Source organism: Pseudomonas ogarae (assembly GCF_014268695.2).
Taxonomy (GTDB): Bacteria; Pseudomonadota; Gammaproteobacteria; order Pseudomonadales; family Pseudomonadaceae; genus Aquipseudomonas; species Aquipseudomonas kilonensis.
The window spans coordinates 115,344-230,686 of record NZ_CP077086.1; the positions used below are offsets into that span (position 1 = coordinate 115,344).

Here is a 115,343-nt window from a genome sequence, read left to right on the forward strand (position 1 = left end):
CCTTTGTCTTCAGCTTCGATCGGCCCGGCGACGAACACATCAATGAATTGCTTAACCGGCCGGACAGCCACTGGGGATGGCTTGCCAGCCTTCCCAAAGGGGGCCTGCCAACGCTGGTGGAGCACTGGCGTGAACGACTGATCATCGGAGAGCGCCCCCATCAGGCGTTGTACCGCTTCCATGACAACCGTGTCCTGGCCCGCGCGCTCAAGCACCTGCCTGTTGAAGCCTATCCGGCCTATCTCGGGCCAGCGCTCAGTGTCTGCTATTGGCAGGGCACTTGTTGGGCAAGCACCTATAACCCCGCCCCTGGGGAATATTCGCTACCCGACTCGCCTCTTTGGCTGCAGGTGCCTGTTACCCCGCAGCAAGCGAAGCAGACTCGCTTCCTCAATGCCCGCCGCTTCCTGTTGGCAGAGCATGTCCAGGCCTTCGCCACACTGGCCGAGCAACAGGACCCGGATGCGTGGTTGCGCGTCACGCTCGACCAGGCCGAGGTCTGGCACTGGCAGGCGCCCGAGCAGTTGGAGTTTTTACTGACCCAGCGCCTGCAAGCACCCGCCCAGGTGCTGGCGCCGTACTGGCAAGTACGTTCAGCAGAAAGCCCCGACGAGCATTTTGAACGGGTGCGCCTGATGGCAGCGTTTTGGCAGGGAGATACGCCGTCATGAAACAGGCTTTGCGCATTGCAAGTTTGAGCGGCCTGGCGATAACCGCAGGTTGTGCCAACACACAGCCGAACACGTTTACTTTTACGGCAGATTTGCCGCCTGATTTTGCCTACCAGGCTGTTGCGGTGTACGTGCCCGCCAAAGGGCAGACCTGCACCGTACCGGGCGGCAGAAATACAGAGGTCGGGTACAACCTGGAATGGCGGAAAAGTTACCAGCCAAACTCAGAAATAGACTTGTACAGAACCGTCAGCGGCTGCCCGTTGGTGATCTATCGCGTCAAGCTGGAAATCAACTCGGCGTATGGTAAGGATTGGAGCGATATAAGTGGAGACTCCGCAGGTATCGCTATACGTGATGAATTAGAACCCCAATACAAGGGCATGTTCAGCGAAGCAGACGAAAGCGTCTTCTACGGCCAATGCCAGTGGTTGTTCCGCACTTCAGGCAAGCCCCGGATTCTCAGAAAAATCCTCGATTGCAAAAAAACCAACCCACAGGGCGAGCTTGGGCGTGGGCGTCCTTTCGCGGCGTACACCCTCGATCAACTACCGGGTAAGACCGTGAGGATGAAGATCAAGTTGGCCCGCGAGGAGAGACCCTACATGGGAGATACCTGGGTGAAGGTGCCTAACGGCTGGAAACGCTGCATGGGCGACAACTTTGAAGATCAATACGCATTTTGCTTTGGCAATTACAAAGACTTCAGCGGTTTTCAGATGCCAGACGGCCGGCAATGCACCATTTATCCAGGTTGTACGGAATAAGGCTCCTATCCCGTGACTACGTCCCACTCAAAGATATATGCGCTGTTGCGTAACGCAGGCTTGGGTTGCTCCATCGCGTTAATCGTTGGTTGCGCCAACAAACAAGCGAACACTTTTATCTTTACCGCTGATTTGCCGCCTGGCTTTGCCTACCAGGCCGTTGCGGTGTACGTGCCCGCCAAAGGGCAGACCTGCACCGTACTGGGCGGCAGAAATACAGAGGTCGGGTACAACCTGGAATGGCGCAAAAGTTACCAGCCGATCTCAGAAATAGACCTGTACAGAACCGTCAGCGGCTGCCCGTTGGTGATCTATCGCATCAAGCTCGAAATTAACTCGGCGTATGGGAGCGACTGGGGAGATATAAGCGGTGATTCCGCGGTCGTTGCCATACGCGATGAGTTGGAGCCGCGGTACAAGGGCGCTTTCAATGAATTGGATGAAAGTGTCTTTTATGGTCAGTGCCAGTGGTTGTTCCGTACTGCTGGGTCCAAACGACGCATCGTAAAAATCCTCGACTGCAAAAAAACCAACCCACAGGGCGAGCTTGGACGTGGACGCCCCTTCTCGGCGTACACCCTCGATCAGCTACCGGGTAAGACCGTAAGGATGAAGATCAAGTTGGCGGACGAGGAAAGACCCGCCATTGGAGACACTTGGGTGAAGGTGACTAACGGTTGGAAACGCTGCATGGGGGAAAACTTTGAAGATCAAGATGCGTACTGCTTCGGTAACTACAAGGACTTCAGCGGTTTCCAGATGCCGGACGGACAGAAATGCACCATTTACCCAGGTTGTATGGAATAAGGAGGTTGGCACATGACGTCATTGCAAAACGAACTGGAGTCACGGCTGAGCCATCGCAATCTGAGCTGCCCTATGGGGGGTAAGTGGACCAGTTTTCAGCTCGTCGATGAATTTGGTGCCGGAGAACCTTATGCGGCGTTGGCCTATGTCGCCATTGACTCAGAAGGACAAACATACCGTGGCAGCCTGGATGCCACGGGTGCTGGGAAGATCACCAATCATTTCGCAGGACCAATCGCGCTGTTTTTTGAAGAGAAATACCAAGGACATGAAAAAGTTTATGTTCGTGTCGCGGAGCGACCACACTACCCCCTCCAAATCACCGAACTACAAGTCCGCGCCGAGCAAACCCGTTACCTGAACCCAAACGCTACACGCATCCGGGACAATCCCGCACAAGCCTGCGCAGACGATTTCTTCCAAGTGGAAGTACGGCACCTGGTCAAGCACGTCGCGCATTTGCCGCCCGAGGTGTACCGCCATTACCCGCTCCCGGCTGGGCCGGCACGGTTGATGGGCGAACATGGCAAACTCGGTGTTGCCCTGATGCCGCAAAAACACACAGTGCTGGAAGTTCGCCCGTTGCGCGCCTTGCGGCCTATGCTGTCCACCGCCCCCGAATTCTGTGCGCTCAACTTGTATCAATTGGCGCTCATGTCGACCTTGACCTATTGCCCCTTCGGCCAGACACCTGACAAGGCCCCAATAAAAACGCCGCTGAGCTTCTCCGAACAACCAAGCGTGGGCAACTGGTTCGCGGATGCATTGGCCAAGTTCGAAGAGCTCGGGGAGTTCTATCCGGAACAACCAAAACCCTACTACCCGCTGTATGAAGACGTGCCCTACTCCAAACGCCTGGAGATCGTGCCGTTTGACCCCTTTCTTTACACCGTCAATGATCCGGAATTGGGTGAAGATCAGGAACACCCCGCCAAAGTCCATTTCCTCGATGACAGCAAAACCGGGGCGCAAGCCACGGATACCCAGGCCTACATCACCCACAATGACGAGCTGGTCCTGATCGCAGTACGTGGCACCCAGCAAACCGCCGACTTCCTGCGCGACGCCGATGCGCTTCAGGTGCCGTTTGAAGAAGGTGTCGGCCGGGTGCATCGAGGGTTCTATGGCGCCGCAAAAAAAACCGCGGCCTTCGTGACGAGCTATCTGGACAGGTTCCATGCGGGGCAGAAATTGCTGATTTGCGGTCACAGTCTGGGAGGGGCCGTGGCACTGTTGCTCTCGGAGATACTGCGGCGCAGAGCGGGCTTCGACTACACCATCCAACTCTACACCTACGGCGCACCCCGCGCCGCCGATGCCACCTTCACAAAAAACGCCGAAGCCCTGGTGCACTACCGAATGGTCAACCACAACGACCCGATACCCAGCGTGCCCGGCAGTTGGATGAATACCAAGAGCGGTGTTTATGGCACAGGGTTGGCCCTTACGTTCGCCAACGTACCGGTCGGCCTTTCCGTGTTCGTGGCGGGCATCACTAACTTGACGGGCGAGCCCTACGAACACCACGGCATCTTGCGGCACTTCCTGCCGGTGGAGTTCGATCGCAAGGAGCGCTCGTCGATCCTGTGGATGCCCCAGTGCGACACCATCACTCAACACGCCGCCTGCGAGGTGGCTCTCGAGCATAGATATGGCCTGCCGGACCGCCCGGCCTTACTGGCCCAACTCATCCAGACCGGTGATCACTTCATGGTCCCCAGCTACATTCCCGCATGCTGGGCGACTTTGCGGCGCTGGCAGGAAGCGCAGATCGACGGAAGCACGCTGGCGACAAAACGCGAATATGAGTGGATCGACAATGCGCTGACATGGATTACCCAACAGTTGCGCGATGAAGAGCGCTACCTGGCGGGACGGGGCGCGCCCAATGGGCGTAGCGAAAGCTCCATCAACATTGCGCTCATCCGTGAGGTCGACAAGATGCACAACACACGCGCGCGCCTGGCCACGCTGCGCACCGCGTCGGTCAGTGAAAAAGACGTTTACGGAAGCTTGTCGGAGCAACCCGAGCAACTGGCACACAACCTGGCCCGTTGGCAGGCACACCCGGAGAACAGAGTGGCTGAGCAACTGGCGATGGCGCCGGCCCTGGATGACGATAGCGAGTTGATCCGCGGTGCTCATGGGTATGCCATTGGTAAGCCCTACACGCTGGATCTTGATTCCATCATCTGATCGACGCGCCGTTCTCCACGCCTTCAGGTCAGGTATGTAACGTGCTGCCGCCATCGCGAGCAAGCTCGCTCCCACAGGGGATTGGCGGTGGGCGCTCATTCTGTGATCACCTCGGGCTGGTCAACAACGCTCAACCTGTGGCGAGGGAGCTTGCTCCCGCTGGGCTGCGCAGCAGCCCCAAAAAGGCCGGCACATTCCTACAGAAAACCGCTGCGCCACCGAGCAAGAGCACGCTTCCTGGCCCCGAATCCTGGGCATTACGAAGGCTTGTTTATTCACCCTGCGCAACGCTTCCACCCAGCTACGAATCCTTGCGCCATTGCCTACAACTACGCCAGAATCCGCCCGCTTGTGCGCCTTGCCCATGGGTTCTATCGTTCCCCTGCCACTGCCCATCAGTGGTCGGGTTTAGTAGCCCGAGGTAGTGTCAGTAGGATGCATGAGCTCTCCATCCAAGCAGGTTCCTAACCTGTCCTTGATGGTGGCTGTGCGCAGGGCGCTTCGGCGCGCCGGCAATGCTGATCTCCCCGGTCTACTAACCTGCGTACAGCCGCCACCCTTCTTTTAGTAGGGAAGAGGTTGCGGCTTAACCATGGAGTATCAGCACATGTTCAAGCCAACACCGAATCCCCCCGAAACAGATCGCACCTCTGCGTCCACCAAATCCAAAACGAAGAAACAAGACGAAGCAGAAAGGCGCGCCTTGGATTATTACCTGCAACCGAAACCGGAAAAGTCCGAAGAAGCATCCAATCCAGACCAGCTCTTCACCGTGAAAAAAAACGCCGACAACGAATGCCTGCTCGCCAACCTCAGCGAAAACCTGGCATCCGCCGACGCGATGATCAGCAATCTGGCCTTCGATCTGGAAGGCCCCCGCCGCCACATCGCCCTCGGCGTCCAGCAATTGATCGAACTGAGTTCAATGCTGGCCAGCCGTGTGCTGGATAACGTCGACCCTCGCTAACCGCTACACCACCCGTGGCGAGGGAGCTTGCTCCCGCTGGGTGGCGAAGCCGCCCCAAAACAGGCTGCCGCATTCTTCAGATAAACCGCATCAGCCGGTTTACGACGGCTGCGCCGCCGAGCGGGAGCAAGCTCCCTCGCCACGGGGACCGGGTGTATTTTGAGATGGGTGTGTAACGTGCTGCCGCCATCGCGAGCAAGCTCGCTCCCACAAGGGCTTCCATGCCCCACCTCCGCGCACACCCGCGCCAACAAGGGGCGATTTACGGTCAAACTTATTGGCCATTTCGATCCCCTTTTGGCCTCTCCTGCCGTTCTCTGAAACGCCGCGCGCCGCAAGACTGTGTTCACACCGATCAGCCTTGCGGAGAACAAAAATGCTGACGATCTATTCGGACGATCACCACCTGCACCACGGGCGCTGCGAGTTGATGGACGGGCAGTTGATGCCTTGTTTCGAGATGCCGTCCCGGGCCGATCATGTGTTGGAGCGGGTCAAGGCGCAGGGGCTGGGGCCGGTGGAGGCGCCGCAGGATTTTGGCTTGGGGCCGATCCAGCGCATCCACAGCGCGGCGTACCTGGAGTTTTTCAAAGGCGCCTGGGACCGTTGGGCCAAGTACAACCGCGACGGCGACTTGTTGCCCTTCACCTGGCCGGCGCGGACCTTTCGCGCGGTCATCCCCACCAGCCTGCACGGCCAACTGGGTTATTACAGTTTCGACGCCGGCGCGCCGATCACCGCCGGCACGTGGCAGGCGGCCTACAGCGCCGCGCAAGTGGCCCTCACCGCCCAGGCGGACATCCAGCGTGGCGCGCGCAGTGCCTTTGCCTTGTGCCGCCCACCGGGGCACCACGCCGCCGGGGACTTGATGGGCGGTTATTGCTACCTCAACAACGCGGCCATCGCCGCCCAGGCTTTTCTCGACCAGGGCCATAAAAAGGTCGCCATCCTCGATGTGGATTACCACCACGGCAACGGCACCCAATCGATTTTCTATGAGCGCAGCGACGTGTTGTTCGCGTCGATCCACGGCCATCCGGAGGCGGAGTTTCCGTTCTTCCTGGGTTATGCCGACGAGCGTGGCGAGGGCGCCGGTGAGGGCTTCAACTTCAACTACCCTTTGCCGGCCGGCTCAGGCTGGGACACCTGGAGCGCAGCGCTGGAGCAGGCCTGCGGGCAGATCCGGGGGTACGACGCCGATGTCATCGTCGTGTCCCTGGGCGTGGACACTTTCAAGGACGACCCCATCTCGCAATTCAAGCTCGACAGCCCGGATTACCTGGCGATGGGCAAGCGCATCGCGGCGCTCGGCAAACCCACGCTGTTCGTGATGGAAGGCGGCTACGCGGTGGCAGAAATCGGCATCAATGCCGTGAACGTTCTTGAAGGTTTCCAAAGCGCCCCATGAGGAATAACAGCATGAACAGACTCAAGCGTTTAATGGCCCCTGCCGTGTGCGCCGCGCTGCTTTGCGGCGCGGTACAGGCCGAGGAGCGCACCTTGCGCGTCTACAACTGGTTCGACTACATCACGCCCAAGGCCCTGGAGGATTTCAAGGCGCAGAACAGCCAGGTCAAGCTGGTCTACGACATCTTCGACACCAACGAGGCCCTGGAGGCCAAGCTGCTGACGGGCAACTCCGGCTATGACGTGGTGGTGCCGTCCAACGTGTTCCTGGCCAAGCAGATCGAAGCCGGGGTGTTCCAGCCCCTGGACCGCAGCAAGCTGCCGAACTGGAACCACCTCGACCCCAAGCTGATGAAGCTGATCGAAGCCAACGACCCGGGCAACAAGTTCGCCGTGCCCTACATGTACGGCACCATCCTGATCGGCTTCAACCCGGACAAGGTCAAGGCCGCCCTGGGCGCCAACGCGCCGGTGGACAGCTGGGACCTGATCTTCAAGGAAGAGAACATCAGCAAGCTCAAGCAGTGCGGCGTGGCGCTGCTCGATTCGCCGTCGGAGATCCTGCCCCTGGCCTTGCAGCACCTGGGCCTGGACCCCAACAGCAAGAAGCCGGAGGACTATGCCAAGGCTGAAGCGCTGATGATGAAGGTGCGCCCGTACATCACTTACTTCCACTCGTCCAAGTACATGGCCGACATCGCCAACGGTGAGATCTGCGTAGCGGTGGGTTACTCCGGCAGCTTTTCCCAGGCCGCCAACCGGGCCAAGGAAGCCAAGAACGGCGTGACGGTGGACATGCGCCTGCCCAAGGAAGGCGCGCCGATCTGGTTCGACATGCTCGCCATCCCCAAAGGCGCGAAGAACCCGGACGACGCCTACACCTTCATCAACTACTTGCTGCAACCGCAGGTGATTGCGCCGGTCAGCGATTTTGTCGGCTACCCGAACCCGAACAAGGACGCCACCGAGATGGTCGACCCGGCGATCCGCGGCAACCCCAACCTGTACCCGACCGCTGCGGCCATGACCACGCTCTACACCCTGCAACCCTTGCCCCGGGATGCCGAGCGCGCGCGCACACGAGCCTGGACCCGGATCAAATCCGGCCAGTAAAAGCCGTTGTGGGATAACGGCCATGGTGGGAGCAAGACCATTGTGGGAGCAAGGCTTGCCCGCGATGAAGGCCCTGCGGTCTGCCAAGGACCGAGGCGCTTGTTTCGCGAGCAAGCTTTGCTCCCACCCGGTGTTGGCTGCGTATACATAGTTACCACCTGCCCCGTCCCTTGCCTCTCTAGCATGGAAACCCCGAAGCGTTCGGCTTCGGGGTTTTCATCCATCTCGAGACAGGGACAACTCAGATGACATCAGACCCTACCGGCACCGCCCCGGCGTTCAACGCGAGTATCAGGAGCACGCTGGTCAACCAACTGCTCGCAGGCCCCACCTACCCGGAAGTGGCGGCCATGCTGCTGCGCCACGCACTCAAGAAGCTCTACCTGTCACTGGATCTCGACCCGCATACCACCGTCATCGGCGAACCAGCCTGGGACATCGTTGGCGACGAGATCGTCGCGCGCCCCACCCGCTATGAATCGCTCAGCGATTTGCTGGCCTCGCGGGTGGACCAGAGCAAACCCACGTTGTTGATCGAAGGGCTGCACTTCCTGACCCAACTGCCGATCACCGCGCCCGAGGTGCATTTGCCGGTGCGCATCGACCAGATCGGCCGTTTGATCAACGAGCTGGTGCCGGCCATGGTGCCAGCCAGCCAGGAGCAGCAACTGGCGTACTGGAACATGCCGTTTGGCAATTACGGCCCACGCTGGCATGAACTCTCCCACACGCTGCGCAAGCTCTGGGACGTCAAGCAGATCGAAGGCTGGACGGCGACTGAATGCGACATGGCCCGGCAACTGTTCCTGTACCCCGACCCACAAGACCGTAACGACAGCTACGACAGCCACGCGTATCTGGTCGACATCGAGGAGGTCGACGGCGACGAGATCAACCGCGTGAATGAAAATTCGCTGGTGGTGCTGATCGGCCTGATCGACAACAAGGAGGTCATCCTTGTGCACTCGTTGCTCAACGGTTATGAGAAGTTCGCTTCACGGCACGCGTTGGGACAAGCCCTGCCAGAACACCTGGGCACCTTGGTCCACCCGACGAAAATTCGCTGGCGGCTCTATGAGCCCAGCGGCAATATTTTCGACAGCAAGGCCTGCGGGATCATCGCCGTGCAGGTCAAGATCCTTGGCATCCCCAGCATCAGTCTGAATCCGGGCTATGCAGAAGACGAACCACCGGCCCCCAGCGGAGTGGACATAGAGCCTGGCGAAAGCTGGTTCCAAAAACAGTTGCCCGAGTGGCTGCAGGCCGCTTCGGTTTCCGACCAGATCCTGTTCGCCCAATACATGAAGAATCTTTCGGCGCTGAGCAGCTCCCACGCCGGAAAAACCTACCTGGACGACATTCCCCCCCTCAAAACGTATGCGTCGCAGGCGCTGAAAACGCAGATGCAATCCGACCACGACGACGCTTCGACGCTGGACCCGGAAAAAATCGAGATCGAGATAAAAAGCCCGGTTGTCTGGGGCACCTTCGTTGTGCCCTTCAAATTCGATACCACGCGGTTCAACCTCGTCGACCTGGCCTTGCAAAACCTGATTGCCCTGCCCCCGGGCAACAAGACGGTGAGGTCTCTCGACACGACCGTGTTGCCCACGTGGTTGACGGTGGACTACGTCGAGAAGCTCATCACCCAAGTCGATATCGGCCGCGTTTATCCCGACCTGATCAAGCGCAAACTGCTGAATGACCCGGCGGAGTCGTTCCGCCGCGAAAACCTGTACACCTCGCAGTTGCGCATACAGCTGCCCATGCTTGCGCTGGAGGGCAAACTCCGTGGGCAGGGTAATATCGATGAGCGCGGTTGTCGTTATGTCGCGGCGCTGATGGAGCCCCAGGAAGACGACCGCAAGGTAGACGGGCAAACCATCGTCCTGCGCAAACTGGCTTTCGTGCCCGAGCTGCAGCTGGGGCTTTCAGAGGACATCGTTGCCAACATGTTCGTGATCGGCCCGCAGACGCCAAGTGCCGGTCCTTGCCTGCTTTATCGACCGTTGCTTGAACCGCAACTGTGGCAGTTCCCGTCGTTCAGCAACTTGCTGTACACCATCAGGCAAAACGCCCCTTTGCGCCAATCGGTACTGGCGTGGCTGCCCGATGGGGTACGAGAGACCTATGGCCGAGATGTCTTTCCAGGCGCCCTGCCCTCGCCCTGGACCATCGTGGAGTTCGTGGCAGCCCCGCTGGAGTCCTTGTCCAATAACGGTCCTGTCAGCCTTGGCGACGAGACCCTGGGTGCCGACTTCCTGCCACTGTTGTTCCGGGCCAACGCCAATGCCTTGGTCACGCTCGCCGATCATCAGTCGGTCTCCAATCGCGAGAGCCGTTGGGAGTCTTTCAAGCAGGCCGGCTGGCTGATTTTCAATTTGGCGCTGCCCTACCTCGGCACCACGGTGGCCACCACGACCTGGCTCTGGCAGATCCTGAACGACCTTGAAGAGCTGACGCAGAGTGACGAAGAAACCAGTAGCCAGGCCAAGTGGGCGCTGTTTGTCGATGTGTTGTTGAACGTCTCCTTGGGGATCATCCATTACGTGATTGACCGCACCAGGGCGAGCAAAGGTAGCCGTCCGACAGAGGCCCCGGAGATTGCCCCACCACAAATCCCGCCAGTGCTAAAACCCAAGCTCATTATCGAAACGCTCGCGCCGCTCACCAAGACAGAGCTGCCGCAAGAGCACTACGAGGTCATTCATACCAGCGGTGCCTTGATCGGCAGGTCGAGCAAGCGCGCCGATCTGCTCGATAGCTTCAGCATCGCGGCCCCCGACTCACCTGGGCAACCCAGGGCCGAAGGCGCCCTCAGGGGCCTCTATGCGAAGGGTAGGAAGTGGTACGCGAAGATGGCGGGAAAATGGTTCGAAGTCACCGTAGAGGGCGATCTGGTCTGCATGATTGACGGAGTCCGCACCGGCCCTCCGCTGATCCATGATGTACGCGGCCAGTGGCAGATCGATACCCGCTTGCGCTTACGCGGTGGCGGCTCGAAAGGTGCCCGGCAGAGGGTCGTCGCCGAGGCACGACGCCGCAACGTGGAGCTGCTGGCCGAACTCAACCAGTTTGAAGAACAGAAACCGGCGAACCAGAAGTTGCTGACCATGGACGCGCAGGAAATGAACCAGGCGTCCGGCGCGGCCCGGGAAACCAAGCGTGTGGCGTATCTGACGACCCTGGAAGCCCAGCGAGAAAACTACGAAAAAGCGCTGAAGACCCTGATTGAATGGCCGGTCTTCCAGTCACGCCCCGATTACCCTCGCGTCAGCCTTGGTTACCTGAACGCACAAGTGAATTTCACCTTCGCGGAAATGGATGTATTGCGAGAGCGTTTTACGCCTGCCCTGACCGATGCCATGGGCATGATCACGTCCGAGGTCAAGGTGCTGGAGCAACAACACATCGATGCTGCCAACGCCATGATCAACGCCGGTCACGACATGACCGAGCGCCTGGACTACATGGAGACACGTTTTTCCAGGCTCAAGGAAATGGGACGCGAAGGCTTTGAGTTTGTCCGCCAGTACCGCGCAAAGATGCCGGTCTACAAAAGTGACGATCTGCGACTTATCCAGGTGGATATGTACCGCCACCTCTGCCTGTCTCTTGAAAGCGTCGAGACGATGCCTGAAGGCTGGGTGGAAATTAACCGTATTGTCGACAACGCCACGGTGGCCTTCCAAAGCCTGCGCGACGCCATGGATGAGCGAAGCATGATCCGGCTGGATGAACAAATCGATGCGCTCGGCAGCCTGACGGAACAGTTCGCCGCCATCGAAGAACATCTCGAGTACATGGGCAGCGAATACCGAGGCAGCACCAGCCCTGTACAACTCACTCGGCTGGTCAAACAGATGGGTGAATGTAAAAGGCGAGCGTTGGAGCAGTTGGCGCAAGCCCTCGATGAGCGAAGCAACCGGCGAAGGTCAGGCAGCCCTCATGAGCCACGTCCGCGGGCCAGGAAGAAATTCATCAGGGCACGCTTCTGGGGCGTCATCAGCGGTGAGCCTCGCTTATCGCAGCTGCATGAGGAAACGGATTGGGTCGATGTGAAGAATCCGTTCTCGGAGGAAATCATCGTCTCGTTCCACCGCAAGGAAACCGGCGAATGGGCGCCCCACGTGATGGCCGACCCGCCTCCCCTGGCAGTCCCTGCGCTGGACACGAGCGTTCGCAAAGGCCAAGCCCTGATCGACGGGCTGACCGCGTTCAAGGCGCAAATTGAACAAGACTTGAAAAAGCCAAGCCGGACACCGGCCGGTGTGGCAATGATCCTCAATGCCCACGCCAGCAGGATGGAGAAGGTCGGCATCGCGATCAGGAAGGCACTCGACCAGGCACAAGGCGTTGCCACCAACGAAACGATTGAAATATCAGAGGCGCAGCAGCGCTCGGCCGAATCCTTGCGATTGCGCCTCAAGAGGGAATCGAAGTCGCTCTATGAACAGGAATTCGAAACCGTACTGAACATCATCAAGCAGAGCCCTCCGACCATGAGCGGCGTGATCTGGCTGAAAGACCGAAACCGTATTTCCATCACCAAACGGATAAACCGCCAACGCATCAAGGGCCGCACACATGGTTACCTCGACAGGTATGAAATCAAGGACAAGAAGACCAACAAGACACTCTGGTTCGCCGACTTTCACTACTCCACGAACTGGGTGCCTGCCCGTACGTTCCTTTCGGCACGCCTGAAAACAGTGGAGCAGGTGGTTCTGGGGATAGCCGACGTTTCTACAAAAGGCTTTAGCCAGCGTCAGTTGATCAATCATTACCGCAGCGAAATTGCCATGGACCAGGCCCAGCAGGTGTTTTTTCCAAAGGAGCGGCCATAAATCCAGGGCCGCCGCCGATGCCCCGGCGGCGCGCCCTCAGGGTTTCCAGGCCTTCGACAGGTTCGCCAGCGCGGTGCCGATCGCCGCTGGCGGGACCGCCGCAAACCCCAGCACCAGCCCGGCGCGCACCTGCGACGGCGTGGTGGGCAACCAATAACTGCTCAGGCCATTGATTTCCACACCCACATTCGTCGCTTGGGCGATCAGTTCGCGCTCGCGCTCGATGCTCTCTACCGGGACCGTGAGATGCAGCCCGGCGACGACAGTGGGCAGGGCTCCGACACCCGCAACAGCCTTGGGCCAGCCCGCCAGCAACGCATCACGCCGAACCAGGGCGGCCCTGCGCATACGCCGGATATGCCGCTGGAAATGCCCGGCGGCCATGAACTCGGCCATCACCGCCTGGGTGCTGACTTCGGAGTGGCGCACGTCCACGGCGCGCCGTCGGGCGAAGGCGTTGACCAGGCCCGGCGGCAGCACCAGGTAGCCCAGGCGCAGGGCCGGGAACGCCACTTTGCCGAACGTGCCGACGTAAAGCACCCGCCCCTGGCGATCCAGTGCAGCCAAGGGTGCCAGTGGCGCGCCGCTGTAGCGGTACTCGCCATCGTAGTCATCCTCGACGATCCAGCCGTCGTTGCGCTCGGCCCAGGCCAGCAGTTCCAACCGCCGTGGCAGGCTCATGACCACCCCGGTCGGGTATTGATGGGACGGTGTGACGTAGGCCAGTCGACAGTGGCTCAACCCACCCAGCACGGCGCAATCCAAGCCGTCGCCATCCACCGGTACGCCCCGGACATCGGCACCGGCAACAGCGAACGCATGCCCGGCCGCGCGATAGCCGGGATTTTCCACCGCCACGACGTCGCCCGGGTCGACCAACAGCTGTGCACAAAGGCTTATGCCCTGCTGTGCGCCACTGGTGATCACAATTTGTTCAGCCGTGCAGTGCAGCCCTCGTGAGCTGCGCAAGTACGCCGCGATCAACCCGCGCAAGCGCGCATCGCCCTGGGGATCGCCATAACACAGCTGCTGCAGATCCGGCTTGCGCCAGAAAGCCGCATTCAGCTTGGCCCAGACGTCGAAAGGGAACAGATCGAAAGCCGGTACGCCGACCCGAAATGCTCGCGGCGGGCCACTGGGTGGCTGGGCCAAATGGTGTTTTTCGACGCGGTTGAACGCGTCGCTGTGGATAACTTTACTGGATGGACCCACAGGTAAATCGAGCCAATCTGTGGATAAGGCTGTGGGTAAGCCTGTTGAAAACCCTGTGGATACTTTTGTGGATATGTTTTTCAGCGGCAACGTCGTCGAGGACAGTTTTGCCACATAAGTGCCGTCACCGACCCGCCCTTCGATGAAACCCTCGGCGTAGAGCTGGTCATAGGCCCGCACCACGCTGTTGCGCGAGATCGACAAGGCCGCCGCCAGGTCACGGCTGGCCGGCAGGCGCGTGCCGCTGGCCAGGCGCCCATCGAGCACCCGGGTACGCAACGCCTGGTAGAGCTGACGACTGAGCCCCTGGCGGCGGTCCAGCTCGATGCCGGCGGGGTTGAACGACAATGGCGGCGCGGCGTTGTGCATGACAGCCCTCACGAATGGACCTATCGAATTGGCCGGAAGTGGCTCTTACAACAGACCAATAGCCTGCCTAGGATGCTCGCATTCGCCAAGGAAAATCATCATGTACAACCCCAAAGCCTTTGCCGTCGAAGACCTGCCCGAACTGCACCAGATGATCGGCGATTGCCGCCTGGCCGTATTGGTCACCCAAGGTGAACACGGTTTGCAGGCCAGTCATTTGCCGCTGTTGCTGGACACGCAACAAGGGCCGAACGGAAGCCTCTACGGCCACATGGCCCGGGCCAATCCTCAATGGCGCGACCTGGAAGCCGGGGCCGAAGCCCTGGTGATATTCGCCGGGGTCGACGCCTACGTCAGCCCAGGGTTGTACGCCAGCAAGGCCGAACACGGCAAAGTCGTGCCGACTTGGAACTACGTGGCCGTACACGCCTATGGCAGCGCCGAGGTGTTCAGCGATGCTCATCGCCTGCGAAACCTGGTGGGCGCCCTCACCGACCGCCACGAAACCGGTCGCGAGCAGCCATGGAAGATCGATGATGCGCCGCCCGAGTACATCGACAGCATGCTCAAGGCCATCGTCGGTTTCGCCCTGCCCATCCAGCGCCTGGAGGGCAAGCGCAAGCTCAGCCAGAACCGTAGCCCCGCGGATGCCGCCGGCGTACGCAACGGCCTCGCCGCCAGCCCCGACCCGCAGGACCGGGCGCTCGCCCACCTGATGCCCGAACAATTGTCCAAGGAGTGAACATGAGCCAACCTGAAATCCGCCTCGTCAGCGCCAACGATCACGCCGCCTGGCTGCCGCTGTGGCAAGCCTACCTGCGGTTTTATAAGACCGAATTGCCGGACGCCGTCAGCCAAAGCACCTGGCAACGCTTGCTCGATGAGCGTGAACCGACCCATGCTGCCCTCGCCTGGGATGGCGACACGGCGGTGGGCCTGGTGCACTTCATCTATCACCGTTCGAACTGGAGCATCGAGAATTCCTGCTACCTGCAAGACCTGCTGGTAACGGAACAGAGCCGTGGCACCGGTGTGGGTCGCCAGCTCATCGAATTCGTCTACGCCACCGCCAAGGCCGATGGTTGCTGCAAGGTGCACTGGTTGACCCACGAAACCAACGCCACGGCGATCCAGCTGTACGAGCGCATCGCCGAGCGCCCAGGCTTCATTCAATTTCGCAAAGCCCTTTAAGGAGCGCAGCATGTCGACTTCACTCGCCGATTGGAAAGGTGTCCCGGCGCCCTCTGCACAGGTGCTCGAAGGGCGCTTCATCCGCCTGGAAAAACTCGATCCGGCGCGCCATGCCGATGGCCTGTGGCAAGCCCTCGAAGGCCCCGGTGCCGACCCGAAACTCTGGGATTACTTGCCCTATGGCCCGTTCACGGATCGCGGCGCGTTCGATGCCTGGCTGAACAACCATGCGGCCAACACCGACCCGTATTTCTTCAGCGTGATCGACCGCGCCAGCGGCGAGGTGCAGGGCATTCTCAGCCTGATGTCCATCGTCCCGGCCCAGGGCCGCATCGAGATCGGCCATGTAACCTTCGGCGCACCGATGCAGCGTTCGCCGAAAAGCACCGAGGCGGTCTATCTGCTGGCCAAGGAGTCTTTTGCCCTGGGTTATCGCCGGCTGGAATGGAAGTGCAACAACGGCAATGCCCGCTCCAAATACGCGGCCGAACGGTTGGGGTTCACGTTTGAAGGGGTGTTTCGCCAGCACATGGTGGTCAAGGGCCAGAACCGCGACACCGCGTGGTACTCGATACTGGACTCGGAATGGCCGGCGATCGCCGCGGGCTTCGAGCGCTGGTTGAGTGAGGACAATCAGCGCGAGGGTGGGCAGGTGCGCGGGTTGGTGGAGTGTCGGGCATAGCTTGTGGGTGACTGATCGTCCGCTATTCGCGAGCAGGCTCGCTCCCACAAGGGGCCAGGGTCGACGGCAAGACTTGTGCTCACAGCTAAATCCCTGTGGGAGCGGGCTTGCTCGCGAAAGCAGTGTGTCAGCCACCACAGATGTTGGATGTGCCGACGCCTTCGCGAGCAAGCCCGCTCCCACACTGCCAACTGCCAATCACTCCTGTTTTGGTTTCATCTCTGCAAACGGCTTGAGCGATTCGGGTGTCACCCCTCTCTTCAGGTACTGCCAGGCCCAGTCCGGCACGGCCATGTGGCTTTCCAGATACGTCACAAAATCCAAAAGGCTGTGCCCCAAGCGATTGACCGGGAAATCAAAATTGTACAGATACTGTTGGGCGCGGCTTTGGTCGACGCTGAACAGCTCCCTGACAATCCGGTTCGCACGAAGATTGCCTCTTAATGCGAGCACAAAATCCAGCGCGGAACGAAGCACGCCGGGGCGCTCGAGCGTGAATTGGATTACGGAGTCGCTAAATTGAGATCCAATCAAATCGTCCCAGATCTGCACGGCGTGATGCCTGGGGAGACGTTGCAGCGAGCTCCATAGATTTGGGGTATTGAACAAAATGTTCACTCGGGTATTGGAGGGCAATTGCCCCGGGGCACTGAATAACCGGATGACAGGCGCCTGGTTGACCTCGCCAGCCTTCACCGGCGGCCTTTCCATGAAATCCCAAAACGCCGTCAGTACCCGTTGATGGGTGACAATATTCTGCAGATTGCTGTCATCGAACAATCGCATCCAGTGGATATCGATATCGCCGTGCCTCACCACTTCTTTGTAACGCGTATCGGCATATTCAGAGATGACTCGCAGTCGCCGCTCGGAAAGCGCCGGATTACGCAGCCATCTGGCAACCACATTCACAGGCAACATGCCGTCCAAGTTGGATGAAATAACCGCAGACCTCAGGAGGAGATTCGCTCGCCTCAACAAATCGGGGAAACGTGCGAGGGAGGCGATGAGCAGATCATGGGTGTTTTCAGCCCGGTCGTAATAGATGAATTGCTCCAGCAGTTCTGAGTCGTCATCGATTACCCGGCCCGTTTCACGCTCGAATCTCACCTTCACCTGATCCAGGTCGTCGCGGTCCACCATGTAGGCACCGTCGAGCAATTGTTCAAGCTGGTTATCATCAAGATGACCATGCCTGGCCTGGTCGAACTTGACGTAGGCCAATTGATTCTTGGGGTGATGGTCGGTCAGTTGCCGGGCCCTGACACCGTACTCCAGCATGATATGGATCACGCCTTGGGACAGCCGGAGGAATTCATTATTGAGCAGTTCGGTAATGTGCAAATCCTCGACAGGGCCCAACAAGGTATCTTGGAAAAATTGCCGCAGGGTCTGGTTCTCACGGGTGTAATACGGTGCACTGCTCGGCATCAGTTGCTCTGGGGAGCGGGGCGATAAATAGCGCCCGATTTCCTGCAGCACCTCCGGTGGCAGGTCAGCCTCTCGCGCCGCAAATAGCGTCCGGCGACCGACGCTGTTTGCGTACAACCTCAGGTAATCCTGGGTCGGTTGAAACAAGCGATACGGGTTGGGGGCACCGTAGATAATCCGGCTGAGATCGGACAATGCCTCCTCGTCCAGCAGGTTTTCCAGCCAGGGGGCATTTTCAAAGAGCGCTTGTCGGACCCCGGAGGCTCGCGACACCATGTACTGATTCAATTCCGGATGTTGATCGACATAGTCGGCCGCCGCATGACGCAGCCCTTGCATCGAAAAAGTCTGCTGCGCTTGCCCTTCATTCAGCCCTCGGGCAATGGCATTGAAAAAACAATCACCGTCGCCAGGGATCTCCTCGACACGGTCTCCCAGCACCAGGCTGTAATGGTTCTGGGCCGTTCGTCTCAAGACAATATCGGTGCTCGACTGCCCCGGGTGGTTGCTCATCGGATAGACACTTTCCACCTCGCCCGGGGTAAAGCGCACAGACCAACTACGCTCTGCCGTTATCTCATCGATGATCAGCAAGCTGCGGTTTTGCGGCCAGTTCGCAAGGCGCGTGATGATGGCCGGGACCAGCTCCATGACTTGAGTGTTCCAAACCCCTGGCGTACGGATCGAACCGGAAACGGACGCCGACGACGGAGCAGGCACCTTGGGTTTCGAGGGGCCTGGTTCAGCCGGTGCCGGACGCTTCACACCACCCCGACCAAACCCCACAGCGCGCCACTCACCATTGGGCATCCGAGCCACGGTACTTCTCATCACGCCGCTGGAACGGATACTCAACCCGGTAGCAGGGTCGACAAGGGTCGCCTCGGTCGCCGTCAACTTCGTATGGTCGTGCACCCGGAACACCGTCCCATCGGGTTGTCGCACGTACACGGGGCGCGTGACGCTGTTATTGAGCGTGGGGCGATAAAAGCCCTGGGCATCGGCGGCCAGCCCTTGTAGCAACGAGGTATCCGTCACGGCATAACGGCGGTAAAGCGCGTCTTCCAAAGGCAGGCCAGCCAATGTTTCGCCCTGGCTCTGGCGGGCCGTCACGGCCAGGAAAGAGGACTGTCCCCGTACTGGAACACTCACGCCACCCGCCAACCCTCGTCCGCCATGATTGGCCACTCTGTGGACAAAGACCAAGGTGCTCAGGTTCGCTGGAACAGCGCCGGTCCTGACCATCAACCAGCCGGTCTTGATGGCGCTCTTGAGCAGTTGGAAGCCGGGGACCAGGAGGATTCCGGCCAGGTCCATGAACGTTTCCATCGCCATCATCACCAGCCTGGCAGCCGTCTGGCGATGAACATCCCGGTTGCTGTTGGAGCGGTGATCGGCATAAGCGCTGTGAAAATTGACGTGCGCGCGATGGAGCGCCTCGAGAAGATTGCCAGGGATCAACGCGCCGCGGATCAACGGTCGGCCACGCTGTTGCCCCAACGTGCGCTTTATCTCTTCAGGATCGAGGGTGCAAATACGTGAGCGGAAATATCCCTGCCATTGCTCTTGTTGCAACAGCCCCGACACCCCCTCGCCCAGGCTGGAAAACTCATGAAAGTCATCACCCTCGGGGCTGTCCGGAAAATAGACCCCCACGGTTCCCTTGATGTCCGGCCCGTCCTGATCGGAAAAAACCAGGACGCCATCAATGCTGATCGCATTGCCCATCGTCCCATGCTGTTCGCCGGCCCCGACACTTCCACCCAGCACAAGCCCATAGACCTGCACCCTTCGCCCCTGGACCAGGGCACGCGTCTCGGAGGCAGGCGCTTGCAGAACAGCCTGCAGCCAGAGCGCGATCAACTTCTTGGGCTTCGGTGGATGGAAGGCCCTATCGAGCACGGTGGTCTTGAAGACTTCATCGCCCCTGAGCCCGGCCTCATGGCCTTTGAATTTCATATTGGCCAGGTACGCCGCCTGCCAGGCTGCCTTGTAGTCAGGTTTATTCATGTCCTCCCTGAGCAGGGTTTCATAACGGCCGCCCGCATCAATATGCGTCGCCATCCTGGCAAGCTCGCCCCCCGTCAATGTGATCAGGAAGCCGTTGGCTGGATGCCGGATACGCTGGCCATCTTGATCGGCAAGGTAGACGGCCTGCACTTCTCTCATTGCGTTCGGGTATTGAGCCGGGCGCAGGTTATCGAGCATCAGCTCGGTCAGGCTGGCGATACGTGACTGCCTTGGGTTGGCGCCTTTGCCATAGGAGAGCGTGACCAGGGTCTTGTCCGGGTCGGGATCAACGCCGGGGTGCACCGCGTGTTGCAGGTACTGCTTGATCTTCTGGCGGGTGAACTGCAACAACGTCGGGATATCGCTACCCGCCAGTGTGTAGGCGGCTTCCAATACCTGCGCTTCCAGGCTGCGGTAGTTCGATTTTTCCGCACGTGTTGCGGTTGTATAAAAATCGGCGCGGTTGTTTTCAACCAGGGTTTCCCGGCGCACCGCCAGCGGCCCGGCCAGCGACAACATGGGCAACCCCAGCGCATCTTCAGCCTTCAGCGCATAAGCCGCCAAAGTAAGTGTCGCGTTTCCCGAGGCATTCAGGACCGCCTCCAGCGCGGCGCCTTGGTGCCGCAGCAGGTCATCCGCCGCCACGGCAAAAACAGACTCGGACAGTTCAGAAGCAATATCCCGGATCCCACGCTTCTGTCCCGCGAAGGTCGGGCTGACTTGATTGACCAGGTCCTGGAAAGAACGGAAGCGCTGTATCCCTCCTTCCAGGGAGTACAGGAACAGCGAAGGCTGATCCGTGCGCTTGATCACCATCGCAGCAGGCCATTTCTGTGGCTTCGCGGCTCCCATGTCGAGCATGACGGCATAGACATGGGGAATGGGCGCGCGCAGCAAACGGCTTCTGTCCGCCATGGACGGGTGGGTGGTGATGAGGTCCAGCAGGCGATCCTCTTCATCCTGCAGGGTTCGCGCACTTTGGGTTAACGGGGTGGCCGGATCCCGATCGACTTTGTACAAGTCGAAAAGATGCAGGAATCGTCGGGACAGCAGATGAGCAAGTGCCGCTTCAGTGGTCGACGTATCGAGCGCACCTGCGCCGTTTCTGTCGTGGCGAAAGGCGCTGAGATCGTCACGGAACTGTTGCTTCAAGCTGTCATTGGTTGCGGGTTCGGCGATATAGAACACGGACTCCATGATCGCTGGAATTTTCGCGTCCAGCGGGGTGACGAATAGGCTGTCGACCTCTTCCACCGAATCCGGGCGGGTGTAGAAGCCCACGCCACCGCGCGAGTAAGTGGGCGGTGTATCCGTTGCTAAACAGCCCAACATCACGTCGGTAAAGCTCTGTGAGGCGGTCAATGAACGGCCACCGAGCGACTCCACGCTAAAGTGGTTCACGTACCAGCGATCCGGGTCGATGCCCTGGAGCAGTGAGGCGCGCAATCTACGCTCAGGGATCTTTGCCTTGATGCGGCTGACCAGCAGACGCTTGAGCACGGTGTCGAACGTTGGCAAAGCGGCGAACAGACGCGCCAGTTTCACCTGATTGGCATCCAGGTGCCCCAGTTGCCTGATTTGTTCTCTTTCACGGGGGCTGAGCAGATTGCCTTGGGCGTCCACCTCCGTAATGACCGGCTGCCCAATGCCCTGGTAGCCAGGCGCAATGCCGGCGTGCAGTTGCTGCAAAGCGTCTGGGGAAAGACCTTTACCGTTGACCCGAAGTGAGGAGAAGTCCAGGGACATATGACTTCGGTGGGGATAAACCCAACCCTCGCGCGCAGAAGGCTCAGCGGTCGCCCTGCTTTGATGGGCGATCAAAAAGCCTCGTGTCACAGCATCACGCAGCGGCACCGATGAGGTTTTTCTTTGAGCGGCCGAATCGACTGTCTCGACCTCTTGATAGGTGACCTGTACCCGCGTATCGCCGATAAGGCCCCATTGATTCAGCCATTGATCGGCGAATTCATGGGGTTGAAATCCAATACCGTGGGGTAACAGGCTGATGGGTTTAAGCAGTACGCCGGCAGCCTGCGGCGTCACGCCAGATGCATTTTCAGGGAAGACAGTCATTCAGGTGTCCCGGTGATGAGTAGGGCTGGGACCCTATCGCGCCGTTTCAGCGGGAATGACGTACATATGTATAGGTGTGGGGACGGGCTGTGGAGAAAAGCGTAAGCCCAAATGTCAGCAGAGTTTCACGGATCCGTGGCGAGGGAGCTTGCTCCCGCTCGGTTGCGCAGCAACCGCAAATTCTGGGGGCCGCTGCGCAGCCCAACGGGAGCAAGCTCCCTCGCCACAGGTTATTTCATCAAGTTCAGACCAGCTTTTGCGCCAACACCGCAATATGCTCCGGCCCGATCCCGCAGCAGCCGCCCAGGTGGCTGGCCCCGCGTTTTTGCCAGTCCGCCGCCCACTGGAGATAGCCTGGCGGATCAAGGTCTTCGCGCAGCGGATCGAGCCCGTCGTTGGCCGTCGCTTCCTTCGGTTGCGGCGGGAAGGCGTTGGCGTAGGCTCCGATGTGGATCTTCACGCCCAGGCGCGCGAAGGTGTCCCGCGCGGTATCGATGGCCGCGCCGATCACTTCCGGCTGGCTGCAGTTGAACAACAGCACCTCGACGCCCAGCTCAGCCGCCACCGCAGCGGCGTCCGCCACCGGTTCGCCGGAACGCAGGCGTGGCACTTCATCGGTGTCTTCGTCTTTCAAGGTGAACGACAGCCAGAACGGCTTGCCGTCCTTCGGCAACCCGGCGCGAATCGCCCGCGCTTCGACCGTGGAGCTTTGGGTCTCGGCCAGCCACAAGTCGACATGGGGCGCCAGGCCGTTCACCAGGGGCGCGAGCAATTCACTGGCGCGAGAAGCGTCGAACAGATCCGGCCGATAGGAACCGAACAATGGCGGCAGCGACCCGGCCACCCGCACCGCTTTGCCCGAAGCGTGCACCGCCCGCTGCGCCAACTCGCCCGCCAGCGCGGCCAGGGCCTGGCCTTCTTCGGCAAAACGCGCCTCGCCAATATGAAACGGCACCACGGCATAGCTGTTGCTGGTGATTACGTTGGCGCCGCTGGCAATGTAGGCCGCGTGCACGGCTTCTACCGCCTGGGGCGCTTCGCTCAAGGCCAGCGCCGACCACTCGGGCTGTCGGAACGGCGCGCCCCGGCGTTGCAGTTCGCGGCCCATGCCGCCATCGAGAATGACTGTCGTTGCTGAGCCCATATGCGATTCACTCATAAGCTTATGAAAAATACTCACTACCGGAGTTGTTCTTATAACTATTTAATACGCACCATTCGGTGAACTACAACTTATTTTTCTATCAGGGCCCTCACATGAAATTACAACCACTGCTGGCCCTGGGCCTGACTCTGCTGGCTGCCTCTTCGCAAGCGTTCGCCGGCACCACGCTGGATCGCATCGAACAGAAAAAAGAACTGGTCGGCGTGCTGATGGAAAGCTATCCGCCCTTCTCGTTCCTTAATGATCAGAACCAGCTCGACGGTTTTGACGTGGACGTCGCCAAGGCCGTGGCGCAGAAACTGGGCGTGAAGCTGCGCCTGGAAACCCCTTCCTGGGACGTGATCGCGGCCGGTCACTGGAGCGGGCGCTATGACATCTGCATCTGCTCCATGACGCCGAGCAAGGCCCGCGCCGAAGTGTTCGATTTCCCGGTGCAGTACTACGCTTCGCCAGCGGTGATCGTGGTCAACGCCAAGGACGACCGTATCCACGGTGCCAAAGACCTGAGCGGCAAGAAGGTCGGCCTGACCAGCGCCTCCAGCTACGAAAGTTACCTGAACAAGAACCTGGTGATCGAAGGCGCCGAGGATACTCAACTGAGCTATCCATTCGAGGACGTGCAGATTGCCCCGTACGACACCGACAACGTGGCCTTCCAGGACCTGGGCCTGGGCGCCGGGGTGCGCCTGGACGCGGTGCTGACCAACCTGGTGACCGCACAGCCGCGCCTGACCGAAGACAAGCGCTTCAAGCTGGCCGGCGAGGCGCTCTACTCCGAACCGAACTCGGTGGCCATCGAAAAGGGCGATGCGCAATGGAACAGCAAAGTGCGTGAAGTCTTTGCCCAGTTGAAACAGGACGGCACCTTGAGCAAACTCTCGCAGAAATGGATCGGCGCCGACATTACCCAATGACTTCTTTTCCACCCCCTCAGCCACCGCCACCGGTGGCTGAGTCACGCTTGCAGAAAATCTTCGGTTTTCGCACCCGGTTGTACCTGACCTGGGCGGCGATGTTGGTGCTGTTCGCGAGTTTCTTCCTGAGCTTCGACCTGAAGTTCTCCATCATCCTCGACAAACTGCCAAACCTGCTGGGCGTGCACCTGGCGCCCAATGGCTTTTTGCAAGGCGCGGTGCTGACACTGTTTCTGTGCCTGTGCTCGATCGTCGCGTCGTCATTGTTGGGCTTCATCACCGCCCTGGCGCGGCTGTCCAGCAGTGCGGTGGCGTTCGGTATCGCCAGTTTCTATGCGTCGTTCTTTCGCGGCACGCCGCTGCTGATCCAAATCCTGCTGATCTACCTGGGCCTGCCCCAACTGGGCGTGGTCCCGGGCGCCATCGCCGCCGGGATCATCGCCTTGTCGCTGAACTACGGCGCCTACCTGAGCGAGATCTTCCGCGCTGGGATCCTCGGCGTCCCCAACGGCCAACGCGAAGCCTCCCTCGCCCTGGGCCTGAGCGAAACCGTGATCTTCTGGCGCGTCACCCTGCCCCAGGCCATGCGCACCATCATCCCGCCGACCACCAACCAGTTCATCTCCATGCTCAAGGATTCTTCGCTGATCTCGGTGATGGGGGTTTGGGAGGTGATGTTTTTGGCGCAGTCTTATGGGCGTTCCAGTTATCGCTATATCGAGATGCTGACGACGGCGGCGATTATTTATTGGTTGATGTCCATTGCGTTGGAGCTGATTCAGGCGCGGATGGAGCGGCATTATGGGAAGGCTTATCTGAATAATCGCTGAGCTTGGGGAATGCCTGGGAGGCGATAAAGCTATTCCGGTGTGTATATCCGTTGCTGCGGTAACGGCTGCTTAGGGTTCCGCCCTTACGGCGGCTCACTTTTGAGAAGCGCAAAAGTAAGCAAAACGCTTCTGCCCCACCACTTGGCACCTCGCCTAGGCTCGGTGTGCCCTCACTCCGGCATTGCTCCGTGGGCCCGCCGCGAAGGGCCATCCATGGCCCAGCGCGGCTATCCCGGCATCCATGCCGGGATGCCCACTCCACAATGCCTGCGTTCGGCCAGCGTGGTTAACGGGGCGCTGAGATCAACGTCCACCGCGAGGCGGCCTAGTAGCCGACCTGGCTCTCCCGGTCGTACACCCATCAGATCTGTGGGAGCAAAGCTTGCTCGCGATGAGACCAGTAAACGCAACATCCATGTGACTGAACCACCGCCATCGCGAGCAGGCTCACTCACACATTCGATCTTCAGCGGACACAAAATTCATATCCAACACAGACCTCCTGTGGGAGCGGGCTTGCTCGCGAAGAGGCCGGCCCATCCAACATCTTCATCGACTGTGACACCGCCTTCGCGAGCAAGCCCGCTCCCACAGGAGAAATGCGATCCCACCAAGAGCCAGGTCGGCTATCAGGCCGCCTCGGGGTGGACGTTGATCTCGGGCGCCCCGTTAACCACGCTGGCTGAACGAAGGTATTGCGCAGTGGGCAACCCGGCATGGATGCCGGGTTAGCCGCGCTGGGCCATGGATGGCCCTTCGCGGCGGCCCACGGAGCGATGCCTTCGTTCAGGCATGCCGAGCCTAGGCGAGGCACCGAGTGGTGGGGCAGAAGCGTTTTGCTTACTTTTGCGCTTCTCAAAAGTGAGCCGCCGTAAGGGCGGACCCCTAAGTGGCCGTGACCGCAGAAACGGATATACACACCAGCCAATCCGCCCCCCACAAACGGCGCTTTCCATTTCTGAAAGGGTTGTAGGGCAAAGCTTCGAACCATGAGGGTCAACGAGACAGCACACTGATCGCAGCACGAGCAGCCTACAAATTTCATCCGCCGAATCTTTCCCAAGGCGAGGAGAAGGCTGGCATCGCCCCCCAGGATGAAATTTTTAAAGTGCGACCTCCTTCATGAGAGGTCACATTCGATGCCTACCCAACATCCATTCCTGCCCCAACATCTCGCGCTGGCAATAGCCTTGGCACTTGGCTGTGCCGAGGTTTCGATGGCCCAGTCAGTTGCCGAGAAAACCCGCCCCTTCGAAACAACCGCCGAGATGCAGGCTCGTCTCAAGGTGTTCGCGGCTGCGCCGGATACGAATATCCAGAGGGTCATCAAAGTCCAAGAAGCCCCCCTGTCGAAGGACGACAGTAACAATCTGGTGCTTGTAAGCAGGCAAGGCGAACTCATCGGGCTCACCGACGGTGGTGGCGGCGCCAACGTCTTGCAACTGGACATCGTCAAGGGAGGCGAGTTAGGTGAAATACGCAATTTCCAGGATCTGTATTTGAAGCGAGGCGAATGGTCAAACGACAGGGCTTTCGACAGCAGCAGCCTGATTGATTCGAACGCCAAATTGATTAATACCGGTGACATCCGCGGTGCGATGCACGTTCTTGGTGAACTCGTTAACCGGGGCACGGTGGCCGGGCCTGTCTTCGTGGGGAAAAAGGCCAGGTTCAGCGGTAGCGGGACGGTCGACGCGCTGGATGTGGACGGTCTGATGGAAGTCAATCCTGTAGCGGGCGCCCCGTTAGTGATCAACGATCTCAAATTATCCAAGAGCGCGACGCTGATTTACGGTTTGGACGCAGAGAAAGGCAACGCCACTATCAAGGTTGGCGGCACCGCTACCTTGGGCAATGCGACGCTGAAAATCACCTCCGTACCGGGTGAATACATCGATACGAGCAAACGTATCGTGATCGAGGCGGAGGACAAGGTCGAAGGGAAATTCGGGAAGGTCGTCAACGAACTCGCCTTTTTGAACGCGACACCTGACTACACCGTAGAGAAACAGGTGGGGCTGATCTTCGAACGCAACAAAGTTCCGACAGAAGAAATAGCCACCTCCGAAAACGGGCGGAAAGTCGTGAACGTAATTCAAGAGCTGCAACCGGACATGCCACTGCCGCCTGCCGCCGAACAGAATTCCAATCGCCCAACATCTAAGCCCACCGAACCACCAAAAGTTGTGGTCAGCGCCAAACCCAAGCCCGTCGTCCAAGTGCACGCTATCAAGCCAGCCCCCAAACCCAACGCCGCGATCAATGCCCTGCTCGGCACCAACCTGACCACTGCCGCCGATGCCATCGACCAACTGGGCGGTTACAACACCGCCGACCTGGGCAATGCCACCCTGAGTAGCATCGCGCCGATCAGTACGGGGATGCTCTCGGCCATGAGCCGGAGAAGTCCGGCGGATGGGTACGACAACGGCCAAGTCTGGGTCCAGGCCATCGGCAACAGCGGCAGCCTCGCCAAGCAATTGGGAAACTTTGCTCTCAAGCATTCGACAAAAGGTTTGATGCTGGGAACCGACTGGGCCGTCAGCCCTGATTGGCGGCTGGGCATCATCGGCAGCAAGACCCAGACGCGGATGGACAGTTATCAGTTCGACGGGGCCCTGGACAGTTGGCTCGCAGGCGCTTACGCCTTGCGTCAGGAAGGTCCGCTGGCGCTGCGTCTGGGCGCTGTCTATGGCAGTCATGACGGCAGCACCAAGCGCCACGTCGCCTTCAACGGGTTCAGGGATCGCCTGAAGGGCCGTTACGATGCCACGACACAGCAGATCTTCGGGCAGGTCGGCTACAACCTGGATATCGCTCATTTCGATATCGAGCCCTACGTCCAAGTGGGCTACCAACGCTACCAACGCGATGCCTATACAGAAAAAGGCGGGGACGCCGCGTTGCAGTACGACGGCCAGGCACAGGAACACTACAGCAGCGACCTCGGGCTGCGCCTTGCCCGTACCTTCGCGCTTGATCAAGGCATGCGCTTGACGCCGCGCCTGGATGTCGGCTGGAAGCACTTGTATGGCAACGTCAGGGGCAGTTCCCATCAACGCCTGGTCCGCGGGGGCAACACCTATATCATCGAAGGTATCGAGTTGGACCGTGACAGCCTGCTCCTGGAAGCCGGGCTGGACCTGGCCGTTTCACCCCGGCACACCTTTGGATTGAGCTACAGCGGTGAAACAGGCCAGGACAACCGCAACGGTGCGCTGATGGGCCAGTGGCGAATGATGTTCTGACAGGCAAAAAAAAGGGGAGCACATGCCCCCCCGAGGTTAAAACGTTGTATCGAGGCTGTTTATTCAGCCTTCGATCTCGATCAGGATCTCGCCCGGGTTGACCCGGTCGCCCTTGGCTACATGAATCGCGGTGACCTTGCCGGCGATGGCCGCCTGCACTTCGGTTTCCATTTTCATGGCTTCGGTGATCAGCACTGCTTGACCGGCCTTGACCACATCGCCCTCCTTGACCAGCACGTCAACGATGTTGCCCGGCATGGTGGTGCTGACATGGCCCGGCGCCGTGGCTTGCTTGCGCTTGCTGTTGCCACCACTTACAAATTCATTGAGCGGTTCGAACACGACCTCTTCCGGCATGCCATCGATGGACAGGTAGAAGTGACGCTTGCCTTCGGCCTTGACGCCGACACCGGTGATGTCGACGCGGTAGGTTTCGCCGTGGACGTCGATGACGAACTCGGTCGGCACGCCTTCGCCGCCCGCCGAGCTCACGCTGCCCGCCTCGGGGATTGGCAGCAGCACTTCCGGGGTCAGGGTGCCGGCTTCGCGTTCTTCGAGGAACTTGCGACCGATGTCCGGGAACATGGCGTAGGTCAGTACGTCCTCTTCGGACTTGGCCAGCGCACCGATTTCACCGCGCAGCTTGGTCATTTCCGGCTTGAGCAAATCGGCCGGACGCACGTCGATCACCTCTTCGCTGCCGATGGCCTGGCGACGCAGCTTCTCGCTCACCGAGCCTGGCGCCTTGCCGTAACCGCCCTGCAGATAGAGCTTCACTTCGTTGGTGATGGTCTTGTAGCGCTCACCGGCCAACACGTTGAAGAACGCCTGGGTACCGACGATCTGCGAAGTTGGGGTCACCAACGGCGGGAAGCCGAGGTCCTCGCGCACTCGCGGGATTTCCGCCAGCACTTCGTTCATCCGGTTCAGTGCGCCCTGCTCTTTCAACTGATTGGCAAGGTTGGAGATCATCCCGCCCGGTACCTGGTTGACCTGGACGCGGGTGTCCACTGCGGTGAACTCGCTTTCGAACTGGTGGTACTTCTTGCGCACAGCGTAGAAGTACAGGCCGATTTCCTGGAGCAGTTCCAGGCTCAGGCCGGTGTCGAACTCGCTGCCCTTGAGGGCCGCGACCATCGACTCGGTGCCCGGATGGCTGGTGCCCCAGGCGAAGCTGGAGATCGCGGTATCGATGTGATCAGCGCCGTTTTCGATAGCCTTGAGTTGGCACATCGCCGCCAGGCCAGCGGTGTCGTGGGAGTGGATGAACACTGGCAACGATTGCTCGGCCTTCAGCGCTTTCACCAGTTCGCCAGTGGCATACGGGGTCAGCAGACCAGCCATGTCCTTGATCGCCACCGAGTCGCAACCCATGGCTTCCATCTGCTTGGCCTGGGCCACGAACGCGTCGATGGTGTGCACCGGGCTGGTGGTGTAGGCGATGGTGCCCTGGGCGTGCTTGCCGGCGGCCTTCACCGCTTCGATGGCGACTTTCAGGTTACGCACGTCGTTCATCGCATCGAAAATACGGAACACGTCGATGCCATTGACGGCGGCCTTGGCCACGAACGCCTTGACCACGTCATCGCTGTAATGGCGGTAGCCCAGCAGGTTCTGCCCGCGCAGGAGCATTTGCAGACGGGTGTTGGGCAGTGCTGCGCGCAGTTGGCGCAGGCGCTCCCACGGGTCTTCTTTCAGGAAGCGCACGCAAGCGTCGAATGTCGCGCCGCCCCACACTTCCAGCGACCAATAGCCGACTTTGTCGAGCTTGTCGCAGATCGGCAGCATGTCTTCGGTGCGCATGCGGGTGGCGAGCAGCGATTGGTGGGCGTCGCGCAGGATTGTGTCGGTAACAAAGATCTTCTTGGACATGGTCATACTTCCTTACAGGCCTGCGTGGGCGGCAATGGCGGCGGCGATGGCCAAGGCCAGCTCTTCGGGTTTGCGCTTGATCGAGTAGTTGGTCAGTTCAGGGTGGCTTTCAACGAAGCTGGTATTGAACTGGCCGCTGCGGAATTCCGGATTGCGCAGAATCTCCTGGTAATACGCGGCGGTGGTCTTGACCCCCTGCAGGCGCATGTCATCCAGGGCCCGCAGGCCACGGTCCATTGCTTCTTCCCAGGTCAACGCCCAGACCACCAGTTTCAGGCACATCGAATCGTAGAACGGCGGAATGGTGTAGCCGGTGTAGATCGCCGTGTCGGTGCGCACACCCGGGCCGCCAGGGGCGTAATAGCGGGTGATCTTGCCGAAGCTGGGCAGGAAGTTGTTTTTCGGGTCCTCGGCGTTGATGCGGAACTGCAACGCAAAGCCACGGTGCTGGATGTCCTCCTGCTTGACCGACAGCGGCAACCCGGAGGCGATGCGGATCTGTTCGCGAACAATGTCGATACCGGTGATTTCTTCGGTGATGGTGTGCTCCACCTGCACCCGGGTGTTCATCTCCATGAAGTACACCTCGCCTTCGGCGAGCAGGAACTCCACGGTGCCGGCATTCTCGTAGCCCACGGCCTTGGCGGCACGCACCGACAGGTCGCCGATGTAGGCACGCTGCTCGGGGGTCAGCTGCGGGCTCGGGGCAATTTCGATCAGCTTCTGGTTGCGGCGCTGGATCGAGCAGTCACGTTCGAACAGGTGCACCACGTTGCCGAAACTGTCACCGAGGATCTGCGCTTCGATGTGCTTGGGATTGACGATGCACTTTTCCAGGAACACTTCCGCCGAGCCGAATGCCTTGGTGGCTTCGGAAATGACCCGCGGGAAAGCCTGTTCGAGTTCTTCGCGGCTGTTGCAGCGACGGATACCACGACCGCCGCCGCCGGACGTGGCCTTGAGCATCACCGGGTAACCGATCCGGTCACCTTCGGTCAGCGCTTCTTCAATGCCCGCCACGTTGCCTTCGGTGCCCGGCGTGACCGGCACACCGGCCTTGATCATGCTGCGGCGCGCTTCGGTCTTGTCGCCCATGCGGCGAATGACTTCTGCCGAAGGGCCAATGAATTTGATGCCGCGTTCAGCGCAGATGTCCGCCAGTTCGGCGTTTTCCGAGAGAAAACCGTAGCCGGGGTGCAAGGCATCACAGCCGGTTTCCACCGCCAGGTTCACCAGTTTGCGCGGGTTGAGGTAGCCGGCCAGCGGATCGGCGCCGATGCTGTGGGCCTCGTCCGCACGCTTGACGTGCAGCGCATGGCGGTCCGCGTCGGAGTAGACCGCGACCGAGCGAATGCCCATCTCGGCGCAAGCGCGCACGATGCGGACGGCAATCTCACCACGGTTGGCGATCAGGATCTTTGTTATCAATTGGAGGTTCCCTTGAGCCGGTGATACCACGGCCTGGGGTCCAGGCCGACGCGTGACCAGATGTAACAATTGGTCGCAGCCCCACACTAGTCCTGGCTGTTGATTAACAAAAATGAATAATTATTGGGTCATGCATAAGTAAAGACTTATAGTTGAGCCGTACGCCCCACCAAAGAGTGCTTAGAAAATGCGTAAGTCATTGATGCGTATGACATTGCGTCAATTGCAGATTTTCAACGAGGTGTGCGACCTGAGGTCCTACAGCCGTGCAGCTGATGAAATGTCTCTCACACAACCGGCCGTCAGCCTACAGATTCGTTCCCTGGAAGAGCTGATTGGCCAACCGCTGTTTGAGTATGTTGGCAAAAAGCTCTACATGACCGAAGCCGCCGAAGCCCTGCAACGTGCTAGCCGAGACATCTTCGGACGCCTGGAAAACCTCGACATGCAGCTCTCGGACATGCAGGGTTCGCTGCAAGGCCAATTGAAGCTGGCGGTGGAGTCCAGCGCCAAGTACTTCGTCCCGCACCTGTTCGCCGCGTTCAAGCGCCAGCATCCGGAGGTGAACCTGAACCTCACCGTGGTCAATCGCGGCCAGGTCATCCGCCGGCTCTCGGATAACCGTGACGACTTGGTGATCATGTCCATGGTGCCCCAGGACATGGGCCTGGAATTCCTGCCATTCCTCAACAACCCCATCGTCGCCGTGGCGCCGCCCGATCATCCGTTATGCCAAATGGGCCCGCTGCGCTTGCAAGACCTGGAGCCTTATACGCTGCTGCTGCGCGAGCCGGGGTCCGGCACGCGATTGGCCTGCGAGGAGTATTTCAAGGAGAAACGGGTGCATTTCACCCAGACACTGGAGGTGGCGTCGGCGGAGGCCCAGCGCGAGTGCGTGGTGGCCGGGCTGGGCGTGGCGCTGTTGACGCGCCACGCCGTGAGCCGGGAACTGTCGTCCGGCGCACTCATCGAGTTGCCGGTGGAGGAATTGCCGCTGTACCGCAGCTGGTGCCTGGTGCAGGCCAGGGCCAAACGCCTGTCACCGGTGGCTCACGCCTTCCTGGCATTCGTTCGCGGCGAGCGCGCTCAGATCATCGGCCTGGTTGAGCGTTTCGACGGGAAGCCGCCGGCGTTGCCTGCCAGTAATTGAACTCTGCCGCGTCAGGAAATTCGCTGATTTCGGCCAGGAGCTGGCGCTGTTCACAGCGGTCTTCGATGGCACGACGGAACGCCATGCGGCGCTGGTCTTCCTGCTGACGACGGGTTTTGACGGCGCTGCGTTCTTCGTAGGACTGGGTCATGTCGAGACTCCCAAGACGTATACGGGAGCTTTACGATGACGGCGCGGGATGACGGTTTGGCGGCGCGTGGGTTACAGAACGATGAATTCGGGCAGATGATCCCTGTGGCGAGGGAGCTTGCTCCCTCGCCACGAAAGCCCCTCGACCTCAGGGCTTGGGATTCAGTCGTCCAGCGCCTTCACCGACTTGGGCGACAGCCGCAGGCTGCGAAGGCTGCGCTTCACGCTCTTGAGGTGGTTGACCAGGCTTGGACCACGGGCCATGGCGACACCCATTGCCAGCACGTCGATCACCACCAGGTGGGCGATGCGCGAGGTCAGCGGCGTGTAGATCTCGGTGTCTTCATGCACGTCGATGGCCAGGTTCACCGTGGACAGTTCCGCCAATGGCGTCTGGCTCGGGCACAAGGTAATCAGCGAGGCACCGCTTTCGCGCACCAGGTTCGCGGTGATCAGCAAGTCCTTGGAACGCCCCGACTGGGAAATGCAGATCGCCACATCGGTGGGTTTCAAGGTCACCGCTGACATGGCCTGCATGTGCGGGTCGGAATAGGCCGCAGCCGTCAGCAGCAACCGGAAGAACTTGTGCTGGGCATCGGCTGCCACCGCACCCGAGGCACCGAAGCCATAAAACTCGACACGCTGGGCCTGGGACATGGCCGTGACGGCTTTTTGCAACGCCACCGGGTCGAGCTTCTCGCGAACCTCCATCAGGGTATGCAGGGTCGTGTCGAAGATTTTCAGGCTGTAGTCCGCCACTGAATCGTCTTCGTGGATCGCAAACTGACCGAAGCTCGCGCCGGCGGCCAGGCTTTGCGCCAGCTTGAGTTTCAGGTCCTGGAAACCCGAGCAACCGATGGCCCGGCAGAAACGCACGATGGTCGGTTCGCTGATGCCGACGCTGTGGGCAAGATCGGCCATGGAGCTATGCATCACGGCCGCAGGATCAAGCAGTACGTGATCGGCGACTTTCAGCTCCGACTTGCGTAGCAAGTGGCGTGACTGGGCGATGTGTTGCAACAGGTTCAAGGGGCTGGACTCTTGTTATGGGCAGGTGCCGGGATGTAGCAAGCTTGTAGTTATACTACAAGAATTGGCTTTTTGCCCGTCCAAAACGTAACTGGATTGCCTCGCTGCCCCTTTGTTTTGGCCGAGGATCCGTCGATGTAGCAGCTTGTGCCGTAGCGCAAACCTTCAACGCTGCCGATCCGCTGATTTCCAGGCCCGTCCTGAGCTTCCAACGCGGGAAAATCGTTTATTGGTCAATAGCCAACTACTAAAACAACTTGCGCCCCTCAACAATATCTCCCAGCAACAATAGACAGTATATCTTAAAACAGAACCAAGTAAGCCAGCGAAAACTCATTTCTCCTTACAATACCAAGCGCAATTGAGCAGACACCATCAAGGCAAAGTAGATATATTGGCTCCCGCAGGACGCAATCAACTTAACTACAGGAGTTACTACCATGAAAATCACGACTAAAGATTGGACCGCACAGATCGACCGCATGCCAGGTGTCGCGTCTTTCCGCACCTTTGGCACCGTCACTGTAGCCAATAGCGGCGTTACCCCGACGCTGGTACGCAGCGACCGCCAGGACAAGTCCTTTGATCTGCGACTGGACTTGAAACTTGAACATTCCGACGGAGTTTCACTGCCGGTACTGACAGACAAGTTTGTTGAATACAAAGAACTGGGCGATTCCAATGTCACGGGTGTCAGTATTTTTTTCGAAGGCCAGTTACTGCACCACATCGATGAAGTACTAGTCACTAACTAAGCTTAGACCCCATATCTTCCCGCCAGACAACTTTGTTGCCTGACGGGAAGTTATCGTTGCGGTTCAGGCTCATTCAACCAGGTGTTGCGCCCGCAACAACCCAACCAACCCTTCAGCCTCCACCGGCCGGCTGATCAGATACCCTTGAACCTCATCGCAACGTTCGTTCCTGAGGAATTCGAGCTGCTCCTGCCGCTCGACGCCTTCGGCCACGACCTTGAGCGACAGCCCATGAGCCATTGCAATGATTGCCCGGGTAATTGCCGCATCCACACTGCCCTCACCCAACCCGCGAATGAACGCCTGGTCGATCTTCACGTAATCCACCGGGATGCGCTTGAGGTAGCTCAGCGATGAGTAGCCGGTGCCAAAATCGTCGATCGCCAGCTTGACTCCAAGGTCCCGCAATTGCTGGAACGTGGCGATGATGTGTTCAACGCTGTCGAGCAGTTGGCTCTCGGTCAGTTCCAACTCCAGGTATTGCGGGGCCAGACCGGTTTCCTCCAGCACCTGCCGCACCAGGCTGACCAGCTTGCCCTGGCGCAGTTGATGCACCGACAGATTGACGGACACCCTGATCGGCGCGAGCCCCTGGCGCTGCCATTCGCATGCCTGCCAACAAGCCTGGCGCAACACGAATTCGCCAATCGGCCCGATCAACCCGGTCTCTTCGGCCAGGCCGATGAAATCCCCCGGCGGCACCCGCCCCATGGCCGGATGATCCCAACGCACCAACGCCTCGGCGGCGTTCAGGCGACCGGTCGCCAGGCACAGTTTTGGCTGATAAAAGACCTTCAGTTGTTGCTCTTCCAAGGCCTTGCGCAGCTGATTCTCCAGTTGCAGGCGCTCCAGCGTGCTGGCCTGGAGGCTATCGGTGTAGAACTGGAAGTTGTTGCCCCCCAAATGCTTGGCATGCTGCATAGCCATGTTCGCCTGGCTGACCAGTGTGGCAATTTCCCGCGTATTGTCGGGCAACAAGCTGATGCCAATGGAGGCACTGAGCACCAGTTCATGGCCTTCGATGGTCAGCGGCACACGCAGTTTGGCGGCCAGCCGGGTCGCCACCCGCGCCAGGCTTGAAAGGTTGCCATAGGCATCGAACAACACCGCAAACTCATCGCCCGATAACCGGGCGATGGTATCCGCCTCGGGCAGCGCATTGATCAGGCGTCGTGCCATTTTCTGCAACAACTGGTCGGCGATGTCATGGCCGAGACTGTCGTTGAGCAATTTGAAACGGTCCAGGTTGATATGCAGCAACGCCAGGCTGCGCCGTCCGCCCTGGCGCACACGCTGATGAGCTTCGTGCAGGCGCTCGCGAAACAGCGAGCGATTGGCCAGCCCGGTCAGTTCATCGTAATGGGTCAGGTAGCGCATCCGTTCTTCGGATTCGCGTCGCGCCGAAAGATCGGCGAAGAAGCCCACGATATGGCTGACATTTCCCCGCGCATTGCGCACGACGTTCAGTTGCAGCCATTGCGGATACAACTCGCCGTTGGCACGTGCCTCTACCAACTCACCCTGCCAGGTGCCGTGCTGCTTGAGCGCTTGGCGAATGATGGGGTAATGCCGGCGCGCATCGCGACTGCACGGCAGATCCACCACGTTACGCCCGAGCATGTCATCGATATTGAAACCGGTGACCCGCGTGAACGCCTGATTGGCAGCGAGTAGCACGTAGTGGGGGTCGAAAATCACGATCCCTTCGCTAGCAGCTTCGAACACTGTGGCCGCCAGTTGCCGTTGCTGCTCGAGCTCCTTGCTGACGCTAATGTCTCGCCGGGTGCCAACCATACGCAGCACCCGTCCGCTCACGCTGCGCTCCACGGCCCGGCCGCGGTCTTCGATCCAGACCCAGTGACCGTCGCCGTGACGCACGCGGTATTCGATCTGGTAATCCTCGCTGCGGCCCTTGAGGTGTTCGACCAGGGCTCGCTTGAGCGCCGGCAGGTCTTGAGGGTGCAGGCGCGGGGTGAGGTGAGTGAGCATCGCCGTGATGTATTCGGGCTCCAGGCCGAAGAGTTCCTTGAGCTGGGTGTGATGGACTTCGTCAGTCTGCAGGTTCCAATCCCACAACCCCAGCTCACTGGCCTTGAGCGCCAGGGCCAGACGCGCCTCACTCTTGCTCAAGGCCTGGCTGGTGACCTCCAGTTCAAGACTGCGCTGCGCTACCCGCGCCTCCAGGCCCACCTGGGCCGCCCGCAGTTTTTCCTCGGCAGAACGACGTTGCTCGACTTCCCGGGCCAGCGCGTCGTTGAGCTGGGCGCTGCGGGTTTGCGCTTGCTGCAGGTGCTCGATCAGCGCCTGGTTCTGGAAACGTCGCAACAGACTGCTTTGGATCAAGCGGTTGACTTGCCAGGCGACCACGCTCAACGAGACCAGCACAATCAGCCCAAGCCAGCCCCACCCGCGTTGCTGCTCATCGCCGCCCCAAAAGAGATAGCCGATGGCCGGTAACAGGCAGGGCAAGGTAAAGGACAGGAATGCGGGAAGACTCACCGCGTAGGCCACGCTGGCGGACAGGGCAGCCGCGCCAATCAGGCCGAACACCCAAGCCTGCTGCTGGAAGCTGTCAGCCGGGACCAACGCGATACCGGCCCCAGCCAGCGTCAGGCCGGTCATTGCTGAGCCCAGCAAAAACATGCGCAACCAGATCGGGTGTGCCTGGCGGCTTGGCATCGCCGAATCGAAAGCTGCCACCTGGATCACCCGCAAGGCCACCAGTGACAGCAACCAGACGAGCCAGACGCTGACCAGGAAATAGCGCCGCGGCTCCCACAACAGCGCGGCGCAGACCAGACCGTTGAGCAACATGAACAGCGTAGGCAGCAGCGAGCCTTGATACAGCAGACGTGTGCGCTCGACCGCCATCTCCGTGGCGTACTGCTTGCAGATGATCCGCGGCTCCACACAGGGGCCCGCCGGATCGGAATTGAGGGTCATTGGCACTGTTCTTGTTCTTATTCAGTAGAGCGTGGAGAACCCGAAACAAGCACCGAGCATACACAAGCCATGGGCCATCCCACACTGCCCCAGCTCATAAAAATACGGAAAAAGTCGCTATTTCATTGGCTCGCGCCCCTTCGAAGCGAGTCCCGCCAATGGCTGTAGCCTATGACCCGCCGGTCATCCACAACCGGTCTTTTATCGGCTGATGCAAAGCTCGGTTTGCCCGGGGTGACGCCGCACCCTAGAATGCCCCGATGCGCGATGATCTCTCCCTTCTGCTGAACTCCCTCAACGATGCCCAACGTCAGGCCGTAGCCGCCTCCGTGGGTCGTCAGTTGGTCCTGGCCGGTGCCGGCTCCGGTAAAACCCGAGTGCTGGTGCACCGTATCGCCTGGTTGATCCAGGTCGAGAACGCCTCGCCCCATTCGATCCTGTCGGTGACGTTCACCAACAAGGCCGCGGCCGAGATGCGCCATCGCATCGAGCAACTGATGGGCATCAACCCCGCCGGCATGTGGGTCGGCACGTTCCACGGCCTGGCGCACCGCTTGTTGCGGGCGCATTGGCAGGAGGCCGGGCTGAGCCAGACCTTCCAGATCCTGGACAGCGACGACCAGCAGCGCCTGGTCAAGCGGGTGATCCGCGAGCTGGGCCTGGACGAGCAGCGCTGGCCAGCCCGCCAGGCGCAATGGTTCATCAACGGCCAGAAAGACGAAGGCCTGCGTCCGCAGCACATCCAGGCCAGTGGCGACCTGTTCCTGGCGACCATGCGCAGCATTTACGAAGCCTACGAGGCGGCGTGCCAGCGTGCCGGAGTCATCGACTTCTCCGAGCTGCTACTACGGGCGCTGGACCTGTGGCGTGACCACCCAGGCCTGCTAGCCCATTACCAGAAGCGCTTCCGGCATGTACTGGTGGACGAATTCCAGGACACCAACGCCGTGCAATACGCCTGGTTGCGCCTGCTCGCCAAGGGCGGTGACAGCCTGATGGTGGTGGGTGACGACGACCAGTCGATCTACGGCTGGCGCGGCGCCAAGATCGAGAACATCCACCAATACTCGGCGGACTTCCCAGACGCCGAAGTCATCCGCCTGGAACAGAACTACCGCTCCACCGCCGGCATCCTCAAGGCCGCCAACGCCCTGATCGCCAACAATACCGGGCGCCTGGGCAAAGAGCTGTGGACCGACGGCGGCGAAGGCGAAGCGATCAACCTCTACGCCGCCTTCAACGAGCACGACGAAGCCCGCTACGTGGTGGAAACCATCGAAAGCGCGCTGAAAACCGGCCTGGCCCGCAGCGATATCGCCATCCTGTACCGTTCCAACGCCCAGTCGCGGGTGCTGGAAGAGGCGTTGCTGCGCGAGCGAATCCCCTACCGCATCTACGGCGGCCAGCGCTTCTTCGAACGCGCTGAAATCAAGAACGCCATGGCCTACCTGCGCCTGATCGAAGGTCGCGGCAACGATGCGGCCCTGGAGCGGGTGATCAACGTGCCAACGCGGGGCATCGGCGAGAAAACCGTCGAGGCGATTCGCGATCACGCGCGCCACAGCCACGTGTCCATGTGGGAAGCCATGCACCAACTGGTCGCCAACAAAGGCATGACCGGTCGCGCCGCCGGTGCGCTGAAGGCCTTCATGGACCTGATCGAAGACCTGGCCGCCAAGTGCGGGGAAATGCCTCTGCACTTGATGACCCAGACCGTCATTGAGCAGTCCGGCCTGATCGCCTACCACGAAGCGGAAAAAGGCGAGAAAGGCCAGGCCCGGGTGGAAAACCTTGAGGAACTGGTCAGCGCCGCCCGCAACTTCGAAAGCACCGAAGAAGACGCAGACCTGTCACCGCTGTCGGCCTTCCTGGGTCACGCCTCCCTGGAGGCCGGCGACACCCAGGCCGACGAGCATGAAGACAGCATCCAGCTGATGACCCTGCACAGCGCCAAAGGCCTGGAATTCCCCTACGTGTTCCTCGTGGGCATGGAAGAAGGCCTGTTCCCCCACAAGATGAGCCTGGAAGAACCGGGACGCCTGGAGGAGGAACGGCGCCTGGCCTATGTCGGTATCACCCGCGCCATGCAGAATCTGGTGCTGACCTACGCCGAAACCCGACGTTTGTATGGCAGCGAGACCTACAACAAGGTGTCACGCTTCGTACGTGAAGTCCCGAAGGGACTGATCCAGGAAGTGCGGCTGTCCAACAGTGTCAGCCGACCGTTCGGTGGCGGCCAGCAACAAAGCGCCAGCAGCCTGTTCGGCGGCAGCAACATCCCGGAAACCGGCTTCAGCCTCGGCCAGACCGTGCGGCATTCGGTATTCGGCGACGGCGTGATCCTCAACTTCGAGGGTGCTGGCGCCCAGGCGCGGGTGCAGGTGAACTTCAGCGAAGGCAGCAAGTGGCTGATGCTGGGGTATGCCAAGCTGGAAGCGATCTAAGGATTTCGTAAGAAGCACCTTGCTGTGGGAGCAAGGCTTGCCCGCGAGGCGGTGGCACATTCAACACAGATGCGTCAGACAGATCGCTATCGCGGGCAAGCCTTGCTCCCACAGGTATCTTCATCTCCCGCATTAGTTTCCGACCGAACTTATTTACTTTTCCTACAGCCCAAAGCGAACAAGCCTTCTTGCACAGCCGAAGCTGAACCTAAGCTGTCACGCAAAAGCCCGAAACACTCTGCCGCTAGCCAGCAACAGTTCAGCTGTGCAACATGGCGCGCGTGCTATCCACAAATGGGAATGCCTTTATATGAAACGTTTTCTTAGCATCGCCATGGCGCTGTGCATCGGCCTGACGATGGCAATCGACGCCAATGCCGCCAAACGCTTTGGCGGTGGTAAAAGTTCGGGCGCGGCCCCGACTCACCAGACCAGCCAGATGGCGCCGTCCTCTGCAGCCGGTTCCACTGCCGCCACCGCGGGCGCGGCCGGTGCTGCTGGCGCTGCCACGAAGGCCAGCGGTGCTTCGCGCTGGCTCGGCCCCCTGGCCGGCATCGCCGCCGGTGGCCTGCTCGCCTCCATGTTCATGGGCGACGGCTTCCAGGGCATGCAGATCTTCGACATCCTGATCATGGCGGTCATCGCCTTCCTGGCCTTCCGCTTCATTGCCGCCCGTCGTCGCAAGCAGCAGGAGCAATTGGCTCCGGCCGGCCACGCGCCGATGCAACGGGAAGAGTTGAACCAGCAACCGGCCGGTGGCTCGATCTTCGGCGGTTCCGCAGCGCCTGCCGCCGTCCGTCCGGTCATCAATGCGCCAGCCTGGTTCAACGAAGGCCGCTTCGTCGAAGCCGCGCGCAACCATTTCATGTCCCTGCAGCAACATTGGGATGCGAACGAAATGGACAAGATCTCCGAGTTCGTAACCCCGCAACTGCTGGAGTTCCTCAAGCGCGAGCGGGCCGAACTGGGCGATGGCTTCCAGTCCACCTACATCGACAATCTGAACGTGCAACTGGACGGCGTCGACGATCGCGCCGACAAGACCATCGCCACCCTGACCTTCAGCGGTGTGTCGAAGGATTCTCGCTTCGACAAGGGCGAAGCGTTCAGCGAAAGCTGGAACATGGAACGTGCCCAGGGCGATGACCAGCCTTGGCTGGTGGCCGGTATCCGCCAGAACGGTTGAACCTTTGCCCGTTTTGCATGTTGAAATAAAAGAACCCCGGCTCAGGCCGGGGTTTTCTATTTCGCAGTTGCATCTATAGCGAGCTACTGTATAAACCGCTCCATATAAAACCGCGCCATCGAGAAAGAGGATCCCCGGACGTGGAAGAAATCATCGAACAATTGCGTGAAGCCAACGAGCCCGTACCGGTCCCGCTGGAGTTGCCCGACGAAGACTTGCTGGTAGAGATCGAGGAGCAGCTGTTCATCGATATCCCATTCGTCTTCAGGGAATTTTTGCTGACCGTCAGCGATGTCGTCTATGGCAGCCTGGAACCGGTGACCGTCACCGATCCACAATCCCACACCTACCTGCCGGATGTGGCCGCCAATGCCTGGGATGCCGGTGTCGACCGCAGCCTGATCCCGATCTGCCAGGACGGCGACGATTATTATTGCGTCGAAGAAGACGGCACTGTGGTGCTGTGGCAGGCCGAAGAAGAACTGATCGCCGAAGAAACCTGGGAATCGGTCTGGCACTGGGCGCGGGACGTCTGGCTGGAAAGCTGAGCCCCACGGCCGGTCAATGCCCGGACGATTCCTTGTGGTTGTCCAGGGTTTCAAGCAAGGCCACCTGCATGCGCGTATGCAGGCGGATGAACCAGCGCCAGAGCAATGCCGCCACGGCAGTCGCTACCACGGCGATCAGTACGAGCAACTTGTTGGTCGGCAGGATGCTGGCCGACAAGGCCGCCAATAGCAGGAAAATCACCAGCAGCGAGAGAATCGGGATCACTTCGGCGATCACCCGACGCACGCGCTGGGTGTGGCGGCCTGCCATCTCCGGCTTCACGCCCATCTCCGCCAACAGCATCGACAGCGCCTTGAGCTTGCGATAGGCGGCGATCAGGAACGGTAGCGACAGCAACAACGCCCCGCCCCAAATCAAGGCTTTCTGCCAGCTCGGGTCGCTGATCCACGCTTGCAAGTAAGCCGACATCCGCTCGGCGAAAAAACCGCCCGAGACAAAAATCGCAATGACCAGCGCCAGATTGACCCCCACCTGCAACAGAATCCGCCGGATCATCGACGCCACCATCGCCCCTTCGCCGTGGGGCTGGATACTGCGCAGCCATTCGCCATACATCCCCAGCACCCGCGTCAGCCGTTGCGGCATGAGCGTCGCCAACTTGACGGACAGCGGATCGGCGGCCCGGATCAGGTACGGCGTCAACAGTGTGGTCAACACCGAGACGGCGACCGCGACTGGATAGAGGAAATCGCTGGTGACCTGCAGGGTCATCCCCAACGACGCGATGATGAAGGAGAATTCGCCGATCTGCGAAAGGCCCATCCCAACGCGCAGCGAGGTGCGTCCGTCGTTGCCAGCGATAAAGGCACCGAGGCCGCAGGACAACATCTTGCCGAGCACCACTGCACCCGTGATCACCGCAATCGGCCAGGCGTACTGCAGCAATATCGCCGGATCGAGCATCAGCCCGATGGCGACGAAAAAAATCGCGCTGAACAGATCGCGCACCGGTTCCACCAGCCGCTCGATTTTCAGCAGTTGCCGGGACTCGGCCATGATCGCACCGATCAGGAACGCCCCGAGCACCATGCTGTATTCCAGCTTCACCACCAGCAGGCAGAAGCCGAAACACAGGCCCAATACGGTAATCAGGAGCATTTCGTTGCTGTCGAACTTCGCCACGTAGGCCAGCACCCTCGGCACCAGCAGAATGCCGATGACCAACGCGACGATCATGAACAACGACAACTTGCCCACCGTGGAAAACACCTCGCCGGAGCTCACGGTGCCGCCGACGGCAATGCTCGACAGCAGGGCGATGATGCCAATACCGAGGATGTCCTCGACGATCAACACCCCGAAAATCAGCTGTGCGAAGCGCTCGTTCTTCATCTTCAGGTCATTGAGGGCCTTGACGATGATGGTGGTGGAGGAAATGGCCAGGATCGCGCCGAGGAACAGCGAGTCCATGGTGCTCCACTCGAACCAGCGGCCGATTTCATAGCCGATCCAGATCATCAGCACAATTTCGAGGAACGCCGCGATGAACGCCGTGGCCCCGACCTTGAACAGTTTGCGCAGGCTGAACTCCAGACCCAGGCAAAACATCAGGAAGATCACCCCAAGCTCGGCCAGGGTCTTGATCGTGTCTTCGTCGTGGATAAAACCGAACGGCGGCGTATGCGGGCCGATGATGAAGCCGGCCACGATGTAGCCCAATACCACCGGTTGCTTGAAACGATGAAAGAGTACGGTCACCAGCCCCGCAGCCATCATGATGATTGCCAAGTCTTGAATGAAACTGATGGCATGCATGTCGGGGCTCCCTGTTCAAAATGACTCACTGCAGAGCTGGAGAAATCCGTTTCCTCTGTAGGAATTGCCCTCACAACGGGCTTTTGAAGGGTAACACCGCGACTTCCGACAAAAAGACAGTGCAATATATGGAAACAGATCCATCGGCGCGTGACGGCAACCACAGGCGCAGCGTCCCGATATCGGTGGTTTTTAAAACCTGGTGACCTGTTTGCAGGCCACCCACCAGCACCCGCAGAGGTGCACTCCAACATTGCTGCCTTGAACCGTGAGTACGTTATGGAACCCGGAAACGCCCAGCTGTCGATGACGGTGTTGATGACCCCCGATATGGCCAACTTCTCTGGCAATGTCCATGGCGGCACCTTGCTCAAATACCTCGACGAAGTCGCCTACGCCTGCGCCAGCCGCTACGCCGGGCGCTACGTGGTGACCCTGTCGGTTGACCAGGTCATTTTCCGTGAGCCGATTCATGTCGGCGAACTGGTGACCTTCCTGGCCTCGGTGAACTACACCGGCAACACGTCGATGGAAGTGGGCATCAAAGTCGTGACCGAAAATATTCGCGAACGCTCGGTGCGCCACACCAACAGTTGCTTCTTCACCATGGTTGCGGTGGATGACCTGCGTAAACCCGCAGCCGTGCCGCCCTTGCAGCCACACAACAGCGAAGAAAAACGCCGCTACGAACAAGCCCAGCAACGCCGGCAGATTCGCCAGGAGCTGGAAAAGCGTTATCAGGACATCAAGGCAGACGGGCCCTAAGCGACCGCCGAAAACCAATTGTGGGGAGCTTGCTCGCGATGAGGCCATTACATTCAACATCAATGTCGACTGTTAGACCGCCATCGCGAGCAAGCTCGCTCCCACAGGGATTTGCAGCATTTCCCCGGATGCGATCAGAGACTGATCGGCACTGCCTCGAACCGCACCCGTGGATGGGCGATCCGGTCCTGGGCGCGGACCAGTTCCAGCTCATAGCTTGTGCAGGCCTGGGTTTCCAGCAGCACTTCATGCACCGCTGCGGCAGTGAACTCGAGCGCCGCCACCAGACTGTCCCCCAACAGTATCCGCGCCAGGAACAACCCTGACGTCAGGTCACCCACGCCCACCGGCTGACGCGGGAAAGCCAACAGCGGACGGCGCAGGTGCCAGCTACCGTCGGCGGTCACCAACAGCATTTCGAAGCTGTCATCCGGCTTGCCAGGGTAGGCCAGGTGCTTGACCAGCACTGCCTTCGGGCCACGGGCCAGCAATGCCCGGGCCATGGCCAGGCAATCGAGCAACGATTGCGCCTTGCGTCCTGAAAAACTGTCCAGCTCCAGTTGGTTCGGGCACATGAGGTCCGCCACGGCAGCAGCTTCTTCCAGGAGAAACTCGCTCACCTCGGGCGCCACGATACAGCCCTTCTCTGGATGCCCCATAACCGGGTCACACAGGTACAGCGCCTTCGGATTGGCGGCCTTGATCCGCGCCACGCCCGTCAGAATCGCCCGCCCCTGAGCCGCGCTGCCCAGGTAACCGGACAACACCGCATCGCAATGGCCCAGCTCACCGATGGCCGCGATGCCTTCTACCAATGCCGGTATCTGCTCTGGGGCCAGCACTTCACCGGCCCATTGGCCGTACTGGGTGTGATTGGAAAACTGCACAGTGTTGAGCGGCCAAACGTTCACGCCAACCCGCTGCATCGGAAACACTGCGGCGCTATTGCCGGCGTGTCCGAACACCACGTGGGACTGAATGGCAAGCAGATGAGGCGTACGTTTCATGCGGGAAATTTCCGTAAAACGATTGAAATTCAAGCCGCGCAGTATGCGACTAAACGCAGCCTATACGACAGACCGGCGAGACAGTTAAGCTGGCAGCAACTTGTTGGAGCACCTCGTTCATGCTGACCCTTGGAAACATTTTCGTGCTGATGTTGCTGGCTACCGGCGGCGCCTGGCTGTGGCACAACCATGGCTTGCGCGAACGGGCGTTGGCGAGGGTCGTGCAGCATTGCGCCAACCTCAAGATCGAGCTGCTGGACGGCAACGTGGCGCTGAAAAAGATCGGTTTCGTGAAAGACGCCAGCGGACGACGACGGCTGGCTCGCGTCTACACCTTCGAGTTCACCGTCACCGGCGAAAGCCGCCATTCGGGCACCATCACCCAGTTTGGTGCCCACAGCGCACAAATAGAGCTGGCGCCCTACCCGATGCCCTTCGAAGAAACACCGCCAACGCCGATTGAACCGGTCCAGACCAGGCCCAGGGCTGAAGTCATCGAGTTGAGCCAATGGCGCCAGGAACACAACAAATGGAAGCCTTGAAACACGGCTGACTCAGCGACACTGACAATTCGCCAGCCCGGCTTGCAGACCATCAACGTCTTGCGCCCGATCGAAAATCAGCTCGATCCGAGAATCCTGGCGCCACTCACTGGCTTGCCAACCCAGCATCGCCCCCTCTAGCGCATTGGCTGAAACCCAACCACCGACGCTGTGGATAACCATCTTCCCCCGTTTCCAGTCTTGGCCTTGTAGCCATCGCGTCAATGCCGCTGCGTCGAATTGCTGGCTAGGGTGCCAGCGCCAACCAATACTCCAGCCACCTTCCTGCTGCTGATACAAGCAGATCGGCAGCGTTGGGTCGGACCAAATGGCCGGTATCTGGCTCAGGCTCTTGGGCAAGATCAAGTTATCCACAGCTCCGCTGCCCCGAGCCGCAAGGCCTGGCAATCGCTCGATCGGCAGCGCAGCCTGTTGCGTCCAGTACAACGCACGCCCTGGCAGTTGCGCCGTCAGCCGTTCACGATCGGCTTGTGTGAGGGTCTCGGACTTGTTCAGCACCAGCAGTCCGGCATCCGCCAGGGTTTGTTGCTGCGCGTCGGGCAAGGGCTTGCCGTCCGCCATCGCCCGGGCGTCCAACACCAGCACACAGGGTTGCACCGCCAGCACGCCGAGCCATGGCGCTTCGCTCAACTGCCGCAGCAACTGTGCCGGATGACCCAGGCCAGAGGGTTCGATGAATAGCCGATCCGGCCTGGCCTTGCGTAGCAAACGCCCAAGACCGATCTGAAACGGCGCGCCGTTGACGCAGCACAAGCAGCCACCGGCCACTTCGCCCAGTGCGATACCATCGCCCGCCTGGGTCAGCAACGCGGCATCCAGGCCGATCTGGCCGAACTCATTGATCAGCACCGCCCAGCGCTCATTGGCCGGGCGCTGCGCCAGCAGATGCCTGATCAGGCTGGTCTTGCCGGCGCCCAAGGGACCCGCGATGACATGGGTGGGAATGTGCTGCAACATAATCGACGGCTTTCGATGGAGGTGAATATGCGAATGATCGGCTGGTTGTTACTGGCACTGACTTCGAACCAGGCATTGGCCCAGGCTTGCGTGGTCCACAGCCAGGCGGAGCGGCTGGATGTGAAAGTCTGCCAGCAGAACCGCAACATCCCGCAGAAGCTGTTTGCCGATGGTTTCTGCCAGCCAAACCTTGCCGGCCAGAAGGTCGAGGTGCAATACGTCGATCAATGCCCCGGCGGCGCGTTCGGCGTTTGCAGCAACGCTCAGGTCGCCAATATGCCTTACCGCCAGGATATTCACTATTACGGCGTGGCGACCGATGCCGCTTATCTGCAGCCCTTTTGCGAAGGGCAGAACCAAGGCACCTGGCTCAAGCCTTAAGCCAGCCAATCCAGCGTGAGAATCAATCGACGCTCTCCCGGCGCGAGATCCGGTGATCGATGGATCAGGCCAAGGCCTTCGTTGCCTTGCCATTTTTCGCCTTTAAGCAAACCCACATCACCGCAACGAAACTGCTGGATCACGCGCGGATCACTGGGCTCAGCCTCAGGCTCGGCAAGTCGTCGACGGTCCATGGCACCTTCCTCAAGCCACTGGCTGCCGACGCCCGCATAGGTGGTCAGCAGCCGCACCGGCACGTGGTCAACGTGAAAGCGCGGACACATCGCCTTGTCCAGCGTGCGCAGGCGCAGGCCGACACGTTGGGCACCCAATAGGCAGGCAAATGCACTGACCAGCCAGGAGACATCGGCGATAAAGCCTTCGTAGCCTTGCAGGTCGCTGAAACCTGCAGCCAGGCCCTGCAACGCCGGCTGCGTGTCTTCCTCCGGCAACTCGAGCACGCGTGATTCGGCCAGCGACTGGTCCATCGCCAGCACCATGGCCGCAAAATCGCTGATGTGTGCAGGAAGCTGACGCTGCCAGACCGCCAGGTTGGTGCCGTCGTCCAGGATCTGCGTGAATACCCCTGGCGTATCACCTTGGGCCTGCCGTACCGGCACCGCCCTTTTCAAACTGGGCGCCAGCATCACGCTGCCACCTCTTCATGCCATGGACCGAACGGATCGGGTAACAAGCGCCAATTTTCGGCGCCTAAGGCCATTTCCGCGTCTGTGAGCAAGCAAGCGTCCAATTCAGCGGTGAGCTGGCTGAAGTTGATGTCCTGACCAATGAAGACGAGCTCCTGACGGCAATCGCCTGTGGCAGCGAGCCAGTTCTTCATGATCGCCGCTGTGCTCTCTTCATCCTGCGGCCATTGGTTTTTCGGCACGAACCGCCACCAGCGCCCGGCAAAACCATGCCGCATCAAGCCCCCGGCCTGGGACCAACTGCCCGCCTCCTCAGGTTTGCTGGCCAGCCAGAAGAACCCCTTGGAGCGCAGGAGTTTGCCGTTAGGCCATGGACGGTCGATGAAACTGAAAAAGCGCTCGGGATGAAACGGTCGGCGTGCCCGATAGGCGGTCGAGGCGATGCCATATTCCTCGGTTTCTGGCACGTGCGCGCCACGCAGCTCCTGCAGCCAGCCAGGGGCCTGGGCGGCGCGTTCGAAGTCGAAAAGGCCTGTGTCGAGGATTCTGCCCAGCGGCACCTGCCCCATGACCATGGGGAGGATCTGCGCCTGGGCGTTGAGGCGCTGCAGAATCGCGGTCAACTCTTCCCGTTCATGCTGGCTGATCAGGTCGATCTTGCTGATCAGAATCACGTCGGCAAACTCGATCTGTTCGATCAGCAGGTCGGTGATCGAGCGTTCATCGTCCTCACCCAGGGTTTCACCCCGCGATGCAAGGCTTTCAGCGGCCTGGTAATCCAGCAGGAAATTCACCCCATCGACCACCGTCACCATAGTGTCGAGTCGCGCCACATCGGCCAGGCTTCGGCCTTCTTCATCACGAAACGTGAAGGTTTCTGCCACTGGCAGCGGTTCGGAAATACCCGTGGACTCGATCAGCAGGTAATCGAAACGCCCTTCCCTGGCGAGTTGCCCAACTTCTTCGAGCAAGTCCTCGCGCAACGTGCAGCAGATGCAGCCGTTGCTCATTTCCACCAGTTTTTCTTCGGAACGACTCAGGGTGACATCTCGCTGGACTTCGCTGCCATCGATGTTGATCTCGCTCATATCATTGACGATCACCGCGACCCGTAGATTGTCGCGATTACGCAAAACGTGGTTGAGCAGCGTGCTTTTGCCGGCACCGAGAAATCCGGAAAGGACGGTTACGGGAAGACGATTGGGCATCAGGTATATCCTCATCAGGCGGCCGCTTCGACTACGGCTCGTTTCCAGGGTTTGGCGTGGTTCAGGATCCGGTTGTTTTTATGTTATAGTATAACAGTGCCATTCAACCAGCCCCGCCTGTCCTCATTGGTCTGAGAGCAATCCATGCGCAATCGTCTGAAGTTTATTTTTGCGGGCCCGCTGTTGCTGTGGGCGCTAGGCGCTGCGGCCCAAAGTCCACTCCTGGCGAATTGCACCCGCAGTGCGAATTTACTGGCGTGCGTGGATAGCCAAGGCAATGCCTATAGCGTCGCGACGGCTGGAAACACCATTTATTTACGAGGTTTTGAAGCGGCCAGTCGTCGTTATTGGGCGCAAACAAACAGCCGTTACGGTCAGCTCACCTTCTTTACTGGCTTGGCATCGGATGGAGAAAGCTGGGTCGGATACAGCAGGCGTGTAGGCTGGACAACGCTCAACCGTTTCTCTAGTTCGGGCGGTAGCACTGGCGCGTTTGTATGCGGGCGCATGAACGGTTGCCAGGATTCATCGCGCTGATGTTTCACGTGGAACGTGCACGTTTGGGGAAATGAAACTCCTTTCATGGAGAAGGTTTCTTTAAATTAGAAGTTATACTATAACATATAATTTTGAACCTTCGATGGACCTTGACCATGAACGCGTTAACCCTGCCCGACATCGCTGCGCAGGCTTCACGTCAAACCCTGCCCCTTGATTGGGTGGGTATGTGTGGCATCGCAACACCGGTATTGATCGACGGCCAGCGTCTCAGTGCAATGGCCGACGCGGGTGTCAGCCTTGATGACGGTGAGGCGCGCGGCATTCACATGTCACGCTTGTACTTGGCGCTGGAGCTACTTGAAGAGACGACGCTTTCACCAGCGTTATTGCGCCGAATCCTCCAGCAATTTCTCGACAGCCACGAAGGCTTGTCCCACGCGGCATCGCTCAGTGTACATACCGATCTGCTGCTCAAGCGTCCGGCACTCATCAGCCCGCTGATGGGTTGGAAACGCTACCCGGTGAGCATCGAAGCCCACTTGAAAAACGCAATGTTCCACGTGGAACTGAGCATTCAGATTCCCTATTCCTCCACCTGCCCTTGTTCGGCCGCACTTGCCCGGCAATTGATCCAACAGCAATTCGTCGACGACTTCGCTAACCAAAAACTTGAGCACGCCGAGATCCTGGCCTGGCTAGGTTCGTCAAACGGCATCGTCGCCACCCCTCATAGCCAACGCAGTACGGCGACCCTGACCCTCCGTCTGAACGCCGATGCCGACGATTTGCCGCTGCAGTCTTTCATCAACGAAGCCGAAGCAACCCTCGGCACCGCTGTGCAGACCGCCGTCAAGCGCGCCGACGAACAGGCCTTCGCCCTAGCCAACGGCCAAAACCTGATGTTCTGCGAAGACGCCGCGCGGAGATTAAGCACGGCCCTGAGGCGGTTACCCGACATCGCTGCCCTGAATGTACGCGTCGTTCACGCCGAAAGCCTGCACGCCCATGACGCCGTGGCGCAAAGCCGCTGGACCCGGGACGCATCATGATCAACTGCCAAGCGCTGCGCTGGGGCGCCCCCGGGCAACCCCTCACGCCGCCGCTCGCGATGCAGCGACCGGCCGGCAGTCTCACCGCCATTATCGGTGCCAACGGCTCGGGCAAAAGCAGCCTGTTGAAAGTGCTCGCGGGGCTGCAAAAACCGCTCTCCGGCAAAGTCACCTTGGATGTTCCACGCCGTGGTGGAGTTTCGTTCATGCCTCAGCAGCAACATCTGGATCGGCAATTCCCCATCAGTTTGCAAGAGTTGGTGGCCGCCGGTTCCTGGGGTAATCGACACACGCCAGCCATGCGCAGGCAGTTGCTCCAGACCGTACTGGCCGACTGGGCTTTGACCGGACTCGAACATCGTCCGTTAATGGCGCTGTCAGGAGGCGAGTTGCAACGTGCCCTGCTCGCTCGCCTGAGCCTGGCCGAAGCGCCACTGCTGTTGCTCGACGAACCCCACGCCGCCCTCGACGAACAGGGCCAGGCGCTGCTGTGGAAACACCTCCATCACTGGCATGCCCTGGGCCGAACCGTCGTGGTGGTGTGCCATGATCTGGCAGCGGTCCGCCAACACATCCCCCATACACTGCTGATCAGCAACACCGGCTGCGTGCTGGGCCGTAGTGTCGACTTGATCGCTCAACAACCCCACACGTGGGTGGCCTGATGCTTGCGGCCACTCATCTCTGGCAACCGTTTCAAGAGTTTGTCTTCATGCGCAGGGCCTTGCTTGGCGGCCTGGTGCTGGCGTGCAGCACGGCGCCGTTGGGCGTGTTCCTGATTCTTCGGCGCATGAGCCTGATTGGTGACGCCGTAGCTCACGGCATTTTGCCTGGCGCCGCCCTCGGTTTCTGGTTTGCCGGGTTGAGCCTGCCGGCCTTGACCATTGGCGGCCTGGGCGCGGGCCTGAGCATGGCCGGGCTCGCCGCCTGGATTACTCGGCGAACCGGTCTAAGGGAAGACGCCAGCCTCGCCGCGATTTATCCCATTTCCCTGGCGGCCGGCGTATTGATACTCGGCATGGCCGGTAAACGCCTGGACTTGCTACACCTGCTATTCGGCTCAGCCTTGGCGGTGGACGGCCCGGCGCTCACCGGCATGCTCTGGGTATCCGGTGCCAGCCTGTTGGCGATGGCATTTATTTACCGACCGTTGCTGCTCGATACCCTGGACCCACTGTTCCTGCAAACCGTCAGTCGTCTTGGCCCGCTGGCCCATGGCGTATTCCTGACCCTGGTGGTGTTGAACCTGGTGATCGGCTTCCAGGCCATCGGTGCGCTGATGGTGGTCGGCCTGATGATGCTGCCAGCCGCCGCGTCACGATTCTGGAGCCGTCGCCTGCCACTGCTGATGCTGATCGCGGCGCTACTCGGTTGCCTCTCGGTGTGGCTTGGTCTGTTGTTGTCCTTCTATTACTCACTGCCCAGCGGGCCGTCCATCGTACTGGTGGCGGGCGCGTTGTACCTGCTGTCGGTGGTATTCGGTCCGGTGCACGGCTTGCTGCGCCGCCCGCCTTTGCTCACATCCCAATGAGGTGTTTCCCGATGCGCGTTCTGCTCGTGCTAATCAGTCTGATGCTGTCCATGTCCCTGTCCGCCGCTGAAAAACTCCAGGTGGTGACCAGCTTCAGCATCCTCGCCGACATGACCCGACAGGTCGGCGGTGAGCATATCCAAATCACCAACATGGTCGGGCCGGACGCCGACGCACACACCTACGAACCCACGCCAGACGACGCCAAGGCATTGCTCAAGGCAAAACTGATCATCAAGAATGGACTGGGCTTCGAGCCATGGTTGGATCGTCTGGTGACCAGCACTGAAACCACTGCCCCGGTGATCAGCGCCAGCCGCGGCGTCATTCCGCGTTCACTGGATGAAGATGGCGAGACCATCCCCGACCCGCACGCCTGGCACAACCTGGCGAACGCCGAGCTGTATGTCAGCAACATCACCAAGGCATTGGAAGCTGCCGACCCGGCCAACAAGGCCGACTACGAACGCAACAGCCAGGCGTACCTGAAGAAAATCTATGCCCTGCTCGCCGAAGCCAAGGCCAAACTCGGTGCGTTGCCACCAGGCAATCGCAAGATCGTAACGTCCCACGATGCATTCGGTTACCTGGGCCAGGCCTATGGCATCGAGTTCATGGCACCCCAGGGTTTATCCACAGAGCGTGAGCCGTCGGCGGCAGAAGTCGCGGCGCTGATTACCCAGATCCGTCAAGCGAAGGTCAAAGCGGTGTTCATGGAAAACATCAAGGACGCGCGCCTGCTCAAGCAGATCGCCGACGAGAGCGGCGCGCAGATCGGCGGTACGCTGTACTCCGATGCACTCGCGGCCAGCGGACCGGCCAGCACCTTCACGGGTCTTTTCGAATACAACCTCAATACGTTGTATGAGGCGCTGAGTCGGCCTTGATCAAGCACTTGTGGCAAAGCACTTGTGGGAGCAAGGCTTGCCCGCGATGAACGATAACGCGCCTGGCGGTTGACCAAGTTGCCCGCATCGCGAGCAAGCTTTGCTCCCACAGGTTCACCAAGAGATTACCTCATACCCGATTCAAGCCCTCGGCTTGACCGTCCCGCAATCCTGCCCCAGCCACACCGCGCGCGTGTCGAGGCTGCCGTTCTGCTGGATGCCGGTGGCATTGAACGTGCCGTTGACCTTGGTGGTGAATTCACGATCGCTCTGGAACGTCGCAACGCCATTACCCTGGGCTTTCGGGCAACTGAAGCGAAACTTCCACTGATTGCCGGTGCGCTCGGTGATCTGCTGCTTGCAACCCGATTGCGGGTCTTGCAGCGGAATGTCATTGGTTTGCACCTGCGCCGGGGTCAGGCAGACGCGAATGCCTTTACCGCCCATGGTGATACCCTGCTTTTCCAGCATCGCCCGTTGCTCCGGGGTCATCTGGGTTTGCAACTGGCCGAGGATCAATTGCAGGTCCGGCAAGTTCTGGTTATCGACCTTCATGTTGCTGGTGGTCAGTTCCCACAAACCCGGCTGGAGCATCTGCGCCTGAGCGGCCATCGGAACCGCTAAGCCAATTGCCAAGGCCACACCCAGCAGACGAACATTCATTGCATAAACTCCAGAGGACAAGTGGCCGTTAGACGCCGTCCACAGGCTTCGGTTCAGGCCCGGGACAAGCGAATTAAATAGCGACATTTGCCATGGAACATGGTCTGTTAAGCATTGAAGCTTCCGGAGCAAGGCTGCCCCATGGATTATTTCGGCCCGCATGTTTTCGGTTACCTGATCGCGCTGCTCCACACCCTGGGTTCCATCGCCGCCGTCCACGCCGTACTAACGGTGCGCACGGCCCAAGGCTCGATTGCCTGGGCCCTGTCGCTGCTGTTCATTCCCTACCTGACGTTGATTCCTTACCTGGTTTTCGGGCGCAGCACCTTTGATGGCTACATCAAGGCTCGCCGACAAGCCAACGAAGAGATGCGCAAGGCGATCTCCGAGCTGAACTGGCGGCCGTGGGTCGAAGAAGCTTTGACCGCCCGCGCGTCCCAGGCCTACGACTCGTTACGGGCCATGCCCAAGCTGGGGCGCACACCGTGCCTGGCGAACAATCAGGTGCGCTTGCTCGTCAATGGGCAGGCCACGTTCGAGGCGATCTTCCAAGCCATCGATAACGCGCGGCAGGCTGTGCTGATTCAATTTTTCATCATCCACGACGACCGCCTCGGCCTACGCCTGCAGGCACTGCTTCTGAAAAAAGCCGCCGAAGGCGTGGCGGTGTATCTGCTTTATGACCGCATTGGCAGCCACTCCCTGCCCCACCGCTACGTCCAGGCGCTGCGCGACGGTGGTGTCCACGTGAAAGCCTTCGCCACCCGCAGCGGCTGGCTCAATCGGTTCCAGGTCAACTTTCGCAACCACCGCAAGATCGTGGCGGTGGATGGCGTTCTAGGTTTCGTCGGCGGGCACAACGTGGGCGATGAATACATGGGCGAAAAGCCGCCTCTGGCGCCGTGGCGCGACACCCATGTCGAAGTCTGCGGCCCGGTGGTAGGGAGTATGCAAGAGTCGTTTGCCGAGGACTGGTTCTGGGCCGCCCGTTCGCTGCCACCACTGATCCTGCCAGACACGTACCCGGACGACGGTGTGCTCTGCCAGCTGCTGACCAGCGGCCCGGCCGATGCCTACGAAACCTGTTCGCTGTTTTTCGTCGAGGCTATCCATGCGGCCAGCGAACGCGTGTGGATCACAACGCCTTACTTCATCCCTGACGAAGCGGTGTTCGCAGCCTTGCGCCTGGCGGTGCTGCGCGGGGTGGATGTGCGCATCCTGCTACCCTCGCGGCCCGACCACAAGATCGTCTATGCCGCGTCCAGCCTGTATGCGTTTGAAGCGGTGCGGGCCGGCGTGCGGATGTTCCGCTATACGCCGGGTTTCCTGCATCAGAAAGTGGTGCTGATCGACCGGGAAATCAGCGCCATCGGCAGTGCGAACCTGGACAACCGTTCGTTCCGCCTGAATTTCGAAGTCATGCTGCTCACAGTGGATATCCCGTTCGCCACCGAGGTCGAGCAGATGCTTGAGCAGGACTTCGCCCAAGCGGTGGAAATCGACAAACAGGAAAGCCGGGAGACCCACCGCCTGCAGAAGATCGGCATGCGGATCGCCCGGCTTATTTCCCCGATTCTCTAAGGGATATAGATGTCGTCGCGGGTCCAGGGCAACTCATGGCTACCGTCGGCGTGGGCCTTCACCGCCAGGATCTGGTGCAGATTGATCCAGCCCTTGGCGAACGCGTAGGCACAGCCGGCCAGGTACAGACGCCAGATCCGCAACGCCTGTTCCGGCACTTCCTTCGCGGCGGCCTCGAGATTGTCCTCCAGGCGTTCACTCCAATGATCGAGCGTGCGCGCGTAATGCAGGCGCAGGCTTTCCACGTCGACGATTTCCAGCCCCGCTTCGCTGATCTCGGCAGAGATCATCGACAAGTGCGGCAGCTCACCGTTGGGGAACACGTACTTCTCAATGAATTCACCGGCGCCGCGACCGACTGGACGACCGTCGGTGTGCTTGGCGGTGATGCCATGGTTCATCACCAACCCGCCCTCACGCACTGCGCCGAATAGCGTCTCGCAGTACTGCTTGAGGTTGGCGTGGCCGACATGCTCGAACATGCCAACGCTGACCACTTTGTCGAAGCGACCGTCCTGAGGCAGGTCGCGGTAATCCAGCAACTGCAACTCGACCTGATCCTCCAGGCCCTCTGCCTTGACCCGTTCCCGAGCCAGTATCAGCTGTGCCTTGCTCAAGGTAATACCGAAGACCTTGGCACCAAATTCCCGCGCGGCGTAACGCGCCAGACCGCCCCACCCGCAACCGACATCCAGCAGATAGTCACCCGGCTGCAATCGCAGCTTGCGACACAAGTGACGGAATTTGGCTTGCTGGGCCTGTTCGAGGGTTTCGCTGCCCGTCTCGAAATAGGCACAGGAATAGGCCATGTCGCTGTCGAGCCACAGCTGATAAAACGCGTTGGACAGATCGTAGTGATAGGAGATCGCCTGGGCGTCGGTTTCCTTGTCGTGGAGCGATCGAACCGGCAGGTTGTCGGCGTCGTCCTCAATCAATGCCTGGCTCCATTCATCGCAGACACGAATGACTTCGTGGATCGATCCTTCGAGTTCCAGCTTGCCTTCGACGAATGCCGCTCCTAGCGCATTCAGGCTGGGATGGGTGAATTGCGCGACCATTTGTGGGTCCTTGACCACGATCGTGACACTGGGGTCGTCACCCAGTGAAAATTCATGGCCATCCCAGAGCCGCAGCCGAAGCGGTAGATGCAGATTCTGTAAGGCCGGTGGAAGTTGCGCGAGCATGAAAAATCCCCCCTTGTTTCAGACGTCTGAAAATGAGGGTAGACCATCATAGAAAAATAGCAGGCTATCGAATTTATAGCCTTTCTCTATCACCGTCCCAAATTCACTCCTTGTGCCGGGTACTGCCAGTATGGGTGCGCCCTCTCCAACAGAGACTGCAAGGGTGACGCACAGTTCGCCAAGGGTTATCCAACGGTTCCCTTCGCTTGGATTTTCAGGAGTGGCTCCTGGAACCGCAGCAATCGCCCTGCATTACCTAACACTAGCAGGGTACTGAGATTGTGCAGCAGCGCAGCGATCATCGCCCCTGCCGCGCCAAGCCAACCGAAGGCGGCAAAGGCGACGATTGCCAGCGTCCAGCCCAGGCCAATGATCACGTTGACCTGCAACGTGCGCCTGCATTGGCGGCTCAATCGTACGCAAGTGCCGAGGCGGCGCAAGTCGCTGCCGATCAGCACGATGTCTGCCGACGCCAGGGCGATATCTGCGCCGCCTGCGCCCATTGCAACGCCGACCACCCCGGCCTTGAGCGCCAGGGAGTCGTTGATGCCATCGCCCACCACCATGGGGCGGAACCCATGGTCGATTTCGGCCATGACCCGCTTGAGTTTGTCTTCCGGCAGGGCCTGGGCTTGCAGATCGCCGATGCCGACATCCCGGGCCAGCGTCGTGGCCACGCTCTGGCGGTCGCCGGTCAACAGCAACTGACGTCCCAGGCCCAGCTCGCGCAGCTCGGCCATGGCAACCCGTGCCTCCGGCTTGACGCTGTCGGCCAGCAACAGCCAGGCGAGGAATTGCCCGTCCAGGGCCAGGCCGGCAATCGGGCCGTCGTGCTCCGGGACCGCTGACGTTTGAATGCCCAGCTGTGCAAACAACTCCGGCCGCCCGAGCGCCGCTTCGCCCCGAACAGTCATCGCGACCACGCCTAAGCCCTGGCGCTCATGGATGTCCGTCAGCGCCAGGCAGTCTTCCTGTTCCACCAGCCCTGCCAACGCACGACTGACCGGATGACTGCTGGCCGAACCGAGGCTGGCAGCCAAAGGCAACAGCAACGATGAGGGAGCATCCTGGGCATGTTCAATGGATTGCAGGCGCAGGACGCCGTAGGTCAGGGTGCCGGTCTTGTCGACAACCAACGACGTCAGGTCCGCCAGTTCTTCCAGGAAGGCCGAGCTGCGGATCAGGATCCCGTGGCGCGCCGCCACCGCGATCCCGGCAATGGCGGTGGCCGGCGCCGACAGCACCAACGCACAAGGACAGGCGGCGACCAATACCGCCAGCATCGCTTGGGCATCGTTGGTCACGAACCAGGTCACCGCCGCCAGCAGCAACACCAGTACCAGATAACTGCCGGCGTAGCGTTCCAGGAGACGAGTGATGGGTGGCTTGGAGCGTTCGGCGTTTTGCATCAGGGCGATGACCTTGCCCAAGGTGGATTCTTCGCCGGTACGGGTCACTTCCAAGCGCAGCAGGCCATCGAGGTTGATCGCGCCACCAAAGACTTCAGTGCCGACCACGGCCTCCAACGGCACCGACTCACCCGTGATAGGCGCGGTGTCGAGGCTGGCCTGGCCGGACAACACCCGACCATCGGCCGGCACCCGATCGCCCGCGCGCACCTCCACGACATCACCGGGCTGGAGCGTCGCGTTGTCGACATCGATGATCGAACCGTCGGCCTGCACCTTGCGACCTTGGCTGCGGGTCAGTTGGCCGAGGGCATGGATCGCTTCCTGGGAGCCAATGACACTGCGCTCTTCCAGCACATGCCCGAAGATCATGATGATCGGCAACAACGCCGCCGTCAGCAGATCGCCAGTGGCCCAGGCACCGAGCATCGCCAGGGCGATAAGTTGGTCGGTAATCCCGTGCAGGCTTGGGTAACGCAAGCTGTACCAGGCCGAACGCATCACCGGCACCGCCACCAACAGCGAGGCGAATCCCAACAGCAGTTGGCTGACACCGCTCTGTTCCGGCGACCAACCGCGCCATACCAAGCCCAATGCGAGCAAACCGAGGGCGAGCATCGCCAAGGTCAGTTGTCGGGCGGCGACGCGTTGTTCCGTCGAGGACAACATCGGTGCAGCACTGATTTGGGCGGTCATTGTCCAGCTCCCTGGATGATCAGGCGGGAATCGTCTTTCGGATCGACCGTGGTCACTGAACCGGCCTGGCGAAGGATGACAGGCATGCGCTCGCGATACAGGCGCAGCAGCATTTGCGGATCGCTGACTTGGGTCTTCGCCAGGCCCAGCACCGTGGCCGTGTCGGCCGAAGCCTTGGCGAGCCGCTCGCTGGCCTGGGCATGGGCGACCTGCACGGCACGGTCGGCGTCTTGGCGAGCGGCCTGGGTGAGTTTTTCCGCTTCAGTCCGGGCGTTAGCCACGGCTTTATCGGCCTGCTGGCTGGCCGTCAGCACCGCGTTGAAGGCACTCACCGCCGGCCCCGGCAAACTCGATTGCACATCGACCCGCACCACTTCGATCCCCAACCCCTGCTCCGTCGCCGCCAGGTCAGCCAGGCGTCGGTTAAGCCCCTGCACCAGATCGCCACGCAAGCGTTCGCGATGCTCGGCCGCCTGGTTGTCGCTGCCCATCAGTTCGGGGCGAGCCACCAGAATGGTGTCCAGATCCCGGGCTGCGGTCAGGGCCACGGCACTGCGGGTCGCCAACCGGTCCAGTGCCGGCAGGACATGTTCACCTTGCAATACGAAGGAATAAGGGTCGGTGACTTTGTAGAACACCCGCACATCCAGTTGCACCACGCCGGCATCACCGGTCAATAAATAACCAGAACCGGCCAACGCATCGCTGACCGGAGTGGCGAAGCTGGCGACACGATCAGCTTGCAAAGCCGCATCCGAGCGCAGCAGATTTTCCACCCGCCGCTCAAGCACCCGATCCGCAGCGGGCAGCAAGACCACTTGTTCCACAGGACGAGGCCACGCCAACAAAAGGCCGGCACTCTGGATTCGGTCCAAGGCGCCAAAGTGCAGCACCACCGCACGATTCTGCGGATCGATCTGCCGCACGTTGGAAAAGACCCAGGCCAACGCCGCCAACACCGTGACGGCGTAAAGTGCCAGAAACGCCAGGCGCCCGGCCTGGATCCACGGACTGGATAACTCATTTGTTCCACGTGGAACCAAACTCATGGTTGTGTTCCACCTTTGCCTTCCACGGAACCAGGACCGTCCACCAGGACACGGAATGGCGCCGCATCGGTGCGCAAAATCAGCTTCGTGCCTGGGCTGACGATGGTGCCCAAGGTGTCCAGCGAACGGAGCAGGTTGTAGAGCTGCGGAGAGCCAGCGTATGCCCGGCCATAAATCTCGGCTGCTTCTACCCGCGACTGCGCTTCGATATCCGCAGCTTTCACCGTGGCATCGGCTTGCAGGACTCGCGCATCACGTTCTGCGGCGGAGCGAATCTGCGCCGCTTCGCGCTTGCCGATGGCGGTGCGTTCGGTGGCGATGGTCTCACGCTCGGCGCGCATGCGATCCACCGTCGCCGTCAGTGTCACCGAGGGCAAGGTCAGGCGCTCAACGCCGACCTGCAACACGCGCACGCCGTAAGTGGTGAGCAACTGTTGATCGATCTGTTGACGCAACTGAGCTTCGAAATCGGCGATGCGTACCTGGCTGGCGTCGGTGTTGACCAGGTTCGCCAGGTCAAAACTGGCGGCCGTGGTTTCCAGCGCCGAGCCGACAAAGGTGCGGATCTGCCGTGCGGCTTCGTCCGGTTGGTTCTGCACCGCGCGCATGAAACGCTGCACGTTTTCCGGGTCACCCTGCACCTGCCAAGCCACGTAGGCCTGGACGATGATCCGCAGCCCATCACGGGTGCCGACATCCTGCAGACCGCTGGAGGTGGTGCGCAACCGCAGGTCCACCGGAATCGCCGCCTCGAACGGTGCCGGCCAGCGCCAACCCAAACCAGGTTGCAGCAGCACCCGCGCCGGATTGCCGAAACGGGTGATGACCGTGGCCTCCCCCGAGCGCACTTGCACCAAGCTTGCGGCCGCGACGGCAAACGCCACCAGCAACGCTGCCCAACCCATCCGCCGCAACGGGAACGGACCGGCTTGCTGCGGATCGCCATGATGGTGGTGATGATGTCCATGGTGATGACCGGCATGGCCGTGATCGTGACCGGCGTGGGCGTGGTGATCGTGTGAAGAGGACTGGCTCAATGGGCAGCTCCTGGCGGGACAGGGTTACGCGGCGACGCGGGGTCTGCCGGCAGCGTGAAGGTGCGCAAGTCGATGGTCGGCGCGTTACCGTTGCCGCCCAGGCGATGGTCGAGAATCAGCAACCGGGCATTAGCGAGGCCCTGGCTCAGTTGGCCCAGGTAATGCTCCAGCACAAAAGCGTGCCCCGCCGTGGAGTAGGCTTTGCGGTCGGCATTGAAGCGCAGGTCGGCGGCCTGGGCGGTCGCATTGATTTCCCGGGCAGTAGCCGTAGCCTGGTCATGGGCGATGCTGGCTTGCAATTGCGCCTGGTTGGTCTGTTCCGCCGCCGCGCCACGCTCTCGGGCGATCAATGCCTGCGCGCCGATCTGCGCCGCCTGCACGCCGTGGTAGGCATTGGCCGCACCGGCCGGCGGATGAATCGCCTCCACGACCGTCGCCAGGACTTCCACACCGCTATCGAGCGATTGCAAATCAGCCTGGACGGCGCGACCGATTTCGTCGGCGAGGCTGACACGGTCAGCACCCAGCAAACCATCCAGCGTGCGCGACGCAAACTCATGTACCAGGACACGACTGGCGGTGCTGCGGATCAGCGTCGGCACATCGGCGCTGTTGTAGGTCGCCGCCAACGCCGCGGCGTCGCTCAGGCCGATGCGATAGACAAAGCGCACGTCCATGTTGACGATCTGGAAGCTCTGCAGGTCGGCACGACGACTGGCAATGACCTGGGACTTGTCGTTCACATGGCTGGCGTCCCACAACCGATTGGCGATTGCCGGCGCCGGTCCCTCTGCCGGTTCAGCCTCGACCACTGCCCGACTCTCCGCGACGCTGGTCGCCAGTTCATGCACAACGCCATTCTCTACGTTGAGCACCCTGCCCCACGGCCAAGGCAACGCGACATGCAAGCCCGGGCCGAACACCTCTACCGGTTTGCCAAAGCGCTCATAGATGCCACGCCCCTGCAGCGGCACTTCGTGCACGCCCGTCAACAACCAACCCACCAGCGACACCAGCGCCAACACCGGTAAAAAGGCGCGGCGCATGTAGCTGAAGGCCCAGATCTGCCGCAAGTCGATGCCAAAACGGTTGTGCAATTCATGTTGCAAGGCCAGCAACGGTTGCGGCGGCCAGCGCAGCAGATCGGCGATGACACTGCGGCCCAGCAGTGTCGGTTCCAGGGCGTCCCGGCGCGGGATGAATAACGACAACACGGCCCGCAGCAACAACTCGGCCGCCACCACGCCCGGCAACAGCCCCATCAGCACGGCCAGGCGCATCGGCCAGATGGACGTTTCTGCGGCGAACAACAAGCACAAAGCGCCGAGCACCAGCACGATGATTGCCACCCGCGTCAGTTGCGCCAGCGACGGCGCTTCCGGCCATTCCACGGGAGATTGCTGGGCTAATTGCCGCTCGAACACCAATAGCCCGAACGCCAACAACAACGACAGCACCGCTCCCACACTGGCCGAGACACCGAGGGTGGCAGCCGGCAGTTGCAAGTTCCAGGCTTGCTCCAGGCCCAGCAATACCAGCACTGACCACCCGGCCAGCCACAACGCAGGCGCACCGATTTGCTTCAGCAGGCCGACCCCGCGAGCGCCAAGTCGCTCCAGCAACCGCTCATACCAACCCAGGTTATCAACAGGCTCGTTTTGCGCCGGCAGGTTATCCACAGCCGGCAGCAGCGCCCTGCTACGCCATTGCGTGACCCACCAGGCCGATTGCAAACCCGCCACCAGCACCAACAGTCCCGCACCTTGGCTGACCAGCAGCGCCGGCCAAAGCGATTGCGGCGAAAACACCCCGATAAAAAACGCCAGCACCAGGCCCAAGCCCGCCACGCTTCCCAGGGCGAAGGCGATCTGCTTCAACCGTCGCCCTTGAAACGACGCGCGCTGAAAACGCGACCATTCGGCCACCTGTGCCCCTTCGATATCAAGATCGACTTGCATACCACCCCAGCACTCGTGGCGATCAAAATCCGGGGCCGTGGACAGGCGCCACCGACGCTCCGTTATATGCCGTTACCTTATAACGATTACTGTGAAATTTCCGTTTTGAATTCTTCATGACAAGGCCCACGCTGGCCGCTTGACTTAAGCCTTGACCGAAATCTCTGGAAACGCTCATATTACGAGCATAATTTTTTATCAGGCCAAGCGGAGAACAGCAATGAGCAACTACGACGTGATCATTCTGGGCGGTGGGCCCGGCGGGTATAACGCGGCGATTCGGGCCGGGCAGCTGGGGTTGAAGGCCGCCTGTGTCGAGGGTCGAGCCACCCTGGGCGGCACTTGCCTGAACGTCGGCTGCATGCCCTCCAAGGCGTTGCTGCATGCCTCGGAGCTGTACGAAGCGGCCACGGGAGCGGAGTTCGTCAACCTGGGCATTGAAGTCAGCCCCACCCTCAACCTTACGCAAATGATGAAGCAGAAGGACGAAAGCGTGGCCGGCCTGACCAAGGGCATCGAGTTTCTGTTTCGCAAGAACAAGGTCGACTGGATCAAAGGTTGGGGCCACATCGACGGGCCGGGCAAGGTGACCGTTACCGGCGACGATGGCGCCAAGACCGAACTCAGCGCCAAGGACATCGTCATCGCCACCGGCTCGGAACCCATGCCCCTGCCAGGTGTGACCATCGATAACCAACGCATCCTCGACTCCACCGGCGCCTTGTCCCTGAGTGAGGTGCCCCGGCATCTGGTGGTGATCGGCGCTGGCGTCATCGGCCTTGAACTGGGTTCGGTCTGGCGGCGCCTGGGTGCCCAGGTGACCGTGGTGGAATACCTCGATCGCATTTGCCCGGGCGTGGACGGCGAGGCCGGCAAGACCCTGCAGCGCGCATTGGGTAAACAAGGCATCCAGTTCAAGCTGAGTTCCAAGGTCACGGGTGCCGTTCCCTCGGCCAGCGGCGTGCAACTGCAGATCGAACCGGCGGCGGGCGGCGAAGCACAGACCCTGGACGCCGATTACGTGCTGGTCGCCATCGGGCGTCGGCCTTACACGCAAGGGCTGGGATTGGAGAACGTCGGGCTGAGCACCGACAAACGCGGCATGCTCGCCAACCAGCATCACCGCACCGAAGCACCTGGCGTCTGGGTCATCGGTGATGTGACGTCCGGACCGATGCTGGCCCACAAGGCCGAAGACGAAGCCATGGTCTGCATCGAACAGATCGCCGGCAAGGCCGCCGAGGTCAACTATGCGCTGATTCCCAGCGTCATCTACACCCGTCCGGAACTGGCCAGCGTCGGCAAGACCGAGGAACAACTCAAGGCCGAAGGCCGTGCCTACAAAGTCGGCAAGTTCCCCTTCACCGCCAACAGCCGGGCCAAAATCAACCACGAGACCGAAGGGTTCGCCAAGGTCCTGGCCGATGAAGGTACCGATGAAATCCTTGGCGTGCACCTGGTGGGCCCGAGCGTCAGTGAGATGATCGGTGAATACTGCGTGGCCATGGAGTTCAGCGCCTCGGCCGAGGACATCGCCCTGACCTGCCACCCACACCCTACTCGCTCGGAGGCGTTGCGCCAGGCGGCCATGAATGTGGAGGGGATGGCAACGCAGATGTAGGGGCACGCCTCATTGGCGATACCCCCCTGTGGGAGCGAGCTTGCTCGCGATGGCGGCATTGCAGACGCGACAAAGGCGTATGTGATGGCCTCATCGCGAGCAAGCTCGCTCCCACAATGGGTTCTTCATCTCAGGAGGCCGACATCCGCGCCTTGCGCCGACGCCGGCTGATCAATCCCAACGCCACCGCCACCACCAGCACCACACCGCCCATTTGCAGCCAGACTTTGTAAGGCCGCAGCGTCGAGCGGATCGGGTCCAGGGCCTGGGTCACGTAGCGTTTGTTCGCCTTGCTGAAGTCCGGTTCCTGGCATTGATGACCGAAATCCCCGGCCCAAACCACATACGGACCTTCCTTCACATAACGTTGATACAGCGCGCTTTGTTCCTCAAGGCTGGAGTTGTACCCCACCGCTTTGCACAGCACCGCCGCAAAGGCCTGGCTGGTATGCGGCAAATAATCCGCCGCCTGGCTCGCCAGCGCCGTGGCGACAAACCGATAGTGATAACGCATGTCCGGCTGCGCCGCGCTGGCCTGCTGGCGTTGCACTTCGCCTTCGGCCACCAGCGGCCCGACCTTCAGCTCAACCGGTTCCAGGCTGTAGTTGCCGCCCAGGCTGGCGTAATCCGGCGCCATCTCATAGCCGAGCAGCTCCATGCCCCAGTTGCGCGCCATCCAGGACGCATTGAAATAAGCCTCGGCCCGTCGGGTTGGCCACCACTTGGACTCCGCGTCCTGGCGCAATTGCCCATAGGCGCGGGCCTTGTTCTGCAGGTCCGCGTTATCGAAATAAGCCGGTGCCTCATCAAAGCGCCCTTCCCTCAACAACCGACGACCCAGCAGATTGCGCAGGCTCGCAGCCACCGGCAGCGGCACGTAGTTATCCCGATCCTCCTGGCTCAACGCCGGTGGTACCGGGACTTGGGCGTCGACGTACTGCTTGAGCTCATCCACCGTGAGCACACGCTCGGCGACGGCGGCAGCGTCGTACCAATAGTTGCTCTGGCCGCGATAGAGCTGATCGAAGGCTTGCAGGTAATCACCGCGCTGCAAGGCCAGGATCGCGCTTTCACCTTCGACACGGCACTTGGGCTGCACCGACTCGTAGTTCCAATCCGGTGTGCGCCGGTTGCCCCAGGATTCATCGTTCGGGAAAGCCTGGGCAGCCTTGGCATAAGCCGCCGCTGCGGCCACTTTGTCGCCGTCGCGCAAGGCCAGCTTGGCACGCACCCACCAGGCCAGGCCGGTGTCGGAAGCCTTTTGCACAAACGCCTGGGCACTGGCGTAATCGCCGTGCTGGTAACTCACCGCCGCCAAACGGTCGGCATCGTCCAGGTTGTCCCGGGCGTTGGCCTGCAACAGTTTGACCAGCCTTTTCTCACCCGAGGGTTCTTCACCGTCCCACCAGCCGACGCGGCTGAGCAGGTAGGCGGTGACCAATCGCTGCACCAACTGGGTCTTGAGCAGTTCGCTCAAGCGTCCATCCGGCTGGCTGCTCAAATCACCCGCCAATTGCAGCAACGAGCTGTAGCCCACCGGGGAGCCTTGCAGGTTCTGGATCGCATACAGGCCGATGGCACTGTCCCAGTCGTCCGCGGTATAGGCCACCCGGGCTTCTTCGCCAAGGCTGGCAATACCCAGTTCCAGCGGATCGCTGAAGCCGGCAATGCTCAATTCACGGGCCTGGCGAAACGCTGCTCGCGCCTGGTCCTGCAAGATCACAGGGTCGCCGCTGCCGGCCTCGGTGCTCACGGCGAACAAGGCCCGCCCCAGGGAGTACGCGGCCCAGGTGCTGCGCAACCGACGTTGGTCGGCCGGTAACGCCAGCAACTGCTGGAACGCGTCCACGGCACGCTGATGCTCGCCGACGTTAAAAGCAGCCGCGCCAATCGCATACAGGCGCAGTTCATCAGGCAGGTTGGCCGCTTCGGTTGCCACCTGGTCGACATCGGTCAGGGCCCGCAGGCGCTCCACCACCGCTTGCTGCGGCGGGGTCAGGCCGATCTGCTCAGCCTTGTTGCGTTGTTCAACGTAGGAAGGCAGGTCGTCATAGCTGTAGTCCGGGTTGCGCGTTGCCTCGGTGGCCGGCTTGAGCCCGTCAATCGCCTGGCCGAGGCGGCTGACCTCGAAGCGAAAGCTGCCTTCGGGCAATTCGGCCAGCGACTGGGCGCGGTTATCCAGCAGACGCATCGGGAAATCCGGGCCGCAGGCCAGCGCCGGGCCCAGCGGCAGGCAAAGGCTCAGGCACAGTAGGTGACGAGGCCACTTACGGGTAAACATTGAAACCTCCTTGGTCAATTTTCGTACAGCGCGCCCAGCCGATTGCCCGTTGGCTGCCAGCAGCCAAGCGGCCTTCCTGAATGCGGGTGAAGGTAAGCAGTCCGGGGGTTTGTTGCAACGTATAACCGGCCAGGGCATCGACGCCGTCACACGCGCCAACAGCCAGCGTCAGGCGCTGGGGCCAGGGGCTGTCGAGATTGCCCTGGTTAACCAGGCGGATATCGTACAAACCACCCTGCTCTTCCCACTGCAACGCCAGGCGACTGTCCAGGTTGTCTCCCCGGGCGACGGCGCCGAGCGTGGTCAGGCTCCACGCCCGTCGGTCGCCGGCCAGGGGCAGGCGAAACCAGATCAGCCCCGCGAGATGTTGCGGCGGATCAGCCCGCAAATCTGCCGCCAGCCCAGCCACTTGTTGCGGATCGGCCAGCAACTCCCGCCGCTCGCCACCGCGATCGATCGGCACTTCGCTTTCCACCACCGGCGCGCCACTCTCCTGGGTCAGCAGCGCCACGCCGTACGCCGGCAGGGCCAGATAAAACGGTCGCGTGGTGACGTCGCTCCAGCGTTGCGCCCAGTGCCGGGCCTGTTTCGGGTCGAACAAGCCCTGCCGTGGATCGCTCACCGCATGGACCTGCAGCACGCTGCTGTCCACCGTTTCCAACAACCCGGGCAATGCTGGGCTGTCGAGCCAGGCCGGTAGCGCCGTGATGCTCAGCCGCAGGTTGGCGGGCAGGACTTGCCGCAGTTGGCCGAGGAATGTTCCATAGGCCGGCAACCGTACATTGCCAGCATCGTGGTCGATCTCCACACCTGCCGGGGTCAGGCCTTGGGCTTGCCAATCGCCCAGCACCTGCTGGATTTGCGCGATCACCTCATCCTGCTCCAGAGCCTTGAGCTGGCCGTCCAGGCGAACCACGGCGATCAACGGACGGCCGTCAGCCTTGAGCAAGACCGGATTGATCCGCGCACGGCTCCAGCCCGCCCCGGGAAAAGCCTGCAACGCCAGCACCCGCAGCGTGGAAAAATCACCCTGGCTTTGGCGCAGCGCCAGCGCATGGGCCGGAGTCCATTGGCGTTGCCAGATATAGAGTTGTTGATCGAGGGCCGGGGCCGGGGATTGTTCGCAGCCCCCCAAGAGCAACACGACGAGGGCCAGGGAGAGCCGGAAAAGAAAAATCATGGAGCCTCACCACCCATCAAAGCCCGGCAGATTACCGCCACTCGGGTCGAAGCGGAAATGGTGCAGAGTAGATTTGATCCTACTGTGGGAGCAAAGCTTGCTCGCGAAACAGACGCCTCGATCTATGAAAGACCGCAGTGCCTACATCTCGAGCAAGCCTTGCTCCCGCAGTGAAGATAAATCCCCTCGCCACCGGGTTCCGTTTCAGGCGTGCTTTTGCAACCCGACAACCGTACGCGGCATGCCCACGAAACCGGGCAAGGCTTCGATCCGCGCCAACCAGGCCCGCACATTGGCATAGCTCTCCAGCGACACATTGCCTTCCGGTGCGTGGGCAATGTAGCTGTAGCCGGCGATGTCCGCGACGGTTGCAGCGTCACCCGCCAGATAAGTACGGCTGCTCAATTCCTGATCAATGACTTTCAGCACATTGTGAGAACGGGCAATCACGTCCTCGGCGTTGTAGGCCGCACCAAACACCGTGATCAGCCGCGCCGAGGCCGGCCCCGCATGGATCGGCCCGGCCGCCGCCGACAACCAGCGCTGCACCTGGGCGGCGCCAACAGGATCGGTCGGCAGCCAGCGACCCTTGCCATATTTGTGCGCCAGGTACACCAGGATCGCGTTGGAATCCGCCAGCACCACGCCGTCATCGTCAATGACCGGCACTTGGCCAAACGCATTGAGCGCCAGGAAATCCGCCTGTTTGTGCGCGCCCTTGGCCAAGTCGACGAAGACCTCTTCAACAGGTAGCCCGAGCAGCGAAAGCATCAGTTGAACGCGATGGGAATGGCCGGAAAGTGGGAAGTGATAGTGCTTGATTGGGTTCATGGTCGACTCCGCTGCAAGTGACGCCATCAGCACAACGGCGTCGATGGGGTCATCTTCCACTCCAGGCAAAAACAAGAGAATCACCCAGAAATGCAATCCATTGTTTCAGCCAGAGAAACAATGCTTCAACCGCTCAAGGCCGGATGTTCGCGCAACGCACTGACGACAAAATCGACAAAACTGCGGACCCGCGCTGGCGCATTGCGCCCGCCCTGGTACACCACATGGATCGGCAGAGGCGGCAGTTCGAATTCGGCCAGGACGATTTCCAGTTCCCCTGCAGCCACGTTGCCTGCCACTTGGTAAGACAGGACTCGCGTCATCCCCAGCCCCTGGCAGGCCGCCGTGATCGCGGCCTGGTTGGCCGTCACCACCAGCCGAGGCACGGGCCGGACGGCCAACGGTTGGCCTGAGTCGATGAAGGTCCAGCTTTTGACCTGACCGATGGCCGACGACGCCACCACCGGCATTCGCTCCAAGTCCTCCGGGTGCCGCGGCCGCCCGTGGCGCGCGAAGAAATCCGGGGCGCCGCACACCACCCGCCGCACTTCACCGACACGCACAGCGTGCAGGTTGCTGTCCGGCAGCTCGCCAATGCGCAAGGCAACATCAATGCCCTCCTCCACCAGGCTGACCGTACGATCCAACAACAAGGCGTTGATGCTGACCTCGGGGAACCGGTGCAAGTAATCCACCAGCAGCGGCGTGACGAACAACTGACCGAACAGCACCGGTGCGGTAATCGTCAATTGCCCACGGGGCTGGACGTGGCTGCCGGCCGCCGAATCCTCGGCTTCCTGCAGATCGCTCAGGATCCGACGACAGTCCTCGAGAAAGCGCTGGCCGGCTTCGCTCAGGTACACATTGCGGGTGGTGCGCACCAACAATGGCGTGCCGATGCGTTGCTCCAACGCCGCCACCGCCCGCGTGACACTGGCCGCCGACAGCCCCAGGCGCCGCGCTGCCGCCGAAAACCCCGACTCTTGGGCCACGGCGAGAAAAACCTGCATTTCCTGGAACCTGTCCATCCATCCCCCGATGAGAAATCCTGATACAAGTTTTCTGCGCGCCTCAAAGCAGCGCTACGCGGCCATTGTAGGGGCCTGGGCCAGTGAACCACAGCGTAGCGCAGCCAGACACCGGGACATTGCCTCGGCCAGGGGCGATTGCCCTTGCTACCATCCCTGCTCATGACAATTTCATGACCGAAGGAAGAATCTCTGTGGGAGCGAGCTTGCTCGCGATGGCGGTGTATCAGTCCATACGGCATGCGACTGACTCACGCTATCGCGAGCAAGCTCGCTCCCACAGGGTTGGTGTGTTGTTCAATGGATTGGCTTCAACGAAAGGCCTGTTTCTTGTGAATATTCTTTATCGCGCTTCAACCCACCCCCGCGCCGCCCTCATCGCCCTGATTGGCTGCGTACTACTCGTCCCCATGGGCCTGCGTCTCGCCCTCGGCTGGTCCGACCCGCTGGGCTATCTCTCGGACCTGGGTATCGGCGGGTTGCTGATCATGCTGCTCCATCGCCGCCCCGGGTGGCTGGCGTTCCCGGTATTGCTGGCCTGGAGCACGTTGACGCTGGCCAGCATCGAGCTGGTCAGTGCGGTCGGGCGGATGCCCAGTCCTTCGGACATTCATTACCTGACCGACCCGCAATTCGTTGAAAACTCCACCAGCGGCGGCTTCGCCCATCCGTGGCTGGCAGCGATCCAGTTGGCCGCGCTGGCGTTCTGGCTGATGACCCAATGGACCAGCCGTCCACGCCAGGCGCCACGCTTGCCTCGCCATGCCTGGGCCGTGCCCGTGTTGCTCCTGTTGGGCCACGGCGCACTGCAAGCCTGGCGCCCCAGCGAGGCGGACCAATGGAACGTGTTCAACCTGCCTCACCAACTCGTCACGGCGGGTATCGCCGCCGGGCAGGACCAGGCCCGACAATGGCTCGACGGCGATGCCGTGGACCCCGCACCGCCCATGGCAGGGCTGACCCGCCTGGACCTCGATGGCAACAGACTGCTGGCCGAACCCGGGCGTGCGCGCAACGTCCTGGTCATCGCCCTGGAGGGCATTCCCGGCGCCTATGTGGGCGCCAACCGTCAGGCCTTGAAAAGCAGCTATCAGGAGAACCTGATGCCGCACCTCAGCGCCTGGGCCGAGCGCGGCATGAACACCCCCGATTACGTCCTGCACAGCCACCAGACCATCCGCGGCTTGTACGCGATGCTGTGTGGCGACTATGACAAGCTCGACAACGGCACGCCCAAAGGCGTCGAAATGCTCAACCAGACCCAGCGCAACCAGGCCTGCCTGCCGGCCCAGTTGCGCCAGAACGGTTTTTCCACGCACTTCCTGCAGGGCGCAGGCCTGCGATTCATGGCCAAGGACCGGATCATGCCGCACATCGGTTTCGACACGACCCTGGGCATGGAGTGGTTCACTCGCCCCGCCTACCTGGAATTCCCTTGGGGCAAGGACGACAAGACCTTCTTCGAAGGCGCGCTGGACTACGTCGGGCAACTGCAACAAGCGGACAAACCCTGGATGCTGACCCTGTTGACCGTGGGCACGCACCAACCCTACTCGGCACCAGATGACTACCTGCAACGCCACGACACCGCCAAGCAGGCAGCGGTAGGTTACCTGGACGACGCACTGGAGAACTTCCTGGCGGGCCTGGAACGCCAGGGCATCCTGGACAACACCCTGGTGGTCATCACCTCGGACGAATCCCATGGCATCGACGACGTGCGGCTGGCCTCGTCCTGGGGGTTCAACCTGACGCTGGCACCGGAGCCGTTGCCCAGGATCAAGTCAGGCACCTACGGCCATGTCGACCTGACCGCCTCGATCCTCGATTACTTCGGCTTTACGGTGCCCACGTCGTTGTCTGGCCGCTCGATGTTCAGGGACTACCCGACGGGCCGGGAAATCATGTCGTTCACCAACGGCAAGCTGCGCTATCACGACGGCAAAGGCACGTTTACCGAGTGCGACTTCCTCCAGCATTGCCGTGACTACACCAGCGCAGGCTTCATCGCCGACCGCGCCACCTATGGCGGACAATACAGCGGCCAGCGCGCCAGATTGATCAACGCCCGGGCCACGGCCCTGGACCAGACCCTGTTGCGCACGCCCTTGAACCAGCATTATCAGTTCGGCGGCGCGGATAAAATCCCGCTGCCGGCCCAGGTCATCGACGACTGGGCCGACAACCTGATCGGTGCCCAATATCTGGAAATGCCCAAGGGTTCACAGACCCGCGTCAGCCTGACCATCCGCGCCGTCGAGGCTGATCATGCCGCCTACATTTCCCTCAAGGCCAAGGAGTTCGAGCAGGATGTGCCGATGGACCTGCCGACCGAGGTGGCGGTGACACCCGACCAGCCGCTGGTGATGAACATCCGTTTCGACAACCCGCAGCAGCGCAAGGCGTTTTCCTTCCATCTGCTCGGCCATGGGGTCGGCGCCATCGAGATCAGCGACTTCAGCGTCGTGACCGAACTGCCGGACCAGACGGACCAGCCGCAATACCTGGACGATATGCAGGAAGACAGCGAGGCCCAATCCAGCTGAACGAAAAATGCGCAACCCCTGAACACGGCGACGCGTTTCTATTGTTCGGGGCCGGACTTGATCAATGCTTGATCAATTGCATGATTTCGAACGCGTTCAATGCCGCCCCCCGCAGTAACTGGTCACCGCTGATGAACAGGTCCAGCCCATGCTCGCCATAGATCAGGTTGTAGCGAATCCGCCCGACTTCCACCGCATGCTTGTAGGTGGAGGTCATGGGCATCGGATAGGCGCCATACTCCGGTTCATCCACCACTTCAACCCCCGGCGCCGCGCGCAACAACTCACGCACCTGCGCCAATGATTGGATGGGCTCTTTGAACCGCAGGCTCAGGCTCTCGGCATGGGAGCGCAGGGTCGGCACCCGCACCGCCGTGGTGCTGATAGCCAACGCCGGCTCATCCAGGACCTTGCGCAGCTCCCAGACCACTTTCATTTCTTCACGGGTGTAACCATTGGCTTCGAACGAATCGACCTGGGGAATCACGTTGAAGGCAAGGTTATGGGCGAAGTGCTCGCTGTCATCGCGGTCGCCATAATCGCTGAAGGACTTGGCCTTCTCTCGCAGTTCCAGCATCGCCGGCTGCCCCGCACCGCTGGCGGCCTGGTAAGTGGAAATGATCGCGCTCTCCAACCCGAAGGCCTGATGCAGCGGCCCCAGCACCATCAGCGCAATGGCCGAGGAGCAATTGGGGTTGGCGATCAGTTTTTCGCCCTTGTAACGCTGACCGTTGATGGGCGGCACCAGGAGCGGAATCGCCGGGTCGTAACGGAAGGCCGAGGAGTTATCGATGACGTAGGCGTTCTCAGCCAGACGCTCGCCATACTCCAAGGCGAAAGCCCCAGACACACACAGGAAGACGATATCGCACGCGGCGCAACCCTCGACCGAAAAGGCTTCGATCAGGTGCTCGCCCTTCCCCACCTTCAAGCGCTTGCCCGCCGAACGGCCAGAGGCCATGCACACCACTTCATAATCGGTATTTTCAAGCAATTGCAGCATGGTCATGCCCACTGCACCGGTGCAGCCCACCACGGCGACTTTCTTCATTTCGCGTTCCTTATCCACCTTTGCAAAGGCTCAACCGTCTTGGTTCTCCCGATTGCCTGCGATCAATTGTAGGGAGACGGGCCCGTCCGCTACAGTGCAGCGCAAGACAATAAACGGTGGATTTACGCCAAATGCATGCGCCCCCCGGAACCGTGGCAATCCTCGTTTATGAAGGCCTTTGCGTGTTCGAGTTTGGTATCGCCCTGGAAATCTTCGGCCTGCCTCGCCCTGAGCTGGATGTAGCATGGTATGGCCATCAAATCGTCGCCGTCGACGCTGGACCGATGCATGCGCTGGGAGGCCTTCGGATAGCCGTCGACGCGGGCCTCGAAGCACTGGATACCGCGCAAACCATCATCATCCCCGGCTGGCGAAGCCACCACGAACCGCCTCCTGAAGCGTTATTACAAGCACTGCGCCGTGCCCATGCCCGCGGTGCACGTCTGCTGTCGATCTGCTCGGGGGTGTTTGCCCTGGCTGCCACCGGGCTGCTCGACGGCAAGACCGCGACCACCCATTGGCAATTCTGCGCAGAACTGGCTGAGCGCTTCCCGCTGATCACGGTTGACCCGAATGTGCTGTATGTCGATTCCGGGCAATTGATCACCTCAGCCGGCAGCGCCGCCGGCATCGACGCCTGCCTGCACCTGATTGCCCGGGACTTCGGCACGCACATCGCCAACTCGGTGGCCCGTCGCCTGGTCATGGCGCCGCAACGGACCGGTGGCCAGGCCCAGTTCATCATCGCCCCCGTGAGCAAGTCACCACGCAACGAACTGACCCGCGTCCTGCAGTGGATGCGTGAAAACCTCGACCAGCCCCTAAGCGTCGGCGACATGGCCGCCCGCGTCGCCATGAGCGAGCGCACCTTCCTGCGCCGCTTCGTCGAAACCACCGGCCTGCCGCCCAAGACCTGGCTGCAACAGGAACGCTTGAACCGGGCACGGGCGCTGCTGGAAAGCACCGACCAGAGCACGGCCGGCATCGCCCAGGCCTGCGGCTATCGGTCGGTGGAGAGTTTCCGGGCCGCGTTCAGGAACGCTATCGGTTTGCCGCCCTCCGCCTATCGCGAAAGATTCGGCGGCTGTGAGGGTCGCCCAGAGGAGGCCTGGGGCTAATCCAGCAACCGATGCAGCTTGGCGTACTGCAACAGCATGATGGTCTTGCCGTCGCAAATCTCCCCGGTCTCGATCATGCCCAAGGCCTGGTCGAGGGACAGCTCCAGCACTTCGATCTCTTCGCCCTCGGCTTCCAGGCCGCCGCCTGCGTGCTGCTTGTCTTCATCGAAGTACTCGCCGACGAAAAAATGCACCCGTTCAGTCACCGAACCCGGGCTCATGAAGGCTTCGAACACCTTGCGCACGTCCTGGATGATATAGCCGGTTTCTTCCTGGGTTTCCTTGCGGATGCAGGTGTGCGGGTCGTCGTTGTCCAGCAGGCCGGCGCAGGTTTCAACCAACAGACCGTCGTGTCCGTTGACGAAGGCCGGGAAGCGGAATTGCCGGGTCAACACCACGGTCTGCCTGGTCTTGCTGTACAGCAGGATGGTGGCGCCGTTGCCACGGTCGTAGGTCTCGCGCGTCAGCTCGCGCCATTGGCCGTTGCGGCCGAGGTAGTCGTAGGTGGTCTTGCGCAGTACGTACCAATCATCCGAGAGGACTTCGACGTGCTTGATGCGTACGCGATCTTTGGTGGCGGTTACTTGTGTCATCACCCACTCCATGTCTGGTATTCGAGCGGGAGGCTAGCAGAGGCCGGCTCGATCACTCCAGCCCGGCGGTGAAGACCTTTCCGGGGTTCATCAGCCCGGCCGGGTCCAGCGTGCTCTTGATGGCGCGCATCAACTCGATCTCCAGAGGATCCTTGAAGCGGACCGCCGCTTCAGGTTTGGCTTGTCCCAGCCCATGTTCGGCACTGATGCTGCCGTTGAAGGCACTCGTCATCCGGTAGATGACTTGCATGATCGCGTGTTCGCGAGCCTTGAACGAAGCGTCCACATCGCCGACCGGTTTGCTGATGTTGTAGTGCAGGTTGCCGTCGCCCATGTGGCCGTAGGAAACGATGCGCACGCCCGGGAAGTCCTGTTGCAGGGCTCTATCGGCACGTTCAATGAATTCCGGTATCCGGCTCACGGGCACGCTGATGTCGTGCTTGAGGCTCGGGCCTTCATGATTCTGCGCCTCGGAAATACCTTCGCGCAGCGCCCAAAGCGCCGCGGCCTGCGCCTGGCTGCTGGCCAATACCGCATCAATGACCCAACCGTGCTCGAAGGCGTAGGCCAGGCCGTTTTCAAGCAACAGCGCCAAGGGCGCGTCGGGCACCGTGTCGCGCAGTTCAATCAAGGCGTACCAAGGGTGCTTCGTTTCCAGCGGATCACTGCAGCCGGCCACGTGATCCAGGACGAAATCCAGGCTCTGGCGCGACATCATCTCGAAACCCGTCAGGCGGTCGGCGCACAGGCTGCGAACATAGCCGATCAAGTCCACCGCCGCCTGCGGCGAAGGCAGCGCGACCCACGCTGTCGCCGTGCTGTGGGTCGCCGGGAACAGTTTGAGCACCGCCGCCGTGATAATGCCCAGCGTGCCCTCCGAGCCAATGAATAAATGCTTGAGGTCGTAGCCGGTGTTGTCTTTACGCAAACCTCGCAACCCATTCCAGATGCGACCGTCGGGGAGCACCACTTCCAGGCCGAGGGTCAGCTCACGCATGTTGCCGTAGCGCAGCACCGCCGTCCCGCCGGCATTGGTCGCCAGATTGCCGCCCACCGTGCAACTGCCCTCGGCCCCCAGCGACAGCGGAAACAGCCGATCGGCCTGCTGGGCGGCGTCCTGCAACTGCTGCAGGATCACCCCGGCCTCGACCGTGATGGTTTCATTAGCCAAGTCGATTTCACGGATGCGCTTCATCCGGGTCAGGGACAGCACCACTTGGTTGCCAGAGGCATCAGGGATCGAGCCGCCGCACAAACCGGTATTGCCGCCCTGGGGCACCAGGGCAATCCCGGCGTCATGGCAGAGCCGTACAACATCAGCCACCTCTGCGGTGGTGGCCGGGCGTACCACCAGGGCGGCCTGGCCCTGGTAGGCGTTACGCCAGTCCGTCAGATAGCCGCGCATCAGCTCAGGATCACGCACCAACCCTGACGGTCCGACCACCTGCTCAATGCGTTGGATGACTTCATGGCTCAACGACGACATGCCTCTCTCCTCAATCGGCTTACGCACGCTTCCCGAACTCAGCCTGGTTCGCCGTCCAGCCCGCCACTCGGTCGCTCAAGGACAACCCCAGGCCAGGCCGGGTGGGCACCAGCATGCGCCCGTCACGCGTCTCCATGCGCTCGTTGAACAGCGGCTCCAGCCATTCGAAATGTTCCACCCAGGGCTCACGGCTATACGTGGCGGCCAGATGAATGTGCAGTTCCATGGCAAAGTGCGGCGCAATCATCAACCCCGCTTGCTCGGCCGATGCCTGGACCTTGAGGTAAGGGGTTATGCCACCAACACGGGGCGCGTCGGGCATCAGGTAATCGGCTGCGCGCAGTCTGATGAACTCCCAGTGCTCGGCAACGCTGGTGAGCATTTCACCGGTCGCGATCGGCGTATCGAATTGCAGCGCCAGCGCGGCATGACCTTCAGCGTCATAGCAATCGAGCGGTTCCTCGATCCAGATCAGGTTCAACGGCTCAAGACGGCGGCACATGCGCTGCGCAGTGGGCCGGTCCCATTGCTGGTTGGCATCGACCATCAATGGGAAGTCATCGCCCAAGTGTTTGCGGATGGTGCTGACCCGATGCAGATCCAGTGCCTGGTCAGGCTGCCCGACTTTGAGCTTGATGCCACCGATGCCCTTTTCCCGAGAGAGGTCGGTATTGATCATTAATTGTTCAAGCGGCGTGTGCAGGAATCCACCCGACGTGTTGTAGCACTGGACGGAGTCGCGATGGGCACCGAGCAAGCGAGCCAGGGAAAGATTGGCCCGCTTGGCTTTCAGATCCCACAGGGCGACGTCAAATGCGCCAATGGCCTGTGTGGCCAGGCCGCTGCGCCCCACTGAGGCACCCGCCCAGCAGAGCTTGTCCCACAGTTTTGAAATGTCGCTGGGGTTTTCGCCGATGAGGCTGGGGGCGAGTTCCTGGGCGTGGGCAAATTGCCCGGGACCACCGGCGCGCTTGGAATAGCTGAACCCCAAGCCACGGTGGCCATCCCTGGTTTCGATTTCCACGAACAACATGGCGATTTCTGTCATTGGCTTTTGCCGACCGGTCAACACCTTCGCATCGCTGATGGGGTTGGCCAATGGCAGGAAAACCGAGGCCACGCGCACCCAGGCAATGCGGTCGTCGTCGGCGGAAGGCATTTGAGGCGTGTCTTGCATGGCTTTGCTCCGAACGTTTGGGTTTGGCTGCTGCAACACCTGTTCGGGTTGCAGCAGCGAACGCGGACACATGCAGCGGGCTAGCTGCGCATCAATTCAATAGCAGCGCTTTTCCTGTTGCGAATGACCGTCACCAGGTGCCAGGAGATGGAGGCGGCAGCCAGGATGAGAAAGCCCGCCGAGATGGGATTGGTCAGGAAGCCGCCGAAGTTGCCATCGGACAGCATCAAGCCACGGCGCAAGTTGGTTTCAGCCATCGGACCGAGGATGAAACCGATGATGAACGGTGCAATCGGCAAACCGGCTTTTACGAACCCGTACCCCAGCAAGCCAAACAGCAACACCGCCCAGACATCGAAGATCCGGCTGTTCAAGCCGAAGGCCCCAACCACGCACAAGACCAGGATGATCGGCAGCAGGATGTGCTTGGGCACCGCCAGCAACTTGATGAACATGCGCAGGCCGTAGAACTCGAGCACCAGCATCAGCACGGAAGCGAGGATCAGCGCGGCGAAAATCGTATAGACCAACGGTGCCTGGCTGATGAACAGCAGAGGCCCGGGCTGGATGCCGTGGATCATGAAGCCACCAAGCATCACCGCCGTGGTGGTGTCGCCGGGAATGCCGAGCGTCAGCAGTGGAATCATCGCGCCACCGATGCCGGCATTGTTTGCCGTCTCGCTGGCCACCACGCCGTCAATCTTGCCTTTACCGAACTCCTCAGGCGTCTTGGAGCGTTTCTTTGCAACGATGTAAGAAACGATATTCGACGTACCGGCACCGATACCGGGCAGGATGCCGATACCGAGGCCGATCAGGGATGAACGGGTGGCGTTGGGCAGTTGGCCAACGAATTCCTTCATCGAAAAACCAAAACCTTTCACGCCTTTCATGCTGACGTGCTGGGGTTTGGCCCGGTGGCTCAGACGCGCGCTTTCCGCGAATTTCAGCACTTCGGCAACCGCGAACATGCCGATCATGACCGTGAGCATGGCGAAGCCGCCGTTGAGGCTCGGCAGGTCAAAGGTAAAACGACGGATGGCCTCGACCGGGGCGATCCCCACGGTGGAGAAAGCAAAGCCCAAGGCACCGGCAAACAAGCCTTTGACCAGCGAGCCGGTGGACAGCGTGGCAATCAACGTCAGCGAGAAAATCGCGATAGAGAAGTATTCGTGCGGGCCAAAGCTCAGGGCCAGTTCCGCCAGGATCGGGGCGATGAACATCAGCGCGGCGATACTGAAGATAGTGCCGAGGAACGAGAACACCACGCCAATCCCAAGGGCTTTGACGCCATGACCTTGTTTCATCAGCGGCCAACCATCGAATGTCGTGGCGATGGAGGCCGGCGTTCCCGGTATGTTGAGCAATATCGCCGATATCAGCCCTCCCGAAGTGGCACCGACGAACAGCGCGACCAGCAGCGCCAAGCCAGGGCCTGGCCCCATCGAGTAAGTCAGCGGCAAGCACAGCGCGATAGCCATGGTGGCCGAGAGCCCGGGCACCGCACCAAAAACGATCCCCACCGCAACGCCGAGGGTGATCAGGAGAAAAACGTAGGGTGTCAGTACGGCCGCGAAGCCTGTTTGCATGAGCTCAATCATGGCCGTCCCCTAGAAATCCAATAAACCGACAGGCAGGAGCAAGTCGAAGCCATGGCGAAAAATGAAGAAAATCAGCACCGCGGAAACGACCGCTATCAGCGCGTATTGGAGGTGCTTGACCTTTTGTTCCGCAGGGGTCAGCACGATGAACTGGGCATAGAGATAAAGCACCGTCATGATCACGAAACCCACGGTCTCCAGCAACGCTGTAAAAAGCAGCACCAAAGCCAGGGATTTGAAGACCGTTGGATAGTCGATCGACTCAGGTTTTTCGGTGGGCTCGGCACTTTTGTCCGGCAGCTTTCGCCACGCCCACAATTGCAACGCGCCCAACAGGCACAACGCGACAGCGAGCACCCACGGCACGAACGCGGCATCGACCGTCCCGCGACGCGGCAGGTTCATGGTCAATATCAGATAAGCGATGCCGGCGCCGAGCATGGCCAGGCCGGCGATCAGCTCGTTTCTTTTATAGGAATCCATACAGGCTCCTCTTGCTGAAAAAGACTGGCGATCGGGTGCTTGCCAACGCGGCGCACACCCGTGCCGTTACGTAAAATTACTTGGCTTTACGCATCTCGTCCTTGAACTGCATGAAGCTGTCGCGGGTTTTGTTCAAGGTGGCAACAGCTTCTTCGGTGCCCTGGAAGCTGACCGGCTGCTTGAAGGATTTTTTCAGCTCTTCGGCGTATTCCGGCTCTTCGGTGATTTTCTTCATGGTGTCGGCCATTTTCTTGACGATGGCCGGGTCTGTGCCTTTCGGGAAGGCGACGACATAAGGCTTGTCCAGGATCAAATCCACGCCTTGTTCCTTGAAGGTCTTGACGTCACCCAGCAACGCGTTGCGCTCAGAGTTGGGTTGGCCCAGAGCGGTCATCTTGCCACTGGAAATGTAGTCTTGAACCGAGCCATAGCTGATGGCGCCGAGGTCGATACGCTTGCCCAGCAAGGCGACGATTTTTTCAGACACCGTGCCGCTGTCGACCATTTTCAGTTTCACGCCGGCCAACTTCTCGAACATCAAGCCTTGCAGGTGGGAGAAGTTGCCCATCTCGGTGCCGTAGGTGATGGTGCCGGGCTTGGCCTTGGCTTTTTCAACCAGTTGGTCAAGGCTATCGATGCCCGAGCTTTTCGCCGAGACGAACACCGCGCCTTTGTCGACGCCGGCAATGCAGGAGATATCGAACGCATCAAAGCGGTCCTCTGACAGCCCTGCGACCTCGTTGACGATCAACTGGCCGGTGTGGGTGAACAGGATGGTATTGCCATCCGGTGCCGCGCTTTTCACCGCATCGGCGGCGATCGTCCCGCCCCCGCCGGCCATGTTGGTGACCACCATGGATTTGCCGGTGAGCTTGGTGAAGTACTTGGCCATCATTCGGGCATTGAAGTCGGTGTCACCGCCGGCGTTGGCAATAACCACCACCTGCACCGGCCGGCTTGGCCAGTCGCTGGCGTCGGCAGCCATTGCCGTACCAGCTGTCAGGCTCAGAAAAGAGGCGATCAAAGAGGCGCAGAGTGTTTTCTTCATTATTGTTCTCCAGGTACTGCCTATCATTGTGGGATTGAAGTTGAGCAAGAAACGAACACGCCCAGCGCTAACGCCTGGCGGGACAGGCGCGGATGCTTGAACGTTGGGATCGGGGAATTCGATTGCACTGGCGAGCCCGCACGGGGCTTTTCGGGAAGTAAAGAAGATAGCTGGCGCACCGCGATAAGGCGCGGGGCCGATGGACTGCAAACTCGCTGGGCGGCAAATGTAGAAGACATGACTGCGCCTTTCGTTTTTATTATTTTCTATGTCATACGTTGTCGTATGACTTGATATCATCACCTATGCCTCAGGTTGTCAACGCAGTTGTTCAGTGGCTCGCCATGAATACGACGAACAGGGCCGGCGACCAAGACGCTCTTGAACCTCTGGTCCTGGCCTAAACCGGCATAGAGGTTTTATTTATTCCATAAAAAACCCCCTGAATTCAGGGGGTTAGTTTTATGAGCGTTTTGAGTCCGAGCCGGCAGGCTGGATCCGTGACCCGGGCGACATCCTTACTCAACCGTTACCGATTTCGCCAGGTTACGCGGCTGGTCCACATCAGTCCCCTTGAGCACGGCGACGTAGTACGACAACAACTGCAACGGGATGGTGTAGAGGATCGGCGACAGGATGTCGTGGATGTGCGGCATGTGTACCACGTGGGTGCCTTCGCCATTGGTCATGCCGGCCTTCTCGTCAGCAAAGACAATCAACTGGCCGCCACGGGCGCGCACTTCCTGCAGGTTGGACTTGAGCTTTTCCAGCAGCTCGTTGTTCGGCGCGACGGTGACCACCGGCATGTCGTTATCCACAAGCGCCAGCGGGCCGTGCTTGAGCTCGCCGGCCGGGTAGGCCTCGGCGTGGATGTAGGAGATTTCCTTGAGCTTCAATGCCCCTTCCATCGCCACCGGGAATTGCGCGCCACGGCCCAGGAACAGAGTGTGGTTCTTCTCGGCGAACAGCTCGGCGATTTTTTCCACAGTACCGTCCATGGCCAGGGCTTCGCCCAGGCGAGCCGGCAGGCGGCGCAGCTCTTCGACCAATGTTGCCTCGACCCCTTTGCCCAGGGTACCGCGCACCTGACCCAGGGACAGCGTCAGCAACAGCAGGCCCACCAGTTGCGTGGTGAACGCCTTGGTCGACGCCACACCGATTTCGCGGCCGGCCTGGGTCAGCAGGGTCAGGTCGGATTCGCGCACCAGCGAGCTGATGCCGACGTTGCAGATCGCCAGGCTGGCGAGGTAGCCCAGCTCCTTGGCATTGCGCAGAGCGGCCAGGGTGTCGGCAGTCTCACCAGATTGGGAAATGGTGACGAACAGCGTGTCAGGCTGCACCACCACTTTGCGATAGCGGAACTCGCTGGCGACTTCGACCTGGCACGGAATACCGGCCAGCTCTTCCAGCCAGTAACGGGCAACCATGCCGGCGTGATAACTGGTGCCGCAGGCCACGATCTGCACGTTGCGGACCTTGGCGAACAACTCGGCCGCCTGTGGACCAAACGCTTGGACCAGCACCTGGTTCTGGCTCATGCGGCCTTCCAGGGTGCGTTGCACCACGGCCGGTTGTTCATGGATTTCCTTGAGCATGAAGTGGCGGAACTCGCCCTTGTCGGCGGCGTCGGCACCGTCGCGGTACTGGACGGTCTCACGCTCTACGCTTTTGCCATCGAGGTCCCAGATCTGCACGTTGTCGCGGCGAATTTCGGCGATATCGCCTTCTTCCAGGTACATGAAGCGGTCGGTGACCTGACGCAGCGCCAACTGATCGGAGGCCAGGAAGTTTTCCCCCAGGCCCAGACCGATCACCAACGGGCTACCGCTGCGCGCTGCCACCAGACGATCCGGTTGTTTCGCACTGATGACCGCCAGCCCATAGGCCCCGTGCAGTTCCTTGACGGTGGCCTTGAGGGCGACGGTCAGGTCCACCAGGTCCTTGAGCTTGTGATTGAGCAGATGGGCGATGACTTCAGTGTCCGTGTCCGAGGTGAACACATAGCCGAGCGCCTTGAGCTGTTCGCGCAAGGCTTCATAGTTCTCGATGATGCCGTTGTGCACTACCGCCAGATCGTCGGAGAAATGGGGATGGGCGTTGCGCTCGCAAGGTGCGCCATGAGTGGCCCAACGCGTGTGGGCAATGCCCAGGCGACCAATCAGCGGTTCAGCGTCCAGGGCGCGTTCCAATTCGCTGACCTTGCCCGGACGACGCATCCGCTCAAGCTTTTCGTCGTTGGTCAATACCGCCACACCGGCGCTGTCGTAGCCGCGGTATTCCAGGCGCTTGAGGCCTTCGAGCAAGATTGCTGTGATGTTGCGTTCAGCAACGGCGCCTACAATTCCACACATGCTATTTCTCCTGGCTGACAGGCGCGCAGATCACGGTGATGCCGCGGGCCTGAATCTGATCGCGGGCCTCTACGGGCAGGCGATCATCGGTAATGAGGGTATGGACGCTGCTCCACGGCAGCTCCAGGTTGGGGATCTTGCGGCCGATCTTGTCGGCCTCCACCATCACGATCACTTCCCGGGCAACCTCAGCCATCACACGGCTCAAGCCCAGCAGTTCGTTGAAGGTGGTGGTACCTCGAACCAGATCGATGCCGTCGGCGCCGATGAACAACTGGTCGAAGTCATAGGAACGCAGGACCTGCTCGGCCACCTGGCCCTGGAACGACTCGGAGTGAGGATCCCAGGTGCCGCCGGTCATCAACAGCACCGGCTCGTGCTCCAGTTCGCTCAAGGCATTGGCAACGTGCAGGGAATTGGTCATCACCACCAGGCCCGGCTGTTGGCCGAGTTGCGGAATCATGGCCGCCGTGGTGCTGCCGCTGTCGATGATGATGCGCGCGTGCTCGCGGATCCGCTTCACAGCGGCCCGGGCAATGGCCAGTTTGTACTTGGAGACGCTTTGCCCGTTATCGGCCACCAACTCCTGCGGCATCGTGACCGCGCCACCGTAGCGACGCAGCAGCAGGCCATTGGTTTCCAGGGCGGCGAGGTCCTTGCGAATCGTAACTTCCGAGGTTTCGAAGCGCTTGGCCAACTCATCCACGCTGACCTCACCCTGCTCCTGGAGCAAGGCAAGGATGTTGTGACGGCGTTGTGGCGTGTTGCGTTTCGACATGGCGGTATAAGTTTCGATTCGAAAGATAACGTAAGCAATCAAAACCTATTGAAGCGATATCGTCAAGGCAGGAGAAGAAAAATTCAGAAACTCCCTAAATTACTGTGGGAGCGAGCTTGCTCGCGAAAGGGCCAGGTCAGGCAATGCTGCTTTACCTGATTACACCGCTATCGCGAGCAAGCTCGCTCCCACAGGGGGTTGTGGATAACTTTAGGGCTTCTTGATTTTCTCCGGTCGCTTCCAGCCGTCGATGTTGCGTTGGCGGGCACGTCCGACTGCCAATTGGCCTTTATCCACATTCTGGGTAAGGGTCGAACCGGCTGCCGTGGTCGCACCGCTGGAGATATCCACAGGTGCTACCAAGGAGTTGTTCGAGCCGATAAACACATCTTCACCCAACACGGTTTTCCACTTGTTGGCGCCATCGTAGTTGCAGGTGATGGTCCCAGCGCCGATGTTGGTGCGGGCGCCGACTTCAGCGTCACCGAGGTAGGTCAGGTGCCCGGCCTTGGCACCTTCACCCAGGTGAGCATTCTTCAGTTCGACGAAGTTACCCACATGGGCACGGGCTTCCAGCACCGATCCTGGACGCAGGCGGGCAAACGGGCCGGCGTCGCTGCCCTCCCCCATGATCGCACCGTCGAGATGGCTGTTGGCTTTGATCACCACGCCTTTGCGCAGGGTGCTGTCCTTGATCACGCAGTTCGGGCCGATGACCACGTCGTCTTCGATGACGACCTTGCCTTCGAGGATGACGTTGATGTCGATGACCACATCGCGGCCCACGCTGACTTCACCGCGCACGTCGAAACGGGCCGGGTCGCGCAGGGTCACGCCTTGGGCCATCAGGCGGCGGGCGGCGCGCAATTGATAGTGGCGCTCCAGCTCGGCCAGTTGCCGGCGATCATTGGCGCCCTGCACTTCCATGGCGTCCAGCGGCTGCTCGGTGGCGACCACCAGCCCGTCGCTGACCGCCATGGCAATCACGTCGGTCAGGTAGTACTCGCCCTGGGCGTTGTTGTTCGACAGACGACTCATCCAGTCACCCAGGCGCTCGGCCGGCACGGCCAGAATCCCGGTGTTGCCTTCAGTGATCGCGCGCTGGGCTTCGTTGGCGTCCTTCTGCTCGACAATGGCGGTCACTTGGCCATCGACGTTACGCACGATGCGGCCATAACCGGTGGGGTCATCCAGCTCGACGGTCAACAGGCCCAACTGTTGTGGCGCAACATGCTTGAGCAGGCGCTGCAAGGTGTCGACTTCGATCAGCGGCACATCGCCGTAGAGAATCAGCACCGTATCGGCCGTGATGAACGGCACGGCCTGGGCCACCGCATGGCCAGTGCCCAGTTGTTTGTCCTGCAGGACGAAATTCAGGTCATCGGCGGCCAGGCGTTCGCGCACCGCATCGGCACCGTGGCCGATCACCACGTGAATGCGCTGTGGATCAAGTTGCCGGGCGCTGTGGATAACATGGCCGAGCATGGAATTGCCGGCTACCGGGTGCAAGACCTTGGGCAGCGCCGAACGCATGCGGGTGCCTTGACCGGCCGCGAGGATAACGATTTCGAGAGACATGACTGGCTACCAATCCTGGGTGGTCAGCGGCTGCGACCAGATGATGAGTATCGGGAAAAGAAAAAAGGGTAGCCGAGGCTACCCTTTTTAATCAATCGCACAGAAAGCAGACGGCTTAGCCGCCGAACTTCTTGCGGATCTGCTGGACGGTGCGCAGCTGGGCTGCGGCCTCGGCCAGACGTGCAGCAGCAGAACCGTAATCGAACTCCGCGCCACGCTCGTGCAGGGCCTTCTCGGCAGCCTTGACGGCTTCCTGAGCGGAGGCTTCGTCCAGGTCGGCAGCACGTTGCACAGTGTCGGCAAGGACCTTGACCATGTTCGGCTGAACCTCGAGGAAACCACCGGAGATGTAATACACCTCGGCTTCCCCGCCCTGCTTGATCAAGCGGATCGGACCCGGTTTCAGATTAGTGATCAGCGGTGCGTGACCCAGAGCGATACCAAGATCACCCAGCTCACCATGCGCAATCACCATCTCAACCAGGCCGGAGAAGATTTCCCCTTCCGCACTGACGATATCGCAATGGACTGTCATAGCCATCTGATTGCCTCAACCTAAATTAGCGCCCGTTGCCGGGCGCCGGGATTACAGTTTCTTGGCTTTCTCGATCGCTTCTTCGATGCCGCCGACCATGTAGAACGCTTGTTCTGGCAGGTGGTCGTAGTCACCGTTGAGGATGCCTTTGAAGCCAGCAATGGTGTCTTTCAGGGAAACGTATTTACCCGAGGCACCGGTGAAGACTTCAGCCACGAAGAACGGCTGCGACAAGAAGCGCTGGATCTTACGAGCGCGGGATACCAACTGCTTGTCGGCTTCCGACAGCTCGTCCATACCCAGGATCGCAATGATGTCCTTCAGCTCTTTGTAGCGCTGCAGCACGTACTGGACGCCGCGAGCGGTGTCGTAGTGCTCCTGGCCGATCACGTTCGGGTCCAGCTGGCGCGAAGTCGAGTCCAGTGGGTCAACCGCTGGGTAGATACCCAGGGAAGCGATGTCACGGGACAGAACGACGGTGGCGTCCAAGTGGGCGAAGGTGGTCGCTGGCGACGGGTCGGTCAAGTCATCCGCAGGTACGTATACCGCTTGGATCGAAGTGATCGAACCTTCCTTGGTCGAAGTGATACGTTCTTGCAGAACGCCCATCTCTTCAGCCAGGGTCGGCTGGTAACCTACTGCCGAAGGCATACGGCCCAGCAGTGCGGAAACTTCGGTACCGGCCAGGGTGTAACGGTAGATGTTGTCGACGAACAGCAGAACGTCGTTACCTTCGTCACGGAACTTCTCGGCCATGGTCAGGCCGGTCAGGGCTACGCGCAGACGGTTTCCCGGCGGCTCGTTCATCTGGCCGTAGACCAGTGCCACTTTGTCCAGAACGTTGGAATCCTTCATCTCGTGGTAGAAGTCGTTACCCTCACGAGTACGCTCACCCACACCGGCGAACACGGAATAACCGCTGTGCTCGATGGCGATGTTACGGATCAGTTCCATCATGTTTACGGTCTTGCCAACACCGGCACCACCGAACAGACCGACTTTACCGCCCTTGGCGAACGGGCAAACCAGGTCGATAACCTTGATGCCGGTTTCCAGCAGGTCGTTGCCGCCCGCCTGTTCAGCGAAGGATGGCGCAGGACGGTGAATGCCCCAGCGCTCTTCGGTGTCGATCGGACCCGCTTCGTCGATCGGGTTGCCCAGTACGTCCATGATCCGGCCCAGGGTCGCTTTACCGACCGGTACGGAGATGGCAGCGCCAGAGTCGACAACGTCCAGACCGCGCTTCAAGCCTTCGGTAGAACCCATCGCAATGGTACGAACGATGCCGTCGCCCAGCTGCTGCTGAACTTCCAGGGTAGTTTCCGCGCCTTGTACTTTCAGCGCGTTGTAGATGCTCGGTACGCTGTCGCGTGGAAATTCCACGTCGATAACGGCGCCGATGATTTGAACGATACGTCCGCTACTCATAGCTGGATCCTCTGAATATTTGAACCGTTAAACCGCGGCAGCGCCGCCGACGATTTCCGAGATCTCTTGGGTGATCGCAGCCTGACGCGCCTTGTTGTAGATCAGCTGCAAATCGCTGATCAAATCACCGGCGTTGTCGGTAGCGTTCTTCATCGCGATCATCCGCGCCGCTTGTTCAGCTGCGTTGTTCTCGACCACCGCCTGGTAGACCTGCGACTCCACGTAGCGGACCATCAAGCCGTCAAGCAGCTCCTTGGCATCCGGTTCGTAGAGATAGTCCCAGTGGTGCTTGAGTTCCTGTTCCGGGGTCGCCACCAGTGGGACCAATTGCTCCACGGTTGGCTGTTGCGTCATGGTGTTGATGAACTTGTTGGATACCACGGACAGGCGGTCAATCCGGCCTTCCAGGTAAGCATCCAGCATCACCTTGACGCTGCCGATCAGGTCATTGATCGACGGTTCTTCACCCAGGTGGCTGATAGCAGCGACGACGTTGCCGCCGAAGTTGCGGAAGAAAGCCGCACCCTTGCTACCAATCACGCACAGATCGATCTCGACGCCTTGTTCGCGGTTTACAGCCATGTCCTTGACCAGGGCCTTGAACAGGTTGGTGTTCAAGCCACCACACAGACCACGGTCACTGCTCACCACGACGTAACCGACGCGCTTGATAGCACGGTCGATCATGAACGGGTGGCGATATTCCGGGTTGGCGTTGGCCAGATGACCAATAACCTGGCGGATGCGCTCCGCATAAGGGCGGCTAGCAGCCATGCGCATTTGTGCCTTGCGCATTTTGCTGACCGCCACTTTTTCCATGGCGCTGGTAATTTTTTGCGTGCTTTTGATGCTCGCAATCTTACTGCGAATCTCTTTTGCGCCTGCCATGTAACACCTATCAGGTTAGCAAGCGGGAGCCTTGCGACTCCCGCTGCGGCTTACCAGGTTTGGGTGGCCTTGAACTTCTCGATACCGGCTTTCATGCCAGCGTCGATTTCGTCATTGAAGTCACCCTTCACGTTGATCTTGGCCAACAAGTCGGCGTGATCGCGGTTGAAGTAAGCAATCAGCGCTTGTTCAAAGCTGCCGACCTTGGCGATTTCAACGTCAGTCAGGAACCCACGCTCAGCGGCATACAGCGACAGCGCCATGTCAGCGATCGACATTGGTGCGTATTGCTTCTGCTTCATCAGCTCGGTAACGCGCTGACCATGCTCAAGTTGCTTACGGGTCGCTTCGTCCAGGTCAGAAGCGAACTGGGCGAATGCCGCCAGTTCACGATACTGGGCCAGGGCGGTACGGATACCACCGGACAGCTTCTTGATGATCTTGGTCTGAGCGGCACCACCCACACGGGATACCGAAACACCGGCGTTCACAGCAGGACGGATCCCGGAGTTGAACATGGCCGATTCCAGGAAGATCTGACCGTCGGTGATGGAAATCACGTTGGTCGGAACGAACGCGGAAACGTCGCCAGCCTGGGTTTCGATGATCGGCAGAGCGGTCAGGGAGCCGGTCTTGCCGGTCACTGCGCCATTGGTGAACTTCTCTACGTACTCTTCCGAAACGCGGGATGCGCGCTCCAGGAGACGGGAGTGGAGATAGAACACGTCGCCTGGGTAGGCTTCACGGCCTGGTGGACGGCGCAGCAGCAGGGAGATCTGGCGGTAAGCCACTGCCTGCTTGGACAGATCGTCATAAACGATCAGCGCGTCTTCACCGCGGTCGCGGAAGTATTCGCCCATGGTGCAACCGGAGTACGGTGCCAGGAACTGCAGCGCAGGAGATTCCGATGCGCTGGCCGCCACGATGATGGTGTTGGCCAGGGCGCCGTTTTCTTCCAGCTTGCGAACCACGTTGGCGATGGTCGACTGCTTCTGACCAATGGCTACGTAGACGCAGAAAATGCCGCTGTTCTTCTGGTTGATGATCGCGTCGATCGCCAGAGCGGTCTTACCGATCTGACGGTCGCCGATGATCAGCTCACGCTGGCCACGGCCGACAGGGATCATGGCATCGACAGCCTTGTAGCCAGTCTGTACAGGCTGGTCTACCGACTTACGCCAAATCACGCCAGGAGCAACTTTCTCGACCGCGTCGGTCTCGGTGTTGTTCAGCGGACCTTTGCCGTCAACAGGGTTGCCCAGTGCGTCGACAACGCGACCCAGCAGTTCCTTACCAACCGGAACTTCGAGGATGCGGCCGGTGCACTTGGCGCTCATGCCTTCGGCCAGCGACTGGTAGGAACCCAGTACAACGGCACCTACGGAGTCTTGCTCCAGGTTGAGGGCCATACCGTAGACGCCGCCCGGAAACTCGATCATCTCGCCGTACATGACGTCGGCCAGACCGTGAATCCGCACGATACCGTCAGATACGCTGACGACAGTGCCTTCGTTACGGGCTTGGGAGGTCACATCGAGCTTGTCGATGCGGCCCTTGATAATTTCACTTATTTCGGAAGGATTGAGTTGCTGCATTGCTCTGCTGCCCCTTCAAACTCAAGATTTCAATGCTTCGGCAAGTTTCGCGATTTTGCCGCGAATCGAGCCATCGATAACCAGGTCGCCGGCGCGGATTACAACGCCCCCTATCAGGGACTTGTCTTCCTCGACTTGCAGGCGCACTTCCCGGTTGAGTCGTGCACTGAGAACCTTGGCGAGTTTGTCTTGCTGTTCTTGGTTCAATGCGAAAGCACTGGTCACTTCCACGTCTACCGACTTCTCTTGCTCGGCCTTGTACAGGTCGAAAAGAGTGGCGATCTCCGGCAGAAGCAGGAGACGGTCGTTTTCGGCAACGACGTGAATGAAATTCTGTGCCTTGGCATCGAACTTGTCGCCGCACACGTCAATGAACGTGGCGGCCTTTTCTGCGCTCGTCAGTCGCGGGGCCTTGAGCACGCGCTGCATGGTGTCGTCTTGCGACACCGCTGCAGCCAGGCCGAGCATGGCTGACCAATTGGCCAGTTGCTGGTGGGCCTGAGCGTGCTCGAAGGCCGCCTTAGCGTAAGGTCGGGCCAACGTGGTCAGTTCTGCCATGATCGCCCTCGCTTAGATTTCAGCAGCCAGTTGGTTAACCAGCTCTGCGTGCGCGTTTTGATCGATTGTGGCACCCAGGATCTTCGAAGCACCGCCAACGGCCAGGGCACCCACTTGGGCACGCAGCGCGTCTTTGACACTGTTGAGTTCCTGTTCGATCTCGGCTTGAGCCTGAGCCTTCACACGGTCAGCTTCGACGCGAGCCTGTTCACGGGCTTCGTCGACAATCTGGGTACCGCGTTTCTTGGCTTGCTCGATGATTTCAGCTGCCTGAGCTTTCGCTTCGCGCAGTTGCTGACCCACTTTCTCATGGGCCAACTCCAGGTCGCGAGCTGCACGGCTGGCAGCGTCCAGACCATCAGCGATCTTCTTTTGACGTTCGTGCAATGCCGCAATGACCGGAGGCCATACGAACTTCATGCAGAACAGTACAAAAATCAGGAACGCAACGGACTGGCCAATCAGGGTCGCATTAATGTTCACGCCAACACCTCGCAGTTACGTTGTCCATCACACCAATCTACTCGAGACATCCGAGTAATTAGCCAGCGATTTGACCAACGAACGGGTTCGCAAAGGTGAAGAACAGCGCGATACCAACACCGATCATGGTCACGGCGTCGAGCAGACCGGCCACGATGAACATTTTGACTTGCAGCATTGGAACCATTTCTGGCTGACGCGCTGCGCCTTCCAGGAACTTGCCGCCCAACAGGCCGAAACCAATTGCGGTACCCAGTGCGCCCAGGCCGATCAACAGTGCAACAGCGATAGCGGTTAGACCAACTACAGTTTCCATCTTTCCTCCCGACTTTTACGTCGTATGGTTTAGGTTTTTTAGATTAAAGCGGTAAAACAAATCGTTTCTCAGCCCGGTTCGGGCTCCTTCCCGTTTGACCGGGAAGGACATCAGACTAGTCGAGACTGGTCTTAATGGTTTTCTTCGTGCGCCATCGACAGGTAGACGATGGTCAGCATCATGAAGATGAACGCCTGCAGGGTGATGATCAGGATGTGGAACACAGCCCACGCCCATTGCAGGACTACACCCAGGCCGCTGAGCCACAGCAGGCCGCTGCCGAACATCACAGCGATCAGGATGAACACCAGTTCGCCGGCATACATGTTGCCGAACAGACGCAGTGCCAGAGAAATCGGCTTGGCGATCAGGGTCACGAACTCCAGCAGGAAGTTCACCGGGATCAGCAGGGCTTGAACCAGGATGTTCTTGCTGCCGAACGGATGCAGGGTCAGTTCGCCGATGAAGCCGCCGATGCCCTTGACCTTGATGCTATAGAAAATGATCAGTGCGAAAACCGAGAACGCCATGCCCAGGGTCGCGTTCGGGTCGGTGGTCGACACGGCGCGGAATGGGATGTGCGCATCACCGGAGATCAGGATGGCCAGCTGAGGAATCCAGTCGACCGGTACCAGGTCGACGGCGTTCATCAGGAACACCCAGACGAAGATGGTCAGTGCCAGCGGTGCGATCACCGGGCTACGGCCATGGAAGCTGTCTTTCACGCTGCCATCGACGAATTCGACCAGTACTTCAACGAAGTTCTGCAGTGCACCAGGCTGACCGGAGGTCGCCTTCTTTGCCGCCATGCGGAAAAGAAGAACGAAGATCAGGCCCAGTGCGACCGACCAGCCGAGGGTATCGACGTGGAAAGCCCAGAAGCCCATTTCCTTGGCTTCTGCTGCGGTGTGGGCAAAGCCCCAGCCGCCGTTGGGTAGCTGACCGAAGGTCAGGTTCTGCAAGTGGTGCTGGATATAGCCCGAAGCGGTTGTCTCTGCCATGGTTGCCTCAAACGCCCTAAGGTCTCGAAAGTCTTGTTCTCATTAGCAGGGGAGCGAACCAGCTAACCAGTTGGGTCAGCACGAAGACGCTGAATACAGCCAGCGGCGCCAGTGGCTTCACACCTGCGAACGTCAATGCAAACAGCACTGCCGTCAAAATCAGTTTCCCCGCCTCGCCGGCATAAAAAGACCGGACGATAGCCTGGGCTGCTCGGGCGCCGGAAAACCGAAAGGCCCTGTGAGCAAAGTAAATATTGGGAAGCAAGGCTATCAGGCCTCCGCAAAGCCCTGAGTATCCGGCGACGACTCCTTTCCATTGCCAGAGCGCCAATGTGGCGATCAGTACGACGGTGAATTGAGCCATCAAAACCGGGAAAACTGCCAGACGATGGAACGGCAAGCGGTTTGGCGTGCGGGTTTCCATCGCTTTTGCTCTCCAATAGTCGGCCGCCATAATTCAATAACTTGGCATAATTTGTGCCGACAAAATGCGCGCAGAGTATAGGGGCGGTTCTGCCCCTATTCAACTGCCAGGTAGTGATTTCCGACTGCGCGCTACAAGAGCAATTGTTTCAGCGAATGTGTGCAAGGACACCTTGCAGCTCATCGAGGGAGTTGTAGCCAATCACCAATTGCCCCTTTCCCTTCTTTCCGTGGCGGATCTGCACCGCAGAGCCCAGGCGCTCGGCCAGGCGTTGTTCCAAGCGAGCGATATCCGGATCGGTTTTGGGTGCCTCGACAGGGGCCGGTTTTCCGCTCAGCCACTGGCGAACCAGTGCCTCGGTTTGGCGCACAGTCAGACCGCGTGCGACAACATGTCGCGCCCCTTCAACCTGTTGATTTTCCGGCAAACCGAGCAATGCCCGGGCATGACCCATTTCCAGGTCGCCGTGGGACAGCATGGTCTTGATGACTTCCGGCAACGCAATCAGGCGCAGCAGGTTGGCCACGGTCACGCGGGACTTGCCCACCGCCTCGGCAACTTGTTGCTGGGTCAGCTGGAATTCCTGCTGCAAGCGCTGCAGGGCCACGGCTTCCTCGATCGGGTTGAGGTCTTCACGCTGGATGTTTTCGATCAACGCCATGGCAATGGCCGTTTCATCCGGCACATCGCGGACCATTGCCGGGATGGTTTCCTGGCCGGCCTGCTGGCTGGCGCGCCAGCGACGTTCGCCGGCGATGATCTCGAAGCGCCCGTTGGCAATCGGCCGGACCACGATCGGCTGCATCACGCCCTGGCTCTTGATCGACTGGGCCAGTTCTTCCAGCGCCTGCGGGTCCATGTCCCGGCGTGGCTGGTATTTGCCGCGCTGGATCAGGTCCAGCGGCAGATGCTGCAACTCACGCTGATCGACCTGGACGGCCTGTTCTTCCAGCGAGCTGACAGTGGGACCGCTGAGCAGTGCATCCAGTCCACGTCCGAGACCTCGTTTCTTGACGGCCATGGGGTTTCCTTAAGTTGGCTGGGCTGCAGCGGTGCGTGGATTGCGGCGCTGACGGCGAACCATCTCGCCCGCCAGGGCCAGGTAAGCCAGCGCACCACGGGATTGTTTGTCGTAGGCCAAGGCCGGCATGCCGTAGCTCGGCGCTTCGGCCAGACGGATGTTACGCGGGATGACCGTGTCGTAGAGCTGCTCGCCGAAGTGTTCCTTGAGCTGGGCCGAAACATCGTTCATCAGGCTCAGGCGCGGGTCGTACATGGTCCGCAGCAGGCCTTCGACCTTCAGGTCCGGGTTCAACAGTTCGGCGATGCGCTTGATGTTATCCACAAGGTCGCTCAAGCCTTCCAATGCGAAGTATTCGCACTGCATGGGGATAATTACCCCATCGGCCGCCACCAGGGCGTTGAGGGTCAGCATCGACAGCGACGGCGGGCAGTCGATCAGGATGTAATCGTAGTTTTCCCGGATCGGCGCCAAGGCGCTGCGCAGACGGCTTTCCTTCATCTGCATTTCCAGCAGCACCACTTCGGCCGCCGTCAGGTCACGGTTGGCCGGCAGCAGTTGATAACCGCCGTGTTCGGAAAAGTGCATGGCCTGGCCCAGATCGCATTCGCCGATCAGGACGTCGTAGATGGAGTTTTCCAGTCCATGCTTATCCACACCGCTACCCATGGTGGCGTTGCCCTGTGGATCGAGATCGATCAACAGCACCCGGCGCTTGGTCGCGACCAGGGATGCTGCGAGGTTGATACAGGTGGTGGTCTTGCCCACACCACCCTTCTGGTTCGCTATCGCGAATACCTTAGCCATTCTTGCTTGTGTTCCCAATCATGCCGTGCGGCGCAGTATCAGCAGATGGCGTTGGCCTTGGCAACCAGGTACGGCCAAGGCGTGTTCGCTATCGAGGTGGAAGTCTGCCGGCAATGCTACCAGCTCATCGGCCGGATGAACGCCCTTCATTGCCAGCCAGCGCGTATCGGCGTCGCCCAGGTGGCGAGTCCAGTTGCTGAAGTTCTCCATGCTGCTGAACGCCCGGGAGATGATCCCGTTGAACGGCTCGGCAGGCTGGAACGCTTCGACGCGGCTGTGGATAACTTGCAGGTTATCCAGTTTGAGTTCGAGTTTGACCTGGGTCAGGAAGCGGGTTTTCTTGCCGTTGCTGTCCAGACAGGTCACTTGCGAGTCGGGAAACAGGATCGCCAGCGGGATTCCTGGCATGCCACCGCCGCTGCCTACGTCCAGCCAACGACCGTTTTCGATGAAGGACATGATACTGAGGCTGTCGAGCAAATGGCGCGAGACCATTTCATCCGGATCGCGTACGGCGGTCAGGTTGTAGGCCTTGTTCCATTTGATCAACAACGCCAGATAACCCAGCAATTGCGTGTGCTGGGCTTCAGTCAGCCTGACGCCGAGCTGACGGGCACCTGTGGATAACTCTTCAGCGTGTTGCGAGGTGACCATCGAACTCAAGCGCTTTGCTCCAACTGGCGGCCCGCGCCGCGTTTTTTCAAATGAATCATCAACAGGGAAATCGCCGCCGGCGTGACGCCTGGAATGCGCGAGGCCTGGCCCAGGGTCTCTGGACGGGTTGCACCGAGCTTGCTCTGGATTTCTTTCGACAACCCGGAAATACCGGTGTAATCGATATCCACAGGCAGCTTGGTGTCTTCACTGGCGCGCAGACGGGCGATTTCGTCCTGCTGGCGGTCGATGTAACCGGCGTATTTGGTCTTGATCTCGACCTGTTCGGCCACCTGTGGATCTTCGGCGCCCTGGCCGGTCACTTCCACCAGCCCGACGTAATCGATTTCCGGACGGCTCAAGAGGTTGAGCAGGTTGTATTCGTGGGTCAGCGGTGTGCCGAATTTCGCCGCGATGGCATCGCCCTGCTCTGTACCGGGACGAACCCAGGTGCTTTTCAGGCGTTGCTCTTCCAGCTCGATGCTCTCGCGTTTCTTGCAGAACGCGGCCCAACGCATGTCGTCCACCAATCCCAGTTCGCGACCTTTCTCGGTCAAGCGCAGGTCAGCATTGTCTTCACGCAGGATCAGGCGGTATTCGGCGCGGGACGTGAACATCCGATACGGTTCCTGGGTACCCAGGGTAATCAGGTCATCCACCAGCACACCGATGTACGCCTCATCGCGACGCGGGCACCAGGCGTCTTTGCCCTTGGCGAGCAGTGCGGCGTTGGCTCCGGCGAGCAAACCCTGGGCACCAGCTTCTTCATAGCCGGTGGTGCCGTTGATCTGCCCGGCGAAGAACAGACCGCCGATCGCTTTGGTTTCCAGGCTGTACTTCAGGTCGCGCGGGTCGAAATAGTCGTATTCGATGGCGTAGCCGGGGCGAACGATGTGCGCGTTCTCCATGCCACGGATCGATTGCACGATCTGCAATTGCACGTCGAACGGCAGACTTGTGGATATCCCGTTCGGATACAACTCATGGGTGGTCAAACCTTCCGGTTCGATGAATACCTGATGGCTTTCCTTGTCGGCAAAGCGATGAATCTTGTCTTCAATCGACGGGCAATAGCGCGGGCCGACACCTTCGATTTCACCGGCAGCGGAATACATCGGCGAACGATCGAGGTTCGCCGCGATGATTTCGTGGGTGCGAGCGTTGGTGTGGGTGATCCAGCAACTGACTTGCCGTGGATGCTGTTCCTTGTTGCCCATGAACGACATCACCGGGATCGGCGTATCGCCAGGTTGCTCGGTCATCACCGAGAAATCCACGGACTTGCCGTCGATGCGAGGTGGCGTACCGGTTTTCAGGCGCCCGACACGCAATGGCAACTCACGCAGACGGTGAGCCAGAGCAATCGACGGCGGATCACCGGCGCGACCGCCGGAAAAATTCTGCAAACCGATGTGGATAAGTCCGCCGAGGAAGGTCCCGGTGGTCAACACCACGGAATCGGCGAAGAACCGCAGACCCATTTGCGTGACGACACCGCGTACCTGGTCCTGCTCGACGATCAGGTCATCGGCCGCTTGTTGAAATATCCACAGGTTCGGCTGGTTTTCCAGGATTTCACGGACAGCGGCCTTGTACAGGACGCGGTCGGCCTGGGCGCGAGTAGCGCGCACGGCTGGGCCTTTGCGGCTGTTCAACACGCGAAACTGGATACCACCCTTATCGGTGGCCATGGCCATCGCGCCCCCAAGGGCATCGATTTCCTTGACCAGGTGGCTTTTGCCGATCCCACCGATGGCAGGGTTGCAGCTCATGGCGCCGAGGGTTTCCACGTTATGCGTCAGCAACAGGGTTTTTGCTCCCATGCGTGCTGATGCAAGTGCTGCCTCGGTACCGGCATGACCGCCGCCGATGACGATCACTTCAAAACGGGAAGGGAAATCCACCACGCACCTCGTGCCTGCTTTATTCAGGTAATTCGGAAATAGGTTTTGAGCCTGGCCTGGGCGTTTTTCGAGCCAGGTCGGCAAGTATAGGGACTTCGCCCTTTCTAAAGAACCCTTTGCACAAAATTTAACCAGCTGTGGAGAACTCGCGGTTAAAAAAATAAAAAAGAAAGAAATTTATAAAATCTTTGTTTTTATGTTTATTCTTACTGAGCCCCCTATCTGTGGATAACGTTACACAGACCTTTATTTTCAATATGTACAGAGATTCAAAACCCTGTGGTCAGGTGGCAATGAGGGGTTTGGATAACCGGTGTAAGCCTGTGGATGAATGGGCCTGTTATCCACAGAGGCGGTTATCTTCAGTTTTGAAGGGGGTTTATCAACCGACCTCAATGGCAGTTATTCACAGGGCTTAATCCACAGAAAACCGTCGCGATGGATCGCCGCAGTGTCCACAGGCAAGCCGCCATCAAGGGCAATCAGTTTAAAAAAGAGAGGAAAAACCGGGCTTGCGTTGGACTCGAGAGGCTTCGAGGGCAAACCCGGTTGCAAAGGCGGGGTTACTTACCGATGCAGAAGCTGGAAAAGATCCGCCCCAGCAGGTCATCGGAGCTGAAGGCGCCGGTAATTTCCCCTAGGGAATGTTGTGCCTGGCGCAGGTCTTCGGCCAACAACTCACCCGCCCCCGCCAAGGTCAGCTGCGCACGACCGTGTTCCAGGGCGGCACTGGCATGGCGCAAGGCTTCAAGATGCCGCCGGCGGGCGCTGAAGCTGCTTTCCGACGTCTGCTCATAGCCCATGCAGGCCTTGAGGTGCTCGCGCAGCAGTTCCAGACCCTCACCCGCTGACTTAGCGCTCAGGCTGATGGTCACATGGCCGTCGTTGCTGACCTCAAGGACAATCGCTTCCCCGGTCAGGTCGGCCTTGTTGCGAATCAGCGTGACTTTCGCGGGATCCGGGCGGACCTCGAGGAATTCAGGCCACAAGGCAAATGGATCGTCCGCTTCCGGCGCGGTGGCATCTACCACCAGCAATACCCGGTCGGCTTCACCAATGGCCTTCAGAGCCCGTTCAACGCCGATTTTTTCCACCTGGTCATCGGTGTCGCGCAAACCTGCGGTATCCACTACGTGCAGCGGCATGCCGTCGATGTGGATATGTTCACGCAGGATGTCCCGGGTGGTGCCGGCGATCTCGGTGACGATCGCCGCTTCGCGACCGGCCAGGGCATTCAACAAGCTGGACTTGCCGGCATTCGGCCGTCCGGCGATCACCACGGTCATCCCATCGCGCAGCAAGGCACCCTGCCCGGCTTCGCGCAGTACTGTGGATAACTCATCGCGCACTTTATCCAGCATGCTCAGCACGTGGCCATCGGCAAGAAAATCGATTTCCTCTTCCGGGAAATCAATCGCGGCCTCGACGTAGATCCGCAGGCCGATCAATTGCTCGGTGAGGTTATGCACACGTTGGGAAAACGCACCCTGCAAGGAACGCAATGCGTTGCGCGCCGCCTGTGCAGAACTGGCTTCGATCAAATCGGCGATCGCCTCGGCCTGGGCCAGGTCGAGCTTGTCGTTAAGGAAGGCCCGTTCGCTGAACTCCCCCGGCCGGGCCAGACGACAGCCCAGTTCAAGACAACGCTTGAGCAGCATGTCCAGCACGATGGGGCCGCCATGTCCTTGCAGTTCCAGCACGTCTTCGCCGGTGAACGAATTCGGCCCCGGGAAATACAAGGCCAGCCCCTCGTCGAGCACCTGCTGGTCATCACTGAAAAACGGGCCGTAATGAGCAAACCGCGGCTTGAGTTCGCGACCGCTGATAGCCTTGGCCGCAACACTGGCCAAGGGCCCCGAAATACGGACGATGCCGACACCGCCGCGACCTTGGGCGGTGGCAACGGCGGCGATGGTTTCACGCGGAGCGCTCATAAACCGGTATCCAGACAAAAGTGGCAGATAGCAAAACGCCCCACTAGGGGGCGTTTTGTGTGGTTATCCACAGAGCAAGTTACGCCTCGGCTTTTTTCGCAGCCGCTTCGATCTTACGCGTGATGTACCACTGCTGAGTGATGGACAGCACGTTGTTCACAACCCAGTACAGCACAAGGCCAGCCGGGAACCACAGGAAGAAGAAGGTGAAGATGATTGGCATCATTTTCATGACCTTCGCCTGCATCGGATCCGGAGGCGTTGGGTTCAGCTGCTGCTGGATGAACATGGTCGCGCCCATGATGATCGGCAGGATGAAGAACGGATCCTTGATCGACAGGTCGGTAATCCACAGCATGAACGGTGCCTGACGCATCTCCACGCTTTCCAGCAGAACCCAGTACAGCGCCAGGAACACAGGCATCTGCACAAGAATCGGCAAGCATCCACCCAGCGGGTTGATCTTCTCTTTCTTGTACAGCTCCATCATGGCTTGGGACATTTTCTGCCGGTCATCGCCATGTTGTTCTTTCAGGGCAGCCAGTTTCGGCGCCACTGCGCGCATGCGCGCCATGGATTTGTAGCTGGCGGCCGACAACGGGAAGAAAATCCCCTTGATCAGCATGGTCAGGAAAATGATCGACCAGCCCCAGTTACCAACGATGCTGTGGATATGTTGCAGCAGCCAGAAGATCGGCTGGGCAATGAACCACAGGAAACCGTAGTCCACGGTCAGTTCCAGACCTGGGGACAACTCTTTCAAGACGGCCTGGCTTTTTGGACCGGCATACAGAATGGCGCTGGTCTCGACTTTTGCACCTGGCGCAGCGGTCAATGCCGGCCCGGTGTAACCGACGATGTAGTTGCCTTTGCTGTCTTTACGCGTCTGGACGAGGTTGCTTTCGCCCTTCTGCGGGATCCAGGCTGTTACAAAATAGTGCTGCAGCCAGGCAACCCAGCCACCTTGGACGGTTTCCTTGACCTGGCCCTTGTCCATGTCCTTCATGGACACTTTCTTGTACGGCTCCGAACTTGTCCACAGGGCAGCGCCCAGGTAAGTCGCGGTGCCGGTAGCCGTGCTGGAAGAAGGATCGTCGCTGGCGTCACGCTTGAGTTGCGCGAACATCGCGCCGGACCAAGGCTGGGCGCTCTGGTTGTCGACCAGGTAGGAGACGGTTACGTCATACAGGCCACGTTTCAAGGTGAAACGCTTGATGTAGTTGACGCCATCCTTGCTGAACTTCAAGTCTACGACCAGTTGGTCCTGACCGTCAGCCAGTTGATAAGTCTTCTTCTCGGCGGAGTAGACCGGGCGACCGGCCGGGTCCGAATCCGGGCCGTTGGTACCGATCAGGCCACTTTGGGCCAGATAGGTGCGCTCGTTACCGTTATCGAACAACTGGAACGGGATTTCCGGATGATCCTGGCGACGCGGGTACAGCGGCAGCTTCAGCTGGGCGACGTCACCACCCTGTGGATCGATTGCCAGCTCGAGCACGTCCGTCTTGATCTGGATGAGATCTTTGCTTACGGCCACGGGGGCTTCGGCGGGAGCGCTGGTATCGCTTGCCGCGCGCGGGATGTCGTCATTGCTGGCAGCGTTGTTGCCAACTGGGACATCCGGCAGGCTCGGTGCGGTATTGCTGGCTGCAACATTCTGAGTCGGCAGGGCAGCCTGGCCATAGTCCTGGTTCCATTTAAGGACCATGACGTAGGACACGATTGCCAGGGCGACGATCAGGATCGTGCGTTTGATATCCATGATTACTCGGCCATCGAAGAAGAACGGGAGGTAGGGATAGGCGGAACCGGGTCATAGCCGCCGGGATTCCACGGATGACAGCGACCTAAACGACGAAAGGTCAGCCAGCCACCGCGCAGTAGGCCATGATTTTCTATGGCTTCGTACGCGTAGCAGGAACAACTGGGGTAGAAACGACAGTGACTGGCCATCAAAGGACTAATGGCATAGCGGTAAAACTGGATCGGAACGAGTGCCAGTTTACGCATCGGGACTGTCTACCCCTACAGTTTCGGTGTTGACTGCTGGTACTGGCTTGTTGCGGGCCAGACGCTTCCAGAGCTTGCCGAAATGCTGAATCAATTCGGGGTTTTCTACGTCACCCAAACCTTTGCGCGCGACGATAACAATGTCCCATCCAACCAGTGAATCCTGGTTAAGGCGAAACGATTCGCGCATCAGACGTTTGAGGCGATTGCGCTGAACGGAGAGCTTGACGCTCTTTTTCCCGATTACCAGCCCTAGTCGGGGGTGATCGAGATCGTTGCTGCGCGCAAGGAGCAGGAGATTTTTCCCCGGAACCTTGCCGGTAGGGGAGTCAAAGACTGCCTTGAAATGCCGGGGGGTAAGCAGACGCTTTTCCCGACTGAAGTCCTGACTCACCTCCAGTGCCGGATTATCAAACTGCCAGACGCGCACGACCTTTGGCGCGACGACGCGACAGGACGGCACGACCGTTCTTGGTAGCCATGCGAGCACGGAAACCGTGGGTACGAGCGCGTTTGATAGTGCTTGGTTGGAAAGTACGTTTCATGTCGTGTTACCTGGTTCGTCCACAACGGGCCGGAATGGCCCCCGTTTTAAGAGACCGGGGATTCTAGAGAAAGCAAGCCTCTAGGTCAATTTCCAACCAGCGTTTCCTTTAAATAGATATCCGGGCGCTTCGGCGGATTCATCACACAGCCCTAGATATAGAAATAAAGAAGGAAATTATTTAAAGCTTTTCTGTAAAGCTTATAAAAGCAAGGCAGCCACCTTGCTGTGGATAACCATGCTCAGGCCTTGTAATCCGCCATGTACAGAGAATGACAACTACAGGGGAAAGCAGTGGCCAGCCTGTGCTGCGCTGTCGGATAAGCTGTGTGTGGAATGCCGGGTTATCCACAGGGCGGTTATCCACTGACTTTCACCCCCACTTGTGCAACGACCTCAGGTACGGTTATCCACAGAGCTTATCCACTGACCGCCCGTCGTCTTTCTCTCTGTTAACGCGTTGATAAATCATGGGCGATCAGCAAGCTGCATGTGGATAAGTGGCCGTCTGCTCGCTACAATGGCCGCTTGTTTTTGCCTCACCGGCTTTCAACTTAGGGGATATCCGTGTCAGTGGAACTTTGGCAGCAGTGCGTAGAGCTTTTGCGCGATGAGCTGCCTGCCCAACAATTCAACACTTGGATCCGTCCACTACAGGTCGAAGCCGAAGGCGACGAGTTGCGTGTCTATGCACCGAACCGTTTCGTTCTCGACTGGGTCAACGAAAAGTACCTGGGCCGGGTCATGGAACTGCTCGACGAGCATGGCAATGGCATGGCGCCTGCGTTGTCCTTATTAATAGGCAGCAAGCGCAGCTCGGCACCGCGCGCCGCACCCAACGCACCGCTGGCCGCCGCGGCGTCACAGGCCCAGCAGACTGCAACGGCACCGGTTAACAACCATGCTGCCCCGGCACCGGCGCCTGTCCCGAGCAAACGCAACGCACAAAAGGTCGCCGAGGTCAGCGAAGAGCCCTCCCGGGACAGCTTCGACCCGATGGCCGGTGCCAGCTCCCAGCAGGCGCCGGTGCGTGCCGAACAGCGCACCGTCCAGGTCGAAGGTGCGCTCAAGCACACCAGCTACCTGAACCGGACCTTCACCTTCGAGAATTTCGTCGAAGGTAAATCCAACCAACTGGCTCGCGCGGCGGCCTGGCAGGTTGCGGACAACCCCAAGCATGGCTACAACCCGCTCTTCCTTTATGGCGGCGTCGGCTTGGGTAAGACCCACTTGATGCATGCGGTGGGCAACCATCTATTAAAGAAGAACCCGAATGCCAAGGTCGTGTACCTGCATTCCGAGCGTTTCGTGGCCGACATGGTCAAGGCGCTGCAACTGAACGCGATCAATGAGTTCAAGCGTTTCTACCGTTCGGTGGACGCCTTGCTGATCGACGACATTCAGTTCTTCGCCCGCAAGGAACGTTCCCAGGAAGAGTTTTTCCACACCTTCAACGCATTGCTTGAAGGCGGGCAGCAGGTCATTCTCACCAGTGACCGCTACCCGAAAGAAATCGAAGGCCTTGAAGAACGCCTCAAATCGCGTTTCGGCTGGGGCCTGACGGTGGCAGTCGAGCCGCCCGAGCTGGAAACCCGCGTCGCGATCCTGATGAAGAAAGCCGACCAGGCCAAGGTCGAGCTGCCTCACGACGCGGCGTTCTTCATCGCCCAGCGTATCCGCTCCAACGTGCGTGAGCTCGAAGGTGCCCTCAAGCGGGTGATCGCTCACTCGCACTTCATGGGCCGCGATATCACCATCGAGTTGATTCGCGAATCCTTGAAGGACCTGCTGGCGCTCCAGGACAAATTGGTTTCTGTGGATAACATTCAGCGAACGGTTGCGGAATACTACAAAATCAAGATTTCCGACCTGTTGTCCAAACGCCGTTCGCGTTCGGTAGCACGTCCGCGCCAGGTGGCGATGGCCCTGTCCAAGGAACTGACCAACCACAGCCTGCCGGAAATTGGCGATGTGTTTGGCGGACGCGACCACACCACGGTGTTGCACGCCTGCCGCAAGATCAACGAACTTAAGGAATCCGACGCGGACATCCGCGAGGACTACAAGAACCTGCTGCGTACACTGACCACTTGATGACCACCAGCGCAGCTTATTAAGGCAAGGGACTAGACCATGCATTTCACCATTCAACGCGAAGCCCTGTTGAAACCCCTGCAACTGGTCGCAGGCGTCGTCGAACGCCGCCAGACCTTGCCGGTACTTTCCAACGTGCTGCTGGTTGTCGAAGGCCAGCAACTGTCGCTGACCGGTACCGACCTGGAAGTCGAGCTGGTCGGTCGTGTGCAACTTGAAGAACCGGCCGATCCGGGCTCCATCACCGTGCCGGCGCGCAAGCTGATGGACATCTGCAAGAGCCTGCCCAACGACGCGCTGATCGACATCAAGGTCGATGAGCAGAAGCTCGTGGTCAAGGCCGGTCGCAGCCGTTTCACCTTGTCCACACTGCCAGCCAACGATTTCCCGACCGTTGAAGAAGGCCCGGGTTCGCTGACCTGCAGCCTGGACCAGAGCAAATTGCGTCGCCTGATCGAACGCACCAGCTTCGCCATGGCCCAGCAGGACGTGCGTTATTACCTCAACGGCATGCTCCTGGAAGTGTCTGCCGGCGTCATCCGCGCCGTCGCCACCGACGGGCATCGCCTGGCCATGTGCTCGATGCAGGCCGATATCGGTCAGCCAGATCGCCACCAGGTGATCGTGCCGCGTAAAGGTATCCTGGAGCTGGCCCGTCTGCTGACCGAGCCGGACGGCAACGTCAGCATCGTGCTGGGCCAGCACCACATCCGCGCCACCACTGGCGAGTTCACCTTCACCTCGAAGCTGGTGGACGGTAAATTCCCCGACTACGAACGCGTGCTGCCAAAAGGTGGCGACAAGCTGGTGCTGGGCGACCGCCAGGCGCTGCGCGAAGCTTTCAGCCGCACCGCGATCCTGTCCAACGAGAAGTACCGCGGCATCCGCCTGCAATTGGCCAATGGTCAGTTGAAGATCCAGGCGAACAACCCGGAGCAGGAAGAAGCGGAAGAAGAAGTAGGCGTTGAGTACAACGGCGGCTCCCTGGAAATCGGCTTTAACGTCAGCTACCTGCTCGACGTGCTGGGCGTGATGACTACCGAGCAAGTGCGTCTGATCCTGTCTGACTCCAACAGCAGTGCGCTGGTGCAAGAGTCCGACAACGACGATTCGGCTTACGTTGTCATGCCGATGCGTCTGTAATCATGCCCATGCCCAGCAGAAGCTAGATGTCCTTAAGTCGCGTCTCGGTCACCGCGGTGCGCAATCTGCACCCGGTGACCTTCTCCCCTTCCCCCCGCATCAATATCCTTTACGGCGCCAACGGCAGCGGCAAAACCAGCGTCCTGGAAGCCGTGCACCTGCTCGGGCTTGCCCGTTCGTTTCGCAGCACCCGCCTGTTACCGGTCATCCAGTACGATCAACTGGCGTGCACGGTGTTCGGCCAGGTGGAACTAGCGGAAGGCGGCCATAGCGCCCTGGGGATCTCGCGGGACCGGCAAGGCGAGTTCCAGATCCGCATCGATGGGCAGAACGCCCGCAGCGCTGCTCAGCTGGCGGAGATCCTGCCGTTGCAGTTGATCAACCCGGACAGCTTCCGTCTGCTGGAGGGCGCACCGAAGATTCGCCGGCAATTTCTCGACTGGGGCGTGTTCCACGTGGAACCGCGCTTCATGACGACTTGGCAACGCCTGCAGAAGGCGCTGCGCCAGCGAAACTCTTGGCTGCGACATGGTACACTTGACGCCGTTTCGCAAGCGGTTTGGGACAGGGAACTGTGCCAGGCCAGCGCTGAAATCGATGAATACCGCCGCGCTTACATCAAAGCCTTGAAACCGGTCTTCGAGCAGACCTTGAGCGAACTGGTTGAGCTTGAGGGCCTGACGCTCAGCTATTACCGAGGCTGGGACAAGGACCGGGAACTGAGCACCGTGTTGGCTGGCTCGCTGCAGCGGGACCAGCAGATGGGCCATACCCAGGCCGGACCACAACGTGCTGACTTGCGTCTCAGATTGGGCGCACATAACGCCGCGGACATCTTGTCCCGGGGGCAGCAGAAGTTGGTGGTGTGTGCCTTGCGTATCGCCCAGGGGCATCTGGTCAGCCAGGCCCGTCGCGGTCAGTGTATTTATCTGGTGGATGACTTGCCGTCCGAGCTGGACGAAGCCCACCGTCGCGCGCTATGCCGCTTGCTGGAAGACTTACGCTGCCAGGTGTTCATCACCTGTGTAGACCACGAATTATTGAGGGAAGGCTGGCAGACGGAAACGCCAGTCGCTCTGTTCCACGTGGAACAGGGCCGTATCACCCAGACCCACGACCATCGGGAGTGAAGGCATTGAGCGAAGAAAATACGTACGACTCAACGAGCATTAAAGTGCTGAAAGGCCTGGATGCCGTACGCAAACGTCCCGGTATGTACATTGGTGACACCGACGATGGTAGCGGCCTGCACCACATGGTGTTCGAGGTGGTCGACAACTCCATCGACGAAGCCCTCGCCGGCCATTGCGACGACATCAGCATCATCATCCACCCGGATGAGTCCATCACCGTTCGCGACAACGGCCGTGGCATCCCGGTAGACGTGCATAAAGAGGAAGGCGTTTCCGCCGCTGAGGTCATCATGACCGTCCTCCACGCAGGCGGTAAGTTCGACGACAACTCCTACAAGGTCTCCGGCGGTCTGCACGGCGTAGGTGTATCGGTAGTGAACGCGCTGTCCGAACAACTGGTCCTGACCGTTCGCCGCAGCGGCAAGATCTGGGAACAGACCTACATCCACGGTGTGCCCCAGGCACCGATGGCGATCGTTGGCGACAGCGAAAGCACCGGCACCCAGATTCACTTCAAGGCCTCGAGCGAAACTTTCAAGAATATCCACTTCAGCTGGGACATCCTGGCCAAGCGGATTCGTGAACTGTCCTTCCTCAACTCTGGTGTTGGCATCGTCCTCAAGGACGAGCGCAGCGGCAAGGAAGAGCTGTTCAAGTACGAAGGTGGCCTGCGTGCGTTCGTCGAGTATCTGAACACCAACAAGACCCCGGTCAACCAGGTGTTCCACTTCAACATCCAGCGTGAAGACGGCATCGGCGTGGAAATCGCCCTGCAGTGGAACGACAGCTTCAACGAGAACCTGTTGTGCTTCACCAACAACATTCCGCAGCGCGACGGCGGTACCCACCTGGTGGGCTTCCGTTCGGCACTGACCCGTAACCTGAACAACTACATCGAACAGGAAGGCCTGGCGAAGAAGCACAAAGTCGCCACCACCGGTGACGATGCCCGCGAAGGCCTGACGGCGATCATCTCGGTAAAGGTGCCGGATCCGAAGTTCAGTTCCCAGACCAAGGACAAACTGGTGTCTTCCGAAGTGAAGACCGCGGTTGAACAGGAAATGGGCAAGTACTTCTCCGACTTCCTGCTGGAAAACCCGAACGAAGCCAAGCTGGTGGTCGGCAAGATGATCGACGCCGCTCGTGCCCGTGAGGCTGCGCGCAAGGCTCGTGAGATGACCCGCCGCAAAGGCGCGCTGGACATCGCCGGCCTGCCGGGCAAACTGGCCGACTGCCAGGAAAAGGACCCTGCCCTGTCCGAGCTGTACCTGGTGGAAGGTGACTCTGCTGGCGGTTCCGCCAAGCAGGGTCGTAACCGCCGCACCCAGGCTATCCTGCCGCTCAAGGGCAAGATCCTCAACGTCGAGAAGGCGCGCTTCGACAAGATGATTTCCTCCCAGGAAGTCGGCACCTTGATCACGGCGTTGGGCTGCGGCATTGGCCGCGAAGAGTACAACATCGACAAGCTGCGCTATCACAACATCATCATCATGACCGATGCTGACGTCGACGGTTCGCACATCCGTACCCTGCTGCTGACGTTCTTCTTCCGTCAGTTGCCGGAGCTGATCGAGCGCGGCTACATCTACATCGCCCAGCCGCCGCTGTACAAGGTCAAGAAAGGCAAGCAAGAGCAATACATCAAAGACGACGACGCCATGGAAGAGTACATGACGCAGTCGGCCCTGGAAGACGCGAGCCTGCACCTGAACGAAGATGCCCCAGGCATTTCCGGTGAAGCCCTTGAGCGCCTGGTCAACGACTTCCGCCTGGTGATGAAGACTCTCAAGCGCCTGTCGCGCCTGTACCCACAGGAACTGACCGAGCACTTCATCTACCTGCCAGCCGTGAGCCTGGAGCAACTGTCCGATCACGCAGCGATGCAGGATTGGCTGGCCCAGTACGAAGTACGCCTGCGCACTGTCGAGAAATCCGGCCTGGTCTACAAAGCCAGCCTGCGTGAAGACCGTGAGCGTAATGTCTGGCTGCCGGAGGTCGAACTGATCTCCCACGGCCTGTCGAACTACGTCACCTTCAACCGCGACTTCTTCGGCAGCAACGACTACAAGACCGTCGTATCCCTGGGCGCGCAACTGAGCACGCTGCTGGACGAAGGTGCCTACATCCAACGTGGCGAACGCAAGAAAGCCGTGACCGAGTTCAAGGAAGCCCTTGAATGGCTGATGGCCGAAAGCACCAAGCGCCACACCATCCAGCGATACAAAGGTCTGGGTGAGATGAACCCGGATCAGCTGTGGGAAACCACCATGGACCCAAGCTCGCGGCGGATGTTGAAAGTCACCATCGAAGACGCCATTGGCGCGGACCAGATCTTCAACACCCTGATGGGTGATGCGGTCGAGCCTCGTCGTGACTTCATCGAGAGCAATGCGTTGGCGGTATCCAACCTGGATTTCTGATCCCTTCAGCAGCACCGCTCCAAAAAAAGCCAACGCTTATGCGTTGGCTTTTTTTTACGTTTGAAAAACGTGCACCCTTTTCAGGCCTGTGGATAAAAAACGGGGTAACTCGGTAACACCTTGGTACAAAGCCTTCACGCTCAATAGGTTAGGAATTGAGTGAGAGCCCCGGATAACGGGCTTTCAGATTTTCTGGCGCAGAACTTGCGTGTTAAATAAATTACACATCGTTTCTTTAAATTGACAGGGGAGCGGTGGGTACGAGGTGACACGAATAAATCCAATACCAAGGGTAGTCTCAATGAGCGGTACGCAAACTTCCAATCATCTGGAGCAAGGGCTCAAACCCCGGCATGTGACGATGCTATCCATCGCCGGCGTCATCGGCGCTGGCCTTTTCGTTGGCTCCGGCCACGCTATCGCAGCGGCTGGTCCAGCCGTGCTGCTGGCTTACGCTGCCGCGGGTGCCCTGGTGGTGCTGGTGATGCGGATGCTGGGCGAAATGGCGGTGGCGTCGCCGGACACCGGCTCCTTCTCGACCTATGCTGACCGTGCGATTGGGCATTGGGCCGGTTTCACCATCGGCTGGCTCTACTGGTGGTTCTGGGTCCTGGTGATTCCACTGGAGGCCAACGCCGCCGCGACGATCCTGCATGCCTGGTTTCCGAACGTGGCGATCTGGGCCTTCACCTTGGTCATCACCCTGCTGCTGACGGTCACCAACCTGTTCAGCGTGAAGAATTACGGGGAATTCGAATTCTGGTTCGCCCTGGTCAAGGTGGTGGCGATCATCGGTTTCATTGGCCTGGGTGTGATGGCGATCTTCGGCTTGCTGCCTACCAGCCAGGTCAGCGGTGTTTCGCACCTGTTCGACACCCAGGGCTTCCTGCCCAACGGTATGGGCGCGGTGTTGGGGGCAATCCTGACCACCATGTTTTCGTTCATGGGCACCGAGATCGTGACCATCGCGGCGGCCGAATCGAAGAACCCTGGCCAGCAGATTTCCAAGGCAACCAACTCGGTCATCTGGCGGATTGGCTTGTTCTATCTCGTCTCCATCTTCATCGTCGTCGCCCTGGTGCCGTGGAACGATCCGCTCCTGGCCAGCGTCGGCTCCTACCAGACGGTGCTGGAGCGTATGGGCATCCCCAATGCCAAACTGATCGTCGACATCGTCGTCCTGGTGGCGGTCACGAGCTGCCTGAACTCGGCGCTGTATACGGCTTCGCGGATGATGTTCTCGTTGGGCAAGCGTGGTGATGCGCCGGCCGTTTCCCAGCGCACCAACAAAAGCGGTACACCTTACTGGGCGGTGATGCTGTCGACCGGTGCGGCCTTTTTGGCGGTATTCGCCAACTACGTGGCGCCAGCTGCTGTGTTTGATTTCCTGCTGGCCAGTTCCGGCGCCATCGCATTGCTGGTGTATCTGGTCATCGCGGTTTCGCAGTTGCGCATGCGCAAGCAACGCATGGCGCGTGGTGAAAAAGTCGCCTTCAGCATGTGGCTGTTCCCCGGCCTGACCTACGCGGTGATTGTCTTCATCGTTGGGGCCTTGACCATCATGCTGTTCCAGGAAGCCCATCGTGTAGAGATCCTGGCGACGGGGCTGCTCAGCGTAATGGTGGTCGTGTCCGGATTGCTGATACAGCGCCGCCGGATCGCAAAGGCAGGAAGCCTGGTGCAGACGATCGGCTGATATTTATTGTGGCGAGGGAGCTTGCTCCCGCTGGGCTGCGCAGCGGCCCCTCTTTTTGTGAGTGCTTCGCACTCAAGCGGGAGCAAGCTCCCTCGCCACAGATGTATCCAAACTGACCGTTGTTTAACTCGCGACAGACGCTTCACTCCCCGCCGCCACACTCTCCAACCGATACCCATACCCATAAATCGTCAGCAACTGCCAACCGCGATCCGCCGTCAGGCCGAGCTTGTTGCGCAGGCGATAGATGTGGGTGTCGAGCGGGCGGGACGAGGTCATTTCCTCGTGGGTCCAGAAGCGTTCGTAGAAATACTCCCGAGACAGTGGTCGGCCCAGGTTGGCGAACAGACACCGGGCCAGGCGGTATTCCCGCTCGGTCAGGCTGATGGGTATGCCGGCGCGGGTGATGGTCAGCTCGGCGTCGTCGAACGCCAGGTCGTTGAACACCAGCACGTCGCTGGCGGGCGCGCGTTGCAGGTTGTGACGGCGCAGCACAGCGGTGACCCGGGCCTTGAGCTCGTTGGGTCGAAAGGGTTTGCTCACATAGTCGTCAGCGCCGGCGTTGAGGGCCTGGACGATGTCGTGCTCGCCGTCGCGACTGGTCAGCATGATGGCAGCCGGTGGCGAATCCATGTGCTCGCGGGTCCAGCGCAGCAATGAAAGCCCGCTGATGTCCGGCAGTTGCCAGTCGAGGATCAACAGGTCGAAGGTTTCCCGGCGCAGTTGCCGCAACAAGTCCTCGCCTCGCTCAAAGCTATGCAGGGTCCAGGCTTGTTCGCCCCTGCCAGGGATTTGTTGCAGCGTCTGTTCTACCCGGCGAAGTTCGGCCGGTTCATCGTCCAGTATGGCGACACGCATGAAATGCGATTCCTTGATCTCGAGAGTAACGGACATCTGCAGGTGGCAATGAGACGCAGCCGGTGGCTGATTTGTTGTCATTGACCTGTCGCTGGCTGCGACAATACCGGCTCGCGGCACAGAGGGAAAGGCAGCAGCGCGCCACCCATCGAGTCCCGTTATAGTCGTGGGCTTGGCAGGCCTGTGAAAAAATTCCCCAGTTCTTGAGTTTGGCCAGGAGGCCTATGAGTAACCAACGTCGGCGTGAAAGTCGTGAGCCAACCCAGGTCCAGCGGTTGTTTCGTCAGTTGGTGCGGGAGTGGCTGTGGATAAGTCTGTTGCTGTTGCCGCTGACGGCCTTGCTGTCACTGAGCAGCCAATCGACGGGTAACCATCCAGGCGCTGTGTTGTTGTCGGTGTGTCTGGTGGCCTGTGTATTGGGCTTGTTGCTGTTGCGCCCGCGCCTGGCCCTGTGGACAACAGTGGGCGGCATGAGCCTGGCCCTGTTGACCAGTGCCGTGCTGGGCGCGCGAGGCTGGTGGTGGTCGCCCATGGCAAGTGTGCTGGGCATCATGTTTGGCTACCTGATCTGGAATTGGCGGCGCCTGAGCGTGGTGCTGGCCTATTTCGGCTGGGAGCTGGCACGCCTGGACGCGGAACCGAAGGTTTTCCCGGAACGTCGCCGCGCCTCCTACACCGGCAGCGACCGCTTGCAGGGCCAGATCATGGCCCTGGAGCAAGCCATGAGTCGAACCCGCGACACCCGGCGCTTCATTGCCGACGGTCTGGAATACCTGCCGGTGGCGACCATGATCAGTGATCCCCAAGGCAAGCTGTTGCTCGGCAATCGCAAGGCGCGCGAGCTGTTCGGCCATGGCCTGGCGGGTGGCGATGTGCTGGAGCATCTCGGGCAATTGGGTTATCCAGGGTTGGAGCATGGGGCCCATCACCGGTTATCCACATTGCCCTTGGTGGAGTTTCGCGACATTCGCGAGCGCAGCTTGCGCCTGGAACGGGCGGCGTTGTTGCCGGTTGATGGCGACGCGCCGATTGGCTGGTTGCTCAGCCTCACGGACCTGAGCGCCGAACGTGAGGCTGAAGAACAGCGCAGCGTCATGCTGCGTTTTCTCTCCCACGACTTGCGCGCCCCGCACTCGGCGATCCTTGCATTGCTCGATGTGCAGCGGCATCAGGTCGGTGGGGATAATCCGCTGTTCGACCAGATCGAGCGCCAGGTACGTCGCGCCCTGGACCTGACCGAGGGTTTCGTGCAATTGGCCAAGGCCGAATCCGAGGCATATCAATTCCAGCCGACGCTGTTCGCCATGCTGGTGCTGGATGTACTCGACCAGGCGCTGCCCATCGCCCAGGCAAAACGCATCCAGTTGACTCATGAAATAGAGGATGAAGAGGCGATGGTGAGGGCGGATCAACCGTTGCTGACCCGTGCCCTGTTCAATCTGCTGGAAAATGCCATCAAGTACAGCGGGCCCGACGCCTGCATTTCGCTGCAGGTTCATTGCACTCCGGGCTGGTTGATCTGCAATGTTGCCGACCAGGGCAAAGGCATCAGCGCCGAAGAACTACCCGACCTGTTCAGGCAGTACCGACGGTTTTCCTCGGCTCACGGGGTCGATGGAATTGGCTTGGGGCTGTCGATGGTCAAGGCCGTGGTTGACCATCACGAGGGGAAAATCGAGTGCCGTAGCGTGGTGGGTAAAGGCACGACGTTCAGCCTGCGTTTCCCGTTATTGGCAGATTGAAAAGATCGCGGCCTTCGGCTGTAGGAGCTGCCGAAGGCTGCGAACTTTTGGTGCTATAAAAAACTTATGCACCTAACCGCGGGTTTTATGTGTTTAGGAAATATGTATTAAAAACATATACATACAGTATAAAAGCAACGGATTTCGAAAAAACGGTACACAGGTTATCCACAGATCTCAAACAGCGAGCTGGTCGGAGGTGGCCGGTGTTGTCGGGGTCGGGGGCAGCGAGCCCATTTCCCGTTGCGTCTGTTCATTCCAGGCTTGTACGCGGTCATTGAGGTCGGCGATGGCGCGGGGCCCAGTGCCTTCGGCATACATCGGCGCGCCAATCACCACAGTGATGACGCCTGGTTTCCTGATCCAGCCAGCCTTGGGCCAGAATTTGCCGGCATTGTGTGCAATCGGCAGCACGGGAAGATCGGCGTTCACGGCCAATGCCGAACCGCTGCGGGAGAATTTGCCGACGGTTCCATAAGGAACACGGGTGCCCTCGGGGAAGATCAGCACCCAAACGTTATCCTTGAGCAGTTCGTCGCCCTTCTTCGCCACCTGCTTGAGGGCCGCCTTGGGGTTGTCGCGATCGATGGCGATCGGGCGCAGCATCGCCATGGCCCAGCCGAAGAACGGCACGAACAACAGTTCACGCTTGAGCACTTGGCTCAACGGTTCGAAATAAGCCGAGAGAAAGAACGTCTCCCAGGTGCTCTGGTGGTTGGACTGGATCACGCAGGGCCGGTCAGGCACGTTCTCGGCACCTTTGACTTCATAGCTGATGCCCAGGAACACCTTGCTCAACCACAGTGCGCAGCGGCACCAGTACACATTGATGAAACGGTAGCGCGCCTTGAATGGCAAGAAAGGCGCGATGAAAAAGCTCAGGGAGCACCACAGCAAGGAACTGGTGCCCAACAGCAGGTAAAAGAGAAAGGCTCTGATGGCCTGCAATATAGACATAGCGGCATTTACCGTTGCGGGCAATGCCCGCCTGTTCAAGCGCTTCCCGAACAATCCTTGATCAGGTTGTCTTGGGAGCTCTAATTGTGGATAAGTTCAGCGGCAATCGCCGCCAAGTCGTCAAAAATCAAGGTGCCTACCGGTAGGGTCTTGCCCAGAGTCTTTTCGCCTTTCCCGGTCTTTACCAAAACTGGCTGACAATCGACGGCCTTGGCCGCCTCCAGGTCACCGAGGCTGTCGCCGACGAACCACACACCCGCCAGCGCCACGCCGTAATGCGCGGCAATGGTGTTCAGCATGCCCGGCTTGGGCTTGCGGCAATCGCAACCTTCATCCGGACCGTGCGGGCAATAGACGATCAAGCCGACTTCCCCGCCCTGCTCCGCCACCAGGGTGCGCAAGCGCTCATGCATGGCGTCCAGGACGGCGAGGTCATAGTAACCGCGGGCAATGCCCGACTGGTTGGTGGCAACCGCCACCGTCCAGCCGGCCTTGCTCAACTGCGCGATGGCTTCGATCGAACCGGGCAGTGGCAACCACTCCTCCACCGATTTGATGTAAGCGTCGGAGTCGTGATTGATCACCCCGTCCCGATCGAGAATCAGCAGTTTCAAGCTTTACCCCAGCAACGAAATATCGGCGACGCCGAGGAACAGCCCACGCAGACGCGCCAGCAGCGCGTAACGGTTGGCGCGTACTTTGGCGTCTTCGGCATTGACCATCACTGCCTCGAAAAACGCATCCACCGGTTCGCGCAGTGCAGCCAGGCGCGCCAGGGTTTCGCTGTACTGACGAGCCGCCGCCATTGGCTGGACCGCCTGGTCCGCCTGCTGGATCGCCGAATACAGGGAAAACTCGTTGGCGTTGTCGAAGTACTTGGCTTCGACGGTGGCCGCGATGTTGCCGTCGGCCTTGCCCAGCAGGTTCGACACCCGCTTGTTCACTGCCGCCAGCGCTGCCGCTTCCGGCAATTTGCGGAACGCCTGCACCGCTTGTACACGCTGGTCGAAGTCCAGGGCCGAACCCGGTTTCAGGGCACGCACCGACAGGTAGGTGGCGACTTCGACACCTTCGTCTTCATAACGCGCACGCAGGCGGTCGAAGATGAATTCCAGCACGGCATCGGCCAGGCCGGCAGCCTTGACCTTGCTGCCGAACGCATTGACGGCGAACGCCACTGCGTCGTTCAGGTCCAGGTCCAGCTGCTTGTCGATCAGGATCCGCAACACGCCCAGCGCCGCACGACGCAAGGCATACGGGTCTTTGCTGCCGGTGGGCAGCATGCCGATACCGAAGATGCCGACCAGGGTGTCGAGCTTGTCGGCGATCGCCACGGCCGCACCGGTCAGGGTGGTCGGCAGTTCGGCGCCGGCACCGCGGGGCATGTACTGCTCGTTCAGTGCCAGGGCCACGTCCTGCGGCTCGCCATCGTTGAGGGCGTAGTAGTAACCGGCGACGCCTTGCATCTCCGGGAACTCACCGACCATCTCGGTGGACAGGTCGCACTTGGACAGGATCCCGGCACGGGCCGCGCGCTGGGCGTCGCCGCCGATGCGTGGGGCGATGAACGCCGCCAGTTTCGACACGCGCTCGGCCTTGTCGTAGACGCTGCCGAGTTTTTCCTGGAACACCACGTTGCGCAGGCGCTCGTTGAAGCTTTCCAGCGGTTGCTTCTTGTCTTGCTTGAAGAAGAACTCGGCATCGGTCAGGCGCGGGCGAACGACTTTTTCGTTACCGGCGATGATCTGCTGCGGGTCCTTGCTTTCGATGTTGGCGACCGTGATGAAGCGCGGCAGCAACTTGCCTTCGGCGTCCAGCAGGCAGAAGTACTTCTGGTTGTCCTGCATGGTGGTGATCAAGGCTTCCTGCGGCACTTCAAGGAAACGTTCCTCGAACGAGCACACCAGCGGCACCGGCCATTCCACCAGCGCGGTCACTTCGTCCAGCAGGTTGGCCGGCACGATGGCGGTGCCTTCCTGCAGGGTGGCCAGCTCTTCGGTGCGCTTGCTGATCAGTTCGCGGCGCTCGTTGGCGTCGGCCAGCACGTAGGCGGCACGCAGGTCGGCCAGGTAGTTGGCCGGCGAGGTGATGCGCACGCTCTGTGGATGATGGAAGCGGTGACCGCGGGAATCGCGACCGGCCTTCTGGGCCAGGATCGTGCAATCGATGACCTGGTCACCGAGCAACATCAC

General features: G+C 60.1%; 92 protein-coding genes (2 of these 92 cut by a window edge). 37 read left to right on the forward strand and 55 right to left on the reverse strand.

Annotated features, from left to right (window positions below; genetic code table 11):
* The 8 genes from HU749_RS00485 to HU749_RS00520 all read left to right on the forward strand — a co-directional run.
* Positions 1 to 671, forward strand: the 3' portion of a protein-coding gene (locus tag HU749_RS00485; protein ID WP_079303096.1) for a DUF4123 domain-containing protein. It extends 184 nt beyond the left edge of the window; only the last 671 of its 855 coding nucleotides appear in the window; its start codon lies beyond the left edge, outside the window; the stop codon is at positions 669 to 671.
* Positions 668 to 1,438 carry a hypothetical protein gene (locus tag HU749_RS00490; protein WP_079303097.1) on the forward strand — a complete coding sequence of 257 codons (771 nt, stop codon included), beginning with the start codon at positions 668 to 670 and terminating at the stop codon, positions 1,436 to 1,438. Before HU749_RS00485 ends, HU749_RS00490 begins: the two co-directional genes overlap by 4 nt.
* Positions 1,439 to 1,450: 12 nt before the next feature.
* Complete coding sequence (locus tag HU749_RS00495; RefSeq protein WP_225919122.1) at positions 1,451 to 2,245, forward strand: hypothetical protein; 795 nt, start codon at positions 1,451 to 1,453, stop codon at positions 2,243 to 2,245.
* A gap of 12 nt (positions 2,246 to 2,257) precedes the next feature.
* A complete protein-coding gene (locus HU749_RS00500; protein WP_079303098.1) occupies positions 2,258 to 4,441 on the forward strand; it encodes a lipase family protein in 2,184 nt (727 codons plus the stop codon).
* 607 nt (positions 4,442 to 5,048) lie between these two features.
* A complete protein-coding gene (locus HU749_RS00505; protein ID WP_046065854.1) occupies positions 5,049 to 5,408 on the forward strand; it encodes a DUF6124 family protein in 360 nt (119 codons plus the stop codon).
* Positions 5,409 to 5,784: 376 nt separating this feature from the next.
* Positions 5,785 to 6,816: a histone deacetylase family protein gene (locus tag HU749_RS00510; RefSeq protein WP_186649428.1), complete on the forward strand. Its 1,032-nt coding sequence runs from the start codon at positions 5,785 to 5,787 to the stop codon at positions 6,814 to 6,816.
* An 11-nt stretch (positions 6,817 to 6,827) separates the two neighbouring features.
* Positions 6,828 to 7,928 (forward strand): polyamine ABC transporter substrate-binding protein, encoded by a 1,101-nt coding sequence (locus HU749_RS00515; protein ID WP_186649430.1) that lies wholly within the window; start codon positions 6,828 to 6,830, stop codon positions 7,926 to 7,928.
* A 245-nt stretch (positions 7,929 to 8,173) separates the two neighbouring features.
* Complete coding sequence (locus tag HU749_RS00520) at positions 8,174 to 12,775, forward strand: dermonecrotic toxin domain-containing protein (RefSeq protein ID WP_186649432.1); 4,602 nt, start codon at positions 8,174 to 8,176, stop codon at positions 12,773 to 12,775.
* A 36-nt stretch (positions 12,776 to 12,811) separates the two neighbouring features.
* Here the strand turns inward: HU749_RS00520 and pdxR are convergent, their stop codons facing one another.
* A complete protein-coding gene (gene pdxR / locus HU749_RS00525; protein ID WP_186649434.1) occupies positions 12,812 to 14,356 on the reverse strand; it encodes a MocR-like pyridoxine biosynthesis transcription factor PdxR in 1,545 nt (514 codons plus the stop codon).
* A gap of 100 nt (positions 14,357 to 14,456) precedes the next feature.
* Here pdxR and HU749_RS00530 point away from each other — a divergent pair, with 100 nt between their 5' ends.
* The 3 genes from HU749_RS00530 to HU749_RS00540 are packed head-to-tail and all read left to right on the forward strand — an operon-like array spanning position 14,457 to position 16,229.
* Positions 14,457 to 15,098: an FMN-binding negative transcriptional regulator gene (locus HU749_RS00530; RefSeq protein WP_095973990.1), complete on the forward strand. Its 642-nt coding sequence runs from the start codon at positions 14,457 to 14,459 to the stop codon at positions 15,096 to 15,098.
* A gap of 2 nt (positions 15,099 to 15,100) precedes the next feature.
* A complete protein-coding gene (locus HU749_RS00535) occupies positions 15,101 to 15,547 on the forward strand; it encodes a GNAT family N-acetyltransferase (protein WP_186649436.1) in 447 nt (148 codons plus the stop codon).
* Positions 15,548 to 15,557: 10 nt separating this feature from the next.
* Positions 15,558 to 16,229, forward strand: coding sequence for a GNAT family N-acetyltransferase (locus HU749_RS00540; RefSeq protein WP_186649438.1), 672 nt, complete (start codon positions 15,558 to 15,560; stop codon positions 16,227 to 16,229).
* Between the two features lie 198 nt (positions 16,230 to 16,427).
* Here HU749_RS00540 and HU749_RS00545 read toward each other — a convergent pair whose 3' ends face one another.
* Both HU749_RS00545 and HU749_RS00550 read right to left on the reverse strand, forming a co-directional pair.
* Positions 16,428 to 21,743, reverse strand: coding sequence for a dermonecrotic toxin domain-containing protein (locus HU749_RS00545; RefSeq protein ID WP_186649440.1), 5,316 nt, complete (start codon positions 21,741 to 21,743; stop codon positions 16,428 to 16,430).
* Positions 21,744 to 21,987: 244 nt separating this feature from the next.
* Entirely contained in the window at positions 21,988 to 22,887 is a 900-nt protein-coding gene (locus HU749_RS00550; protein WP_186649442.1) for a homocysteine S-methyltransferase family protein, read from the reverse strand.
* Positions 22,888 to 23,000: 113 nt separating this feature from the next.
* Here HU749_RS00550 and HU749_RS00555 point away from each other — a divergent pair, with 113 nt between their 5' ends.
* From HU749_RS00555 to HU749_RS00565, 3 genes are all read left to right on the forward strand, one after another.
* On the forward strand, positions 23,001 to 23,822 hold the full coding sequence (locus HU749_RS00555; RefSeq protein WP_046063422.1) for an ABC transporter substrate-binding protein: 822 nt from the start codon (positions 23,001 to 23,003) through the stop codon (positions 23,820 to 23,822).
* Positions 23,819 to 24,652 carry an amino acid ABC transporter permease gene (locus HU749_RS00560; protein ID WP_024619059.1) on the forward strand — a complete coding sequence of 278 codons (834 nt, stop codon included), beginning with the start codon at positions 23,819 to 23,821 and terminating at the stop codon, positions 24,650 to 24,652. Before HU749_RS00555 ends, HU749_RS00560 begins: the two co-directional genes overlap by 4 nt.
* 1,139 nt (positions 24,653 to 25,791) lie before the next feature.
* Entirely contained in the window at positions 25,792 to 27,900 is a 2,109-nt protein-coding gene (locus HU749_RS00565; protein WP_186649445.1) for an autotransporter outer membrane beta-barrel domain-containing protein, read from the forward strand.
* A 63-nt stretch (positions 27,901 to 27,963) separates the two neighbouring features.
* Here the strand turns inward: HU749_RS00565 and oadA are convergent, their stop codons facing one another.
* Both oadA and HU749_RS00575 read right to left on the reverse strand, forming a co-directional pair.
* Positions 27,964 to 29,772, reverse strand: a complete 1,809-nt coding sequence (gene oadA, locus HU749_RS00570) for a sodium-extruding oxaloacetate decarboxylase subunit alpha (protein ID WP_079302125.1) — start codon at positions 29,770 to 29,772, stop codon at positions 27,964 to 27,966.
* Positions 29,773 to 29,784: 12 nt separating this feature from the next.
* Positions 29,785 to 31,200, reverse strand: a complete 1,416-nt coding sequence (locus HU749_RS00575; RefSeq protein WP_003187105.1) for an acetyl-CoA carboxylase biotin carboxylase subunit — start codon at positions 31,198 to 31,200, stop codon at positions 29,785 to 29,787.
* A gap of 187 nt (positions 31,201 to 31,387) precedes the next feature.
* On the opposite strand from HU749_RS00575, the gene HU749_RS00580 reads away from it, so the two are divergent.
* Positions 31,388 to 32,350, forward strand: coding sequence for a LysR family transcriptional regulator (locus HU749_RS00580; RefSeq protein ID WP_186649448.1), 963 nt, complete (start codon positions 31,388 to 31,390; stop codon positions 32,348 to 32,350).
* Here the strand turns inward: HU749_RS00580 and HU749_RS00585 are convergent.
* Positions 32,292 to 32,501 (reverse strand): PA3496 family putative envelope integrity protein, encoded by a 210-nt coding sequence (locus tag HU749_RS00585; protein ID WP_079302123.1) that lies wholly within the window; start codon positions 32,499 to 32,501, stop codon positions 32,292 to 32,294. The two genes, HU749_RS00580 and HU749_RS00585, sit on opposite strands and share 59 nt — an antisense overlap.
* A gap of 161 nt (positions 32,502 to 32,662) precedes the next feature.
* Positions 32,663 to 33,529, reverse strand: coding sequence for a transcriptional regulator HexR (gene hexR, locus HU749_RS00590; RefSeq protein WP_003187110.1), 867 nt, complete (start codon positions 33,527 to 33,529; stop codon positions 32,663 to 32,665).
* 440 nt (positions 33,530 to 33,969) lie between these two features.
* Between hexR and HU749_RS00595 the strand changes: the two genes are divergently transcribed.
* Complete coding sequence (locus HU749_RS00595; protein ID WP_079302122.1) at positions 33,970 to 34,284, forward strand: hypothetical protein; 315 nt, start codon at positions 33,970 to 33,972, stop codon at positions 34,282 to 34,284.
* A 69-nt stretch (positions 34,285 to 34,353) separates the two neighbouring features.
* On the opposite strand, the gene HU749_RS00600 is transcribed toward HU749_RS00595, so the two are convergent.
* Positions 34,354 to 37,227 (reverse strand): putative bifunctional diguanylate cyclase/phosphodiesterase, encoded by a 2,874-nt coding sequence (locus tag HU749_RS00600; RefSeq protein ID WP_079302121.1) that lies wholly within the window; start codon positions 37,225 to 37,227, stop codon positions 34,354 to 34,356.
* Between the two features lie 260 nt (positions 37,228 to 37,487).
* Between HU749_RS00600 and uvrD the strand changes: the two genes are divergently transcribed.
* The 3 genes from uvrD (at position 37,488) to HU749_RS00615 (ending at position 41,405) form a co-directional block, all read left to right on the forward strand.
* Positions 37,488 to 39,671, forward strand: coding sequence for a DNA helicase II (gene uvrD / locus HU749_RS00605; protein WP_079302120.1), 2,184 nt, complete (start codon positions 37,488 to 37,490; stop codon positions 39,669 to 39,671).
* A gap of 310 nt (positions 39,672 to 39,981) precedes the next feature.
* Positions 39,982 to 40,857 carry a Tim44 domain-containing protein gene (locus HU749_RS00610; protein WP_046063328.1) on the forward strand — a complete coding sequence of 292 codons (876 nt, stop codon included), beginning with the start codon at positions 39,982 to 39,984 and terminating at the stop codon, positions 40,855 to 40,857.
* A gap of 140 nt (positions 40,858 to 40,997) precedes the next feature.
* The gene (locus tag HU749_RS00615; RefSeq protein WP_003187120.1) at positions 40,998 to 41,405 is read left to right on the forward strand and encodes an SMI1/KNR4 family protein; all 408 of its coding nucleotides are present in this window, start codon (positions 40,998 to 41,000) and stop codon (positions 41,403 to 41,405) included.
* 13 nt (positions 41,406 to 41,418) lie between these two features.
* Here HU749_RS00615 and HU749_RS00620 read toward each other — a convergent pair whose 3' ends face one another.
* Entirely contained in the window at positions 41,419 to 43,182 is a 1,764-nt protein-coding gene (locus HU749_RS00620) for a cation:proton antiporter (RefSeq protein WP_046063329.1), read from the reverse strand.
* Positions 43,183 to 43,461: 279 nt separating this feature from the next.
* Between HU749_RS00620 and HU749_RS00625 the strand changes: the two genes are divergently transcribed.
* Positions 43,462 to 43,947 (forward strand): acyl-CoA thioesterase, encoded by a 486-nt coding sequence (locus tag HU749_RS00625; RefSeq protein ID WP_014340939.1) that lies wholly within the window; start codon positions 43,462 to 43,464, stop codon positions 43,945 to 43,947.
* 134 nt (positions 43,948 to 44,081) lie between these two features.
* Here HU749_RS00625 and pdxY read toward each other — a convergent pair whose 3' ends face one another.
* Positions 44,082 to 44,954: a pyridoxal kinase PdxY gene (gene pdxY, locus HU749_RS00630; protein ID WP_014340940.1), complete on the reverse strand. Its 873-nt coding sequence runs from the start codon at positions 44,952 to 44,954 to the stop codon at positions 44,082 to 44,084.
* Positions 44,955 to 45,073: 119 nt separating this feature from the next.
* On the opposite strand from pdxY, the gene HU749_RS00635 reads away from it, so the two are divergent.
* The gene (locus HU749_RS00635; protein ID WP_186649451.1) at positions 45,074 to 45,496 is read left to right on the forward strand and encodes a DUF3301 domain-containing protein; all 423 of its coding nucleotides are present in this window, start codon (positions 45,074 to 45,076) and stop codon (positions 45,494 to 45,496) included.
* Between the two features lie 12 nt (positions 45,497 to 45,508).
* Here the strand turns inward: HU749_RS00635 and HU749_RS00640 are convergent, their stop codons facing one another.
* The gene (locus HU749_RS00640; RefSeq protein WP_186649454.1) at positions 45,509 to 46,474 is read right to left on the reverse strand and encodes a CobW family GTP-binding protein; all 966 of its coding nucleotides are present in this window, start codon (positions 46,472 to 46,474) and stop codon (positions 45,509 to 45,511) included.
* 27 nt (positions 46,475 to 46,501) lie between these two features.
* On the opposite strand from HU749_RS00640, the gene HU749_RS00645 reads away from it, so the two are divergent.
* Complete coding sequence (locus tag HU749_RS00645) at positions 46,502 to 46,855, forward strand: NADH:ubiquinone oxidoreductase (RefSeq protein WP_186649457.1); 354 nt, start codon at positions 46,502 to 46,504, stop codon at positions 46,853 to 46,855.
* Here HU749_RS00645 and HU749_RS00650 read toward each other — a convergent pair.
* On the reverse strand, positions 46,852 to 47,502 hold the full coding sequence (locus tag HU749_RS00650) for a DUF1826 domain-containing protein (protein WP_079302117.1): 651 nt from the start codon (positions 47,500 to 47,502) through the stop codon (positions 46,852 to 46,854). The two genes, HU749_RS00645 and HU749_RS00650, sit on opposite strands and share 4 nt — an antisense overlap.
* On the reverse strand, positions 47,502 to 48,710 hold the full coding sequence (zigA, locus tag HU749_RS00655) for a zinc metallochaperone GTPase ZigA (RefSeq protein ID WP_079302116.1): 1,209 nt from the start codon (positions 48,708 to 48,710) through the stop codon (positions 47,502 to 47,504). Before zigA ends, HU749_RS00650 begins: the two co-directional genes overlap by 1 nt.
* A gap of 144 nt (positions 48,711 to 48,854) precedes the next feature.
* On the opposite strand from zigA, the gene HU749_RS00660 reads away from it, so the two are divergent.
* The 5 genes from HU749_RS00660 (at position 48,855) to HU749_RS00680 (ending at position 52,678) form a co-directional block, all read left to right on the forward strand.
* Entirely contained in the window at positions 48,855 to 49,247 is a 393-nt protein-coding gene (locus HU749_RS00660; protein ID WP_079302115.1) for a glutamine synthetase, read from the forward strand.
* 116 nt (positions 49,248 to 49,363) lie between these two features.
* A complete protein-coding gene (gene folE2 / locus HU749_RS00665) occupies positions 49,364 to 50,260 on the forward strand; it encodes a GTP cyclohydrolase FolE2 (protein WP_186649459.1) in 897 nt (298 codons plus the stop codon).
* Positions 50,257 to 50,925, forward strand: coding sequence for a metal ABC transporter ATP-binding protein (locus tag HU749_RS00670; protein WP_186649461.1), 669 nt, complete (start codon positions 50,257 to 50,259; stop codon positions 50,923 to 50,925). The genes folE2 and HU749_RS00670 overlap by 4 nt, the downstream gene beginning before the upstream one ends.
* Positions 50,925 to 51,791: a metal ABC transporter permease gene (locus tag HU749_RS00675; RefSeq protein WP_186649463.1), complete on the forward strand. Its 867-nt coding sequence runs from the start codon at positions 50,925 to 50,927 to the stop codon at positions 51,789 to 51,791. The genes HU749_RS00670 and HU749_RS00675 overlap by 1 nt, the downstream gene beginning before the upstream one ends.
* Before the next feature lie 11 nt (positions 51,792 to 51,802).
* Positions 51,803 to 52,678, forward strand: coding sequence for a metal ABC transporter substrate-binding protein (locus tag HU749_RS00680; RefSeq protein ID WP_186649465.1), 876 nt, complete (start codon positions 51,803 to 51,805; stop codon positions 52,676 to 52,678).
* Between the two features lie 141 nt (positions 52,679 to 52,819).
* Here the strand turns inward: HU749_RS00680 and HU749_RS00685 are convergent, their stop codons facing one another.
* Positions 52,820 to 53,341, reverse strand: coding sequence for a DUF3617 domain-containing protein (locus HU749_RS00685; RefSeq protein WP_046063338.1), 522 nt, complete (start codon positions 53,339 to 53,341; stop codon positions 52,820 to 52,822).
* Positions 53,342 to 53,482: 141 nt separating this feature from the next.
* Here HU749_RS00685 and cls point away from each other — a divergent pair, with 141 nt between their 5' ends.
* The gene (gene cls / locus HU749_RS00690; protein ID WP_186649467.1) at positions 53,483 to 54,922 is read left to right on the forward strand and encodes a cardiolipin synthase; all 1,440 of its coding nucleotides are present in this window, start codon (positions 53,483 to 53,485) and stop codon (positions 54,920 to 54,922) included.
* Here the strand turns inward: cls and cfaB are convergent.
* From cfaB to hflK (HU749_RS00715), 5 genes are all read right to left on the reverse strand, one after another.
* The gene (gene cfaB / locus HU749_RS00695) at positions 54,919 to 56,106 is read right to left on the reverse strand and encodes a C17 cyclopropane fatty acid synthase CfaB (protein ID WP_095962158.1); all 1,188 of its coding nucleotides are present in this window, start codon (positions 56,104 to 56,106) and stop codon (positions 54,919 to 54,921) included. The two genes, cls and cfaB, sit on opposite strands and share 4 nt — an antisense overlap.
* 185 nt (positions 56,107 to 56,291) lie before the next feature.
* The gene (locus HU749_RS00700; protein WP_095962159.1) at positions 56,292 to 58,211 is read right to left on the reverse strand and encodes a heavy metal translocating P-type ATPase; all 1,920 of its coding nucleotides are present in this window, start codon (positions 58,209 to 58,211) and stop codon (positions 56,292 to 56,294) included.
* Positions 58,208 to 59,260 (reverse strand): protease modulator HflK, encoded by a 1,053-nt coding sequence (gene hflK / locus HU749_RS00705; protein ID WP_186649469.1) that lies wholly within the window; start codon positions 59,258 to 59,260, stop codon positions 58,208 to 58,210. The genes HU749_RS00700 and hflK (HU749_RS00705) overlap by 4 nt, the downstream gene beginning before the upstream one ends.
* Positions 59,257 to 60,297 (reverse strand): protease modulator HflC, encoded by a 1,041-nt coding sequence (gene hflC / locus HU749_RS00710; RefSeq protein ID WP_095962161.1) that lies wholly within the window; start codon positions 60,295 to 60,297, stop codon positions 59,257 to 59,259. The genes hflK (HU749_RS00705) and hflC overlap by 4 nt, the downstream gene beginning before the upstream one ends.
* Positions 60,294 to 62,255 carry a protease modulator HflK gene (gene hflK, locus HU749_RS00715; RefSeq protein WP_095962162.1) on the reverse strand — a complete coding sequence of 654 codons (1,962 nt, stop codon included), beginning with the start codon at positions 62,253 to 62,255 and terminating at the stop codon, positions 60,294 to 60,296. Before hflK (HU749_RS00715) ends, hflC begins: the two co-directional genes overlap by 4 nt.
* Positions 62,256 to 62,475: 220 nt before the next feature.
* On the opposite strand from hflK (HU749_RS00715), the gene lpdA reads away from it, so the two are divergent.
* Positions 62,476 to 63,876, forward strand: a complete 1,401-nt coding sequence (gene lpdA / locus HU749_RS00720) for a dihydrolipoyl dehydrogenase (protein WP_186649471.1) — start codon at positions 62,476 to 62,478, stop codon at positions 63,874 to 63,876.
* Between the two features lie 130 nt (positions 63,877 to 64,006).
* Here the strand turns inward: lpdA and HU749_RS00725 are convergent, their stop codons facing one another.
* From HU749_RS00725 to HU749_RS00740, 4 genes are all read right to left on the reverse strand, one after another.
* Complete coding sequence (locus tag HU749_RS00725) at positions 64,007 to 66,157, reverse strand: hypothetical protein (protein ID WP_186649473.1); 2,151 nt, start codon at positions 66,155 to 66,157, stop codon at positions 64,007 to 64,009.
* Positions 66,144 to 67,337, reverse strand: a complete 1,194-nt coding sequence (locus tag HU749_RS00730) for a DUF3142 domain-containing protein (RefSeq protein WP_079302108.1) — start codon at positions 67,335 to 67,337, stop codon at positions 66,144 to 66,146. The genes HU749_RS00725 and HU749_RS00730 overlap by 14 nt, the downstream gene beginning before the upstream one ends.
* Positions 67,338 to 67,541: 204 nt before the next feature.
* A complete protein-coding gene (locus HU749_RS00735) occupies positions 67,542 to 68,168 on the reverse strand; it encodes a glutathione S-transferase family protein (protein ID WP_186649475.1) in 627 nt (208 codons plus the stop codon).
* 125 nt (positions 68,169 to 68,293) lie between these two features.
* The gene (locus tag HU749_RS00740) at positions 68,294 to 69,196 is read right to left on the reverse strand and encodes a LysR family transcriptional regulator (RefSeq protein ID WP_046063362.1); all 903 of its coding nucleotides are present in this window, start codon (positions 69,194 to 69,196) and stop codon (positions 68,294 to 68,296) included.
* 332 nt (positions 69,197 to 69,528) lie between these two features.
* On the opposite strand from HU749_RS00740, the gene HU749_RS00745 reads away from it, so the two are divergent.
* Entirely contained in the window at positions 69,529 to 71,742 is a 2,214-nt protein-coding gene (locus tag HU749_RS00745) for an LTA synthase family protein (protein ID WP_186649478.1), read from the forward strand.
* A 61-nt stretch (positions 71,743 to 71,803) separates the two neighbouring features.
* On the opposite strand, the gene HU749_RS00750 is transcribed toward HU749_RS00745, so the two are convergent.
* Complete coding sequence (locus HU749_RS00750; protein WP_079302105.1) at positions 71,804 to 72,793, reverse strand: aspartate-semialdehyde dehydrogenase; 990 nt, start codon at positions 72,791 to 72,793, stop codon at positions 71,804 to 71,806.
* 131 nt (positions 72,794 to 72,924) lie between these two features.
* Between HU749_RS00750 and ftrA the strand changes: the two genes are divergently transcribed.
* Entirely contained in the window at positions 72,925 to 73,911 is a 987-nt protein-coding gene (ftrA, locus tag HU749_RS00755) for a transcriptional regulator FtrA (RefSeq protein WP_079302104.1), read from the forward strand.
* On the opposite strand, the gene nudK is transcribed toward ftrA, so the two are convergent.
* From nudK to rpmH, 27 genes are all read right to left on the reverse strand, one after another.
* Complete coding sequence (nudK, locus tag HU749_RS00760) at positions 73,908 to 74,504, reverse strand: GDP-mannose pyrophosphatase NudK (RefSeq protein WP_046063368.1); 597 nt, start codon at positions 74,502 to 74,504, stop codon at positions 73,908 to 73,910. The genes ftrA and nudK overlap by 4 nt on opposite strands.
* A 52-nt stretch (positions 74,505 to 74,556) precedes the next feature.
* Complete coding sequence (locus HU749_RS00765; protein ID WP_079302103.1) at positions 74,557 to 75,990, reverse strand: FAD-binding oxidoreductase; 1,434 nt, start codon at positions 75,988 to 75,990, stop codon at positions 74,557 to 74,559.
* A 19-nt stretch (positions 75,991 to 76,009) separates the two neighbouring features.
* Positions 76,010 to 77,167, reverse strand: a complete 1,158-nt coding sequence (locus HU749_RS00770) for an L-talarate/galactarate dehydratase (RefSeq protein WP_186649481.1) — start codon at positions 77,165 to 77,167, stop codon at positions 76,010 to 76,012.
* An 80-nt stretch (positions 77,168 to 77,247) separates the two neighbouring features.
* Positions 77,248 to 78,768 carry a tripartite tricarboxylate transporter permease gene (locus HU749_RS00775; RefSeq protein WP_014340981.1) on the reverse strand — a complete coding sequence of 507 codons (1,521 nt, stop codon included), beginning with the start codon at positions 78,766 to 78,768 and terminating at the stop codon, positions 77,248 to 77,250.
* A 9-nt stretch (positions 78,769 to 78,777) separates the two neighbouring features.
* The gene (locus HU749_RS00780) at positions 78,778 to 79,251 is read right to left on the reverse strand and encodes a tripartite tricarboxylate transporter TctB family protein (RefSeq protein WP_186649484.1); all 474 of its coding nucleotides are present in this window, start codon (positions 79,249 to 79,251) and stop codon (positions 78,778 to 78,780) included.
* Positions 79,252 to 79,327: 76 nt separating this feature from the next.
* A complete protein-coding gene (locus HU749_RS00785; RefSeq protein WP_186649487.1) occupies positions 79,328 to 80,299 on the reverse strand; it encodes a tripartite tricarboxylate transporter substrate binding protein in 972 nt (323 codons plus the stop codon).
* 518 nt (positions 80,300 to 80,817) lie between these two features.
* Positions 80,818 to 82,650 (reverse strand): glutamine--fructose-6-phosphate transaminase (isomerizing), encoded by a 1,833-nt coding sequence (glmS, locus tag HU749_RS00790; protein WP_186649489.1) that lies wholly within the window; start codon positions 82,648 to 82,650, stop codon positions 80,818 to 80,820.
* 1 nt (position 82,651) lies between these two features.
* Entirely contained in the window at positions 82,652 to 83,428 is a 777-nt protein-coding gene (locus HU749_RS00795) for a DeoR/GlpR family DNA-binding transcription regulator (protein ID WP_186649490.1), read from the reverse strand.
* A 210-nt stretch (positions 83,429 to 83,638) separates the two neighbouring features.
* Positions 83,639 to 85,006 (reverse strand): bifunctional UDP-N-acetylglucosamine diphosphorylase/glucosamine-1-phosphate N-acetyltransferase GlmU, encoded by a 1,368-nt coding sequence (glmU, locus tag HU749_RS00800; RefSeq protein WP_041476218.1) that lies wholly within the window; start codon positions 85,004 to 85,006, stop codon positions 83,639 to 83,641.
* A gap of 115 nt (positions 85,007 to 85,121) precedes the next feature.
* Positions 85,122 to 85,547, reverse strand: a complete 426-nt coding sequence (locus tag HU749_RS00805) for a F0F1 ATP synthase subunit epsilon (protein ID WP_003207087.1) — start codon at positions 85,545 to 85,547, stop codon at positions 85,122 to 85,124.
* 45 nt (positions 85,548 to 85,592) lie between these two features.
* Positions 85,593 to 86,969 carry a F0F1 ATP synthase subunit beta gene (gene atpD, locus HU749_RS00810; protein ID WP_014340987.1) on the reverse strand — a complete coding sequence of 459 codons (1,377 nt, stop codon included), beginning with the start codon at positions 86,967 to 86,969 and terminating at the stop codon, positions 85,593 to 85,595.
* A gap of 27 nt (positions 86,970 to 86,996) precedes the next feature.
* Positions 86,997 to 87,857, reverse strand: a complete 861-nt coding sequence (atpG, locus tag HU749_RS00815) for a F0F1 ATP synthase subunit gamma (protein ID WP_014340988.1) — start codon at positions 87,855 to 87,857, stop codon at positions 86,997 to 86,999.
* Positions 87,858 to 87,907: 50 nt separating this feature from the next.
* The gene (gene atpA / locus HU749_RS00820; protein ID WP_003207093.1) at positions 87,908 to 89,452 is read right to left on the reverse strand and encodes a F0F1 ATP synthase subunit alpha; all 1,545 of its coding nucleotides are present in this window, start codon (positions 89,450 to 89,452) and stop codon (positions 87,908 to 87,910) included.
* Positions 89,453 to 89,473: 21 nt separating this feature from the next.
* A complete protein-coding gene (locus HU749_RS00825; protein ID WP_003207094.1) occupies positions 89,474 to 90,010 on the reverse strand; it encodes a F0F1 ATP synthase subunit delta in 537 nt (178 codons plus the stop codon).
* 12 nt (positions 90,011 to 90,022) lie between these two features.
* Positions 90,023 to 90,493 carry a F0F1 ATP synthase subunit B gene (locus HU749_RS00830; RefSeq protein ID WP_003187193.1) on the reverse strand — a complete coding sequence of 157 codons (471 nt, stop codon included), beginning with the start codon at positions 90,491 to 90,493 and terminating at the stop codon, positions 90,023 to 90,025.
* 58 nt (positions 90,494 to 90,551) lie between these two features.
* Positions 90,552 to 90,809 carry a F0F1 ATP synthase subunit C gene (gene atpE, locus HU749_RS00835; RefSeq protein ID WP_003097235.1) on the reverse strand — a complete coding sequence of 86 codons (258 nt, stop codon included), beginning with the start codon at positions 90,807 to 90,809 and terminating at the stop codon, positions 90,552 to 90,554.
* Between the two features lie 131 nt (positions 90,810 to 90,940).
* On the reverse strand, positions 90,941 to 91,810 hold the full coding sequence (gene atpB, locus HU749_RS00840) for a F0F1 ATP synthase subunit A (RefSeq protein ID WP_014340989.1): 870 nt from the start codon (positions 91,808 to 91,810) through the stop codon (positions 90,941 to 90,943).
* A gap of 16 nt (positions 91,811 to 91,826) precedes the next feature.
* Entirely contained in the window at positions 91,827 to 92,234 is a 408-nt protein-coding gene (locus HU749_RS00845; RefSeq protein ID WP_014340990.1) for a F0F1 ATP synthase subunit I, read from the reverse strand.
* A 148-nt stretch (positions 92,235 to 92,382) separates the two neighbouring features.
* On the reverse strand, positions 92,383 to 93,255 hold the full coding sequence (locus tag HU749_RS00850) for a ParB/RepB/Spo0J family partition protein (RefSeq protein WP_003207098.1): 873 nt from the start codon (positions 93,253 to 93,255) through the stop codon (positions 92,383 to 92,385).
* 9 nt (positions 93,256 to 93,264) lie between these two features.
* Positions 93,265 to 94,062 (reverse strand): ParA family protein, encoded by a 798-nt coding sequence (locus HU749_RS00855; protein WP_003207100.1) that lies wholly within the window; start codon positions 94,060 to 94,062, stop codon positions 93,265 to 93,267.
* Between the two features lie 18 nt (positions 94,063 to 94,080).
* Positions 94,081 to 94,716, reverse strand: a complete 636-nt coding sequence (gene rsmG / locus HU749_RS00860; RefSeq protein WP_186649593.1) for a 16S rRNA (guanine(527)-N(7))-methyltransferase RsmG — start codon at positions 94,714 to 94,716, stop codon at positions 94,081 to 94,083.
* Positions 94,717 to 94,721: 5 nt separating this feature from the next.
* On the reverse strand, positions 94,722 to 96,620 hold the full coding sequence (gene mnmG, locus HU749_RS00865) for a tRNA uridine-5-carboxymethylaminomethyl(34) synthesis enzyme MnmG (protein WP_014340993.1): 1,899 nt from the start codon (positions 96,618 to 96,620) through the stop codon (positions 94,722 to 94,724).
* Positions 96,621 to 97,183: 563 nt separating this feature from the next.
* A complete protein-coding gene (gene mnmE / locus HU749_RS00870; RefSeq protein WP_079302098.1) occupies positions 97,184 to 98,554 on the reverse strand; it encodes a tRNA uridine-5-carboxymethylaminomethyl(34) synthesis GTPase MnmE in 1,371 nt (456 codons plus the stop codon).
* Between the two features lie 79 nt (positions 98,555 to 98,633).
* Positions 98,634 to 100,316, reverse strand: a complete 1,683-nt coding sequence (gene yidC, locus HU749_RS00875; protein WP_046063377.1) for a membrane protein insertase YidC — start codon at positions 100,314 to 100,316, stop codon at positions 98,634 to 98,636.
* 2 nt (positions 100,317 to 100,318) lie between these two features.
* Positions 100,319 to 100,564 carry a membrane protein insertion efficiency factor YidD gene (yidD, locus tag HU749_RS00880; RefSeq protein ID WP_010465488.1) on the reverse strand — a complete coding sequence of 82 codons (246 nt, stop codon included), beginning with the start codon at positions 100,562 to 100,564 and terminating at the stop codon, positions 100,319 to 100,321.
* Positions 100,557 to 100,958 carry a ribonuclease P protein component gene (gene rnpA, locus HU749_RS00885; RefSeq protein ID WP_003207107.1) on the reverse strand — a complete coding sequence of 134 codons (402 nt, stop codon included), beginning with the start codon at positions 100,956 to 100,958 and terminating at the stop codon, positions 100,557 to 100,559. Before rnpA ends, yidD begins: the two co-directional genes overlap by 8 nt.
* A gap of 16 nt (positions 100,959 to 100,974) precedes the next feature.
* Complete coding sequence (rpmH, locus tag HU749_RS00890; protein ID WP_003213577.1) at positions 100,975 to 101,109, reverse strand: 50S ribosomal protein L34; 135 nt, start codon at positions 101,107 to 101,109, stop codon at positions 100,975 to 100,977.
* Between the two features lie 566 nt (positions 101,110 to 101,675).
* On the opposite strand from rpmH, the gene dnaA reads away from it, so the two are divergent.
* From dnaA to gabP, 5 genes are all read left to right on the forward strand, one after another.
* Positions 101,676 to 103,202: a chromosomal replication initiator protein DnaA gene (gene dnaA / locus HU749_RS00895; protein WP_079302097.1), complete on the forward strand. Its 1,527-nt coding sequence runs from the start codon at positions 101,676 to 101,678 to the stop codon at positions 103,200 to 103,202.
* 39 nt (positions 103,203 to 103,241) lie between these two features.
* A complete protein-coding gene (gene dnaN, locus HU749_RS00900) occupies positions 103,242 to 104,345 on the forward strand; it encodes a DNA polymerase III subunit beta (RefSeq protein WP_003196145.1) in 1,104 nt (367 codons plus the stop codon).
* A 26-nt stretch (positions 104,346 to 104,371) separates the two neighbouring features.
* Positions 104,372 to 105,475, forward strand: coding sequence for a DNA replication/repair protein RecF (gene recF, locus HU749_RS00905; protein WP_003196148.1), 1,104 nt, complete (start codon positions 104,372 to 104,374; stop codon positions 105,473 to 105,475).
* A gap of 5 nt (positions 105,476 to 105,480) precedes the next feature.
* Entirely contained in the window at positions 105,481 to 107,898 is a 2,418-nt protein-coding gene (gene gyrB / locus HU749_RS00910; RefSeq protein ID WP_046063426.1) for a DNA topoisomerase (ATP-hydrolyzing) subunit B, read from the forward strand.
* A gap of 301 nt (positions 107,899 to 108,199) precedes the next feature.
* Positions 108,200 to 109,594: a GABA permease gene (gene gabP, locus HU749_RS00915; protein WP_046063379.1), complete on the forward strand. Its 1,395-nt coding sequence runs from the start codon at positions 108,200 to 108,202 to the stop codon at positions 109,592 to 109,594.
* 123 nt (positions 109,595 to 109,717) lie between these two features.
* On the opposite strand, the gene HU749_RS00920 is transcribed toward gabP, so the two are convergent.
* Positions 109,718 to 110,452: a response regulator transcription factor gene (locus HU749_RS00920; protein ID WP_014335791.1), complete on the reverse strand. Its 735-nt coding sequence runs from the start codon at positions 110,450 to 110,452 to the stop codon at positions 109,718 to 109,720.
* A 224-nt stretch (positions 110,453 to 110,676) separates the two neighbouring features.
* On the opposite strand from HU749_RS00920, the gene HU749_RS00925 reads away from it, so the two are divergent.
* Positions 110,677 to 112,194: a PAS domain-containing sensor histidine kinase gene (locus HU749_RS00925; RefSeq protein ID WP_186649492.1), complete on the forward strand. Its 1,518-nt coding sequence runs from the start codon at positions 110,677 to 110,679 to the stop codon at positions 112,192 to 112,194.
* 177 nt (positions 112,195 to 112,371) lie between these two features.
* On the opposite strand, the gene HU749_RS00930 is transcribed toward HU749_RS00925, so the two are convergent.
* From HU749_RS00930 to glyS, 3 genes are all read right to left on the reverse strand, one after another.
* Complete coding sequence (locus HU749_RS00930) at positions 112,372 to 113,151, reverse strand: lysophospholipid acyltransferase family protein (protein WP_046063381.1); 780 nt, start codon at positions 113,149 to 113,151, stop codon at positions 112,372 to 112,374.
* A gap of 80 nt (positions 113,152 to 113,231) precedes the next feature.
* Entirely contained in the window at positions 113,232 to 113,765 is a 534-nt protein-coding gene (gene gmhB / locus HU749_RS00935; protein ID WP_046063382.1) for a D-glycero-beta-D-manno-heptose 1,7-bisphosphate 7-phosphatase, read from the reverse strand.
* A gap of 3 nt (positions 113,766 to 113,768) precedes the next feature.
* A protein-coding gene (gene glyS / locus HU749_RS00940) for a glycine--tRNA ligase subunit beta (RefSeq protein ID WP_046063383.1) crosses the window boundary here: on the reverse strand, positions 113,769 to 115,343 show its 3' portion. The gene runs 480 nt beyond the window's last position; only the last 1,575 of its 2,055 coding nucleotides appear in the window; its start codon lies off the right edge, out of view — the gene reads right to left on this strand; its stop codon occupies positions 113,769 to 113,771.

Coding starts and splice junctions, on each gene's coding strand:
- HU749_RS00765 (WP_079302103.1), bottom strand. CDS start 75,990: ATGTCGTCGTTGAGCCATGAAGTCATCCAACGCATTGAGCAGGTGGTC.
- recF (WP_003196148.1), top strand. CDS start 104,372: ATGTCCTTAAGTCGCGTCTCGGTCACCGCGGTGCGCAATCTGCACCCG.
- HU749_RS00550 (WP_186649442.1), bottom strand. CDS start 22,887: ATGGGCTCAGCAACGACAGTCATTCTCGATGGCGGCATGGGCCGCGAA.
- pdxY (WP_014340940.1), bottom strand. CDS start 44,954: ATGAAACGTACGCCTCATCTGCTTGCCATTCAGTCCCACGTGGTGTTC.
- HU749_RS00850 (WP_003207098.1), bottom strand. CDS start 93,255: ATGGCCGTCAAGAAACGAGGTCTCGGACGTGGACTGGATGCACTGCTC.
- HU749_RS00660 (WP_079302115.1), top strand. CDS start 48,855: ATGCGCAATCGTCTGAAGTTTATTTTTGCGGGCCCGCTGTTGCTGTGG.
- ftrA (WP_079302104.1), top strand. CDS start 72,925: ATGCATGCGCCCCCCGGAACCGTGGCAATCCTCGTTTATGAAGGCCTT.
- yidC (WP_046063377.1), bottom strand. CDS start 100,316: ATGGATATCAAACGCACGATCCTGATCGTCGCCCTGGCAATCGTGTCC.
- HU749_RS00670 (WP_186649461.1), top strand. CDS start 50,257: ATGATCAACTGCCAAGCGCTGCGCTGGGGCGCCCCCGGGCAACCCCTC.
- dnaN (WP_003196145.1), top strand. CDS start 103,242: ATGCATTTCACCATTCAACGCGAAGCCCTGTTGAAACCCCTGCAACTG.
- HU749_RS00600 (WP_079302121.1), bottom strand. CDS start 37,227: ATGACCCTCAATTCCGATCCGGCGGGCCCCTGTGTGGAGCCGCGGATC.
- HU749_RS00735 (WP_186649475.1), bottom strand. CDS start 68,168: ATGAACCCAATCAAGCACTATCACTTCCCACTTTCCGGCCATTCCCAT.
- cfaB (WP_095962158.1), bottom strand. CDS start 56,106: ATGCTCGCGCAACTTCCACCGGCCTTACAGAATCTGCATCTACCGCTT.
- HU749_RS00635 (WP_186649451.1), top strand. CDS start 45,074: ATGCTGACCCTTGGAAACATTTTCGTGCTGATGTTGCTGGCTACCGGC.
- HU749_RS00785 (WP_186649487.1), bottom strand. CDS start 80,299: ATGAAGAAAACACTCTGCGCCTCTTTGATCGCCTCTTTTCTGAGCCTG.
- HU749_RS00855 (WP_003207100.1), bottom strand. CDS start 94,062: ATGGCTAAGGTATTCGCGATAGCGAACCAGAAGGGTGGTGTGGGCAAG.
- folE2 (WP_186649459.1), top strand. CDS start 49,364: ATGAACGCGTTAACCCTGCCCGACATCGCTGCGCAGGCTTCACGTCAA.
- HU749_RS00535 (WP_186649436.1), top strand. CDS start 15,101: ATGAGCCAACCTGAAATCCGCCTCGTCAGCGCCAACGATCACGCCGCC.
- HU749_RS00725 (WP_186649473.1), bottom strand. CDS start 66,157: ATGTTTACCCGTAAGTGGCCTCGTCACCTACTGTGCCTGAGCCTTTGC.
- HU749_RS00775 (WP_014340981.1), bottom strand. CDS start 78,768: ATGATTGAGCTCATGCAAACAGGCTTCGCGGCCGTACTGACACCCTAC.
- atpD (WP_014340987.1), bottom strand. CDS start 86,969: ATGAGTAGCGGACGTATCGTTCAAATCATCGGCGCCGTTATCGACGTG.
- HU749_RS00555 (WP_046063422.1), top strand. CDS start 23,001: ATGAAATTACAACCACTGCTGGCCCTGGGCCTGACTCTGCTGGCTGCC.
- HU749_RS00645 (WP_186649457.1), top strand. CDS start 46,502: ATGCGAATGATCGGCTGGTTGTTACTGGCACTGACTTCGAACCAGGCA.
- HU749_RS00500 (WP_079303098.1), top strand. CDS start 2,258: ATGACGTCATTGCAAAACGAACTGGAGTCACGGCTGAGCCATCGCAAT.
- rsmG (WP_186649593.1), bottom strand. CDS start 94,716: ATGGTCACCTCGCAACACGCTGAAGAGTTATCCACAGGTGCCCGTCAG.
- HU749_RS00540 (WP_186649438.1), top strand. CDS start 15,558: ATGTCGACTTCACTCGCCGATTGGAAAGGTGTCCCGGCGCCCTCTGCA.
- mnmE (WP_079302098.1), bottom strand. CDS start 98,554: ATGAGCGCTCCGCGTGAAACCATCGCCGCCGTTGCCACCGCCCAAGGT.
- HU749_RS00925 (WP_186649492.1), top strand. CDS start 110,677: ATGAGTAACCAACGTCGGCGTGAAAGTCGTGAGCCAACCCAGGTCCAG.
- glmU (WP_041476218.1), bottom strand. CDS start 85,006: ATGTCTCTCGAAATCGTTATCCTCGCGGCCGGTCAAGGCACCCGCATG.
- rpmH (WP_003213577.1), bottom strand. CDS start 101,109: ATGAAACGTACTTTCCAACCAAGCACTATCAAACGCGCTCGTACCCAC.
- HU749_RS00795 (WP_186649490.1), bottom strand. CDS start 83,428: ATGTCGAAACGCAACACGCCACAACGCCGTCACAACATCCTTGCCTTG.
- HU749_RS00515 (WP_186649430.1), top strand. CDS start 6,828: ATGAACAGACTCAAGCGTTTAATGGCCCCTGCCGTGTGCGCCGCGCTG.
- atpA (WP_003207093.1), bottom strand. CDS start 89,452: ATGCAGCAACTCAATCCTTCCGAAATAAGTGAAATTATCAAGGGCCGC.
- HU749_RS00700 (WP_095962159.1), bottom strand. CDS start 58,211: ATGACCGCCCAAATCAGTGCTGCACCGATGTTGTCCTCGACGGAACAA.
- HU749_RS00610 (WP_046063328.1), top strand. CDS start 39,982: ATGAAACGTTTTCTTAGCATCGCCATGGCGCTGTGCATCGGCCTGACG.
- HU749_RS00560 (WP_024619059.1), top strand. CDS start 23,819: ATGACTTCTTTTCCACCCCCTCAGCCACCGCCACCGGTGGCTGAGTCA.
- oadA (WP_079302125.1), bottom strand. CDS start 29,772: ATGTCCAAGAAGATCTTTGTTACCGACACAATCCTGCGCGACGCCCAC.
- nudK (WP_046063368.1), bottom strand. CDS start 74,504: ATGACACAAGTAACCGCCACCAAAGATCGCGTACGCATCAAGCACGTC.
- zigA (WP_079302116.1), bottom strand. CDS start 48,710: ATGCCCAATCGTCTTCCCGTAACCGTCCTTTCCGGATTTCTCGGTGCC.
- hflK (WP_186649469.1), bottom strand. CDS start 59,260: ATGAGTTTGGTTCCACGTGGAACAAATGAGTTATCCAGTCCGTGGATC.
- atpG (WP_014340988.1), bottom strand. CDS start 87,857: ATGGCAGGCGCAAAAGAGATTCGCAGTAAGATTGCGAGCATCAAAAGC.
- HU749_RS00740 (WP_046063362.1), bottom strand. CDS start 69,196: ATGGACAGGTTCCAGGAAATGCAGGTTTTTCTCGCCGTGGCCCAAGAG.
- cls (WP_186649467.1), top strand. CDS start 53,483: ATGGATTATTTCGGCCCGCATGTTTTCGGTTACCTGATCGCGCTGCTC.
- HU749_RS00585 (WP_079302123.1), bottom strand. CDS start 32,501: ATGACCCAGTCCTACGAAGAACGCAGCGCCGTCAAAACCCGTCGTCAG.
- atpB (WP_014340989.1), bottom strand. CDS start 91,810: ATGGCAGAGACAACCGCTTCGGGCTATATCCAGCACCACTTGCAGAAC.
- uvrD (WP_079302120.1), top strand. CDS start 37,488: ATGCGCGATGATCTCTCCCTTCTGCTGAACTCCCTCAACGATGCCCAA.
- HU749_RS00825 (WP_003207094.1), bottom strand. CDS start 90,010: ATGGCAGAACTGACCACGTTGGCCCGACCTTACGCTAAGGCGGCCTTC.
- HU749_RS00675 (WP_186649463.1), top strand. CDS start 50,925: ATGCTTGCGGCCACTCATCTCTGGCAACCGTTTCAAGAGTTTGTCTTC.
- HU749_RS00490 (WP_079303097.1), top strand. CDS start 668: ATGAAACAGGCTTTGCGCATTGCAAGTTTGAGCGGCCTGGCGATAACC.
- HU749_RS00510 (WP_186649428.1), top strand. CDS start 5,785: ATGCTGACGATCTATTCGGACGATCACCACCTGCACCACGGGCGCTGC.
- HU749_RS00680 (WP_186649465.1), top strand. CDS start 51,803: ATGCGCGTTCTGCTCGTGCTAATCAGTCTGATGCTGTCCATGTCCCTG.
- HU749_RS00650 (WP_079302117.1), bottom strand. CDS start 47,502: ATGCTGGCGCCCAGTTTGAAAAGGGCGGTGCCGGTACGGCAGGCCCAA.
- HU749_RS00520 (WP_186649432.1), top strand. CDS start 8,174: ATGACATCAGACCCTACCGGCACCGCCCCGGCGTTCAACGCGAGTATC.
- glmS (WP_186649489.1), bottom strand. CDS start 82,650: ATGTGTGGAATTGTAGGCGCCGTTGCTGAACGCAACATCACAGCAATC.
- HU749_RS00750 (WP_079302105.1), bottom strand. CDS start 72,793: ATGAAGAAAGTCGCCGTGGTGGGCTGCACCGGTGCAGTGGGCATGACC.
- HU749_RS00625 (WP_014340939.1), top strand. CDS start 43,462: ATGGAACCCGGAAACGCCCAGCTGTCGATGACGGTGTTGATGACCCCC.
- HU749_RS00845 (WP_014340990.1), bottom strand. CDS start 92,234: ATGGAAACCCGCACGCCAAACCGCTTGCCGTTCCATCGTCTGGCAGTT.
- HU749_RS00780 (WP_186649484.1), bottom strand. CDS start 79,251: ATGGATTCCTATAAAAGAAACGAGCTGATCGCCGGCCTGGCCATGCTC.
- HU749_RS00930 (WP_046063381.1), bottom strand. CDS start 113,151: ATGTCTATATTGCAGGCCATCAGAGCCTTTCTCTTTTACCTGCTGTTG.
- HU749_RS00730 (WP_079302108.1), bottom strand. CDS start 67,337: ATGATTTTTCTTTTCCGGCTCTCCCTGGCCCTCGTCGTGTTGCTCTTG.
- HU749_RS00920 (WP_014335791.1), bottom strand. CDS start 110,452: ATGCGTGTCGCCATACTGGACGATGAACCGGCCGAACTTCGCCGGGTA.
- HU749_RS00580 (WP_186649448.1), top strand. CDS start 31,388: ATGCGTAAGTCATTGATGCGTATGACATTGCGTCAATTGCAGATTTTC.
- atpE (WP_003097235.1), bottom strand. CDS start 90,809: ATGGAAACTGTAGTTGGTCTAACCGCTATCGCTGTTGCACTGTTGATC.
- HU749_RS00805 (WP_003207087.1), bottom strand. CDS start 85,547: ATGGCTATGACAGTCCATTGCGATATCGTCAGTGCGGAAGGGGAAATC.
- HU749_RS00620 (WP_046063329.1), bottom strand. CDS start 43,182: ATGCATGCCATCAGTTTCATTCAAGACTTGGCAATCATCATGATGGCT.
- yidD (WP_010465488.1), bottom strand. CDS start 100,564: ATGCGTAAACTGGCACTCGTTCCGATCCAGTTTTACCGCTATGCCATT.
- HU749_RS00770 (WP_186649481.1), bottom strand. CDS start 77,167: ATGCAAGACACGCCTCAAATGCCTTCCGCCGACGACGACCGCATTGCC.
- HU749_RS00640 (WP_186649454.1), bottom strand. CDS start 46,474: ATGTTGCAGCACATTCCCACCCATGTCATCGCGGGTCCCTTGGGCGCC.
- hflK (WP_095962162.1), bottom strand. CDS start 62,255: ATGCAAGTCGATCTTGATATCGAAGGGGCACAGGTGGCCGAATGGTCG.
- HU749_RS00595 (WP_079302122.1), top strand. CDS start 33,970: ATGAAAATCACGACTAAAGATTGGACCGCACAGATCGACCGCATGCCA.
- HU749_RS00505 (WP_046065854.1), top strand. CDS start 5,049: ATGTTCAAGCCAACACCGAATCCCCCCGAAACAGATCGCACCTCTGCG.
- lpdA (WP_186649471.1), top strand. CDS start 62,476: ATGAGCAACTACGACGTGATCATTCTGGGCGGTGGGCCCGGCGGGTAT.
- HU749_RS00685 (WP_046063338.1), bottom strand. CDS start 53,341: ATGAATGTTCGTCTGCTGGGTGTGGCCTTGGCAATTGGCTTAGCGGTT.
- HU749_RS00545 (WP_186649440.1), bottom strand. CDS start 21,743: ATGACTGTCTTCCCTGAAAATGCATCTGGCGTGACGCCGCAGGCTGCC.
- gabP (WP_046063379.1), top strand. CDS start 108,200: ATGAGCGGTACGCAAACTTCCAATCATCTGGAGCAAGGGCTCAAACCC.
- HU749_RS00530 (WP_095973990.1), top strand. CDS start 14,457: ATGTACAACCCCAAAGCCTTTGCCGTCGAAGACCTGCCCGAACTGCAC.
- pdxR (WP_186649434.1), bottom strand. CDS start 14,356: ATGCACAACGCCGCGCCGCCATTGTCGTTCAACCCCGCCGGCATCGAG.
- HU749_RS00565 (WP_186649445.1), top strand. CDS start 25,792: ATGCCTACCCAACATCCATTCCTGCCCCAACATCTCGCGCTGGCAATA.